The organism is Novosphingobium sp. fls2-241-R2A-195, from assembly GCF_030209485.1.
Classification (GTDB): Bacteria; Pseudomonadota; Alphaproteobacteria; order Sphingomonadales; family Sphingomonadaceae; genus Novosphingobium; species Novosphingobium resinovorum.
The window spans coordinates 55361-155249 of sequence record NZ_JARVRY010000001.1 but is presented as its reverse complement, the minus strand read 5'-3'; the positions used below and the strand labels follow the sequence as shown (position 1 = coordinate 155249).

105 protein-coding genes (1 of these 105 only partly in view) are annotated in these 99889 nt (G+C 67.2%); 47 read left to right on the top strand and 58 right to left on the bottom strand.

Annotation, left to right across the window (positions count from 1 at the left end; translation table 11 throughout):
- Positions 1-133: 133 nt before the first annotated feature.
- Positions 134-604 (bottom strand): peptidylprolyl isomerase, encoded by a 471-nt coding sequence (locus QRN25_RS00805; protein WP_008831009.1) that lies wholly within the window; start codon positions 602-604, stop codon positions 134-136.
- Between the two features lie 305 nt (positions 605-909).
- Between QRN25_RS00805 and mgtE the strand changes: the two genes are divergently transcribed.
- Together mgtE and QRN25_RS00795 are read left to right on the top strand one after the other, a co-directional pair.
- Complete coding sequence (gene mgtE / locus QRN25_RS00800) at positions 910-2313, top strand: magnesium transporter (RefSeq protein WP_285016852.1); 1404 nt, start codon at positions 910-912, stop codon at positions 2311-2313.
- A 139-nt stretch (positions 2314-2452) separates the two neighbouring features.
- Positions 2453-2848, top strand: a complete 396-nt coding sequence (locus QRN25_RS00795; RefSeq protein ID WP_069708889.1) for a DUF1489 family protein — start codon at positions 2453-2455, stop codon at positions 2846-2848.
- Here the strand turns inward: QRN25_RS00795 and QRN25_RS00790 are convergent.
- Genes QRN25_RS00790 through QRN25_RS00775 form a run of 4 tightly spaced genes read right to left on the bottom strand, consistent with a single transcriptional unit; the run spans position 2845 to position 6587 of the window.
- Positions 2845-3351 carry an STM3941 family protein gene (locus QRN25_RS00790; protein ID WP_285016835.1) on the bottom strand — a complete coding sequence of 169 codons (507 nt, stop codon included), beginning with the start codon at positions 3349-3351 and terminating at the stop codon, positions 2845-2847. The genes QRN25_RS00795 and QRN25_RS00790 overlap by 4 nt on opposite strands.
- Positions 3348-4238: an NAD(+) diphosphatase gene (gene nudC, locus QRN25_RS00785; RefSeq protein ID WP_502910397.1), complete on the bottom strand. Its 891-nt coding sequence runs from the start codon at positions 4236-4238 to the stop codon at positions 3348-3350. The genes QRN25_RS00790 and nudC overlap by 4 nt, the downstream gene beginning before the upstream one ends.
- Before the next feature lies 1 nt (position 4239).
- On the bottom strand, positions 4240-5538 hold the full coding sequence (locus QRN25_RS00780) for a serine hydrolase domain-containing protein (RefSeq protein WP_285016833.1): 1299 nt from the start codon (positions 5536-5538) through the stop codon (positions 4240-4242).
- Positions 5535-6587 carry an A/G-specific adenine glycosylase gene (locus QRN25_RS00775; protein WP_285016832.1) on the bottom strand — a complete coding sequence of 351 codons (1053 nt, stop codon included), beginning with the start codon at positions 6585-6587 and terminating at the stop codon, positions 5535-5537. The genes QRN25_RS00780 and QRN25_RS00775 overlap by 4 nt, the downstream gene beginning before the upstream one ends.
- Before the next feature lie 29 nt (positions 6588-6616).
- Between QRN25_RS00775 and QRN25_RS00770 the strand changes: the two genes are divergently transcribed.
- The 6 genes from QRN25_RS00770 (at position 6617) to QRN25_RS00745 (ending at position 12982) form a co-directional block, all read left to right on the top strand.
- Positions 6617-7198, top strand: a complete 582-nt coding sequence (locus QRN25_RS00770; protein WP_211149566.1) for a DUF721 domain-containing protein — start codon at positions 6617-6619, stop codon at positions 7196-7198.
- Positions 7198-7935 (top strand): thioredoxin domain-containing protein, encoded by a 738-nt coding sequence (locus QRN25_RS00765; protein WP_285016828.1) that lies wholly within the window; start codon positions 7198-7200, stop codon positions 7933-7935. The genes QRN25_RS00770 and QRN25_RS00765 overlap by 1 nt, the downstream gene beginning before the upstream one ends.
- A gap of 189 nt (positions 7936-8124) precedes the next feature.
- Positions 8125-8886, top strand: coding sequence for a DsbA family protein (locus QRN25_RS00760; protein WP_285016827.1), 762 nt, complete (start codon positions 8125-8127; stop codon positions 8884-8886).
- Positions 8887-8913: 27 nt separating this feature from the next.
- On the top strand, positions 8914-12354 hold the full coding sequence (locus tag QRN25_RS00755) for an AAA family ATPase (protein WP_285016825.1): 3441 nt from the start codon (positions 8914-8916) through the stop codon (positions 12352-12354).
- A 111-nt stretch (positions 12355-12465) separates the two neighbouring features.
- Positions 12466-12738 (top strand): BrnT family toxin, encoded by a 273-nt coding sequence (locus tag QRN25_RS00750; protein ID WP_285016823.1) that lies wholly within the window; start codon positions 12466-12468, stop codon positions 12736-12738.
- On the top strand, positions 12701-12982 hold the full coding sequence (locus QRN25_RS00745; protein ID WP_285016848.1) for a BrnA antitoxin family protein: 282 nt from the start codon (positions 12701-12703) through the stop codon (positions 12980-12982). Before QRN25_RS00750 ends, QRN25_RS00745 begins: the two co-directional genes overlap by 38 nt.
- On the opposite strand, the gene soxR is transcribed toward QRN25_RS00745, so the two are convergent.
- The gene (gene soxR, locus QRN25_RS00740) at positions 12979-13419 is read right to left on the bottom strand and encodes a redox-sensitive transcriptional activator SoxR (protein WP_285016846.1); all 441 of its coding nucleotides are present in this window, start codon (positions 13417-13419) and stop codon (positions 12979-12981) included. The genes QRN25_RS00745 and soxR overlap by 4 nt on opposite strands.
- 95 nt (positions 13420-13514) lie before the next feature.
- Between soxR and QRN25_RS00735 the strand changes: the two genes are divergently transcribed.
- Positions 13515-13886: a VOC family protein gene (locus QRN25_RS00735; RefSeq protein WP_036525922.1), complete on the top strand. Its 372-nt coding sequence runs from the start codon at positions 13515-13517 to the stop codon at positions 13884-13886.
- Between the two features lie 4 nt (positions 13887-13890).
- Here QRN25_RS00735 and ubiA read toward each other — a convergent pair whose 3' ends face one another.
- The gene (ubiA, locus tag QRN25_RS00730) at positions 13891-14805 is read right to left on the bottom strand and encodes a 4-hydroxybenzoate octaprenyltransferase (RefSeq protein WP_008828920.1); all 915 of its coding nucleotides are present in this window, start codon (positions 14803-14805) and stop codon (positions 13891-13893) included.
- A 130-nt stretch (positions 14806-14935) separates the two neighbouring features.
- On the opposite strand from ubiA, the gene QRN25_RS00725 reads away from it, so the two are divergent.
- Positions 14936-15682 (top strand): 16S rRNA (uracil(1498)-N(3))-methyltransferase, encoded by a 747-nt coding sequence (locus QRN25_RS00725; protein ID WP_285016818.1) that lies wholly within the window; start codon positions 14936-14938, stop codon positions 15680-15682.
- Between the two features lie 69 nt (positions 15683-15751).
- The gene (locus QRN25_RS00720; RefSeq protein ID WP_285016816.1) at positions 15752-17125 is read left to right on the top strand and encodes a glutamate--cysteine ligase; all 1374 of its coding nucleotides are present in this window, start codon (positions 15752-15754) and stop codon (positions 17123-17125) included.
- A gap of 179 nt (positions 17126-17304) precedes the next feature.
- Here the strand turns inward: QRN25_RS00720 and QRN25_RS26435 are convergent, their stop codons facing one another.
- The 5 genes from QRN25_RS26435 to QRN25_RS00695 all read right to left on the bottom strand — a co-directional run bounded on the left by QRN25_RS26435 (position 17305) and on the right by QRN25_RS00695 (position 23009).
- A complete protein-coding gene (locus QRN25_RS26435; RefSeq protein WP_502910398.1) occupies positions 17305-17682 on the bottom strand; it encodes a methyltransferase family protein in 378 nt (125 codons plus the stop codon).
- Positions 17683-18691: 1009 nt separating this feature from the next.
- Entirely contained in the window at positions 18692-20053 is a 1362-nt protein-coding gene (locus QRN25_RS00710) for an outer membrane protein assembly factor BamB family protein (protein ID WP_285016812.1), read from the bottom strand.
- Positions 20054-20078: 25 nt separating this feature from the next.
- Entirely contained in the window at positions 20079-20867 is a 789-nt protein-coding gene (locus QRN25_RS00705) for a tetratricopeptide repeat protein (protein ID WP_285016809.1), read from the bottom strand.
- A 121-nt stretch (positions 20868-20988) separates the two neighbouring features.
- Entirely contained in the window at positions 20989-22116 is a 1128-nt protein-coding gene (locus QRN25_RS00700) for a glycosyltransferase (protein WP_285016807.1), read from the bottom strand.
- Positions 22117-22130: 14 nt separating this feature from the next.
- Positions 22131-23009 carry an alpha/beta fold hydrolase gene (locus QRN25_RS00695; protein ID WP_285016806.1) on the bottom strand — a complete coding sequence of 293 codons (879 nt, stop codon included), beginning with the start codon at positions 23007-23009 and terminating at the stop codon, positions 22131-22133.
- A 76-nt stretch (positions 23010-23085) separates the two neighbouring features.
- Here QRN25_RS00695 and QRN25_RS00690 point away from each other — a divergent pair, with 76 nt between their 5' ends.
- Complete coding sequence (locus QRN25_RS00690; protein WP_285016805.1) at positions 23086-24483, top strand: protein adenylyltransferase SelO family protein; 1398 nt, start codon at positions 23086-23088, stop codon at positions 24481-24483.
- Positions 24484-24596: 113 nt separating this feature from the next.
- The gene (locus QRN25_RS00685; RefSeq protein ID WP_285016803.1) at positions 24597-26042 is read left to right on the top strand and encodes a succinylglutamate-semialdehyde dehydrogenase; all 1446 of its coding nucleotides are present in this window, start codon (positions 24597-24599) and stop codon (positions 26040-26042) included.
- Positions 26043-26165: 123 nt separating this feature from the next.
- Here the strand turns inward: QRN25_RS00685 and QRN25_RS00680 are convergent, their stop codons facing one another.
- Both QRN25_RS00680 and QRN25_RS00675 read right to left on the bottom strand, forming a co-directional pair.
- Positions 26166-26879, bottom strand: coding sequence for a hypothetical protein (locus QRN25_RS00680; RefSeq protein WP_285016801.1), 714 nt, complete (start codon positions 26877-26879; stop codon positions 26166-26168).
- Between the two features lie 366 nt (positions 26880-27245).
- Positions 27246-27686, bottom strand: coding sequence for a glycine zipper 2TM domain-containing protein (locus QRN25_RS00675; RefSeq protein WP_008828931.1), 441 nt, complete (start codon positions 27684-27686; stop codon positions 27246-27248).
- Between the two features lie 254 nt (positions 27687-27940).
- Here QRN25_RS00675 and rarD point away from each other — a divergent pair, with 254 nt between their 5' ends.
- Complete coding sequence (gene rarD / locus QRN25_RS00670) at positions 27941-28828, top strand: EamA family transporter RarD (RefSeq protein WP_285016799.1); 888 nt, start codon at positions 27941-27943, stop codon at positions 28826-28828.
- 24 nt (positions 28829-28852) lie between these two features.
- On the opposite strand, the gene QRN25_RS00665 is transcribed toward rarD, so the two are convergent.
- Positions 28853-30178 (bottom strand): dihydroorotase, encoded by a 1326-nt coding sequence (locus tag QRN25_RS00665; RefSeq protein WP_285016797.1) that lies wholly within the window; start codon positions 30176-30178, stop codon positions 28853-28855.
- Between the two features lie 91 nt (positions 30179-30269).
- Complete coding sequence (locus QRN25_RS00660; protein WP_285016794.1) at positions 30270-30812, bottom strand: hypothetical protein; 543 nt, start codon at positions 30810-30812, stop codon at positions 30270-30272.
- 250 nt (positions 30813-31062) lie between these two features.
- On the opposite strand from QRN25_RS00660, the gene rplU reads away from it, so the two are divergent.
- From rplU to QRN25_RS00640, 4 genes are all read left to right on the top strand, one after another.
- The gene (gene rplU / locus QRN25_RS00655) at positions 31063-31359 is read left to right on the top strand and encodes a 50S ribosomal protein L21 (RefSeq protein WP_008828935.1); all 297 of its coding nucleotides are present in this window, start codon (positions 31063-31065) and stop codon (positions 31357-31359) included.
- A gap of 24 nt (positions 31360-31383) precedes the next feature.
- Positions 31384-31653, top strand: coding sequence for a 50S ribosomal protein L27 (gene rpmA / locus QRN25_RS00650; protein ID WP_008828936.1), 270 nt, complete (start codon positions 31384-31386; stop codon positions 31651-31653).
- Between the two features lie 282 nt (positions 31654-31935).
- On the top strand, positions 31936-32496 hold the full coding sequence (locus tag QRN25_RS00645; protein ID WP_036529438.1) for a GNAT family N-acetyltransferase: 561 nt from the start codon (positions 31936-31938) through the stop codon (positions 32494-32496).
- A gap of 188 nt (positions 32497-32684) precedes the next feature.
- Positions 32685-33248, top strand: a complete 564-nt coding sequence (locus tag QRN25_RS00640) for a GNAT family N-acetyltransferase (protein WP_008830645.1) — start codon at positions 32685-32687, stop codon at positions 33246-33248.
- 22 nt (positions 33249-33270) lie between these two features.
- Here QRN25_RS00640 and ygfZ read toward each other — a convergent pair whose 3' ends face one another.
- Positions 33271-34020, bottom strand: a complete 750-nt coding sequence (ygfZ, locus tag QRN25_RS00635; protein ID WP_008830644.1) for a CAF17-like 4Fe-4S cluster assembly/insertion protein YgfZ — start codon at positions 34018-34020, stop codon at positions 33271-33273.
- Positions 34021-34060: 40 nt separating this feature from the next.
- Positions 34061-34975 (bottom strand): LysR family transcriptional regulator, encoded by a 915-nt coding sequence (locus QRN25_RS00630; protein ID WP_285016786.1) that lies wholly within the window; start codon positions 34973-34975, stop codon positions 34061-34063.
- A 115-nt stretch (positions 34976-35090) separates the two neighbouring features.
- Between QRN25_RS00630 and QRN25_RS00625 the strand changes: the two genes are divergently transcribed.
- The 4 genes from QRN25_RS00625 to QRN25_RS00610 all read left to right on the top strand — a co-directional run bounded on the left by QRN25_RS00625 (position 35091) and on the right by QRN25_RS00610 (position 37813).
- Positions 35091-35789 carry a pirin family protein gene (locus QRN25_RS00625; RefSeq protein ID WP_008830642.1) on the top strand — a complete coding sequence of 233 codons (699 nt, stop codon included), beginning with the start codon at positions 35091-35093 and terminating at the stop codon, positions 35787-35789.
- An 84-nt stretch (positions 35790-35873) separates the two neighbouring features.
- Positions 35874-36452, top strand: coding sequence for a nitroreductase family protein (locus QRN25_RS00620; RefSeq protein WP_285016784.1), 579 nt, complete (start codon positions 35874-35876; stop codon positions 36450-36452).
- A 304-nt stretch (positions 36453-36756) separates the two neighbouring features.
- Positions 36757-37089, top strand: a complete 333-nt coding sequence (locus QRN25_RS00615; RefSeq protein WP_285016782.1) for a hypothetical protein — start codon at positions 36757-36759, stop codon at positions 37087-37089.
- A 70-nt stretch (positions 37090-37159) separates the two neighbouring features.
- Positions 37160-37813 carry an HPP family protein gene (locus QRN25_RS00610; RefSeq protein WP_036529502.1) on the top strand — a complete coding sequence of 218 codons (654 nt, stop codon included), beginning with the start codon at positions 37160-37162 and terminating at the stop codon, positions 37811-37813.
- A gap of 109 nt (positions 37814-37922) precedes the next feature.
- Here the strand turns inward: QRN25_RS00610 and QRN25_RS00605 are convergent, their stop codons facing one another.
- The 15 genes from QRN25_RS00605 to coxB form a co-directional block, all read right to left on the bottom strand.
- Positions 37923-38354, bottom strand: coding sequence for a hypothetical protein (locus QRN25_RS00605; protein ID WP_285016779.1), 432 nt, complete (start codon positions 38352-38354; stop codon positions 37923-37925).
- 233 nt (positions 38355-38587) lie between these two features.
- Complete coding sequence (locus QRN25_RS00600; RefSeq protein ID WP_285016777.1) at positions 38588-39031, bottom strand: molybdenum cofactor biosynthesis protein MoaE; 444 nt, start codon at positions 39029-39031, stop codon at positions 38588-38590.
- 1 nt (position 39032) lies between these two features.
- Positions 39033-39287: a MoaD/ThiS family protein gene (locus QRN25_RS00595; protein ID WP_285016775.1), complete on the bottom strand. Its 255-nt coding sequence runs from the start codon at positions 39285-39287 to the stop codon at positions 39033-39035.
- 1 nt (position 39288) lies between these two features.
- Positions 39289-40308 (bottom strand): GTP 3',8-cyclase MoaA, encoded by a 1020-nt coding sequence (moaA, locus tag QRN25_RS00590; RefSeq protein WP_285016774.1) that lies wholly within the window; start codon positions 40306-40308, stop codon positions 39289-39291.
- The gene (locus QRN25_RS00585) at positions 40305-40664 is read right to left on the bottom strand and encodes a Rossmann fold domain-containing protein (protein WP_008830634.1); all 360 of its coding nucleotides are present in this window, start codon (positions 40662-40664) and stop codon (positions 40305-40307) included. The genes moaA and QRN25_RS00585 overlap by 4 nt, the downstream gene beginning before the upstream one ends.
- Positions 40661-41032 carry a dihydroneopterin aldolase gene (locus QRN25_RS00580; RefSeq protein ID WP_008830633.1) on the bottom strand — a complete coding sequence of 124 codons (372 nt, stop codon included), beginning with the start codon at positions 41030-41032 and terminating at the stop codon, positions 40661-40663. Before QRN25_RS00580 ends, QRN25_RS00585 begins: the two co-directional genes overlap by 4 nt.
- Positions 41033-41166: 134 nt before the next feature.
- Positions 41167-42054: a class I SAM-dependent methyltransferase gene (locus QRN25_RS00575; protein ID WP_285016771.1), complete on the bottom strand. Its 888-nt coding sequence runs from the start codon at positions 42052-42054 to the stop codon at positions 41167-41169.
- Positions 42054-43457 carry a threonine synthase gene (gene thrC / locus QRN25_RS00570; RefSeq protein WP_285016770.1) on the bottom strand — a complete coding sequence of 468 codons (1404 nt, stop codon included), beginning with the start codon at positions 43455-43457 and terminating at the stop codon, positions 42054-42056. The genes QRN25_RS00575 and thrC overlap by 1 nt, the downstream gene beginning before the upstream one ends.
- A 252-nt stretch (positions 43458-43709) precedes the next feature.
- A complete protein-coding gene (locus QRN25_RS00565) occupies positions 43710-44264 on the bottom strand; it encodes an SURF1 family cytochrome oxidase biogenesis protein (protein WP_285016769.1) in 555 nt (184 codons plus the stop codon).
- 88 nt (positions 44265-44352) lie between these two features.
- Complete coding sequence (locus QRN25_RS00560) at positions 44353-45174, bottom strand: cytochrome c oxidase subunit 3 (RefSeq protein WP_008831555.1); 822 nt, start codon at positions 45172-45174, stop codon at positions 44353-44355.
- An 82-nt stretch (positions 45175-45256) separates the two neighbouring features.
- Positions 45257-45844, bottom strand: coding sequence for a cytochrome c oxidase assembly protein (locus QRN25_RS00555; protein ID WP_285016767.1), 588 nt, complete (start codon positions 45842-45844; stop codon positions 45257-45259).
- A complete protein-coding gene (locus tag QRN25_RS26430; protein ID WP_502910396.1) occupies positions 45844-45957 on the bottom strand; it encodes a cytochrome c oxidase system small membrane protein in 114 nt (37 codons plus the stop codon). The genes QRN25_RS00555 and QRN25_RS26430 overlap by 1 nt, the downstream gene beginning before the upstream one ends.
- Positions 45958-45966: 9 nt before the next feature.
- On the bottom strand, positions 45967-46893 hold the full coding sequence (locus QRN25_RS00550; protein WP_285016766.1) for a heme o synthase: 927 nt from the start codon (positions 46891-46893) through the stop codon (positions 45967-45969).
- A gap of 112 nt (positions 46894-47005) precedes the next feature.
- The gene (gene ctaD / locus QRN25_RS00545) at positions 47006-48688 is read right to left on the bottom strand and encodes a cytochrome c oxidase subunit I (RefSeq protein WP_008831552.1); all 1683 of its coding nucleotides are present in this window, start codon (positions 48686-48688) and stop codon (positions 47006-47008) included.
- A gap of 29 nt (positions 48689-48717) precedes the next feature.
- Positions 48718-49770, bottom strand: a complete 1053-nt coding sequence (coxB, locus tag QRN25_RS00540; RefSeq protein ID WP_502910395.1) for a cytochrome c oxidase subunit II — start codon at positions 49768-49770, stop codon at positions 48718-48720.
- Between the two features lie 210 nt (positions 49771-49980).
- On the opposite strand from coxB, the gene pyrE reads away from it, so the two are divergent.
- Genes pyrE through ruvX form a run of 6 tightly spaced genes read left to right on the top strand, consistent with a single transcriptional unit; the run spans position 49981 to position 54289 of the window.
- Positions 49981-50562 carry an orotate phosphoribosyltransferase gene (pyrE, locus tag QRN25_RS00535; protein WP_008831550.1) on the top strand — a complete coding sequence of 194 codons (582 nt, stop codon included), beginning with the start codon at positions 49981-49983 and terminating at the stop codon, positions 50560-50562.
- Between the two features lie 21 nt (positions 50563-50583).
- Positions 50584-51324, top strand: a complete 741-nt coding sequence (locus QRN25_RS00530) for a pyridoxine 5'-phosphate synthase (RefSeq protein WP_285016763.1) — start codon at positions 50584-50586, stop codon at positions 51322-51324.
- A 25-nt stretch (positions 51325-51349) separates the two neighbouring features.
- Complete coding sequence (acpS, locus tag QRN25_RS00525; protein WP_069708861.1) at positions 51350-51754, top strand: holo-ACP synthase; 405 nt, start codon at positions 51350-51352, stop codon at positions 51752-51754.
- 19 nt (positions 51755-51773) lie between these two features.
- Positions 51774-52694, top strand: a complete 921-nt coding sequence (gene lepB, locus QRN25_RS00520) for a signal peptidase I (RefSeq protein WP_008831547.1) — start codon at positions 51774-51776, stop codon at positions 52692-52694.
- A gap of 6 nt (positions 52695-52700) precedes the next feature.
- Complete coding sequence (locus QRN25_RS00515; protein ID WP_285016759.1) at positions 52701-53822, top strand: DUF3089 domain-containing protein; 1122 nt, start codon at positions 52701-52703, stop codon at positions 53820-53822.
- Positions 53798-54289 (top strand): Holliday junction resolvase RuvX, encoded by a 492-nt coding sequence (gene ruvX, locus QRN25_RS00510; protein ID WP_036529458.1) that lies wholly within the window; start codon positions 53798-53800, stop codon positions 54287-54289. Before QRN25_RS00515 ends, ruvX begins: the two co-directional genes overlap by 25 nt.
- Before the next feature lie 236 nt (positions 54290-54525).
- Here ruvX and QRN25_RS00505 read toward each other — a convergent pair whose 3' ends face one another.
- The 4 genes from QRN25_RS00505 to argH form a co-directional block, all read right to left on the bottom strand.
- A complete protein-coding gene (locus tag QRN25_RS00505) occupies positions 54526-55302 on the bottom strand; it encodes a precorrin-2 dehydrogenase/sirohydrochlorin ferrochelatase family protein (RefSeq protein ID WP_285016756.1) in 777 nt (258 codons plus the stop codon).
- A gap of 121 nt (positions 55303-55423) precedes the next feature.
- Positions 55424-56683, bottom strand: a complete 1260-nt coding sequence (gene lysA, locus QRN25_RS00500) for a diaminopimelate decarboxylase (RefSeq protein WP_285016755.1) — start codon at positions 56681-56683, stop codon at positions 55424-55426.
- A gap of 9 nt (positions 56684-56692) precedes the next feature.
- Positions 56693-56992 carry a hypothetical protein gene (locus QRN25_RS00495; protein ID WP_271180851.1) on the bottom strand — a complete coding sequence of 100 codons (300 nt, stop codon included), beginning with the start codon at positions 56990-56992 and terminating at the stop codon, positions 56693-56695.
- A gap of 8 nt (positions 56993-57000) precedes the next feature.
- Positions 57001-58374, bottom strand: a complete 1374-nt coding sequence (argH, locus tag QRN25_RS00490; protein WP_285016843.1) for an argininosuccinate lyase — start codon at positions 58372-58374, stop codon at positions 57001-57003.
- 19 nt (positions 58375-58393) lie between these two features.
- Between argH and QRN25_RS00485 the strand changes: the two genes are divergently transcribed.
- Positions 58394-58996: a TlpA family protein disulfide reductase gene (locus QRN25_RS00485; protein WP_285016754.1), complete on the top strand. Its 603-nt coding sequence runs from the start codon at positions 58394-58396 to the stop codon at positions 58994-58996.
- Between the two features lie 27 nt (positions 58997-59023).
- On the opposite strand, the gene QRN25_RS00480 is transcribed toward QRN25_RS00485, so the two are convergent.
- The 6 genes from QRN25_RS00480 to QRN25_RS00455 all read right to left on the bottom strand — a co-directional run bounded on the left by QRN25_RS00480 (position 59024) and on the right by QRN25_RS00455 (position 65282).
- Positions 59024-59449, bottom strand: a complete 426-nt coding sequence (locus QRN25_RS00480; RefSeq protein ID WP_285016752.1) for a Rap1a/Tai family immunity protein — start codon at positions 59447-59449, stop codon at positions 59024-59026.
- 57 nt (positions 59450-59506) lie between these two features.
- The gene (locus tag QRN25_RS00475; protein WP_285016751.1) at positions 59507-60421 is read right to left on the bottom strand and encodes a glyoxalase; all 915 of its coding nucleotides are present in this window, start codon (positions 60419-60421) and stop codon (positions 59507-59509) included.
- 126 nt (positions 60422-60547) lie between these two features.
- Positions 60548-61906 carry an aromatic ring-hydroxylating oxygenase subunit alpha gene (locus QRN25_RS00470; protein ID WP_285016750.1) on the bottom strand — a complete coding sequence of 453 codons (1359 nt, stop codon included), beginning with the start codon at positions 61904-61906 and terminating at the stop codon, positions 60548-60550.
- A gap of 82 nt (positions 61907-61988) precedes the next feature.
- A complete protein-coding gene (locus QRN25_RS00465) occupies positions 61989-63236 on the bottom strand; it encodes an MFS transporter (RefSeq protein ID WP_285016748.1) in 1248 nt (415 codons plus the stop codon).
- Position 63237: 1 nt separating this feature from the next.
- On the bottom strand, positions 63238-63651 hold the full coding sequence (locus QRN25_RS00460; protein ID WP_285016746.1) for an EthD domain-containing protein: 414 nt from the start codon (positions 63649-63651) through the stop codon (positions 63238-63240).
- 26 nt (positions 63652-63677) lie between these two features.
- Entirely contained in the window at positions 63678-65282 is a 1605-nt protein-coding gene (locus QRN25_RS00455; protein WP_285016745.1) for an NHL repeat-containing protein, read from the bottom strand.
- 261 nt (positions 65283-65543) lie between these two features.
- On the opposite strand from QRN25_RS00455, the gene QRN25_RS00450 reads away from it, so the two are divergent.
- The 5 genes from QRN25_RS00450 to QRN25_RS00430 all read left to right on the top strand — a co-directional run bounded on the left by QRN25_RS00450 (position 65544) and on the right by QRN25_RS00430 (position 73503).
- On the top strand, positions 65544-66470 hold the full coding sequence (locus tag QRN25_RS00450) for an SDR family NAD(P)-dependent oxidoreductase (protein ID WP_285016743.1): 927 nt from the start codon (positions 65544-65546) through the stop codon (positions 66468-66470).
- 81 nt (positions 66471-66551) lie between these two features.
- On the top strand, positions 66552-68396 hold the full coding sequence (locus QRN25_RS00445) for a flavin-containing monooxygenase (RefSeq protein ID WP_285016741.1): 1845 nt from the start codon (positions 66552-66554) through the stop codon (positions 68394-68396).
- Positions 68397-68612: 216 nt separating this feature from the next.
- Positions 68613-71012 (top strand): DNA translocase FtsK, encoded by a 2400-nt coding sequence (locus QRN25_RS00440; RefSeq protein ID WP_285016739.1) that lies wholly within the window; start codon positions 68613-68615, stop codon positions 71010-71012.
- On the top strand, positions 71009-71434 hold the full coding sequence (locus QRN25_RS00435) for a hypothetical protein (protein ID WP_285016738.1): 426 nt from the start codon (positions 71009-71011) through the stop codon (positions 71432-71434). Before QRN25_RS00440 ends, QRN25_RS00435 begins: the two co-directional genes overlap by 4 nt.
- A 311-nt stretch (positions 71435-71745) precedes the next feature.
- Positions 71746-73503: a cation:proton antiporter domain-containing protein gene (locus QRN25_RS00430; protein WP_271180839.1), complete on the top strand. Its 1758-nt coding sequence runs from the start codon at positions 71746-71748 to the stop codon at positions 73501-73503.
- Positions 73504-73597: 94 nt separating this feature from the next.
- Here the strand turns inward: QRN25_RS00430 and QRN25_RS00425 are convergent, their stop codons facing one another.
- Entirely contained in the window at positions 73598-73984 is a 387-nt protein-coding gene (locus tag QRN25_RS00425) for an acyl-CoA thioesterase (RefSeq protein WP_271180838.1), read from the bottom strand.
- Positions 73984-76053: a S9 family peptidase gene (locus tag QRN25_RS00420; RefSeq protein ID WP_502910394.1), complete on the bottom strand. Its 2070-nt coding sequence runs from the start codon at positions 76051-76053 to the stop codon at positions 73984-73986. The genes QRN25_RS00425 and QRN25_RS00420 overlap by 1 nt, the downstream gene beginning before the upstream one ends.
- Before the next feature lie 50 nt (positions 76054-76103).
- Between QRN25_RS00420 and QRN25_RS00415 the strand changes: the two genes are divergently transcribed.
- The 5 genes from QRN25_RS00415 (at position 76104) to QRN25_RS00395 (ending at position 81520) form a co-directional block, all read left to right on the top strand.
- Entirely contained in the window at positions 76104-77924 is a 1821-nt protein-coding gene (locus QRN25_RS00415; protein WP_285016731.1) for an aminopeptidase P family protein, read from the top strand.
- A 1-nt stretch (position 77925) separates the two neighbouring features.
- Positions 77926-78321 carry a cupin domain-containing protein gene (locus tag QRN25_RS00410; RefSeq protein WP_285016729.1) on the top strand — a complete coding sequence of 132 codons (396 nt, stop codon included), beginning with the start codon at positions 77926-77928 and terminating at the stop codon, positions 78319-78321.
- A gap of 216 nt (positions 78322-78537) precedes the next feature.
- The gene (locus QRN25_RS00405; protein WP_285016727.1) at positions 78538-79293 is read left to right on the top strand and encodes an EF-hand domain-containing protein; all 756 of its coding nucleotides are present in this window, start codon (positions 78538-78540) and stop codon (positions 79291-79293) included.
- Between the two features lie 32 nt (positions 79294-79325).
- Positions 79326-80069 carry a response regulator gene (locus tag QRN25_RS00400; protein WP_285016725.1) on the top strand — a complete coding sequence of 248 codons (744 nt, stop codon included), beginning with the start codon at positions 79326-79328 and terminating at the stop codon, positions 80067-80069.
- Positions 80069-81520 carry a sensor histidine kinase gene (locus QRN25_RS00395; protein WP_285016723.1) on the top strand — a complete coding sequence of 484 codons (1452 nt, stop codon included), beginning with the start codon at positions 80069-80071 and terminating at the stop codon, positions 81518-81520. Before QRN25_RS00400 ends, QRN25_RS00395 begins: the two co-directional genes overlap by 1 nt.
- 135 nt (positions 81521-81655) lie before the next feature.
- Here QRN25_RS00395 and QRN25_RS00390 read toward each other — a convergent pair whose 3' ends face one another.
- Together QRN25_RS00390 and QRN25_RS00385 are read right to left on the bottom strand one after the other, a co-directional pair.
- Positions 81656-84256, bottom strand: coding sequence for a M1 family metallopeptidase (locus tag QRN25_RS00390; RefSeq protein ID WP_285016721.1), 2601 nt, complete (start codon positions 84254-84256; stop codon positions 81656-81658).
- Between the two features lie 131 nt (positions 84257-84387).
- Entirely contained in the window at positions 84388-85998 is a 1611-nt protein-coding gene (locus QRN25_RS00385; RefSeq protein WP_285016719.1) for a helicase HerA-like domain-containing protein, read from the bottom strand.
- Positions 85999-86125: 127 nt separating this feature from the next.
- Here QRN25_RS00385 and pabB point away from each other — a divergent pair, with 127 nt between their 5' ends.
- The 4 genes from pabB (at position 86126) to arfB (ending at position 90465) form a co-directional block, all read left to right on the top strand.
- A complete protein-coding gene (pabB, locus tag QRN25_RS00380; RefSeq protein ID WP_285016716.1) occupies positions 86126-87922 on the top strand; it encodes an aminodeoxychorismate synthase component I in 1797 nt (598 codons plus the stop codon).
- A gap of 141 nt (positions 87923-88063) precedes the next feature.
- Positions 88064-89230, top strand: coding sequence for a pyridoxal phosphate-dependent aminotransferase (locus QRN25_RS00375; protein ID WP_285016715.1), 1167 nt, complete (start codon positions 88064-88066; stop codon positions 89228-89230).
- A gap of 153 nt (positions 89231-89383) precedes the next feature.
- A complete protein-coding gene (locus QRN25_RS00370; protein ID WP_285016713.1) occupies positions 89384-90058 on the top strand; it encodes an RluA family pseudouridine synthase in 675 nt (224 codons plus the stop codon).
- Positions 90055-90465, top strand: a complete 411-nt coding sequence (arfB, locus tag QRN25_RS00365; RefSeq protein ID WP_271180826.1) for an alternative ribosome rescue aminoacyl-tRNA hydrolase ArfB — start codon at positions 90055-90057, stop codon at positions 90463-90465. The genes QRN25_RS00370 and arfB overlap by 4 nt, the downstream gene beginning before the upstream one ends.
- Here arfB and QRN25_RS00360 read toward each other — a convergent pair whose 3' ends face one another.
- The 5 genes from QRN25_RS00360 to dksA form a co-directional block, all read right to left on the bottom strand.
- Entirely contained in the window at positions 90466-90651 is a 186-nt protein-coding gene (locus tag QRN25_RS00360) for a hypothetical protein (protein WP_285016854.1), read from the bottom strand.
- Positions 90652-90688: 37 nt separating this feature from the next.
- The gene (locus tag QRN25_RS00355; RefSeq protein ID WP_271180971.1) at positions 90689-91078 is read right to left on the bottom strand and encodes a DUF4112 domain-containing protein; all 390 of its coding nucleotides are present in this window, start codon (positions 91076-91078) and stop codon (positions 90689-90691) included.
- 70 nt (positions 91079-91148) lie between these two features.
- Positions 91149-92669, bottom strand: coding sequence for an ABC transporter substrate-binding protein (locus QRN25_RS00350; RefSeq protein WP_285016710.1), 1521 nt, complete (start codon positions 92667-92669; stop codon positions 91149-91151).
- A 65-nt stretch (positions 92670-92734) separates the two neighbouring features.
- Positions 92735-93109 carry a PilZ domain-containing protein gene (locus tag QRN25_RS00345; protein ID WP_008827780.1) on the bottom strand — a complete coding sequence of 125 codons (375 nt, stop codon included), beginning with the start codon at positions 93107-93109 and terminating at the stop codon, positions 92735-92737.
- A 196-nt stretch (positions 93110-93305) separates the two neighbouring features.
- Positions 93306-93764: an RNA polymerase-binding protein DksA gene (dksA, locus tag QRN25_RS00340; protein WP_036526871.1), complete on the bottom strand. Its 459-nt coding sequence runs from the start codon at positions 93762-93764 to the stop codon at positions 93306-93308.
- 325 nt (positions 93765-94089) lie between these two features.
- On the opposite strand from dksA, the gene QRN25_RS00335 reads away from it, so the two are divergent.
- Positions 94090-94425, top strand: coding sequence for an SEL1-like repeat protein (locus QRN25_RS00335; protein ID WP_036526870.1), 336 nt, complete (start codon positions 94090-94092; stop codon positions 94423-94425).
- A gap of 1 nt (position 94426) precedes the next feature.
- Here the strand turns inward: QRN25_RS00335 and QRN25_RS00330 are convergent, their stop codons facing one another.
- Genes QRN25_RS00330 through QRN25_RS00310 form a run of 5 tightly spaced genes read right to left on the bottom strand, consistent with a single transcriptional unit; the run spans position 94427 to position 97627 of the window.
- Positions 94427-95563 carry a GNAT family N-acetyltransferase gene (locus QRN25_RS00330; protein ID WP_285016705.1) on the bottom strand — a complete coding sequence of 379 codons (1137 nt, stop codon included), beginning with the start codon at positions 95561-95563 and terminating at the stop codon, positions 94427-94429.
- Positions 95560-96336 (bottom strand): glycerophosphodiester phosphodiesterase family protein, encoded by a 777-nt coding sequence (locus QRN25_RS00325; protein WP_502910393.1) that lies wholly within the window; start codon positions 96334-96336, stop codon positions 95560-95562. The genes QRN25_RS00330 and QRN25_RS00325 overlap by 4 nt, the downstream gene beginning before the upstream one ends.
- Positions 96308-96772 carry a RidA family protein gene (locus tag QRN25_RS00320; protein WP_285016699.1) on the bottom strand — a complete coding sequence of 155 codons (465 nt, stop codon included), beginning with the start codon at positions 96770-96772 and terminating at the stop codon, positions 96308-96310. The genes QRN25_RS00325 and QRN25_RS00320 overlap by 29 nt, the downstream gene beginning before the upstream one ends.
- A complete protein-coding gene (locus QRN25_RS00315) occupies positions 96759-97421 on the bottom strand; it encodes an HAD family hydrolase (RefSeq protein ID WP_285016696.1) in 663 nt (220 codons plus the stop codon). The genes QRN25_RS00320 and QRN25_RS00315 overlap by 14 nt, the downstream gene beginning before the upstream one ends.
- Complete coding sequence (locus tag QRN25_RS00310) at positions 97418-97627, bottom strand: DUF3572 family protein (protein ID WP_502910392.1); 210 nt, start codon at positions 97625-97627, stop codon at positions 97418-97420. The genes QRN25_RS00315 and QRN25_RS00310 overlap by 4 nt, the downstream gene beginning before the upstream one ends.
- Before the next feature lie 126 nt (positions 97628-97753).
- On the opposite strand from QRN25_RS00310, the gene QRN25_RS00305 reads away from it, so the two are divergent.
- The 3 genes from QRN25_RS00305 to spt all read left to right on the top strand — a co-directional run bounded on the left by QRN25_RS00305 (position 97754) and on the right by spt (position 99659).
- The gene (locus QRN25_RS00305; protein WP_285016693.1) at positions 97754-98116 is read left to right on the top strand and encodes a response regulator; all 363 of its coding nucleotides are present in this window, start codon (positions 97754-97756) and stop codon (positions 98114-98116) included.
- 88 nt (positions 98117-98204) lie between these two features.
- Positions 98205-98444 carry an acyl carrier protein gene (locus QRN25_RS00300; RefSeq protein ID WP_008827771.1) on the top strand — a complete coding sequence of 80 codons (240 nt, stop codon included), beginning with the start codon at positions 98205-98207 and terminating at the stop codon, positions 98442-98444.
- 6 nt (positions 98445-98450) lie between these two features.
- Entirely contained in the window at positions 98451-99659 is a 1209-nt protein-coding gene (gene spt / locus QRN25_RS00295; RefSeq protein ID WP_285016685.1) for a serine palmitoyltransferase, read from the top strand.
- A 137-nt stretch (positions 99660-99796) separates the two neighbouring features.
- Here the strand turns inward: spt and QRN25_RS00290 are convergent, their stop codons facing one another.
- Positions 99797-99889, bottom strand: partial view of an NADPH-dependent FMN reductase gene (locus tag QRN25_RS00290; RefSeq protein ID WP_285016682.1) — the 3' end only. 453 nt of this gene lie beyond the right edge of the window; 93 of the gene's 546 nt are visible here — the last part of the coding sequence; its start codon lies beyond the right edge, outside the window; it ends in the stop codon at positions 99797-99799.

Below are 99889 nucleotides of genomic sequence, written 5' to 3'. Positions count from 1 at the left end.
CCTGCTTACTCCGAGGGCGAGCCAACTTCACCGCACGAACATACGGCCTAGTGTACCCTCGATGGGAGGCCGGGTGGGGGAGTGGGCCGGTGCCGCGAAAATGCGCCTCAGCGCATTTTCACAGGACTAGCTATCAGCCTTCGCTGACGGTCGCCTTGACGATCTTGCCCGGCTCGCGCGGCGGCTCACCCTTGGGGAGCGCGTCGACGTGCTCCATGCCTTCGACGACCTGGCCCCAGACGGTGTACTGCTTGTCGAGGAAGGTCGCGTTGTCGAACACGATGAAGAACTGGCTGTTGGCCGAGTGCGGCGCGCTGGTGCGGGCCATCGAGCACACGCCGCGCACGTGCGGCTCGGCGTTGAATTCGGCCTTCAGGTCGGGCTTGGACGAACCGCCCATGCCGGTGCCGTTGGGGCAGCCGCCCTGCGCCATGAAGCCCGGGATCACGCGGTGGAACTTCACGCCGTCGTAGAAGCCTTCGCCGGCCAGTTCCTTGATCCGCTCGACGTGGCCGGGGGCCAGGTCGGGGCGCAGCTTGATCTTGACGTCGCCGCCTTCGCCGTTGCCGGTATCGAGCGAGAGTGTGAGGAATTCGTCAGCCATTGCCTGTCTCCATGAGGCCGGGCGCGATCGCGCCGGTAAACTTTGGCGCCCGATATAGGCGATGGCGCGGCAATGTCACGAGGGGGCGTGAACCGGCACCATGCCGAAGGGGCTTCGACAGGCTCAGCCTGAGCGGGTTTGGGAGGTTTACACCACCTCCGCTCACCCTGAGCTTGTCGAAGGGTCACGGCTGAACTTGTCGAAGCCCGCGCAGTCCCGAGTGACCATGGCAAAGCCCTGTTGCAATTGCGAGATAGCTGCGTAGACCGGCCCGCATGAGCGACGCGGACCTCAAGCACGACCCGATGGACCACACGGAAGACACCGTGCGTCAGGACGCGCCCGAATCCGAATCGCTGGACGAGGACAACCGCCTCAAGCCCGAATTCGTGCGCAGCGTCAAAGACGCGCTCGACGATGAAGACACCGATCGCGTCTACGACCTCGTCGAAGGGCTCCACCCCGCCGACATCGCCGACTTGTTCGAGCTGTTCGACGAACGCGAGCGCCTGACGCTGGCCGGCGCGATCCGCGACCTGATGGGCTCGGAAGTCATTGCCGAGTTGAACGACTGGGTCCGCGAGGCGCTGATGGAAGCGCTTCCGGCCGACGTCGTCGCCGAGATCGCCGAACAGCTCGACACCGACGACGCCGTCGCGATGCTGGAGGATCTCGACGAGGCCGACCAGCAGGCCGTCCTCGCCGAGATGGAGCCGGAAGACCGCGCCGCCATCGAGTCGGCGCTGTCCTACCCCGAGGAATCCGCCGGTCGTCTGATGAGCCGCGAGTTGGTCGCGGTGCACGAATCGATGACGGTGGGCGACCTCATCGATTTCCTGCGTGAGCATCGCGAGTTGCCGACCGAGTTCTGGGAAGTGTTCATCGTCGATCCGATGCACCGCCCGATCGGAACCTGCTCGCTCTCGTGGATCCTGCGCACGCCGCGCAACATCCCGCTCTACGACGTCATGGCGCGCGACCAGACGCTGATCCCGGCCGACATGGATCAGGAAGAAGTCGCGCTGCGCTTCCAGAAGTACGCGCTGATCTCGGCGGCGGTGGTGGACCCTGCGGGCCGCCTGATCGGCCAGATCACCGTCGACGACATCGTCCACATCATTCAGGAAGAAGCGGGCGAGGACGCCCTGCTGCTGTCCGGTGCAGGCGACGGCGACATCAACGAGCCGATTCTGCTGACCGTGCGCGCCCGTCTGACCTGGCTGGTGGTGAATCTGGCCACGGCGATGCTGGCGGCCTCGGTCGTCGGGCTGTTCCAGGGGGCGATCGCGAAGTTCGCGCTGCTGGCAGTGCTGATGCCGATCGTATCAGGCATGGGCGGCAATGCGGGCACGCAGACGCTCGCCGTGGCGGTGCGCGCCATCGCGACGAACCAACTGACCGATTCCAACACCGTCAGGATGATCCTGCGCGAATTCCGCATCGCGCTGGCCAACGGCTTCGCGCTGGGCCTGCTGATCGGCGTGGGGACGTGGCTGATCTTCTCCAACCCGCTGCTGGGCGCCGTGATTGCCTCGGCCATGGTCATCAACAACCTGGTCGCCGGTTTGATGGGTATCCTCGTGCCGGTGGCGCTGGACAAGTTCAACGTCGATCCGGCGGTGTCCTCGGCGGTGTTCGTGACGACCGCGACCGACACGATGGGCTTCTTCTCGTTCCTCGGCCTCGCGGTGGTGGTGGGGCTGGCCTGACCCATCGTCATTGCGAGCGCAGCGAAGCAATCCAGTACGGCGCTGAACTGCCCTGGATTGCTTCGCTGCGCTCGCAATGACGATGGAGAAGAACAGCCTGGGTCTTTCTTGACCTCCGGGAAAGCCCTATCTCCCACCCATGCCGCTCAACATGACCAAGATCGCCTTCTCCGCCGAAAGCCCCGCCTCCCTGCGCGCATGGCTGGAAAGCCACCCGGATGAGGCACTGATGACCACCCGCTATCTCCCCAAGCGGCACGAGGAGATGATCGGCGGCTCGCTCTACTGGATCTTCGAGCATGCGCTGATCGGCCGATCGCCGATCGTACGGTTCTCGCAGCGCGAGGACGGCCGCTGGCACATCCACCTCGAACCGCGCCTGATCCCGGTCGTCACCCAGCCCAAGCGCGCGCATCAGGGCTGGCGCTATCTGACCGAGGAAGCCGCCCCGCGCGACCTTGCCGAAGGCGAGACGGCGAGCGACGCCATGCCGCCCAAGCTGGCACGCGAACTGGCGAAGCTGGGGCTGGTCTAGGTTCTGAACCGAGCGATCGCGGCCATCGCCTCGTCGAAACTGCGGTCCATCGCCGTCATCACCAAAGCCACGTCACTGCCCGTCAGCGCCCGGTTTCCGCGCGCTAGAACACCCATGATCCCCCGGCCACGATAGCGCGAGGGATCGCGCAGGTGCAGCATGATCATCTTCTGCCGTTTGTGCCGCCAGACCGTGACATCAACGATTTCGCGCCACGGGATCGTCCGGTCGGACCAGCGGGTCCAGCGGATGCCCTGCGCGTCGATGCGCATTTCCTCGTCACCTGCGATCAGCCGCCGGATGCCGCTGAGCCCGGCCAGCCCGAAGAACACGATCCCGAGCCAGCCGATGATGCGCGTCACCTCAGGCGAATGGCGCCCGAAAGAAGGCGGCGGACCGAATGCGCCCACCATCCAAAGCGCAATGGCTACGAAAGCAAACGCTCCAAGCACAAGCAGAACCACACGGCCCGGCGCGGGGTGTGCAACGAAAGCCCCGGTCATCCGCGCTCCACCCACCACTTGAGCAGCACATGCGCCACCGCGTGCTTCGGTGGCGCCCCGAAAGCGCGGCCCATCTCGCCCACGGCTACCGCTTCGAGCGCATCGACGCATTCCTCGCGGGTGAACCAGCGCACGTCTTCCAGTTCGGTCTCGTCGATGACGATGGCCGGGTCGTCGGCGAAGGCGTGGCAACCGATCATCAGCGACGAGGGGAACGGCCAAGGCTGGCTCGCGACATATTCGACGTCACGCACGCGCACGCCCGCTTCCTCGAAGACTTCGCGCGCGACGGCTTCCTCGATCGTCTCGCCCGGCTCCACGAAGCCCGCCAGCGCCGAGTAGCGGTGTGCTGGAAAACGCGGCTGGCGGCCGAGCAGCAGCTTGCCGTCATGCTCGACGGTCATGATCGTGACCGGATCGACGCGCGGGAAATGCTCGGCGCCGCAGCCGGTGCAGGAGCGCTGCCAGCCGCCCTTGGCCAGCACCGTGGCCGCGCCGCAGACTGCGCAGAAGCGGTGCCGCGAATGCCAGCCGACCAGCGCCCGCGCCCCGCCATAAGCCGCGAGTTCGCCCGCCTCCAGCGCGTTCATCGCGTTCCAGCTCGGCGCCCCGGCGGCGGGAATGCCCGGCAGCACTTGCGCGAAACACCCGCGCTCCCCTTCGAGGCCGAGGAACACCAGTTCCGCATCGCCTTCCGCATCGGCGAGGCTGCCCCAGACGAGGCCGCCCTCCGCCGTCATCACCGGGTCGAGGCCGTCCAGCTTCAGCAGCCGCGCGCTCGTCCCCATCAGTGCAGCGATGGCCTCTGGGTCGCCACGCACGTGGTCGGCGCGGTCGATCGGCGATCCGCCGAATGCGATAGGGGCAGCGGGAGTAGTCAGCAGCACGTCAGTGTTTCTCCAGGATCGCCAGCACGTCGGCCTTCAGGGCCTTCTGGAATTCGGGCAAGAGGTCGAAGGCGTTGGGCGGCATGAACTGCACGAAAATCTGTGAGCGCAGGCCCTGGGCCATGTCCACCATGCCCACCGTCCCCGCCGCGCCCGACCAGCCGTAGAGCCCGCTCTCCGCCCCCTGCCCGACGCGCCCTCCAGCGCCGAAGCCGCTGGGACCGCCGAACATCTCGGGCACGAGGACGCTGGGCGGGAGCAGGTTGGAGGTGCCCATCCGCACCGCGCTCTCGGACAGCACGCGCACACCGTCGATCATGCCCATCTGCGCCAGCATCCGCAGGAACCGGTCGTAGTCGCGCGGAGTGCTGACGAGACCCGCTCCGCCGAAGGGGAAGGCCGGCTTGTCGAGGTAGATCGAGGTCTCCCCCTCGTCGATCGGCGCCAGCACGCCGCCGACGGCCGCGTAATTGGTGGTGAGGCGATGGGCGTCGGCGGCCGAGACCCGAAAACCCGTGCTTGTCATTCCGGCAGGGCCGAAGATCGTGTCCTGAAGGTAGGCGTCGAACGGCCTGCCCGAGACCACCTCGATCACCCGGCCCATCAGGTCGAGGCCCATCGAATAGCTCCAGCGCGTGCCGGGATCGGCGACCAGCGGCACTTGCGCCAGCCCTCGCGCGAACAGGTCCAGTCCTTTGACCGGCTCTCCCCGGAACAGGCCGGGCAACTGCATCCGGCTGATCTGCCCGGCGACGAGGCCCTTGTCCTCCATCAGCGCCTTGATCGGCCCCTGCTGGATGATCGTGTAGCCGATCCCGGAGCTATGCGTGACCAGATGCCGCATCGTGATCGGCCGGGGCGCGGCGTGCAGCGCGGTGATCGAGCCGTCGTATTCGTCCTGCACCATCATGTGCGCATATTCAGGCAGCACGTCCGCCACGGGCTGATCGAGGCCGATCCTGCCCTGCGCCACCAGTTCCATCGCCGCCATCCCGGTGAGCGGCTTGGTCATCGAATAGATGCGGAACAGGCTGTCGGCGGTCACCGGATCGGCGTCGTTGAAGCCTTCCGAGCCACGCGCGACATATTCCGGCTCGCGCCCCTGCAGGCCCAGCGAGGCGACCATGCCGGGGAACTTGCCCGGCCCCACCCAGCGCTCGACGACCGCGCGGACCTGCGGGATAAGCTCGGGCTGCTGCGCCGCGCGCGCCAGCCGCGGCAGCATCGCCCCGAGCCCCGCAGCCGCCCCCATGCCCAGCAGCATGCGACGGTCCAGCGCGGCTTCGAGGCGATCGATCATGCGTCTTCCTTCTCGGCCAGCGCCAGCCGCGCGGCCTTGGCGAAGAGCGTGGGCAGCCCCGCCTCGTCGAGCCGATCAAGCGGCCACCATTCGCCGTCTTCCAGCCCCTCGAACCCGTCACCAAGGTAAACCGCCAGGTTCAGTTCCAGCGCAAAGTGCGTGAAGACGTGGCCGACCTTGCCCGCGCTCTCCCATGGCCCGGTAAGCGGTCCCTCGCCCGAGCCGTCGATACGCGCCGCCCAGCCATCGTCGGGCAGCGCCCGCATGCCGCCGAGCATGCCGCTGCCGGGACGGCGGACCAGCCAGACTTCCGCTTCGTCCCGCTCGATCCAGAAGGCGCGGCCCTGACGCACGGCCTTGGCCTTCTTTGCCGCCTTTACCGGCAGCCTTGCGGGATCGCCCATGCGCCGTGCCTCGCAAGGCCCCGAAATCGGGCAGAGCAGGCAGCGCGGACTGCGCGAGGTACAGACGGTGGCGCCAAGATCCATCATCGCCTGCGCAAAGTCGCCCGCGCGGCGCTGCGGCGTGATGGTGTCGGCCTTTGCGCGGATAGCGGGCCGTGAACCCGGCAGCGGCTCTTCGATCGCGAAGAGCCGCGAGACGACCCGCTCGACATTGGCATCGACGACCACCGCGCGCCGCCCGAAGGCGATCGCGGCGACGGCAGCGGCGGTATAAGCTCCCAGTCCCGGCAGAGCGCGCAAGCCTTCCTCGGTATCCGGAAACCGCCCGAGCCGCGCCACTTCACGCGCGCAGGCCAGCAGGTTTCGGGCGCGGGCATAGTAGCCGAGGCCCGCCCATGCCGCCATGACCTCCTCGTCCGCAGCCGCCGCGAGCGCCTGCACGGTCGGCCAGCGCGTAGTGAAGGCGGCAAAGTAGTCCTTCACCGCCGCAACCGTCGTCTGCTGGAGCATCACTTCCGACAGCCAGACCCGGTACGGATCGGGCGCGGGCGTGCTCGGTGCGGCGCGCCACGGCAAGGTGCGCGCGTGCACATCGTACCAGTCGAGCAGCATCGCCGCGATTGCAGTATCCGAACTGGCGTCCATGCCGCCGCTATGGCATTGGATCGCGGGCAATGGAACGGAATAGCGGCAAATCCCCCGGTGAATCGAAGCCACGTCCCGCCAAGGGCAAGACGGGCCTCAAGCAGTTCGAGCGTATGCGCGGCGGACAGGCGCGGCAGATCTCGGACCTGATGCCCGAAGTCGGCCGCACCGCCTTCCGGCGCTTCGGCTTCGTGCAGTCGAGCGTGGTGTCCCGCTGGCCCGAGATCGTCGGCGCCCGCCACGCACGCGTCTGCTCGCCGGAATCGATCCGTTTCCCGCCCGGAGAGAAGAGCGACGGCATCCTCCAGCTGGTCGTCGTGCCCGCTCATTCGCCGATGATCCAGCACGTGATCCCCGAGATCATGGACCGGGTGAACCGCTTTTTCGGCTACCAGGCGGTCGCCAAGGTGAAAATCCGGCAAGGCGAGGTTAAGCCGCCTGTTGCCACGCAGCCGCGCCCGTCCGCGCCGCCTTCGCTGAAACCGGTGCCGTTCGAGCTTGGGGAATCGCTGCGCGACATCGGCGACCCGGAGCTTCGCGCGGTGCTCGAATCGCTGGCGCGCAGCATGGGCGCCGCCGAACACAAGCCTGACAGTCAGGAAGACAAGTGATGACCAAGACCGTCTTTCGCGCCGTGGCGCTTGCCGCCTGCGCCGTTCTCAGCATGGCCGCCGCTCCCAAGGGCGCCGCGCCCAGGAAGGGGCTGCCCCCCGCCTCCACGAACTGGACCGCTGCCACCGCCGTCACCGCCGACGGCAGCCACCGGCTCGGCAATCCGGACGCGCCGCTCAAGCTGGTCGAATACGTCAGCTACACCTGCCCGCACTGCGCCCACTTCCACAAGGAAGCTGACCCGGTGCTGCGCCTGACCATGGTGCCCAAGGGCCAGATCTCGGTCACGGTGACCAACTTCCTGCGCAACCCGATCGACCTCACCGTGGCCATGCTGACCAACTGCGGCGATCCCAAGCGCTTCTTCGTGCGCCACAACGCCTTCTTCGCCTCGCAGGACAAATGGCTCGCGAAGGCCGAGGCGACCAACCGCGAACAGCAGCAGCGCTGGTATCAGGGCGATTTCCCCGCCCGCATGCGCGCCATGGCGAGCGATCTCGGCTTCTACGACCAGACCGCTTCGTGGGGCCTCAGCCGCACGCAGACCGACCAGTGCTTCGCCAACACCGCGATGCTCGACAAGCTCAAGGGCCAGCAGGGCGAAGTGCAGGCGCTCGGCCTGCAGGGCACGCCCAGCTTCACGCTCAACGGCGACCTTCTCGACGGGCACGACTGGGCGACGGTGTCCAAGGCGATCACCGACAAGCAGGCCCAGCAGCGCGCGGGCAATATCTGATCCACGAGCCCACCCCCGGCCCCTCCCGCATGCGGGAGGGGAGCGAGACTTGGCAGCTTGCTGCCTAGTCGCAGCGGGGTGGGCGTCCCAACACAACGCCGCACTTGTGGAATACCCCCGTCCACGCTTCGTTTTCCCCCCTCCATGGGCTAGCCCTGTGACAAATCCACACGAAGGATTCGCCTCCCGATGACTCGCACCCGTTTCCGCACCATCGCCCTCGGCCTCGTGGTCGCCCCGCTTGCCCTCGGCCTCGCCGCCTGCGGCAAGAAGGACGAGCCCACCGCCGGTGCCACCTCGGGCGCCCCGATCGCCAAGATCGCCGCGCCCGCAGGCAAGTCCTGGGCCGACACGATCGAGAAGACCGCCGAGGGCGGCTACCGCATGGGCAACCCGAACGCCCCGATCAAGCTGGTCGAATACGGCGCCCTCAGCTGCTCGCACTGCGCCCTGTTTGCGCAGCAGAGCTTCGAGCCGCTGCGCGACGACTACGTCGCCAGCGGCCGCGTCAGCTACGAACTGCGCTACTTCATGCTCAACGCGCTGGACATTCCGGCCTCGCTGCTGGCCGAATGCGGCTCGACCGAGGCGGTGATCCCGCTCAGCGAGCAGTTCTGGGCCTGGCAGCCCAAGATGTTCGAGAACATGCAGGCCGCCAGCAAGGAACGCCTCGCCCAGATCGATGCCTTGCCCAAAGAGCAGCAGCTCGCCGCCATTTCCGAAGTCGCGGGCATGACCGACTTCTTCGCCTCGCGCGGAATCGCGCGCGATCAGGCCGCCGCCTGCCTTGCCGACACGACCAAGGCCAAGGCGCTCGCCGACCAGACGCAAAAGGCGAGCGAGCAGTTCAACGTCACCGGCACCCCCACCTTCATCATCAATGGCAACAACGTCGGTTCGATGGAGTGGGACAAACTGGAGCCCAAGCTCAAGGAAGCAGGCGCGCGCTGACCGGCGTGATCGCCTGACCCGACCTCGATGCGCATCAACCGGCTAAAGCTCAGCGGCTTCAAGAGCTTCGTCGAGCCCGCCGAGCTGCGCATCGATCCGGGGCTGACCGGCGTGGTCGGCCCCAACGGCTGCGGCAAGTCCAACCTGCTCGAAGCGATCCGCTGGGTCATGGGCGAAAGCTCGCCCAAGTCGATGCGCGGCGGCGGGATGGAGGACGTGATCTTCGCGGGCACGGACAAGCGCCCGCCCCGCGCCTTCGCCGAAGTCGTGCTGAAGGCGGAAACCGCGCCGAATGCCGAAGGCGTGCGCGACGAACTCGAAGTCGTCCGCCGCATCGAGCGCGGCGCGGGCAGCGCCTACCGCATCAACGGGCGGGACGTGCGCGCCAAGGACGTGGCGCTGATCTTCGCCGATGCCGCCACCGGCGCGCATAGCCCGGCGCTCGTCAGCCAAGGCCGCATCGCCGCGGTCATCGCCGCCAAACCTGCCGAGCGGCGCGCCATGCTGGAAGAAGCCGCGGGCATCGCGGGCCTGCACGTGCGGCGCAAGGACGCCGAGCAGCGCCTGCGCGCCACCGAAGCCAACCTCGCCCGCCTCGACGACATCATGGCGAGCCTCGACAAGCAGGTCGGCACGCTCCGGCGGCAGGCCAAGGCGGCCGAGCGCTACAAGGCCCTGACCGACCAGATCCGCCTTGCCGAAGCCCGCGTCGTCTTCGCCCGCTGGCGCGAGGCCGCCGCCGCTGCCGATGCGGCACGCAAGGAAGCGCAGGCTTCCGAGGAGCGCGTCGCCGTGGCGCAGGCGCTCGCAGTGGAAGCCCAGAGCCAGCAGGCCGCCGCAGCCGAGACGCTGGCGGAGGCCCGCGACGAACTCGCCGACCGCCGTGACGATGCCAATGCGCAAGGCCACCGCATGGCGACGCTGACCAGCCAGCTCGAAGCCGCCGAGCAGCGCCTCGCCGACCTCGACCGCCAGCGCACCCGGCTGGAAGAAGACCGCCACGACGCCGACCGCCTCACCCGCGACGCCGCCGAGGCCCTCGCCCGGCTGGAGCGCGAGTTGTCCGAGGGCGAAAAGCAGCTCGCCGCCGATGAAGCGCAGCGCCCGCGCTTCGCCAACATGGTCGATGGCGCCGAACAGGCCAGCCGCGCCGCCGAACTCGATCTCGCGCAGGCGACCGCGAAACAGGCGGGCGTCGAGGCCGAATGGCGCATCGCCGAAGCCGAGCTAACGCAAGCGAAGGCGCGGCAGGCCCGCGTGGCGCAGGACGTCGCCCGGATCGAGGCGCAAGTCGCCGCCCTGCCCGACCTCGGCGACCTCGAGACCGCCATCGCCGCCGCCCGCGCCAAGGCAGAGGAGGCAAGCGCCGCCCTTGTACGCTCGCGCGAGGGGCTGGAGGACATGCAGGCGCGCAAGACCGCGCTACAGGCCGACCGCGACGCCGCTGCCTCGGCGCTGGCAGGCGCGCGCGCCGACCTCACAGGCATCGAACGCGAGCACACCGCCCTCGTCCGTGACCGCGAGGCACGCGCGAAGGGCGCCAAGGCCGCGCATGGCCTGCCCGTCGCCATCGACGCAGTACGCGCCGCGCCCGGCTACGAACGCGCGGTCGCCGCCGTGCTCGGCCGCGACGCCAAGGCCCCGCTGGGTGCGGTGCCGAACGCCGACGGCCGCTTCTGGACCGGTGCCGAAGCCCCAGCTCCGGTGGCGGACAGCCTCGCCGCGCATGTCGCGCAGTGCCCGCCCGAACTCGCGGCCCGCCTCGCGCTGGTCCATGTGGTCGAGACGGACGACGCGCGCGCGCTGAAACCCGGCGAATGGCTCGTCACGCGCGCGGGCGTGCTGCGCCGCTGGGACGGCTTCGTCGCACGCGGCGAAGGCGCGGCCGAAGCCGCAAGGCTGGAAGCGGAGAACCGCTTCGCCGAACTCGACGCCAAGCTGCCCCCCTTGCGCGCGGCCGTCACCGCCGCCGAAGCACGGCAGGCCGCCGTGCAGCAGGAATTGGCCGACCTCTCCTCCCGCGTGATTTCTGCCGAACGCGCCATCGCCTCGGCGGCCGAGGCCGAGCGCAGCGCCTTGCGCGCCGTCGATCAGGCCGAGGATGCCCGCGCTCGCCAGCAGGCCCGCCGTACCGAACTCGACGCGACCCTCGCCGAAACCGCCGACCAGCGCAGCGGCGTGGACGCCGAAGTCGCCGCCGCCGAGGCGAAACGCGTCGCGCTACCCGATCCCGCCACCGGCCGCGCCGAACTGCAGGCCGCGCAAGCCCGCAACGGCGAGGCCCGCTCGGCCCTGCAGCACGCGATGGCGACGCTCGCAGGCCACGATCAGGCCCTCGCCGTCGCGCGGGAGCGCACCACCACCCAGCGCGCCGACATTCGCGGCTGGCAGGCGCGCTCGGGCGATGCCGCGAACCGCCTCGCGCAGATGGCCGGACGGTTGGAGGAGATCGAGACCGAACGCGCGATCATGGCCGCCAAGCCCCCCTCGCTGATGACCCAGATCGAACAGGGTGAGGCGATCCGCGTGCGCCTCGGCGATGAACTGGCGAAGGCAGAAGCAGCGGTAAACGCCGCCACCGAAGCCGCGAAACGCGCCGACACCGCGCTCTCCGCCGCGCAGGAAACCCTCGCCGCCGCACGCGAGGGCCGCGCCGGGGCTTCTGCCCGCGCCGAACACGAGGACCAGCGCCGCACCGAGATGAACCGCCTCTCGGGCGAGCGCTTCCAGTGCCCGCCCCCGGTCCTGCCCGAGCGCTTCGCCTTCGCCCCCGCCGAAGTGAGCGGCGCCGAGGCCGAAGGCAGCGGCATGGACCGCCTGACCGCCGAGCGCGAGCGCATCGGCCCGGTCAATCTCGTCGCCGCCGACGAACTCGCCGAAGCCGAGGCGCAGCTCGGCCTCTCCGTCAGCGAAAAGGCCGAACTGACCGAAGCGGTGAACCGGTTGCGCGGCTCCATCGGCAACCTCAACCGCGAGGGCCGTGAACGCCTGCGCGCCGCCTTCGAGGCAGTGGACGGCCATTTCCGCCGCCTGTTCCAGCAGCTGTTCCAGGGCGGGCAGGCGCACCTCGCCCTCGTCGATTCGGACGATCCGCTGGAGGCTGGCCTCGAAATCTACGCCCAGCCCCCGGGCAAGCGGCTGCAGTCGCTGACCCTGCTCTCGGGCGGCGAACAGGCGCTGACGGCGGTGGCGCTGATCTTCGGCCTGTTCCTGACCAATCCCGCACCGATCTGCGTGCTGGACGAAGTCGATGCCCCCCTCGACGACGCCAATATCGAACGCTTCTGCGACCTGCTCGAAGCGATGACGAAGGAAACCGACACTCGCTACCTCGTCGTCACGCACAATGCGGTGACGATGAGCCGCATGCACCGCCTGTTCGGTGTGACGATGGTGGAAAAGGGCATCTCCCGTCTCGTCAGCGTTGACCTCGGCGGTGCCGAGGAACTGCTGGCAGCCGCAGTGTAAGGTTGCAAGCCTTTATATTTGTAGTTACAAAAATCCGACACTGCCGGCGACTGAGGCTAGCGTGACGGCAAAGGAGGTCGACTATGATTCCGGTTCATGGGAGGCATCCAATTGCAGATTTCATTCGAATCTTCGAAACGCCGGAAGATACTGGCGGAACGCGGGATCGACATCGCAGATGCGCACATGGTCTTCGCAAACACCTATGTTGAGGTTCTGGACGATCGCAAGGACTATGGAGAGACCCGCTATCGCGTCTTCGGGTTTCTCCATGGTCGCCGCATATCGCTGGTCTGGACACCGCGCGACGGCAACCGTCGGATCATCACGATAAGGCATGCGCATCATGGAGAACACCAAGCCCGCTTCCGAACCCTGGATTGACCCGGACGACGACGACGTCGAATGGACCGAGGAAATGTTCCGCATGGCCGCCATCTACAAGGGCGACCAGCTGATCCGCCCCGCCTCGGGCTCGCTCAAGTCGATCGGCCGCCCACTCGCCGCCAATCCCAAGAAGCAGGTCACGCTGCGGCTCGACCCCGATGTGGTCGAGGCGTTTCGCGCCACCGGCAAGGGCTGGCAGTCGCGCATCAACGCCGAACTGCGCAAGGCGCTCGGGATCTAGCCCAGCACGAAGCGCGGCCCCGGCCCTTGCGCCCCCGCGACGTCATCGGCGTTGTAGAGACGGCATTTCGTCAGGCTGAGGCAGCCGCAGCCGATGCATTCGTCCAGCTTGCGGCGAGTCAGTTCGAGCAACGCGATCTTTTCGTCGATCGACGTGCGCATCGAGCGGCTGATGCGCTCCCAGTCGGCCAATGTCGGGGTGCGGCCTTGCGGCAGGTCGGCCAGTTCGCGCTCGATCTCGGCCAGCGCGAGGCCCAGCTTCTGCGCAATCAGGATGAAACTGACGCGGCGAATGTCGGAGCGCAGGAAACGCCGCTGGTTTCCCGAGGTGCGCAGCGCCTGCAGCAGCCCCTTCTCCTCGTAGAAACGCAGTGCCGATACCGCGACGCCGGTACGCCGACCCAGTTCGCCGATGGTAATGAAGCGGTCCGCGACCAGATCGATATCCTTCCGAAAGCGCTTGATCTCAAGTTAGGTTGAGGTTGCACTTTTGCCAAGCCGGCCGATTCGCCGGTGACGCAGGAGAAAGAAGAATGGCCCAGGGCCGCCTCGAACATGCCAACCTCACCGTCAGCGACATCGAGCGTTCGTCCGCCTTGCTGCAGGACTTGCTCGGCTGGCACGAACGCTGGCGCGGGCCCGCCATCAACGGCGGCGAGACGATCCACGTCGGCGGGGATTTCAGCTACATCGCCGTCTATACCGACCGCCGCGAACGCGGGCGCTACGGCAAGGGCGCGCCGCTGAATCACGTGGGGCTGGTGGTCGACGATCTCGACGCGGCCGAACAGGTGGTGCTTGCCGCAGGCCTCGAACCATTCAACCACGCCGATTACGATCCGGGCCGCCGGTTCTACTTCTTCGACTGGGACGGGATAGAATTCGAGCTGGTCAGCTACGCGTAGGCAATCAGATCACCCCGGCGTTGCCGACCACCCAGCAGGCCAGCGCCATCACCAGCCCGGCATCGCGGTTGGAGCGGAAGCGGGCGAGCGCGTTCTCGCCGTCCGCCGGGTCCAGCGTCATGACCTGGAAGCCGAGGTGCAGCGCCATCGGCACCAGCGCGACGAGCGCCACCCAGTCCGGCCGCATCGCCCAGAACGCCAGCGCCCACAGCGCCAGCGCGAGAGCGTAGAAGCCACCGACCCCACCCTTCACCCGCGCGCCGAGGCGCCGGGCGGAGGAACGGATGCCGACGATCGCGTCGTCCTCGATGTCCTGAATCGCGTAGATCGTATCGTAGCCGATGCACCACACGATCGACCCGAGGTAGAGCGCCGCCAGCGCCTCCAGATGATCGCTGCGGATCTCGATCCAGCCGACCAGCGCCCCCCACGTGAAAACCATGCCCAGCCACGCCTGCGGCCACCAGGTAATGCGCTTCATGAACGGATAGGCGGCGACGAGGCCGACGCTGCCCAGAGCCACCAGCTGCGCGGGCGGGCGCAGCTGGAACAGCACGACCAGCCCCACGGCGCATAGCATCAGCAGCCAGGTCCAGGCCGCGCCCTTGCTGACGCGGCCGCTCGCGACCGGGCGCTGCGCGGTGCGGGCGACGCGGCGGTCGAGGTCGGCATCGACGATGTCGTTGAGCACGCAGCCCGCACCGCGCATCGCGATCGAGCCGAGCAGCAACCAGGCGATCAGGCTCCAGCGGCTTTCGCCACCTGCCAGTAGAACGCCCCAGACGCAGGGCCAGAACAGCAGCCACCAGCCGATCGGCCGGTCGAATCGCGCCAGCATCGCGAAGTCGCGAAACGGCTGCGGCAGCATCGACACGAGCCCGCGATGCTGGCTGTCAGGGACGAGCGAAGGTTCGAGCATCGCGCGATGAGTAGTGCATCGCGCGCGTTCTGTCATGCCCGAACGTGACTGGTGAACACAGCTTGCCCACCGTTGCATCCTTCCCGCTGAGGCGCGAAAAGGGCGCGTCAGCCTGAGGAACCCGTTGAAGATGCCCGCAACCCCCGCCTGGCCGCCCCGCTCCGCGCCGCGCCTGTTCGTCCCCGGACCGCTCGAAGATGGTGGGCAGATCGCGCTGGAGGGCCAGCAGGCGCACTATCTGGGCAAGGTCATGCGAGTCGGCGCGGGCGACGCGGTGATCGCCTGCGACGACGCGACCGGCGAATGGGCCTGCGAGGTGGTTTCCGCCGGAAAGCGCGACGTCGTGCTCTCGGTCCGCATGAAGCTGCGCGAGCGCGAGGACGTGCCGGACTTCGTGCTCTGCGCCGCGCTGCTCAAGAAGCCGAACTTCGATCTGGTGCTGGAAAAGGCCACCGAACTGGGGGTCGCCGCCGTACAGCCGGTCGTCACCCGGCGCTGCGTGGCCGACAAACTCAACCCCGAGCGTGCGCTCACCATCGTCACCGAGGCGGCCGAGCAATGCGCCCGCACCGCCCTGCCCCGCGTCGAGGAACCGGTCCGGCTCGATGCCCTGCTGCGCGACTGGCCCGAGGACCGCGCCCTGTTCTTCGCCGACGAACAGGGCGGTGCGCCTGCCGCCACCGCCTTCGCCGCGCACAAAGGCCCGGCCGCGCTCCTCGTCGGCCCCGAGGGCGGCTTCGACGATACCGAGCGCGATCTCGTCCGCGCCCATCCCCAGGCGTGCGCGATCACTCTGGGGCCGCGCATTCTGCGGGCCGAAACCGCCTGCATTTCCGCCATCGGGCTATGGATGGCAGTGTCCGGAGATTGGACATGACAGGAATGTTAGACTGACCGGTACAAAAAGTTCTGGCGCGGCGCCGAAGGGCACACTAATTCCGCGCCCATGAGCACTCGTGAGGTTTCGGATCGCGAAGATCCGGTTATCGAAAACCTGTCCCAACTCGCCGAGCCGATGGCCGCAGGCGAAAAGCCGCGCGAGGCGTGGCGCATCGGCACCGAGCACGAGAAGTTCGTCTACGACACCGCCGACCACCACGCGCCTTCGTACACCGAAAAGGGCGGCATCCGCGACCTGCTGGGCGAACTGACCCAGTTCGGCTGGACGCCGATCGAGGAAGGCGGAAACGTCATCGCCCTCAAGGGCGCGGACGGCAACGTCAGCCTCGAACCGGCGGGCCAGCTGGAACTGTCGGGCGCGCCGCTCGAAAACCTGCACCAGACTTGCGCTGAGACCGGCCGCCACCTTTCCGAAGTGAAGCAGGTCGGCGAAAAGCTGGGCAAGGCTTACCTCGGCCTCGGCATGTGGCCGGACAAGACCCGCGAAGAACTGCCGATCATGCCCAAGGGGCGCTACGGCATCATGCTGAACCACATGCCGCGCGTGGGCAGCATGGGCCTCGACATGATGCTGCGCACCTGCACCATCCAGGTGAACCTCGACTATTCCAGCGAGGCCGACATGGTGCAGAAGTTCCGCACTTCGCTGGCTCTCCAGCCGCTGGCGACGGCGCTGTTCGCCAACTCACCCTTCACCGAAGGCAAGCCCAACGGCTACCTCTCGTACCGCAGCCATATCTGGTCGGACACCGATCCGCACCGCACCGGCATGCTGCCCTTCGTGTTCGAGGACGGCTTCGGCTACGAACGCTATGTCGAGTACATGCTGGACGTGCCGATGTACTTCGTGTTCCGCGACGGCAAGTACATCGACGCCGCCGGCCTCTCCTTCCGCGACTTCCTCAAGGGCGAGCTTTCGGTACTCCCCGGCGAGAAGCCGCGCCTGTCGGACTGGCAGGACCACCTGTCCACCGCCTTCCCCGAAGTGCGCCTGAAGTCCTTCCTCGAAATGCGCGGCGCCGACGGCGGACCCTGGGGCCGCATCTGCGCTCTACCCGCGCTGTGGGTGGGCCTGCTCTACGATCAGGGCGCGCTCGACGCCGCCTGGGATCTGGTCAAGGACTGGGACATGGAAGGCCGCGAAGCGCTGCGCTCGGCCGCGCCGAAGCTGGGCCTCGATGCACCGATCCCGGGCGGCGGCACCCTGCGCGACATCGCAGGCGAAGTGGTCGACATAGCCCGCTCGGGCCTCGCTGCACGAGGCCGCCTGAACTCGGCGGGAGACAACGAAACGGGCTATCTCGAACCGCTGGCCGAAATCGTGAAGACCGGCAAGGTTCCGGCGCAGCGCCTGCTCGACCTGTATAATGGCGAGTGGGGCGGGGATCTTTCCAAGGTCTATGCGCTGAAGACGTTTTAAGGGGTGAAATGCAGGGGTTTACCACCCCTGCACCCCGTATACCGTCGAGGGCACGCGCGCAGCCTCGTCATCCAAGGCGTTGAGCCGAAAGACGAATAGCCTGCGGCGCCATTTGAGGCTGACAGGTCTGCACGCACAACGACGACAGTGTGGGGGTCTGGGGCAATGGCCCCAGGACTTTATTTGAACTTCAACTTCTGCCCGACTTTCGCCAAAGTCCGGGTGATGAAGGCATTCTCCCCCATCCAGTCGTAATATTCCCGGTATTTGGGATCTTCCGCCAGCAGGTGCACTTCCTCGGTCCGCGCTCGCCAATAATAGATGCCGCTCACCACGCCCAGCAGTACGGTGTTGCGGATCGCGTCGGTCCATGATCCGTTAGTCACGAGGAACGGCAGCGTCGAGGTCCACCAGAACAGGTTCTTCGACAGGTACGCCGGATGGCGGGTGAAGCGGTAAGGGCCGTTGGTCAGCACGCCGCGATAGGTCAGGTTGGAGAAGCGCAGGCCGAACGCGAAGGTCGCCCAGGCGTAGATTGCGGTCAGCACCACCATCATCGCCGCCCAGCCCCACAGCAGCACGTTGTAGGCCGCCATCCAGTGCGCCCAGCCGCCGGTGTTGACTTCGTAGCCAAGGACATTGGCATTGCCCATCGTGCCCCACACGAAAGGCGGGTAGCAGATCAGCGCCGCGACCCAGCCTGCCAGGAACGGGTTACCGCTGCGGATGTGGGCGTCGAGCGGGCGGAAGGTGAACAGGTAGCCGACGGTGCCGATCTGCACGTCGATCAGGAACAGCCCCTCGATCGTCATCGAGCCGAGATCGACGGGGTTACGGGCGATCGCACCGAAGTCGGCGTTGACGATGTTGGCGAAGCCGCCGGGCAGGATCGAGATCATGAAGGCGCCGAAAAAGCCCTTGATCGCCCAGGCGCGCCAGTGCTTCTTCACCTCTTCGGCGGACCATGGCTCGCGGCCGATCAGCATCGCGCCGAAGTGCCAAGAGGCGTCGCGCGGCTCGACCATGACCCGGTCGAGCCACAGGACATAGGGCACCGAGAGGGCGAACAAGGGTGCCACAACGGCACTCAACACGTCCATAGCGAACAGATACTGCCCCTCCCAGTACCATCGGCACAGGAAGTAGAAGCAGCCTATCAGCGCCCATGTGATCCACAGCCCGGTCAGCTTGGTGATCGAGATGTCGAGCGTTTCGGAGAGCGGGCGACGCTGCGACCAGTCGATGCCGGTGGAGGGGCGCAAGTGCACCTTGTCGACCAGCAGCGACCATGCGGTCATGGCGGCGCCGGTAAAGGCCAGCGTGGCGAGCGAAGCATAGGGGCCGCTCATCGGCTCGCGCGGGGCCTGCAGGCCGAGCAGATCGACGACCGAGCCCCAGTTGCGGCAGAACAGGATCCACAGGGCCAGCGCGACGAGGCCGGAGAGGCCCACGCCTGCGGAAACGTCGCTGACCGGGCGGCGGGTGGATGCGGTGCTCATGGCCGCAGGGCGTAGAGGGAATTGGTTAAGGGGGCGCAAATCTCATGCGATCTGCGCCCCGCCTGATTCAACGGAAGGCGGTGATACGGCCCGAATCGTCGAGGACGTAGAGCGTCTGGTTCGCCACGACAGGCGCCAGCGAAATCGGATCGCTGAGTTCGGTGAATGGCGTCATCGTGCCGCTCGACGGATCGATGGTGGCCACGAGCCCGCGCGAGTTACCGACCCACAGCTTGCTGCCCGCCAGCACCGGACCGACCCAGAATATCGGATTCTTGCGCTTCTTGGCGTTCTTGTAGCGCTGCAGTTCGGTCAGCCAGCGGACTTTGCCGGTGCCGCGCGCGATGGCGAGGATTTCGGCGTGGTCGTCCAGCGTGAAGACCCAGTCGCCCGCCACCGACGGGGTCGAGATGCCCGCGAGGTTGAGTTCCCAGATGCGCTGGCCGGTGACCAGTTCGTAAGCGGCCATGCGCCCGCCCTGACCCAGTGCATAGACACGGCCGCGATCTATGATCGGGTCGGCGTCGACGTCGGTGAGGCTGCCCACTTCGGTCGAGATCGAAGTGCGCGAAAGCGCGTCCGACCAGACCTGACGGCCGTTCTCGTAACGGTACGCCACCAGTTCGCCCGACGAGTAACCCGCGATCACCGTGCCCTGCCCAAGCGCGGGCGAGGCGACGCCGAACACGCCCGACTGGGTCAGCGAGGCGGATTCCTGCCACATGGTCGCGCCATCCGCCGCGTTGAGCACGGCGATCTGGTTGTCTTGCGTCATCACGAAGACCTGGTTGAAACCGATCGTCGGCGCGCCGCGCAGCGGCCCGGCGGGCTTCTTGGTCCAGAGCTGGCTGCCGTCCGCCGCGTTCAGCGCCGCGACTTCGCCGAGGCCCGTGGTGACGTAGAGCTTGTCGCCGTCGAAGCTGACCCCGCCGCCGAACACGGACTTGGCGTTGTTGCCGGAGACCGAGAAGCTCTTGGTCCACAGCTTCGCGCCGCTCTGCGCGTCGAAGGCGTGGACGGTGCCTTCGGTATCCATCGCGTAGAGCTTGCCGCCGCCGATGACCGGGGCCGCCGCAAGGCGCGCGCGGTTGGTCGAACCGGCGATCTGCGCGGTCCACACCTTGGTCGGGTTGTCCGCCAGCGCGAGGTTGCCGTAAGCCTTGTTCGGGGTGTTGCCGCCCTGCGCCCAGGTCGTGTTGACCTCTGCCGGGGGCAGGATCACCGAAACCGCGCCGAGCGTCGCGTCGACCTTGGCGCCGCTTTCGATGCGCGACAGGATCGGCACGCGGTTGCCCACGGTCGGAGTCTTGGCCGGGCCTTTGCCGCCGCCGAACATCTTGCAGCCGGACAGGCCCGCGACGAGTGCGAGGGCGATCAGCGGCACGACCTTCTTCGCGCGCGAAGACGTCGTGTTGCGGGCTGCGTTCATGCGAATGTCCTCACGTGTCATGTTCTCAGTTCGCCACTTCGGCGGGCTGGACGATCTTGGCTATCGGCTTGTCGAGCGGCTCGCCCTTTTCGTCCACCACGTCGTCCACGGCATCGACGCCGAGCACGGCGGCAAGCTGGCGGGCGCGGCTGCGCAGGCCGTCCTCGACGCTTTCGTCCTTGGCGATCGCGGCGAACAGCGGACCGGCCTGGTCCTGCCTGTTCTGCTTCAGGTAGGCCATGCCGACGAGTTCGCCCGCGGGACCGAACCACGGATTGCCGGGAGCGGCCATCGGCTTGAGGCGGCTGAGGACGTCCTCGGGCTTCATCGCGTCGAAGTCGGCGCCGACTTCCCGCACGGAGGCGAGGTCGCGCAGCACCTGCGGTGCCTTGCCGTCGGCCGAAATCTCACGATAGAGCTTGAGCGCATCGGCCTTCTTCTCCTGACGCAGCGCGATCCCCGCAAGCATCAGACGGGCCGACACGACTGTCGCGTCCGAAGAATCGGCGCCGGCGATCGGCGCCAGCTTGGCCTTGGCGGCGTCGAGATTCTCCGACTGCAGGGCGTCGAGCGCCTGCACATAGGCCTCCGAACGCGCCTCGCGCTCCTGGGTCTGGCGGTGCTGCCAGTAGATCCAGCCCGCGAAGGCGAGCAGGGCGATGATGATGACGGCGATCAGCGGCTTGCCGTAGCGGCTCATGAAGCCTTCGAGCTGGTCCTGGCGCACGGCGTCGTCGACTTCACGCAGGAAAACGTCCTGCTGGGCGGCGTTACGCGCTGCGGCGGCGGAATTGGTGTCGGGGGGCAGAGCCAAGATAGGGCGCTTTCTAGCGAAAAACGGGACGGTTGCGGGGCTGTTTAGCGGATGGGTGGGGCTTTTCAACGGGGATGTCGGTGCCCGTCCCGCGGTGAAGCGCCGCTGAATGAGCGCGGCGTCACGGAAAGTCGCTTTTGCCCATCGCCGCGCCATAGGTCGAGGCATAACTGCGAATCATCGTGTTTTCATCGTATTGGGCCTGAGCAAGCGCGCGGTTGGTCGCGCCGATGCGGGCGCGCAGCCCGTCATCCGCCGCGAGTTCCGCCAAAGCCCCGCCGAGCGCGGCGTCGTCTCCGGGCGGGGTGATGAAGCTGCGGTTTTCCGCCGGCACCATCGCCGCCACGTCCCCCACGGCGGGCGAGGCGACCGCGAGCCCGGCCGCCATCGCCTCCAGCATGGAGATGGGAAACTGCTCGCTGTCGGAAGACAGCGCGAAGAGATCGAACAGCCCCACCGCGCGCGAGGGATCGGGGACGAAGCCCGGCAGATGGACCCTGTCGGCCACGCCGGATTCCCGTGCCTGCTGCGCGATTCTTTCTCGGTCCGGCCCTTCACCGAGGATCACCAGCTGCCATTCGGGCGGCAGCGTGGCGAAAGCACGGACCAGCCGGGGCAGGTTCTTGACCGCGCGCAGGCCCGCCAGAGTGCCGACCCACTTCGCGCCAACAGGCTTGGGCAGCCCCGGAATCGCATCGGGCGGGGGCGGCGCGAGATAGGCGGCGGTGCGGATGCCGTTGATGATCAGCTTCACGCGCGAGCGCGGCTGCGCCCAGTCGCCGAGCGCAATTCCCTCCAACCGCTGCGAAGGCACCACCAGCGCCGAAGCCCGCGCCAGCGCCACGCGGCGAAACCAGTTGCGCGAGGGCTTGAGGCCGCCAGCTTCGTCCTCGTTGAAGCCGTCCTCGTGATGGACCAGCGGCGGCAGGCCCAGCACGCCGCCCCAGACCCGGTGCGCCAGCACCGCGTCCATCGCCCCCCAGTTGTACGTAAGGACGAGGTCGAAAAGCTTCATGGCGCGGGCGATGCGCAGCAGGCGAAGCGGTGTCGGGCGGCCCTGCAGGCTAGGAAAATCACCCGGAAAATCGACCGTGAGCGCCGGGTCGAGCGCGACTTTCGCCCCATATGCGCCCGGCTGCGCGGAGACGACGGTATGCGCGACGCCGGGGCCGAAGACGTTCATCAGCCTTGCCGCGCGCAGTTCCTTGCCGCCTGCCGCGAAGCTCGAATGGAGGTGGAGAAGGCGCAAGGCCGGTCTCTGGCTCAGGCCGCTCTGGCCAGCAGCCGCTCGATCGCGGCAACCGATTCGGGCTCGTCGAGCGTCGGGGCGTGGCCGACGTGGGGCAAGGTCAGCCCCTCGGCATTCGGCGAGCGGCGCAGCATGTCGTCCAGCGTCTGGGCAGAAAGCAGGTCGGACAGTCCGCCGCGCACCACCAGCACCGGCACTTGCGCCAGCGCGTCCCACACCGCCCACAAGTCCGGCTGGGCATTGACGTCGAGCGCGAGGAAGGGCTCGGCGATCTTCATGTCGTAGTCGAAGACGATGCGCCCATTGCCGCCGACCGTCATCAGCCGCTTGGCCATGCCAATCCAGAAATCCAGCGGCTGTCCGGGGTGCGCGGCGCCCTGCACTTCCTCCAGCCCGCGCGCGGCGTGGACCCAGGTGGGCCAGGTGCGTCCCTGCCCGACGTAGTCCTTGATCCGCGCAAGGCCCGCCGGTTTCAGCCACGGGCCGACGTCGTTGACCACGGCAGCGGCGATCCGGTCGGGGATGATGCTCGCCAGCCCCATCGCCATCAGTCCGCCCAGCGAGGTGCCGATGACCACGAAGCGCTCAAGCCCCTCCTGGTCGATCAGGGCGAGGACGTCCTCGCCGTACTGGACCGGCGTGTAGGTAGCCGAATCCTTCGCATATTCGCTGTCGCCCCGGCCGCGCAGGTCAGGGCAGATCACGCGCCGTCCCCTACTGGGATTGGCAGCGAGGCGCGGGGCCAGCACGTCGAAGTCGCGCGCGTTGCGGGTCAGGCCGTGGAGGCACAGCACCGGCAAGCCGGTTTCACCCTCTGCGGGACCGGGATAATCGCGGAAATGGAGCTTGAGACCGTCGCGGCTCGACCAGAAGCGATCTTCGAAAACCTTCATGCGCGGGCGGCGACCTCATCAGATTCAACAAAATACCCGGCTTGCTAGCGGGCCGGGCGGTCCCCACTATCGCCCGATGCCAAGCGATCCGCAACCCGCGCCCTATCTTCCCGATCCGCGAATCGAAACGATCGCCCAATGGATCGGCGACCCGGTCCATGCCGCCGCGTTCCCCCGCCATCAATTGCGCTGGCGCAATGACCGCTGGGCGGCCGCGGTGGGCCTCGACGGTTTCGACGAGGCGCGCTGGACGGCGCATTTCGGGCACTTCCAGCCGCTTCCCGGCAATCTGCCGCAGCCGCTGGCGCTGCGCTATCACGGCCACCAGTTCCGCAACTACAACCCCGACCTCGGCGACGGGCGCGGCTTCCTCTTCGCGCAGATGCGCGATGGAGCGGGCCGCTTGCTCGACCTCGGCACCAAGGGTTCGGGCCAGACGCCATGGAGCCGCGACGGAGACGGGCGGCTGACCCTGAAGGGCGCGATGCGCGAGATCCTTGCCACCGAGATGCTGGAAGCGCTGGGCGTGAACACCAGCAAGACCTTTTCCGTCGTCGAGACCGGCGAGGAACTGTGGCGCGGCGACGAGCCCTCCCCCACCCGCTCAGCCGTGCTGGTGCGCCTGTCGCACGGACACATCCGCATCGGCAGCTTCCAGCGCCTTTACGTGCTGGAGGAGACCGCGCATCTGGCCGCACTGGTCGACTACAGCCTCGAAACCTACCCCGACAGCCTGCCACCCGAGGACGCTCCGGGACGCGACGAACCGGCGGTAATCCTGCTTCACCAGGTCGTCGAGCGGCTTGCCGACCTTGCCGCCGCGTGGATGGTGGCGGGCTTCGTCCACGGCGTGCTCAACACCGACAACATGAACATCTCGGGCGAGAGCTTCGACTATGGCCCGTGGCGCTGGACGCCGCGCTGGGACCCGCGTTTCACGGCCGCCTACTTCGACCGCACCGGCCTCTACGCCTTCGGCCGCCAGCCCGAGGCGCTGCTCTGGAACTGCCAGCAACTCGCCATCGCCCTGCGCCCGCTGACCGAGACCGCGCCGCTGGTCGCCGCGCTCGAGCGGTTCGGGCCGCTCTACCAGCAGGCGCTGTGCCGCCGCTTCACCTGGCGCCTCGGCATCAAATCGCGGGGGGTGGAGGCCGACACGGCGCTGGTTCAGGCCGCCGAGCGCAGCATGGTCGAGAGCGGCCTGGCGCCCGAGCAGTTCTTCTTCCTCCATCGCGGTGGCCGCAATGCCGGTGTCGACGACTTCGGCGCGCTGCTGTCCGGCTATGCCCCCGCCGCCGCGACGGAAGATCCGTTCTGGCAGGAAAGCGCCCCTCCGGGCGTGCTCATCGACGAGGTCGAACGCATCTGGGCCGCGATCGACACGCATGACGACTGGAGCGAACTGGACGCCAAAGTCGCGCAGATCCGCAGGCTGGGCGAACAACTTGGAAAGGCACCGTTTACACCCCAATGATTTACGCCACGGTAGGAATACCTGTGCGATTGGGATGAAATGTCGAACCCTATAAGCTAACGGGTCATTAGCCGTATTTCTGCAGCCGCACCGCGTTGGGACCAGATGATTTCGTGACCGCACAACTCCAGAGGGCCGATAGCCGGCCCGATACCAGGGCGGAGATCGTCTCCCACGAACCTGCCACCGGGGCGGAAGTCTGGCGCGGCCCGGTGGCCGACGTGGACGAGACGGTCGCGCGTGCGCGGCGCGCGTGGCCCTCGTGGGCGGCCCAGCCGCTCTCCACCCGCATGGAACTGCTGCGGCGATTCGCCAACGAAGTGCGCAAGGATGCCGAAGCGCTCGCCACCTGCATCGCCCGCGAAGTCGGCAAGCCCTTGTGGGAAGCCCGCGCCGAGGTCGATTCGGTGATCGCCAAGGTTGAAGTCTCGATCCGCTCCTACGCCGAGCGGACGGCCCAGCGCCGCCTCGATTCGGCGCTGCAGGGGGCGATGGCGGTGCGCCACAAGCCGCATGGCGTGCTGGTGGTGCTCAGCCCCTTCAACTACCCCGCGCACCTCGCCAACGCGCACATCGTCCCCGCCCTGATCGCGGGCAACGCAGTGATCTTCAAGCCGAGCGAACGCGCACCCGCCACCGGCGAGATGCTGACCCGCTGCTTCCACCGCGCGGGCGTTCCGGCCGCCGCCGTCCAGTTCGCCCCCGGCGGCCCGGCCGAAGGCGCGGCTTACGTGGCGCACGAGGGGATCGACGGCGTCCTGTTCACCGGATCTGCCGCCAACGGGATCGCCATCAACCGCAGGCTGGCGGCCCGGCCGGACCGCATGGTCGCGCTGGAGATGGGCGGCAACAACGCGATGGTCGTGTGGGACACGCCCAAGCTGACCGACGCCGCCGCGATCGTCGTCCAGTCCGCCTTCGCCACCAGCGGCCAGCGCTGCACCGCCGCGCGCCGCCTGATCGTGAAGGACACGATGTACGACGCGCTGATGGCCGAGGTGAAGGCGCTCGCCGACCGCCTGATCGTCGGCGCGCCCTTCGACGAGCCCGCGCCCTTCATGGGACCGGTGATCGACAATGCCGCCGCCGACGGGTTGACCGAGAGCTTCCTCTACCTGCTCAGCCACGGCGGCCGCGCGATCAAGCACCTCGTCCGCACGCACGAGACCGCGCCCTTCCTCAGCCCCGCGATCATCGACGTGACCGCGATGACGGAGCGCCCCGATGTCGAACTGTTCGGGCCGATCCTGCAGGTGGTCCGGGTGTCGGACTTCGATCAGGCGATCGCGCAGGCCAATGCCTCGCGCTATGGCCTCGCCGCATCGCTGGTGGGGGGCACGCCGCAGGAGTACAACCGCTTCTGGGCCAACGTGCGCGCCGGAATCGTCAACTGGAACCGGCCTACGATCGGCCCCAGCCATGCCGCGCCGATGGGCGGGGTAGGGCTTTCGGGCAATCACCGGCCGACCGGGTTCTACGCAGCGGATTACTGCGCCTATCCGGTCGCTTCGGGCGAGATGGAGCAACCGCGCGCGGTGATCGGTGTGGGGTTGCGGTAGAAGCGCCCATCACTCGTCATTGCGAGCGAAGCGAAGCAATCCAGGGCGGAGCTTAACAGCCCTGGATTGCTTCGCTTCGCTCGCAATGACGAACCGGGGAGGTACGGACTGGGTGCGTGCCTCTCACTTCCCGCTGGCAACGAGGTCAACTTCGGTCAGCCCGCTGTCCAGCTTGCGCGCGTAGACGACGTAAGCCTTGCCGCCCTTGCTCCCGCCCAGCACGCTGTCTCCACCGTCGATCTTGTACTCCGCGCCGTACCCCGCCCCCAGCGCCTTCGTATAATAGAAGCTCACCACGTCGCTGACGCTCACCGGCGTCGCGAAGTTGACCACGCGCAGCGCGCAGCCCTGACCGTCGATCCCGGCCGCTTCCTGCACCGCGGCGCGCGGATAGACCGGCAGTTCGGCGGGCAGCTTGGCCGCCCAGGTGTTGGAATACTGCACCTTGGCCGAGCAGTCCGCCTTGGCGACCTTCGCCTCCGCAGCGACTTGCGCGGCAGTGGCAGCCCCGGCGGCGAGCGCCGCGCCCCCGCCCTGCGCGGGACTGGGCGCGGGCTTGAGCGCGCCGCCGGCAAGCTGCGCCGCCTGCTTCTTGGCGGCGGCGATGGCCTCGGGCGTGCGGTCCTGCGCGGGGACGGTGATCCGACGCCCCTCGGCGGAGACAGCCGCGCCCTGATCCCCCGCCATCTCGGGATCGACCATGATCTGGTCGCCGAGCGCGCCATTGAGCGCCGGATCGGTATCGGCCGGGTCCGGCTGCTTGTCGCCCGAGCCGCAGCCTGCAAGCATCAGCGTGCCCATCAGGCTCAGAACGGTCATTCGGGCCAGAGTCTTCATCGTCGCGGTTCCTTCGGGTGCGGCAGCAAGGTCCTGCTACGCGCAATAGCTTAGGAAAACGCGAAAAGTCGCAAAGGTGCCAGCGATGGAATCCTCTCGTCCCATTTCGGGATGGTCGGTGCGCCTTGCATTACAAACGCGGCACCGGCCCGCGCCCCCACCCGACCTCCCACAAGTGTACCCCAGATGGGAGGTCGGGTAGGGGCGCGGGCCGGTGCCGCTCGAAAATGCCCTGCTGGGCATTTTCCAAACGAACGACGAGGGCGCCCGCACGAATGCGGACGCCCTCCCGCCCGAGCCGTTCAGGCCCGGACGGTTCCCCCGCAAGTCGCCGTACGTGCGGGGAAAGCTGTTCTGTCGAATGCCTTAGCGGCAGCGCGATCCGCCGCGATCGACCTCGCGGCCGAGCAGGGCACCGGCGGCCGCACCGAGCACGGTGCCGACGGTCCGGTCGCGGCCGCCGTCGATCTCGCGGCCCAGCAGCGCGCCGCCCGCACCGCCGATCAGCAGGCCGGTGGTGCCGTTGCCCCGACGGCAGTAGTAACGGCCGTCGTTGCCGCGCCACGAGCTACGGCGATAGTCATCGCGATAACGGTCGTCACGATAGCGATAGCTGTCACGATTGCCGTAGCCGCGGCGATAATCCTCGCGCGAGTAACGATAGCGGTCGCGGCCATGCTCGTAGGTCTGCTCGCCCGGCGCGGTGAAACCGTTGCCGTAAGGGGCGATGGCGGCCGAAGCAGGCAGTGCAACGGTCAGGCTGGCAGCGGCTGCGGCGATGGCCGAGGCCTTGAAGAATGCGTTCATCTCAACTCTCCTCTTCTAAGGAAGCGAACCGGCCATCCGAGTCGATCCGCCTTACGCATTCATCTTTAAGCCTTAGATCCTGAACGAACCGCAACGCGCCTGTCAGGATTCGATTTTGCGACGAGCCGTTGGCGCAGGGGCGATGGAGCGAGTGGTTGCCCCCGTTCCGGTGCCCTTCTAAGGGGCATGCACGGCGGATACCCCCGACCGCCGGGAGAGATATGCAGCCGATGCCCGAGACAATGCCCCGCCAAATGACCCGGCACTCGCCTTCCGTTTCCGGCCTGCTTCCGGCATTCGGCGCCTACGGCATCTGGTGCCTGTTCCCGCTCTACTTCGCGATGTTGAAGGACGTCGCGCCGTTCGAGGTGGTCGTCTGGCGCCTGATGTGCACGCTGCCGTTCTGCCTCGTCGCCGTCGCCGTGTTGCGGCAAGGCGCGGCACTGCGGGCGGCGCTGACCAACCCGCGCACCCTCGCCACGCTGGCGCTGAGCGGGTTCCTGATCGGCGCGAACTGGCTCATCTATGTCGTCGCGATCATGGAGGGCCACGTGCTCGCGGCCAGCCTGGGCTATTACATCAATCCGCTGATGAACATCCTTGCGGCAACGGTCTTCCTCAAGGAGAAGCTGACGCGGCGACAGTGGATCGCCGTGGCCCTCGCGACGGTCGGCGTGGCGCTGCTGGCGAAAGGCGCGCTCGATACCTTGTGGATCAGCCTGATGCTGGCGCTGAGCTTCGCGTGCTACGGCCTGGCCCGCAAGCTCGCGCCGGTGGCCGCGCTGCCGGGCCTGACGGTCGAGACGCTGGTGCTCTTCGTGCCCGCGCTCGCCCTGATGTGGTGGCAGATGCAGGCGCCGGGCGGGCTGGCGATGGGCTCCTCGACGCGGATCAGCCTGCTGCTGCTCTGCGCCGGGCCGCTGACCGCGATCCCGCTGATGCTCTTCGCCACCGCCGCGCGCGCCCTGCCCTTCTCGGTGCTGGGCTTTATCCAGTTCGTGACGCCGACCGGGTTGTTCCTGATGAGCGTGTTCATCTTCCACGAGCCGCTGAGGCCGATCCAGCTGGTCTGCTTCGCCTTCATCTGGGCGGCCGTCGGCGTATTCTGCTGGGACATCCTTTCACGCCGGACGGGAGGGTAACCCTCCGGCGCGATGGCGCCGGGGTCAGAGCGCCCCGGCGAATCGCAGCGCCTCGCCCTGTGCCTCGTTGGCGAGCTGGCCTTCCCACATCGCCGAGTGCCCGCGCACGATCGTACCGACGACGCGGCCTTCCAGTTCCATCCCTGCGAACGGCGTCCAGCCGCAGCGGCTCTCGCCCCATTCCTCGGTCACGGTGAAAGTGCCCTTGCGGTCGACCACGGTGAAGTCCGCGTCATAGCCCACCGCAATGCGGCCCTTGCCGACGAGACCGAACACCCGCTGCACGCCCGAAGAGGTCATGTCGATCAGCCGCTCTAGGGTCATGCGCCCCTTGGCGACATGGTCGAGCATCAGCGGCAGCAAGGTCTGCACCCCCGGCATGCCCGAGGGGCTGTTCGGATAGGTCTTGGCCTTTTCCTCGCGCGTGTGCGGCGCGTGGTCGGAGCCGATCACGTCGGGCACGCCCGCGCGCAGCCAGTGCCACAACCCGTCGCGGTGCGCGGCCGAGCGGATCGGCGGGTTCATCTGCGCGAACGTGCCGATCCTGGGATAGGCTTCCTCGGCCGCCAGCGTCAGGTGTTGGGGGGTCACCTCGCAGGTCGCGACATCGCGGTGCTGGGCGATCAGCTCCAGCTCGGCCGGGGTGGTGATGTGCAGGATGTGGATCGGGCGGCGCGCCTCGCGGGCAAGGCGCAGGATGCGCCTGGTCGCCAGCATCGCGCTTTCGTCGTCGCGCCATACCGGGTGGCTGGAGGGGTCGCCCTCGACCCGCAGGTCCTTGCGTGCGTTCATGCGCGCCTCGTCCTCGGCATGGATGGCGACGCGGCGACGGCCGTGGGCCAGCACGCGGGCGAGCTGCTCGTCCTCGGCCACCAGCAGGCTGCCGGTCGAGGCGCCCATGAAGATCTTGACGCCCGCCGTACCGGGAATGCGCTCGAGGTCCGCCAGCGCGACCGCATTGTCGGCCGTGGCGCCTACGTAGAACGCGTGATCGCAGTACATCCGGTGATGCGCGCGCTTCAGCTTGTCGAGAACGCGCTCCTCGGTATCGGTATTGGGATTGGTGTTGGGCATCTCGAACACCGCCGTGATGCCGCCCATCACCGCCGCGCGGCTGCCGGTCTCGAGGTCTTCCTTGTGTTCCAGCCCCGGCTCGCGGAAGTGGACCTGGCTGTCGATGACGCCGGGCAGCACGTCGAGCCCGGTGCAGTCGATCCGCTTCGCCGCATCGGGGTAGGAGCCGACGCCGAGGATCTTGCCGTCACGCACCGCGACATCGGCGACCACCGGGCCGCTCGGCGTATGGACGGTGCCGCCGGAAAGGACGAGTTCGGGTGCGGTTGCAGTCATCTGGGACGGCCTTTCTGCGGCAATTTCACGAAGAAGGCCGACCTAGGCCCCTCTCCCGCCGCTTTCAAGGCAATCCCGTCGAGGCGGCCGGTCAGGTCCTGAGGCGGCCCGCCAGCCCCGCCAGCACCTTGTCCTGCGCATCGAGCAGCGCGGCGACTTGCGCGCGGGCGTCGGCGATGGCCTTGACCTCGGGCGATTCCTCGACCGGCGCCTTGTCGCGCGCGTCGGCATAGAGAACGTCGAGTTCGGCGAGCGCGGTCATGCCCGAGGAGCGGCTCGATTCGAGCTTCGCGAGGGCGACGCTGGCAGCGCTCCACGAATCGCTGCCTGTGGAACCTGCCGCGGCACTCGCCCGCTCGGCGGCGGGGCGATTGGACTGGAACTGACGATCCGCCTGCTCCGCGATTTTCACGAGGCCCGCGAGGCGCGTGACGAGATCGGCGCTCGCAGGGGGCAGCGCCGGAGCAGCCTGCCCCGAATCTCCGGGCGCGGCGCTGGCGGTGCCGCTGACGCGCTCGACGTCGCGCTGCGCCAGCGAGGGATAGCCACCGGAAGACGAGCAGGCCGTCATGGCAAGGGAAAGAACGCCGCACAGGATGGCGGGGGCGGTCAAACGGACTTTCGCGCGGATCATGAGGCTGCCATAGCACGGCCGACGCGAAGCGGGAGAGGCTTTGGACCGCCGAAACGGCCAAGTCCTTGCCAAGTCCTTGGTTGACACGAATCGGCCCATCCCCTAACGGCACCCATCTTTCCGGCACCTCGCATCACGCGGGGCGGTCGGCACGTCGCCCGAAAAGTTCCATGGTCCTTCGGGACCTGAGCGGCCGGGGCAGGTTTGTTTCGGCTCGTTTCGGGCATTTTTGAGATTAGGTAAGGGCACCATGTTCGCAGTTGTGCGCACGGGCGGCAAGCAATACCGGGTTGCCGCCGGAGACAAGATCGCGGTCGAGAAGCTGGCTGGTGAAGCCGGTGACAAGATCACCCTGGGTGACATCCTGCTCGCAGGCAAGGACGGCGAAGTCGCGGACATCGCGAACGTGACCGTCGCCGCCGAGATCATCGCCCAGGCGAAGAGCGAGAAGGTCGTGGTGTTCAAGAAGCGCCGCCGCCACAACTATCGTCGCAAGGCAGGCCACCGCCAGCAGATGACCCTGCTGCGCATCGTGTCCGTCGGCTGACCCCAGAATTCGGAGTAACCAGCAATGGCACATAAGAAAGCAGGCGGTTCGTCGCGTAACGGTCGCGACTCCGCGGGACGCCGTCTCGGCGTCAAGAAGTTCGGCGGTCAGGAAGTGATCGGCGGCAACATCATCGTCCGTCAGCGCGGCACCCGCGTGTACCCGGGCGTAAACGTCGGTCTTGGCAAGGACCACACCCTGTTCGCTCTCGCGGAAGGCCGCGTGCGCTTCCACGACGGCAAGCAGGGCCGCAAGTACGTCTCGGTAGACGTCATGGCGGAAGCCGCCGAGTAATCGGATGGTCTCTGTAAGGGCCATCCTGACGGGATGGCCCCGCTGATTCTCTTAAGGGAATCAGCAGAATGAGGGAGAGGGCCCCGCCCGTCTCCCTCTTTTCGTATCTCCCTCCAGCGTGTCCGGGAACCGACACGGCGACTTCGGGTTGCACCGCGCACGGTGCGGCGGCGATGGCGCGCGTCCCCTCGGATCTGTTGCGATTACCGCCTTGTAACCACAGGCGTAATTGCAGTGTCACGCCGGCCCGCTAAGCGCGCGCCGGGGGTTGGAGTAACGAAGATGTTCATTCGCAGCGAAAGGCTGTTCCTGCGCCCTGCCTGGCCGGAGGATCGCGACGAGCTGATGGCCCGGATCGGCCATGAAGCCGTCGTGAGCAACCTCGCCCGCGTGCCCTGGCCCTATACGGCCGAGGACGCCCGCGCCTTCGTCGAAAAGCCGCAGGATCACCGCCTTCCCAGCTTCCTCGTCACCGCGCCCGGTGCCGAAGGTGCCCGTATCGTCGGCGGCTGCGGCCTGTCGATGCTCGATGGCGAGGTCAACCTCGGCTACTGGATCACGCCTGACGAACAGGGGCGCGGCTATGCGACCGAGGCCGCCCGCACCCTGCTGTCGCTGACCCGAGCGCTCGGCCACGACCGCGTCGTGGCGCACCACTTCGTGGACAATGCCGCATCGGGCCGGGTGCTCGAGAAGGTCGGTTTCAGCCGCACAGGTCGTGTTGCCGAGCGCTTCAGCCGGGCACGGGGCTATGCCAGCCCCTCGCGCGAGCACGAGATCGTGTTCGAGAGCCCGGCCGATTGCGGCGGCGGCGATTCGATGAACCGCCGACGCGCCGCCTGATCCCTCCAATTAACCACTGAAAACGACGCTAGGGGTAATCCTCTGGCGCCGTTCTCATATCCGGTTAACCGGCGCCTGCGACGATTTCATCGCTGATCGCGAAGGATTCGCACCAAACTGCGTGCATCTGCGCTGACTTGCGTGCATGATCCGAGTCGCAGGGCACTAGCACGACGGAGAACCGTGGAATGTTCGTCCGCACGGAGAGGTTGTTTTTGAGACCGGCATGGCCGGAGGACTTCGACGATCTTGTCGAGGCTCTTTCGGACGATGACGTTCAGCGCACTGTCGGCGTGGCTCCTTTGCCCCGTTCGGCGGAGGAACTGCGCATCTATCTGGACCGGCCGCGAGATCCGCGCCTTCCCCATTTCTTCATGTATCTGCGCGCGCCCGGCGGGCCGCAACTGGTCGGAAGTATAGGGTTGGGTCGGAGCGACAGCGCGCTCGGCGCCAAGGAGATCGAGGTCGGCTACTGGATCGTCCCGAGATATCGGGGTCGCGGCTATGCCGGAGAGGCCTTGCGCGCGGTGGTGAACCAGGCGCGCTCGCTCGGCCATCTGCGGGTCATCGCCAGCCACTTCGCCGACAGCCGGGGCACGCAGCAGGTGCTGGAAAGCGCCGGCTTCCACGATACCGGGCAGGTACGGTCGCGCTACAGCGCCTCGCGGGCAATGGAGCACCCGGCGCGCATCTACGTCGCGGATCTCGACCGGCGCCTGAGCCCGCGCATGGAAATGGCCGGAGCCGCCTGAACGGGCGCTCCGGTGCGTTGCCTCAGGCTTCTGCGGCGATCCACTTGGGCATGACGTCGGCCGGGATGTCCTCCACCCGCAGGTGATCCACCGCGAGCCCCAGTTCGGGGTAGGCGGCGCGGCGGCGCTTCTCGTCCGAACGGGCCAGCGGCACCACCACGAGGCGGCGGTTGACCTTCTGGCGCCAGTTCATGCGCGCGGTGTTCTCCTGCCCGACGTAGCAGCCCTTGGTGAAGCTGACGCCATGCAGGTCCGCCGCGTTGCATTCGAGCCAGAGCGTTTCGCCATCGCCCAGTTCCGCGCGGCCTTCAGGCACCCGCAGCGCCAGACGGTGGGCACGCCAGGCGGCGTCTGCGCCGGTCTCTTCCTCGGCCGGATCGGTGGCATCGACCACCGCGACCCAGCGCTCGCCAAGGGCGTGGAGGCGCGGGTCCGGCGCGGCGCCGTCGCCCGTGTGCGGCCGCCAGTGCACGGCGAGCCGGTCGTCGCGAGCAATGTCGATCGCCTTGCGCAGCCGGTACATCGACAAGCGCTTCACCAGCGCGTCGGCAACTTCGGCCTCGCAGTCGATGAGCAGCCCCTTGCCGCCCGGCCAGACGATGAAGTCGAACAGCGCCTTGCCCTGCGGCGTCAGCAGTCCCGTCCAGACCGGCAGGGTTCCGGCCACGTCCGAGGTCACGAGACCCTGCAGGAAATCGACGACGTTCTCATTCGAATCGGGGCGCGGGGACAGCCGGATCACGGCGCGGTCGAACAGGCGGGTAGCGGTCATGCGCCCTAAGTGGAGTAGCCCGAACCGCCCCGCAAGACCCTCACTTGGTCGATGGACATTTCGCGAGACGTTCGCGCATTTCGTCGAGCACCCAGACGGCGGCGGGGCCGGGCCGGCTGTCCTTGCGCCAAAGCGCCACGAGCGCGTAATCGAGCGCGGACCGCTCGGGCAGCTTCAGTTCCACGAGTGTGCCTGCCTCGAGGTCCACCCTCACGGCATGGCGCGGCATCGAGCCCCAGCCGATGCCCTCCTTGAGCAGCGCATGCTTGGCGCCGAGGTCCGCCAGACGCCACGAACGCGGGCTGAACACGGAGAAATCGCGCCCCTCCGTCAGCGGCGAACGGTCGGTCAGGACAAGTTGCAGGTGCTTGCGCGTCTCGCCCGGCTCGATCCGCTCGAACTTGGCGAGGGCGTGGTCGGGGGCGGCGACGGGAACCATCTCGACCGAGCCGATCGTCTCGCGCTCGATCTCCGCAAGGTCCATGATGTCCGGCCCGGCGATACCCAGCGTTGCGCGCCCGTCGAGCACCAGCGCCGCCACGGCGCCCAGCGCCTCGATGTGGAGGCGTAGCGGAACCGTCGGAAAACGCACCTGAAAGTCGCGCAACAGGCGGGCGAGCACGTTGCCCGGCACCATCACGTCCACCGCCAGCGACAGCTCCGCCTCCAGCCCCTGCCGCAGACTGCGGACCTTGGCGAGCAGGGCGTCGACGTCGTCGGAGATCGCGTGCGCCTCGGACAACAGCGCACGACCGGCCTCGGTCAGCTGCGGACGGCGCGAGCCTTCGCGGTCGAACAGGCGCACGTCGAGCTGGCTTTCGAGCTGGGCGATGGCGTAGCTGACCACCGAAATCGCGCGCCCAAGTCGCCTGGCGGCTGCATTGAAACTGCCCTCTTCCACCACGGCCAGAAAGCACCGCAAGTGATCGAGACTGGGCGGAACGACGTCGACCATTCAACTTTCCTGAATAATTCAGCCGAGTTTATCACAATTTCACGGTAGCCACGCAAGGGCTACAGGGCACTCAACAGGGCCTTAACGGCACCTAACGCATACAAAGGAGTGCCCCATGATCGAACTGCGTCCCTTCGAGAGCATCGGCGCCGCCAATCACGGATGGCTCGATGCCCGCCACCATTTCTCCTTCGCCGACTACCATGATCCGGCGCGCACCAACTGGGGGCGCCTGCGGGTCTGGAACGACGACACCATCGCCGCCAGGTCCGGCTTCCCGCCGCACCCCCACCGCGACATGGAGATCGTCACTTATGTCCGCACCGGCGCGATCACGCACAAGGACAGCCTGGGCAACACCGGCCGCACCGGCGCGGGCGACGTCCAGGTTATGAGCGCCGGCACCGGCATCCAGCACTCGGAGTACAACCTCGAGGACGAGGCGACGACGCTGTTCCAGATCTGGATCATCCCCGACCGCCGCGGCGAGCAGCCGAGCTGGGGCGCCCGTCCCTTCCCCAAGGAGGACCGTTCGGGCCAGTTCGTGACCTTGGCAAGCGGCATCGCCGGGGACGACGACGCCCTCCACATCAACGCCGAGGCGCGCGTGCTGGGCGCGACGGTGAAGGCGGGCGACACGGTGACTTACGCCACCGACGCCGCGCGCCACAGCTACCTCGTCCCCGCCACCGGCCGCATCCGGGTCGGTGACGTGGAAGCCAATGCCCGCGACGGCGTGGCCATCACCGGGCTCGACACGATCACCGTGACCGCTCTCGAAGACGCGGAACTGGTGCTGGTGGACGCAGCCTGACATAGCGCAGGGGGGTGATTCGAAAGGATTGCCCCCCTGCTTGCGCACTCTCCCTAAGCCCTTAGCAGACAAGGACATATTTCGATGACCGGACGTATCGCCAATCCCAAGATCGAGAAGCTCATCGTCGACCGCTGGAGCCCCCGCGCCTTCGACGGCAGCGAGATGCCGCAGGAAGACCTCGACGCGATCCTCGAAGCCGGTGGCTGGGCGCCCTCGGCCTACAACGTGCAGCCCTGGACCTTCCTCTACGCCAAGAAGGGCGACGCGAACTGGGACCTGTTCCTGTCGGGCCTGATCGACTTCAACGCCGGCTGGGCCAAGGAAGCCTCGGCGATCGTCTATGTCGTCTCCGACAAGTTCATGCGCTCGGACAAGGGCAACTCCGAAAACCACAGCCACAGCTTCGACGCTGGCGCCGCCTGGGTGCTCGCCGCGATCCAGGCGCAGGCGCTGGGCTACCACACCCACGGCATGACCGGCCTGAAGTTCGGCGAGGCCGAAGCCGCGCTCGGCATCCCGGAAGACCATCGCCTCGAAGCCGCCTTCGCCATCGGCAAGCAGGGTGACAAGTCGGTCCTGCCCGACTTCCTGCAGGAGCGCGAAGTCGCCAGCGACCGCAAGCCGCTGGCCGAGATCGCCAAGGCCGGCAAGTTCGCCTGATCCTTTCGGCGCCCGCACCCCCTCCCCCCTCCAGTGCGGGCGCCCATCGGCCCGGTCCTCCCAACGGAGGGCCGGGCTTTTTGATTCGCCCGCCAAGACGCGATGGCATGTGATCAAACCCACCCTTCGTCATTGCGAGCGCAGCGAAGCAATCCACGGCGGTTGATGCTGCCCTGGATTGCTTCGCTGCGCTCGCAATGACGGATGAGGGGAGACGGGCGACTCTCACTTACATCCAGTCTCATCGCGCCCCGATCTTCCCGCCGCCCTGAAATCGCCTTGATCGCATGGCCTCCTGCTCTTCATGCCGATCGCCGACCTCCCGCCCGAACCGCCCGCGATCGCAGCGCCGCTGTTCGACCTTGCGCAGATGCCGCAGGACGGGACGGTCAATCTCCATGCCGTCAAGCCGCGCTGCCCGGTCGGCCGCCCCGGAGAAATCGTCGTCTGCGCGACCAACCCGGAAAAGGAGCGCCTGCGTCCGCTTCCCGATACTTACGAAACGCCGGACGGCCTGCCCCGCGCGCAGATGGGCCTGAGCGAAAACTCCTCGCTCGGCGTCGAGCTTGATTCGGCGACGCTGGGCAGCGGGCAAGTCAGCAACCGAGCGATGGTGCGCTACAAGCTGAAGTTCTGATAGCCCGCCTATCGCATTGCGAGGCAAATCCGGGCTCGTCACCCGCACCGCTCTGCGCCATAGCGCCGCCATGGTCCGGCACATTCATTCCCTGCGCCTCCACGCCCTCGGCCGTCTGGGCTGGGCGCGCGGCGCGATCGGCGCGGCGCTGGGGATCGCGCTTTCCGGCTTCGCGACATGGGCCCTGCTCGGCGGCCATCAGGCCCACGCCCTGCCCTTCCTCGTCGCGCCGCTGGGCGCCTCAGCGGTGCTGGTGTTCTGCGTTCCGGCGAGCCCTCTCGCGCAGCCGTGGTCGGTGATCGGCGGAGACCTGCTCTCGGCCGCGATCGGCATTTCGATCGGGCACCTGATCGGCAATCCGTGGCTGGGCGGGAGCATCGCGGTGGGGCTTGCCATCGCGGCGATGTCGGTGGCCCGCTGCCTCCATCCGCCGGGCGGTGCCTGCGCCCTGCTCTGCGCGCTCGGCGCGGGCGGGCAGGTGCCGTGGGACGCGACGCTGATGATCCCGATCGGCGCCAACGTGCTGGTGCTGTGCAGCTTCGGCTGGCTCTACAACAACTTCACCGGTCACGCCTGGCCGCATGTCGCGCCGCCCCCGCCGGTTCCCGTCTCCACGCGTGAGGACGTCGTCGCGGTGCTGGAGGAATGGGACGAAGTGCTCGACGTGGACGTCGATGATCTCGACGCCTTCGTGCAGGCGGTGCTGCGACGCCGGGCGTCCTGACGCGAAAAGTCCCACCCCCCGGCCAGAAGGGTGGGACTCCCCGAACGTTCCGACGCAGTCTGCCTGAAGGGCTCCCAGCCCGGTGAACCAGATTCAGGCAGGCCCCGCGTCAGGTGAAGGCGACGATGATCGCGACCGCCAGGCCCCAGCACAGGATCAGCACGGGTAGCGTGAGAACCTGGACGGCCGCTTCGCCCGCCGTGAGCCTTCCGTTCAGAGTGTCGATGCCGCGTGCGGCAAGCTGGCCCCATGTTGGCGCGGCGGCATCGTTGTGGGGTTTCATCTTCACCCAGTACCCGGCCAGCCCGAACGCCATGAGGACGAACCCGGCGAAGATGACCATCGGGATGGCCAGTTCCGGGTTCATGAACGTGGCGGCCATGACACCGATGAAGGCGAGGTAGAGCGCGACCGTGGCGACATAGAAGCCGGTCGGCAGGCCGAAGCTGCGGTCAACTCCAAAATGCATTGGCGTGCGGGCGGGAACGGCCGTGACCGTAGCCAGACCCTGAAGCTGCTGCCGGGTAAGACGTTGGGACATGATGCTGATCTCCTTGGGTGATCGGCATATGCGCGCCTTCGCGCCATGATTCGTTGATGCGGGTCAAATGCGGCGAAGATTGTGAGTGGGGGAGGCCAGCAATGCGAAGGCTCCCCCTCTCTCGTCATTGCGAGCGCAGCGAAGCAATCCAGGGCCGCGTAAACCGCCCTGGATTGCTTCGCTGCGCTCGCAATGACGAGGCAGGTTTCTATTTACTCCGGCCTCGCGCGATCTCACCCCCAGCGCGCGATATCCTCGAAGTCCTGCTCCCGCGGTTCGATCCAGCGCCATTGGCCGCCGGTCTTCTCGCGCTTCCAGAACCACGATTCGCTCTTGAGGTGGTCCATCGCGAAGTCCGCCGCCGCAAAGGCATCGCGCCGGTGCCGGGCAGCGGCGGCAACAAGCACGATCGGCTCGGCCGGGAGCATCACCCCGCTGCGGTGGATCACCAGCAGCCCGTCAAGCGCCCAGCGCCCGCGCACGCGCGTCGACAGATCTTGCATCGCGGGCAGCGTCAGCGGGTCATAGTGCCGCAGTTCCAGCGCCTCGCAGCCCCCGCCCTCACGCACTTGCCCAAGGAAGCTGACGATCCCGCCCGCTTGCGGGTGCGCGGCGGTGAAGGCGCTCAGTTCCGCTGCCGGATCGAAGCCGGACGTCAGCAGGCGAACGTCGGACATGTCAGCCACCCGAAACCGGCGGCAGGAAGGCCAGTTCGTCGCCATCCGCCAGCACCACGCCGCCCTTTTCGGCGATCAGCGCGCCGTTGAGCGCCACTTTCACCCGGACACCGGCGACGGTCTCGACCAGTTCGGGCGTGTAATGCTCCTCCAGATGCGCCAGCAGAGCGGCCCAGCCGAGCGGTACATCGACGCTGATGCCATCCGTCCCCGCCAGCTCCTCAAGCCGTCCGAGGAACACCAGTTTCGCAGTCATCTCACCCACCCGTCATCGACATGTGCCGCGCCAGCGCAGGCGCCTCGCCGCGTCCGTCGATCGCGAAGTGATGGCGCTCAGGCTTGATCCGCATCGCCGTGTCCAGCGCCGCCGACAAGGCGCCTTGCGGATCGTCCGAACGCAGCGCCGCGCGCAGGTCCACCTGCTCGTTGCCGCCGAGGCACGCATAGAGCTGCCCCGTCGCGGTGACGCGGATGCGGTTGCAGCCCTCGCAGAAGTTGTTTGTCAGCGGGGTGATCAGGCCGAGCCGTCGGCCGGTTTCCGCGACGTCCCAGTAACGCGCCGGGCCGCCGGTGCGGTGCCCGCTCGGCGCAAGCGTCCAGCGCCGGGCCAGATCCTCCTGCACCGCGACGAGCGGCAAGTAGTGGTCGAAGCGGTCTTCCTCCACTTCGCCCAGCGGCATGACCTCGATCAGCGTCGCCTCGAAGCCCTGCGCGTGCGCCCAGGCGACGATATCGGCGATCTCGTGCTCGTTGATGCCCTTGAGCGCCACAGTGTTGAGCTTGACCTTCAGGCCCGCCGCCTTCGCCGCCGCCAGCCCCTCCAGCACCTGCGGCAGCGAATCGCGCCGGGTCAGCCGCGCGAAAGCCTCGCGGTCGAGGGTATCGAGCGAAACGTTGATCCGTCGCACCCCCGCCGCGCGCAGATCGTCGGCGAATTCGGCAAGGCGGGTGCCGTTGGTGGTGAGGGTCAGCTCTTCCAGCCCACCCTGCCCGTCAGCCGCGCCGATCCGGCGGCCGAGCGCCCGGACGAGGTCGATCATGTCGCGCCGGACCAGCGGTTCGCCGCCGGTCAGCCGCAATTTGGTGATACCGCGTGCGATGAAGCCGAGGGCAAGGTCGTGCATCTCGTCGAGCGTCAGCACGTCCTTCTTGGGAAGGAACGTCATCCGCTCCGGCATGCAGTAGGCGCAGCGCAAGTCGCAGCGGTCGGTCACCGACAGGCGCAGGTAGGTGATCCTGCGCTGGAACTGGTCGACGAGGGGCTGCGGCGTGCTCATTCGGACGGATATAGCACTCCGCCCGCGCCCTTGCCATTGAGCGGTAGTAATTGTCCCGTCACACCGCCTGCACCGTCAAGCCAGCGTTGCGCCGCTGCCACAGCCTCCCGCCCACCTGCTCCGGCGTCGCTCTCGACGGCATTGACCCGCGAAGGTGCGAAGCGGCGGGCAAGGCCCTGCACGGCGGCAAGGCGCCAGGCGCGATGCTCGTGATTCGCGGGCAGGAAAACCAGCGTCAGCGGATCGGCGCCGCCCGACAGCGTCGCCTCGATCCCGGGCAGCAGGCGGGCATGGAAATCGGCCGCAGCCTCGAGCGCGTCGTCCGACAGCGGCCCGAGATGGAGCAACTCGTTCAACGACGTTCCCGCGTCAGGGTCATGCCGATCAGTTCGTTGACCTCGGTGAGCGCCAGCTTGACGATCTTCACCGTCACCGCCTCGACCCGCTCGTCCTGCAGGAACAGCGTCTCACAGACGTGGTCGGCGACCGCCTCGATCAGCTTGAAGTGGACACCCTGTGGCAGCGCTTCCGACGCCGCGAACTTGAGGTCCATGTAGTTCTTGCTCGCCGTCAGCGGCGTGTCAGGGGCGTAGTGGTCCGCAGGCCGCAGCTTCACCGTGATGGTGAAACGCAGGGGCTGCGGCTTGCCGGTTTCCTCCGAGTAGATGCCGGTGAGGACATCCTGCTCGAAATCGGCAACTTCAAGGATCAGCGAATCGGCCATGATGTGGGCGCCTTTAGGATATCATCGCTCGCAACGAAAACATTTCGTCATTGCGAGCGTAGCGAAGCAATCCAGGGCAGCACAAACCGCGCTGGATTGCTTCGCTACGCTCGCAATGACGAAAGTGATTGGGGCTACTCGGGATTGGACCAGCGCGCGAAGATCGCGGTCGGCAGCAACCGCCCCTCACCGTCTTCCCGCACCGACAGGTCGCCATGCTCGATCTTCCCGGGAAGTCCGGCGAACAGCTCGTCCATCAGCCCGGCCAGCGCCAGCGAGGACATGCGCACCGCATAGACCGTCAGGAACAGGAACCGGCTGTCAGCATCGAGCAGCTTGCGGCAATCGGCGAGAAGCCCCGGAAGGTGCTCTTCCAGACGCCAGGTCTCGCCGGTGGGGCCGCGCCCGAACTTGGGCGGGTCGAGGATGATGCCGTCGTAGCGCTTCTCACGCCGAACTTCGCGCGCGGCGAACTTGGCCGCGTCGTCGATCATCCAGCGCACCGGGCGGTCCTGCAGCCCCGCCAGAGCGGCGTTCTCGCGCGCCTGTGCGACGGACTTCTTGGACGCATCCACATGTGTCACCGGGCCGTGCGCGGAGAGTGCCAGCGTACCGACGCCGGTATAGCCGAACAGGTTCATCGTGCTGGCATCGGTGCGCCCGGCCAGCATCCCGCGCATCCAGTCCCAAACTGGCGCCATGTCCGGGAAGAAGCCGAGATGACGGAACGGGGTGCACTGCGCGGTGAACGAAACTTCGTTCCACGCCAGCGGCCAGCCGTCGCGGGGCACGGGCTTGTCAAACTGCCAACGCCCACCGCCGTCCTCGTCGGAACCGGGCACGAACTCGCCATGGGCGTCCCAATGCTCGCTCCGCGGAGTCCACATCGCCTGCGGTTCGGGGCGCACGAAGCGGTAGTCGCCGTAGCGCTCCAGCTTGCGTCCGTGGCCCGAATCGACGAGGCCGTAATCCGCCCAACCCTCTCCGGCGAGGATCAGCGGGTCTGTGACAAGCTCAGCCATCAGACTTTCGGGCTGGCGTGCGCCGCCACGAATTCGGTCACGGCCTCGAAGGTGCCGGGCAGCGTTTCGTACTTTTCCTCACGCTCGAACAGGTCGCCCACGCGGGTCGGCAGGGTCGGACGCTGGCCGGTGGCGCGCTCGACCGCCTCGGGGAACTTGGCAGGGTGCGCGGTCGCCAGCGTGACGACCGGCACGCTCGCGTCGATGCCCGCCGTGCGCGCGGCGAAAAGACCGCAGGCGGTGTGCGGGTCGATCAGTTCGCCGGTCGCCTCGTAGGCCCAGCGGATGGTCGAGGCCATCTCGTCGGCATCGGCACGGGCCGACGAGAACAGCGCCGAGGCGCCCTCACGCTGCGCGTTGGTCAGTTGCATCGCCTTCGTCGATTCGAACCCGGCCATCTGCTCGGCCAGAGCCTTGCCGTCGCGCCCCCCGAGGTCGAACAGCAGGCGCTCGAAATTCGAGGACACCTGAATGTCCATCGACGGCGCAGCGGTCGGCGTCACCGTCCCCTGCGAGTAATCGCCCTCGGCCAGCGCGCGGTGAAGGATGTCGTTCACGTTGGTCGCGACGATCAGCCTCTCGACCGGCAGACCCATCTGCGCCGCCACATAGCCCGCGAAAACGTCGCCGAAGTTGCCCGTCGGCACCGAGAACGCCACCTTGCGATGCGGCGCGCCAAGCTGCAGCCCGGCCGCGAAGTAGTACACGACCTGCGCCATCAGGCGCGCCCAGTTGATCGAGTTCACCGCGCCGATGGCGAAGCGGTCGGTCATACCCTTGTCATTGAACACGCGCTTCACGATCGCCTGCGCGTCGTCGAAGTTGGCGTGCTCCAGCGCGATGTTGTGCACGTTGGGCGCCAGCACCGTCGTCATCTGGCGGCGCTGCACGTCCGAAACGCGGCCCTTGGGGTGGAGCATGAAGATGTCCACCTTCGCACGCCCCGCAACCGCGTCAATCGCCGCAGACCCGGTATCGCCCGAGGTCGCACCCACGATCGTCAGGTTGCGATCCGAACGGCCAAGGAACTCCTCGAACAACAGGCCCAGCAACTGCAGCGCCACGTCCTTGAACGCCAGCGTCGGGCCGTGGAACAGCTCAAGCAACCACTGCTGCGAATCGAGCTGCTTGAGCGGCGTTACGCCGTCATGCGCGAAACGGCCGTAAGCTGCCGTGGTCAGCTCCAGCAGGCGCTCTTCGGTGAGGCTGCCCGCGACGAACGGCGCCATGACCTTTGCGGCCAACTCGGCATAAGGAAGCCCCGCCCAGCTCGCGATTTCCTCGGCCGAGAAACGCGGCCACTCACGCGGAACGTAAAGGCCACCATCCGATGCGAGGCCGGCAAGCGTCGCGCCTTCGAAATCAAGCGCCGGAGCGCTGCCGCGGGTGCTGATATAGTCCATCGGGCGCGGTTAGCCTTGAAGGCGGGAAATGAAAAGGGCGTGAAGGGTGTGAAGAAGGAAAGAAATGAATCTGGGGCCATCGCCCCAGACCCCTTAACCGTCGAGGTGACGCGCGCAGCCTCCTCCCGCGCCCACGGTGAGCCGGGAGACAAATAGCCTGCGGCGCAATGTGTGGCTGAGGCTGCTGCGCGCCCGACGACGACGGTATGGGGGTCTGGGGCGCCAAAGGTATATGGGGGGCCCCAGGACTTCCTACTTCCTCTTCCTGAGCGCCAGAAAGTAGATAACCAAAGCCGTAACCGCAAAGAAGAACCACTGCCCCGCATACGACAAGTGGTTGTTCGGCAAGTCCGCCGGATCAGGGATCGCGTTTTCCTTCAGCCCGCCGACCGCAGGCATCGCAACGAGGCGCGGGCCGGGGGCGATCATGCCGGTGACGTCTCCGCCCTGCCATGCTCCAGCGTTGGGCTGGAGCGACCATCCCATCACCACCAGCGCCCTGCCACCGCCCGGCAGCGTGCATTCGGCGGTCTGGGCCACGCCGGGCTCCCCTTTGGCGTTGCTTCCGGCGATGCTGCTGCGGTCGCCTACGCCCGCGCAGACGAGATGGGCGCGGCGATAGAGCAGGTCCTTGCCGATGCCTCGGGATGTCCACTCGACGGGCGCGGGGTTCTTCTGCGCGGCGGCGTAGTGGGCCAGCAGCGCTTCCTTTTCATGGAGGCGGCGCAGTTGCCAAAAGCCCATCGCGATCATCACCGCCACGGCGGCAAGGACGATGAGGGTCGCGAAGACGGGGATTCGGCGCATGTCAGGTCCTGATGCGAAAAAGGCAGCCGAAGCGGTCTTCGGCTGCCTTTTCGGAATGAACGATCTGTTCGATCAGTGCGTGGGCCAATTAATGCGTGGGATAGCCCCAGCCGCCCCAGATGTAGACCGCGACGAAGAGGAACAGCCACACCACGTCGACGAAGTGCCAGTACCATGCCGCCGCTTCGAAGCCGAAGTGCTGGCGGGGCGTGAAGTCGCCGTTGTAGGTGCGCTTGAGGCAGACGATCAGCATGATCGTGCCGACGATCACGTGGAAGCCGTGGAAGCCGGTCGCCATGTAGAAGGCCGAGCTGTAGGTGTTGCCGCCGAAGCCGAACGGGGCATGCATGTACTCGTAGGCCTGAATGCACGAGAACAGCGCGCCGAGCAGGATCGTCGCCCACAGGCCCTTCTTGAGCCCTTCACGATCGCCGTGGATCAGCGAGTGGTGCGCCCAGGTGACGGTAGTGCCCGAGCACAGCAGGATCAGCGTGTTGAGCAGCGGCAGGGCGAAGGGGTCCATGACCGCCTCGATCGCCTTGGGCGGCCACTGCCCGCCGATGACGTCCGCCAGTTCGGAGGGGAACAGCGAGAAGTCGAAGAAGGCCCAGAACCAGCCGACGAAGAACATCACTTCCGAAGCGATGAACAGGATCATGCCGTAGCGCTGGTGCAGCTGGACGACGGGCGTGTGATCGCCCGCGTGCGCCTCGTTGACGATCTTGGAGAACCACATGAACATCGAGGCCAGCAGGATCGCGAGCCCGGCCCAGGGCACGAAATGGCCGCCGGGCATCTTGTGCATGAACAGCACCATGCCGGTGGTGAAGGTGAAGGCGCCGATGGTCGTCGCCAGAGGCGCGATGTCGGGCGGAAGAATGTGGTAATCGTGGTTCTTCGTACCTGCCATGGTGCCTTCGTCCCCGTTCATCCAATCTCGTGTGCCGTCTGCCGCCCTGTTTTATCATGGCCGACGGTTCTTGGTACTTCGCTTAACTGCCCGTGCGCGGATGGTCCAGTGCCTTTGCGTCCTCCACCCGCGTGACGTGGAAGGTATAGCTCAGCGTGATCTGCTGCACGTCCTTGTTGTCCGGGTCGGTCAGGATCGCCGGATCGACGTAATAGAGCACCGGCATGCGCACTTCCTCGCCGGGCTTCAGCGTCTGCTCGGTGAAGCAGAAGCACTGGATCTTGTTGAAGTAGCGCGCGGCCTGTTCGGGCTCGACGTTGAAGCTGGCGGTGCCGGTGACGGTCTTGTCGCTGTCGTTCTTGGCCCAGAACAGCGCCATGTCGCGGGCGCCGATCGAGACCGTGTCGGTGCGCTGCAGCGGCTTGAACTGCCAGGGCATGTTGCGCTCGACATTGGCGTCGAAGCGGATCGATATCGTCCTGCCGCTGTCCTTGACGGTGGCCGCCTTGGCCTCGTCGGCGCGCTGGGTGGTGCCGCCGTAGCCGGTCACCTGACAGAAGATGCGGTAGAGCGGCACCGACGCGAACCCCAGGCCGAGCATCGTCAGCGCCGCCGAAGCGGCCGTCAGCGCGACCTTACGGTTGGAGCGGGGTTCGCCCTTCCCCGCCATCAGCCCATCTTCACGATCGAGATGAAGAACACCAGCACCACGAAGGCCGCGAGGCTGAGGCCGAGGGCGCGGTTACGGCTGCGGCGGATCTGTTCGATGGTCTTCTCGGTCATGGAACGTCCTCAAAGCGGAATGTAGCGATCGACCACGAGCGCGGCGAACAGGGCGAAAAGGTAGAGCACCGAGTAGGCGAACAGCTGCTTCTCGGGCTTCATGGCATCGTCATCGCCGCTGCGCGTGCGCAGTCCAACGCGGATCGAGAGGGCGAGGAACACCGTGGAGAGCGCCAGCGCCGAAACGCCGTAGATCGCGCCCGCGTGCTCCTTGCCCGGCAGCCACCATGGCAGCGCGCTGAGCGGCAGCAGCAGCACGGCGTAAGCGAGGATCTGGCGGCGGGTCGAACGTTCGCCCGCGACGACCGGCATCATCGGGATGCCGACCTTGGCGTATTCGGTCTTCACGAAAAGCGCGAGCGCCCAGAAGTGCGGCGGCGTCCAGAAGAAGATGATCGCGAAGAGTACGACCGGCATCGTCGAGATGTGGCCGGTCGCGGCGATCCAACCGATCAGCGGCGGAAACGCGCCCGCGCCGCCGCCGATGACGATGTTCTGCGGCGTGCGGGGCTTCAGCCAGATCGTGTAGATCACGGCGTAGTAGACGATCGAGATCGCAAGGATCGCGGCAGCCAGCCAGCTGATCGCGAAGCCCATCAGGAACACCGATGCCGCGCACAGGATACCGGCAAAGTCGCGCGCGGTGGTGCGATCGAGCCGTCCCTGCGGCAGCGGGCGCTTGGCGGTGCGCTTCATCCCGGCGTCGATGTCCGCTTCCCACCACTGGTTGAGCGCGGCGGCGCCGCCTGCGCCCATGGCGATGCACAGGATCGCGGTAAAGCCGAGGACGGGGTGGATGCTTTCAGGCGCGGCGAGCAGGCCGCACAGGCCGGTGAAGATCACCAGGCTCATCACGCGCGGCTTGGTCAGCGCGATCAGGTCGCGCCAATCCGCAGGGGCCGCGTTGGCGGCAGGAATCGAATTCGTGGGGGTCATGATGGGCCGCCCATACACCCGGGGACCGATTCAGGCGAGTGCCAGAACGTCTCAGCCCCATCCGGTGAAGGTTAGCGGCCGCCCCGGAAAGGTCCGGGGCGGCCGCAGGGGATCAGTGGTGCACCGTCTCGCCGATGACCGGAAGGGTCTCGAACTGGTGGTACGGCGGCGGGCTGGAGAGCGTCCACTCAAGCGTGGTCGCGCCTTCGCCCCAGTAGTTGTCACCCACCTTCTTACCGGCGGTGAAGGCGTAGATGATGTTGATGAACCAGATCACGAGGCTGAAGGCCATAACCATGTAGCCCACGGTCGCGATGTGGTTCCAGTGGGTATAGGCTTCCGCGTAGTCCGGATAGCGGCGCGGCATGCCCTGCAGGCCCAGGAAGTGCATCGGGAAGAAGATCATGTTCACGCCCACGAAGAAGATCCAGAAGTGGACGTGGGACAGGAACTCCGAGTGCATGCGGCCGCTCATCTTCGGGAACCAGTAGTAGAACCCTGCGAAGAGCGCGGTCACCGCACCCAGCGACAGCACGTAGTGGAAGTGCGCGACGACGAAGTAGGTGTCGTGCACGACGTCGTCGATACCGCCGTTGGCGAGGTAGACGCCGGTGACGCCGCCCACGGTGAACAGGAAGATGAAGCCCATCGCCCATACCATCGGCGACTTGAACTCCACCGAACCGCCCCACATCGTGGCGATCCACGAGAAGATCTTCACGCCGGTCGGCACCGCGATGACCATGGTGGCGGCGGTGAAGTACATCTTGGTGTTCACCGAAAGGCCGGTGGCGTACATGTGGTGCGCCCACACGATGAAGCCGACCACGCCGATCGCGACCATCGCGTAAGCCATGCCGAGGTAGCCGAACACCGGCTTCTTCGAGAAGGTCGAGATGATCTGCGAGATGATGCCGAAGCCCGGCAGGATCATGATGTAGACTTCGGGGTGGCCGAAGAACCAGAACAGGTGCTGGTAGAGCACCGGATCACCGCCGCCCGAAGCGTCGAAGAAGGTGGTGCCGAAGTTGCGATCGGTCAGCAGCATGGTGATCGCGGCGGCAAGGACCGGCAGCGAGAGCAGCAGCAGGAACGCGGTCACCAGCACCGACCACACGAACAGCGGCATCTTGTGGATGGTCATCCCCGGCGCGCGCATGTTGAAGATCGTGGTGATGAAGTTAATCGCGCCCATGATCGAGCCGGCACCGGCAAGGTGCAGCGCGAAGATGCCGAAGTCCACTGCGGGCCCGGGCGAACCGCTGGTCGAGAGCGGGGCATAGACCGTCCAGCCGGTGCCCGCGCCGTTGCCCGTGCCGCCCGGCACGAAGGCGGAGCACAGCAGCGAGCAGAAGCCCGCCACCGTCAGCCAGAAAGAGATGTTGTTCATGCGCGGGAACGCCATGTCCGGCGCGCCGATCATGATCGGCACGAACCAGTTGCCGAAGCCGCCGATGATCGCGGGCATCACCATGAAGAACACCATGATGAGGCCGTGCGCGGTGATCAGCACGTTCCAGGTGTGCAGCGTGGTGTTGAAGTCCGGGTTCACCGCGCCGAACCAGCGCGCGAAGGTGTCGAGGTACTGGATGCCCGGCTCGTTCAGCTCGACGCGCATCATGCCCGAGAAGGCACCGCCGATGATCCCCGCGAAGATCGCGAAGATCAAGTACATCGTGCCGATGTCCTTGTGGTTGGTCGACATGAACCAGCGCGCGAAGAACGCGGGCTTGTGTTCGGCGTGATGGCCGTGGTCTTCCGGGTGAGCCTGGAAGTGGTCAGCGGTGGTTGCCATGGTGGGGACCCTGTCCTCTCGTATCGCTATTATTCGGCTTCGGCGGTCGCTTCGCCGGCAGGCGCTTCGGAAGCAGGAGCTTCAGAAGAACCTGGGGCGGGAGCGGCGGCAGGAGCCGCAGCGGCTTCGGCGGCGGCCGCAGGCTTCTTCTGCCCGTCGATCTCCGCGCCGGCATGGGTCAGGACCCAGGCATTATACTTATCACGCGGCAGCGCCTCGACCGCGATCGGCATGTAGCCGTGCTTGGCGCCGCACAGTTCGGAGCACTGGCCGTAATAGACGCCCGGCTTCTCGATGAAGAGAACCTTCTCGTTGATGCGGCCCGGCACCGCGTCCAGCTTGAACCACAGCGAGGGCACCGCGAACGAGTGGATCACGTCGGTGGCGGTGATCTGCAGGCGGATCGGTTCGCCGACCGGCACGACCATGCGGTTGTCCACCTCGAGGTGCGACGGGCCGTCCCAGGGCTTGGAGCCGACTTCGCGGACACCGTTATTGACGGTCGGCTGGCCGGGGATGTTCAGCATGTTCGAGATCACCTCGAAGTCGCCGTTGTCCGGGTAGCCATACGTCCAGAACCACTGGTTGCCGGTGACCTTGACGGTCAGCGCGGTCTTGGGCGCGGGCTTGTACTGCTTGGCGATGAGGTCGATCGAGGGCACCGCGATGCCGATCAGGATCAGCACCGGCGCCAGCGTCCACACCACTTCGAGCACGGTGTTGTGGCTGGTCTTCGACGGCACCGGATTGGCGCGGCGGTTGAAGCGCACGATGACGATCGCCAGCAGCGCCAGCACGAACAGCGAGATGATGAGGCAGATCCACAGCAGGCCGTGGTGCAGCCATTCGCCGTATTCACCCGTAGGCGAGAACTGCTGCTGGAGGTTGATACCGCCGTCGACCGGCATGCCGATGCCCGGCGTCGGCTTCATCGGGGTATAACTTCCGGCGGAAGGAGCGGCGGCGTCCTGCGCCATTGCAGGCGCGGCGAACGTCAGCACGCTGGCGAGAGCCCCGTTAAAGGATAGTCCAAGGGCTCTGCGAACCCTTCCTGCACCAATGGAAATCTTGCCCAATGTCATGGTTTTTTGCGCTTCCACTTCCTTCGAACGCCCGTGCCGTATCAACGACTTCAAGCGCACCCCTGTCATGGCGGCGTTTTTCGCCCCCTTTGGGCCGGGCTATACGCGGCCTTGCCGCCCGTCTCAAGCGCCTCTAGGGGAATTTTTGCCGCAAGCGCCAGACGAACTGTGCGCGAACACTCGAAAAACGCTCCAGAGGTATAGTTGCAAATGCTCGAAGAAGAGGTCCTCGCCGAATTCCGCGCCTGCAAGGCGCTGCTGGAAGGACACTTCCTGCTGTCGTCCGGCCGCCACAGCGCGTACTATCTTCAGTGCGCCCGCGTGCTGATGAACCCCGACCGCGCCGCGCGTCTTGCCGTAGCGATCGCATCCAAGCTGCCGCACGACATCCGCAAGCAGATCACCAAGGTCGTCTCGCCCGCGATGGGCGGCGTCATCATCGGCCAGGAGATGGGCCGCGCCCTCCAGGTCGACGCGATGTTCGTCGAGCGCCCCACCGGCACGTTCGAACTGCGCCGCGGCTTCTCGCTGGAACCGGGCGACAAGGTGCTGATGGTCGAGGACGTGGTCACCACCGGCCTGTCCAGCCGCGAGGCCATCAAGGCCATCGAGGAAGCCGGCGGCACCGTGATCGCGGCGGCTTCGCTGGTCGATCGCTCGGCCGGATCGGTGGATCTGGGCGTGCCGTTCTTCCCGCTCGTGGCGCTGAACTTCCCGACTTACGCGCCCGACGAACTGCCGCCCGAACTCGCCTCCTCGCAGGCGGTAAAGCCCGGCAGCCGCGCCCAGTAATTCTTGTTATCGGATGATCCCATGAACGTGCTCAAGCCCGCCCGCCTGCGTCTCGGCGTCAACATCGACCATGTCGCGACGATCCGTAACGCGCGCGGCGGCGAGCATCCGGACCCGGCCCGCGCCGCGCAGATCGTGGCGCGCGCCGGGGGCGACGGCATCACCGTCCACTTGCGCGAGGATCGCCGCCACATCCGCGACGACGACCTCTTCCGCGTCGCGGAGGCGACCGGCCTGCCCATCAACCTGGAGATGGCCGCCACCGACGAGATGCTGGAGATCGCTCTCCGCCACCGCCCCCATGCCGCCTGCATCGTGCCCGAACGGCGCGAGGAGCGCACCACCGAGGGCGGTCTCGACGCGGCAGGCCAGCACAACCGCCTCGCGCCGATCGTCGCACGTCTGTCTGACGCGGGAATTCGCGTCAGCCTGTTCATCGCCCCCGAGCCGCGCCAGATCGAAGCGGCGATGAAACTCGGCGCTCCGGTGGTGGAGTTCCACACCGGCGAATATGCCCATGCCGAGGGCGAGCAGGTCGCGCACGAATTGCGCCGGATCGTCGACATGTCGGCGCTTGCGGCCAAGAACGGCATCGAGCCCCACGCCGGGCATGGCCTGACTTACGAGAACGTCCAGCCCATCGCGGCAATTCCGCAACTGGCGGAACTCAACATCGGACACTACCTCATCGGCGAGGCGATCTTCATCGGGCTGGAAGCCAGCGTGAAGAAGATGCGCGCGCTGATGGACGAGGTGCGGTGATGACGAAGCAAGCGGGAGCCCGGGCATGATCATCGGTCTCGGCTCGGACCTGTGCAACATCGAGCGAATCGCCAATTCGCTCGAACGCTACGGCGACCGCTTTCTGGGTCGCGTCTTCACCGAGGTGGAGCGCGCCAAGGCCGCCCGCCGCCCGCACACCATCGCGGGCACGCTGGCCAAGCGCTTCGCCGCCAAGGAGGCGTTTTCCAAGGCGGTCGGAACCGGGTTCAAGGCGGGCGTGTTCATGAAGGACATCGGCGTCGTCAACGCTCCCTCCGGCGCGCCGACGCTGGCGCTGACCGGCGGCGCGAAGGAACGGCTGGATTCCATGATCCCCGCAGGCCATGAAGCCGTGGTTCACCTGACACTCACGGACGACCACCCATGGGCGCAGGCCTTCGTGATCATCGAAGCGCGCCCTCTCTCCTAATCGCCGAGTTTCCCCCCGCATGACCGAACAGACCGCCCGGCCAGACTCCCTCGAACAGGCCAAGCCGGCAAGGCAGCCCCGCACCACCAACTGGTGGCAGGAGCTACGCGGCCTCTTCCTCATGCTGCTGGGCGTGCTGGCATTCCACTCCCTGGTGGCCAAGCCGTTCTACATCCCCTCGATCTCGATGATGCCGGGGCTGCTGGTGGGGGACCGGCTAGTGGTGTCGAAGTATCCCTACGGCTGGAACTGGTCGTCGCTGAGCTTCCACCTGCTGCCGCGCTCGACCACGCGCATCCTCGGCTCCACGCCCGCCTATGGCGACATCGTCATCGTCGTGCCCGGCAATCGCAAGGCCGACCTCATCAAGCGCGTCGTCGCCCGTCCGGGAGACCGCATCGCCGTGATCGACGGCCGCATCCGCCTCAACGGCAAGTTCATCCCGCGCGAGATCGAGCCGCCGGTGCAGATCCCCGCCGACGACAAGCTGACCTGCGAAGGGCAGGAGCCGGGCCACTGCTACGACGGCTTCGAGCAATACCGCACCCGCCTGCCCTCCGGCCGCGAGGTCTACGAACTGCCGACCTACCGCGAGACGTTGCCCAACGGGGCCAGCTATCAGGTGATCGACTATGTCACGCAGAGCCTCGACAACTATCCCGAGGTCACGATCCCCGCAGGCCACGTCTTCCTGATGGGTGACGACCGTGACCGTTCGGCGGACAGCCGCGCGCCGTTCACCACCAATTGGCAGGGCCAGCCCGACGGCGGCCTCGGCGGTCCGGTGCCGCTGTCCGACATCGGCGGACGGGCGGAGTTCATCACCTTCTCGCTCGATGGCTCGCAAAGCTGGAACCCGCTGACCTGGTGGAGTTCCATGCGCGACGGACGGGCCTTCACCAGCCTGCGCCCGCGCGTCGATCCCGCCAAGGCGTACTGACCGGGCATGGCGCGCAAGTTCCTCTACGTCATCGCGGGACTGACGGTAGCGGTGCTGGCGCTGATGCTGGCCCTGTGGTTCTGGTCCGAGGACCTGACCGAGATGGCCTTCGTGCCCAACGTTTCCTTTGCGGAACAGCAGGCGCTGCCGCCCGAATCGTGGAACAACCCGACGATGTGGGTCGCGCGGCCGGGCCTGAAGGACGATCCCTCCTCGTGGCTCCCTCCCGGCATCGAGGCCCCCAAGACAAAACTCCCGGTCGCGGTCTTCTTCGTCCACCCCACCAGCTACATCGCACGTGACGCCTGGAACGCCGCGCTGGACGACACAGTCAGCCGCGACCGCGCGAACCTCTTCGTCCAGGGCATGGCCAGCCCGTTCAACGAGGGCGAAGTCTGGGCGCCGCGCTACCGGCAGGCCGCCGTCGGGACCTTCCTGACCGCAAAGCCCGAAGCCGCGCAGGCGATCGACCTTGCCTACGCCGACGTGCTCGCCTCATTCGAGATATTCACGCGCAACCTGAGGCCGGACCAGCCGATCGCGCTGGCGGGCCATAGCCAGGGCGCGTTCCTGCTGCGCCGCCTGATGCGCGACCGCATCGCCGGGACGCCGCTGGCGCAGCGCCTCGTCGGGGCATGGGTGATCGGCTGGCCGGTCTCGCTGGAGCATGACCTGCCGAAGATGGGCGTCCCCGCCTGCGAGCGCGCGGACGAGCCCGGCTGCATCGTCAGTTGGCTTTCGGTCGCCGACCCGGCGGATACCGCGATGCTGCTCAAGGCCTATGCACGGCGCACCGGGCTCGACGCGAAGTCGGTGGCGGGCAGCGCGTTCCTGTGCACCAATCCGCTGACGGGCGTGCCCGGCAGCGCCGCAGGGGCCGAGGCGAACCTCGGCACCCTCGTGCCCGACTTCAAGGCGCGGAGCGGAAACATGGCCGCGCAGGTCGTTCCCGCGACTTGCAGCCCCGACCACTTCCTCCACATCGGCCCGCCGCCCAAGCTCGACCTCGGGGCCTATGTGCTGCCGGGCAACAACTATCACCTCTATGACGTGACCCTGTTCTGGGCGAACCTCAGGGCCGATTTCGAAAGGCGCACCCAAGCGTGGCTGGCGAAGCAGCAAAAGTGACTCCGACCACCAGCGCGCTGGAGTTCCGCGAGGCCCTGCCGAACAAGGGCGCGCTGCTCGGCCTCGACCTCGGCACCCAGACCATCGGCACCGCGTTCTGCGATGCCGGCTGGCGTATCGCCTCGCCCGGCAAGACGATCAAGCGCGGCAAGTTCGGCGCCGACAAGGCGCTGATGGAAGACCTGATCCGCGAACGCTCGGTCAAGGGCATCGTCATCGGGTTGCCGCTGAACATGGACGGCTCCGAAGGCCCGCGCGCGCAATCGAGCCGCGCCTATGCCCGCAACCTGTCGGTGCTGGGTTTGCCGATCCTGCTGTGGGACGAACGCTGGTCCACCTCCAGCGCCGAGCGCGGCCTCATCGAACAGGACATGAGCCGCGCCAAGCGCGCCACCCGTATCGATTCGGCAGCGGCGGCAGTGATCCTGCAAGGCGCCGTCGATGCGCTGGCTGGCGGGCTGTTCTAGAGGGGCGTTGGACAGAATTGCCGTAGGCGCCCTAACTGCGGTCCTCGCCTGATCCTCCCTGTCGCGCAGCGATGGGGAGGGGGACCGCCGACGCAGTCGGTGGTGGAGGGGAAAACCCCTCCGTCAGCCCTGCGGGCTGCCACCTCCCCATCGCTGCGCGACAGGGAGGATATATGGCAGTTCCCCACCCAAGCCGGACCTTCCGCTCCGCCTGACCCTGCCGAAACCCCGCCACCTCAACCCAGCGTCAGCACCACCGTCAGTCCCGCGCGCGGCGCGGTGTCTTGCAGCACATGCCGCTGTGCGTCAGCGCGAGCGCGGTCGAGGATGGCTGGCGCCACGCGCGGATCGTGGATGACGACATCGGCAGCGCCCAGCAGACGGGCCTGGCGCAGCGTCAGGTCGTCGGGATCATCGCTGCCAAGGGTGATTTCCACAAGCTCGCCCTCATCGGCGATGGCGTCCTGCAACCAGCCGTCGACTCGCTCAGCGCTGCTCGCGACAAGCGGATCGAGCATTCCGCCCGCCGTCAGCGCCGCATCCAGCGCACGGCGGCGGTCGCCTGCTTCGGGGAAGCGTTCGCGTAAGCGGCCACGCGCGGCCTGCAAGGCGCCCGCCAGCACCCCCAGCGATTGCGGCAGCAGCGCTTCCAGCCGCAGCCGCAGCTGCTTGGCAAGACCCGCCGAAGCGCCTCCGGTCCCCACCGCGATCAGCACCGGCGAACGGTCGAGGATCGAAGGCACAGTGAAATCGCACAAGGCCGGACGGTCGGTGGCGTTCACCAGCATTCCCGCGCGGCGAGCCCCCGCGACGTCCGCCTCAGCCTGCGCGTCCTCCTCATGGACGATAAAAGCCAGCCTTGCGCCGGCCGCCGCGCCTTCGGAAATGTCGGTGTGGACCACGCCCCCCGCGCGCTCGACCAGCCGACGCTTGGCTGTGGCCGCCTCCCCCTGCCCCAGCACGACGACCGGGCGCCCGGCAATGCGGTGAAAAAGGGGAAGCGCTTCGATCATGCTGTCAGGCGTAGCCCGCCCACCCCGCTGCGACTAGGCGATAAATTGCCAAGTCTCGCTCCCCTCCCCCCTTCGATAAGCTCAGGATGAGCGGGAGGGGTTGGGGGTGGGCCTTTGTCCTTCAGTCCAGCCAGGCCGGAACCTGCTCGGCGGCGAGGATCGTGGCAGGTTCGATGCGGTTGGCGACAAGCGCCCACTTGTCGCCATCGACCATAACCTCGGGCACCAGCGCGCGGCTGTTGTAGGTGTTCGCCATCGTCGCGCCATAGGCACCGGCGGTGCGGAACACGCCGAGGTCGCCCGCCTTAACCACGTCGATTTCGCGCGCCATGGCGAACGTGTCGGAGCTTTCGCAGATGGGGCCGACGATGTTCGCGGTCATCATCTCGCCCGAGGGGTGCACGGCCGCGAAGTCGTGCCAGGCATCGTACATCGCCGGGCGGGCGAGGTCGTTCATCGCCGCATCGACGACGATCCACGGATTCGTCGTGCCCTGCTTGACGCGCACCACTTCGGTCACGAGCACGCCCGAATTGCCGGTGATGACGCGGCCCGGCTCGAACATCAGGGTGACGCCCCAATCCCCGGCGACCTCGGCCACCATGCGGCCGTAGTCTGCAGGCGTCGGCAGATCGTCGGTCGCCTTGTAAGGCACGCCGAGACCGCCGCCGAGATCCATGTGGGTGACGGTCAGGCCCTGCGAACGCAGCGTCTCCATCAGCGCACCCATCTTGATGAACGCCTGGCGCGAGGGTTCGAGGTCGCTGATCTGGCTGCCGATGTGGACGGCAAGGCCGCGCATCTCCAGCCCCGGCAGCGCCGAGAGACGTTCGTAGATCCCTGCCGCGCGGTCGTAAGCGACGCCGAACTTGTTCTCGGCCTTGCCGGTCGAGATCTTGGCGTGCGTGCGTGCGTCAACGTCCGGATTGACGCGCAGGGTGCAGGTGGCCCTGGCGCCCAGTTCCGCAGCGATCTCGGAGAGTTCGACGCCCTCTTCCTCACTCTCGAGATTGAACTGGCCGATCCCGGCGCGAACGGCAGCGGCCAGTTCGGCGCGCGTCTTGCCAACGCCGGAGAACACCACGTCCCCGGCCTTCATGCCCGCCGCCAGCGCGCGGTTCATCTCGCCTTCGGATACGACGTCCGCGCCGTAGCCTTCCTTGGCCAGCAGGCGCAGGACGGCGAGGTTCGGGTTGGACTTCACCGCGAAGGCGATGTGGATGCTGGGCAGCGCGGAGAGCGCCTCGCGGAAGACCCTGGCGTGGCGCGAGAGTGTGGCGCGCGAATAAACGTAGACCGGGGTGCCGACTTTGCGGGCGATATCGGCCAGCGGCACCTGTTCGGCGTTCATCGCGCCGTCTGTGATTGCAAAATGATCCATGGAATTTTCTTACTCGGGCTGGCCGGATGCGGCTGTAGTCGGGTCGGGCTGCGGGGCTTCGGGCGGCGGCAGGTCGAACGGGTCGTCCTGACGTTCCTCGGAGCGGGTCCGCAGCTCGACGCTGCGCTCGGGGATAGCGATGGTCGGCGTGGTCAGAAGTTCCGAGGCCGCCGGTTTGTCCGCGCGGCCGTAAGGCGCAGGCGGCATCTGCTGCCCCGGTTTCAGGCCGAGCGCCGACTTCTGCCCGCACGCGGCCAGGCTGAGGAGCACCAGAACGACGCCAACCGAATACCCTGGGGCCTTCTTCATCAACCTATTTACTCCAGACCGAGCGAAACGCGGGCATCGGCCACGCGCAGACGCACCTGCTCGGGCGCGGTGCCGCCATGCGAACTGCGCGCGGCGACCGATGCCTCGACCGAGAGCGCCTTGAATACGCGCTCGTCGATGCGGCTGTCGATGGCCTTGAGGTCTTCCAGCGGCAACTGATCCAGCGGCACCCCGCGGCTCTCGGCCAGCTTGACCGCGGCGCCGGTGATGTGGTGCGCCTCGCGGAAGGGAATGTCGGCCTGGCGCACCAGCCAGTCGGCCAGATCGGTCGCGGTGGCGAAGCCCAGTTCGGCGGCGGCGCGCATGCGGTCGGTCTTGAAGCGGGTGTCGGCTACCATGCCGGTCATCGCCGCGATCGACAGCGCCAGCAGGCCCGCCGCCTCGAACACCGGCGGCTTGTCGTCCTGCATGTCCTTGGAATAGGCGAGCGGCAGGCCCTTCATCGTCATCATCAGGCTCATCAGGCAGCCGGAGATGCGGCCCGAATGCCCGCGCACCAGTTCGGCGGCGTCGGGGTTCTTCTTCTGCGGCATGATCGAACTGCCGGTGGACAGCGCATCGGGCAGCGCCACGAAGCCGAACGGCTGGCTGGCCCAGATGATGAATTCCTCGGCCAGACGCGAGAGGTGCAGCGAGCACTGGCTAGCCGCCATCAGGTAATCGAGCGCGAAGTCGCGGTCGGACACCGAATCGAGGCTGTTGTCGGTCGGCCCGTCGAAGCCGAGCGCCTGCGCGGTCATCGTGCGATCGATCGGGAAACCGGTCCCGGCCAGCGCGGCGGCGCCCAGCGGGCTGCGGTTCATGCGCTTCCTCGCATCGGCGAAGCGCGAACGGTCGCGGCCGATCATCTCGTAATAGGCCATCAGGTGGTGGCCCAGCGTCACCGGCTGCGCGGTCTGCAGGTGGGTGAAGCCGGGCATGATGCTGTCGGCATGTTCGCCGGCGCGGGTGACCAGCGCAACCTGCAGCGCCTGCAGGCCCGCATCGGCCTGGTCCATCGCATCGCGCACCCAGAGGCGGAAGTCGGTGGCGACCTGGTCGTTGCGCGAGCGCGCGGTGTGGAGTCGCCCGGCCGCCGGACCGATCAGCTGCGCGAGGCGCGACTCGGTGGTCATGTGAATGTCCTCGAGGTCCCAGTCCTCGGGCACGCCATGGGCTTCGTACTCGGCGGCGACGGCATCGAGGCCATCGCGGATGGTCACCGCATCGGCGTCCGAAACGATACCGCAGGCGCCCAGCATCGCGACGTGGGCCTTGCTGGCGGCGATGTCCTGACGCCACAATGCCTTGTCGAAGGGAATCGAGGCGTTTATCTCGCGCATGATTGCCGACGGTCCCTGTGCGAACCGTCCGCCCCACATTGCATTGGAGCCTGTCGCCTTGCTGTCTTCCCGTTCGCTCAAGTCGCTCGTCCTGTGTTCGCTGGCCGGGGCCTCGGCCCTCGTGATCGCGGGTTGCGATAGTAAAGGGAACAAGGACGCGCAACCGGCGCCTTCCGAAGAAGCGAAACAGGCTGGCCCGGCGCAGGCGCCCGAAGCAGGCGGCAAGCTCGATCGCTCGCACAAGGGCGAGCCGATGCCGACCGTCAGCCTGGTCGACAACACCGGCGAAAGCCTCGACCTTTCCTCGTTCAAGGGCAAGCCGCTGCTGGTCAACCTGTGGGCCACGTGGTGCGCACCGTGCATCGCGGAAATGCCCACGCTGAACAAGCTGATCGACCGCGAGGGCGAACTGGGCGTGACGATCCTGCCGATCTCTCAGGACATGGGCCAGACCGACAAGGTCGTCGAGATCCTGCGTCGCCGCGAACTGGAGCAAATCCAGCCCTGGGTGGACGAGCAGGGCGACCTCGGCTTCCAGTACGGGGGCAACCTGCCGGTCACCATCATGTTCGACAGGCAAGGCAAGGAAGTGTGGCGCTATACCGGCGGCAATGACTGGACCTCGCCCGAGGCGCTCAAGCTGATCGCCGAAGCGAAGTAAAGCCGGGACCGCAGCGCCGGCCCGCTGCTACCTTTTCTTCTTCGTCGCCTTCTTCTTGGTCTTGGCCGACGTCGCGGGCTTGCTGGCACAGGGCCATTGCGTGCGCGTCGCCGCGAAGACGAGGTCCGACGCGGATTCGCTGCGCTTGTCCGGGTTATCGGAAAGATAGGCCACCGTCGCACGGCGCAACTCGGCGATCGTCACATCCCCGGGGATGCAGGTCTTCGCCGTGCTGGTCCGACGAACCGTGTTGAACGCATCGACGGCGCCGGTGATATAGGCGATGCATTCGTAGGTGTTCTCGACATACGTGTTGCTGCCGCGATCAGCGGTGCAGACCTTGTAGAGTTCGTTGCCGGTATAGAAGCTGGCGTCGGCGGCGACGGGAAGCAGCCCCAGCGGCGCCGCCACGGCCAGGCAGGCCAGCCTGGTCACCAGATGTGCAGATGGCATTTTCACGTGTCTCCAACAGGCACGCCGGACATTCGGTCCGAATGCCGCGCCCGTCAATCAACTCGGCGGCAGGGAGAATGTGCCCAGCTTCGATCCGACCGGAGGATAGCCCGGCGGGATTTGGCCGGTAAGCCAGATCAGCCGCCCGTGCGCCGCATCGGGGTGGATGGCGAAACGGTCCTCCACCTCGCCGATCAGCGGCAGGCTCCGGCTCCGCAGCCGGGCCGCCGCCGCTGCCGCATCGCGAACCTTGAAGACGAGATGGCAGATGCCCTTCACCTCGGCAGCATAACGCGCGGCGGATGAACCGGGTGCGCCTTCCAGCGCCTCGATCACGGTGTCGCCCATGGCAAAGGCGGCGCAGCGCCCTTCGGGCAGGTCGCGTTCGCCGATCGCGGACCATTCGAGCCCGTTCCCGAACAGCGCTCGCGCCTCGGCCAGCGAGGGGGTGCTGACACCGACCGCCTGCAGCCCCTCGATACCGAGTGGATGATCCCCGCAAGGACGCCATGCCGGATCGCGGCGCGGATCGTTCGGCATGTCCTGCTTCACGATCTCCAGCCGCATTCCCAGCATCTGGCCCTTCGGCACGAGGAAATAGTGCGCTTCCATTCCGGGATCGTAGAACCGCTTGAAGCCGCGCGCGGCGAACCACGCATCCGCCTTGCCGAGATCGGCCACCTTGAGCGCCAGCCCGATCCAGCGCCCCGGCGCCGCCGAACGGCGCAGCATGTCGCCCAGCGGGTTGCCTTCCACCGTGCCGGGACCAGCGGGCGCGATCGGGATGACCATGGTGTCGCCTATCATCAGCAGCGATTCCTCACGGTCAAGGCCGAGCTTTTCCGTCTCCGGCGTGACGAGTATCTCGTAAGCGGTCTGCGCGCCGAACACCTCCCGGAAGAAGGCATCGCAGGCGGGGCGCTGTGCGTTGTCGGCCAGCGCCCAGCTCACATGGACGAGGGGGAATTGCATGAAGTCTTTCCGCTATACCGCAGGGGGCTTCGACAAGCTCAGCCTGAGCGGGGATTGGGAGGTTTGCACTACCCCCGCTCACCCTGAGCTTGTCGAAGGGTCACGGCTGAGCCTGTCTAAGCCCCCTCAGTACGTTTTCGGCGCTCCCGTCCCCATGAACTTCGCGAGGTTCATGTGCAGCGAGGCGACCGAGCGTTCCATGTAGGGATTGGGCTGCGCGCCCCGGAAACCGACGTTCTTCATCCCCTGCTGCACCGCCGCCATGTTGGCGAAGTCCTGCTGAAGCACCGGCGGCCAGTCGGCGGGCTCGGTGTATTCCCAGTCGGTCTGCGGCGCCTCCCCTTCCGGCCAGAGTTCGTAGACCGCCGCCTCGAAGATGCACTTGTCGGGATCGGTGCCATAGGGCCGCGCCTGATAACACAGCATGTTGTTGACCGCATGACCGATCTGGAAGTTCGGGAAGATCTGCCAGGCCGTGCCCGCCTGTGCGGTGTGCAGCGGATCGACCTGCGCCCAGACGACGCCGCGCGCCGCGTCCTCGGCCTTGGCGGTCTGTATCCAGTATTTCGAGACTTCGGCCGCCGGGGTGCCCTCGGGCAGTTCGTCCTTGAGGCGGTTCGCCACGCCCACCAGCGTCATCGTGGTGTTGGTGTTGGCGTTGGCCCAGGTGAAGTTCTGCATGTCCGCCGTGGTCAGGCGCGGGTCTTCACCGGCACCGAGGCGCAGCTTGCCGGAGTCTTCCTCCTGCCCCTTGGGCGCCTCGTAGCCGATGTTGGAATGCAGGCCCTGGTTGCGCGCCCAGCCTCGAAACTGGCCGAATTCCATGAATTCCGGATGCGTGGTGGAGACGTGGTAGGTCTCGCAGAAGGCCTCCATCGCGACCTTCCAGTTGCATTCGAACACCACCCACTTGCGCCAGCGCGGGCGCATGTTCTGAAGGCCGTAGGGATCGAGCATCGTCGCGGCCGGATTGAGATAGTCCGCCAGCGGCATCGCATCGGGATCGAGGGTGATCCAGAGCCAGCCGCCCCACGTCTCCACCCGCACCTTGCCGAGATCGGCACGGCCGGCGCACAAGTGCCCCTGCCAGTCCGCCTCGTGCTCGACGTAGGTATTCGCGCCGTCGAGGCCGAACGTCCAGCCGTGGTAGCCGCAGATCAGCGTCCGGCGGTTGCCCCGCGCGTTGCGCTGGCCGGGAGGGGTATCGACCAGCTTGCGCCCCCGGTGCGGGCAGACGTTGTGGAAGGCGTGAATCTCGTCCGCCGAGGCGCGCACCACGATCACCGAATCGTGGACGATGTCGAAGGTGATGAAGTCGCCCACTTCGGGAATGTCCTCCACCCGGCCAGCCTGCAGCCAGACCTTGCGCCACAGCTTGTCCACTTCGGCGCGCGCGTATTCGGGGGAGACGTAAGCCTCGGCAGGCACGTTGACCGGGGCGACCAGTTCCTCCGGCGCCTGAACGATCTTGCCGATTTCGCCCATGGATATCCTCGTTCCTGCTTGTTCGGGTTTGCGGCCGTTATCTCATTATCGGCATGGCGGGGCAAACCGCCGGGGCGTTCCTTCAATGTGCGGCATAGGCGGCCTTGCCTCTTGGCAGCGTGCCGATCGCCACGCTGCTGGCGGCCATGAAGGCCAGCGCCAGCCACAGGAAGCCCGCATAGCTGCCGGTCCGGTCATAGAACTGCGCGGCGGCGAGCGGCCCGGTCGCAGTGCCGATCGACAATGCCGCCAGCAGTCCGCCATAGAGCCCGCCGAAGTTCCGCAAGCCGAAATGGCGGGTGAGCAGGTAGACGACGACGTCGATCTCCGCCCCCAGCGTCAGCCCGATCAGCGCCGAGGCCGCGCCCATCGCCCACAGCGATCCGCCGCCGAGCAGGAGCAGCAGGCACCCCAGCACCGGCAGCAGGAACACCGCCGCGCCGACCAATGAGGCGGGCAGACGGTCGAGCAGCGCTCCCGTCCCCAGCCTCCCCGCCAGCGAGAACCAGCCGACGAACGAGGCGATGGCGGCAGCCGTCATCGGGCTCGCCCCGGCGTCGCCGAGGATCGCAGTGAAGTGGACCACCAGCGCGATCACGGTGAAGGTGAACAGCAGGCTGGCGACGAACAGGCGGTGGTAGACGCTGGAGGTCAGCCCTTCGCGCAAGCTGGCGCCGGGAAGATCGGCGGGGCGCGATACGGCATCCTCGGCGGTTTGCCTGCGGCCCTTGTCGTAGCGGCCATGGAAGAACACGAAGATGACCGGGAAGGCAATCCCCAGCCAGATCGCCGCTTGCACCGGAAACGCTCCGCGCCAGCCCAGCGCGCCGATCAGCCATGTCGCCATCGGCGGGAACACCCCCGCCGCGATCGAAGCGCCGCACAAGGTTACCGCGAAGGCCATGCCCCGCGACACCGTGAAGCGCGAGGCGACCGCGCTCGTCCATACCGAGGCCTGCACCGGCAGGGCCGCCAGCGCAACGAGGCCCCAGAGCAGATACCAGTTCAGCAGCGATCCGTCGGCCGTGCCCAGCAGGGCGAAGGCGAGGCCCAGCAGCACCAGCCCGATCACGCCGAAGCGGCGCGGGCCGAAGCGGTCCACGGCAAGGCCGATGAACACCCCGCCCACCGCCTGCACCAGCGTCGCCAGCGTCAGGCCGAAGGTGACTTCGGTGCGGCTCCAGCCGAACTCGGTGGCGACGGGGCCATAGAACGGGCCGATGCCGTAGATGTGAATGACGCTGGTGGCATAACCCAGCCCCGCCGCCACCGGCAGCAGTGGATGCGCGCGCCATTCGTCGCGGGCGGTTGGAGATGTGGGGGCGTGCACCTCAGTTCTCGTACCGCAAGTCCACATGCGTGGCCTCGCCGTTCGGGCCCATCGGCGAATCGTACTCGATGCAGGTCACGACCGGATTATCGTGGCTCGCGAACAGCCTCTCCTCGTCCGCCTTGGTCATCGGCAGACGCTCGGGCGCGGAGATGATCGCCTGCGAGCGCTCGAAATCCTCGCGGCTGTTCCACCAGATTTCCATGATGCAGTCGTAGCCCGGATCGTGGATCTGCCCGGTGATCGGGTTCTTCTCCGGCACCAGATAGCGCCGCACGTAGCGCACCGCATTGGGGATCGCAGGCTTGGCGCCGGACTTCTTCGCCAGCTGCGAGTGCTGGTTCTCGTAGTAGGCCATGAATTCGTCCATGGTCATGTCCGCGCGCTTGCGGAAGAAGCAGATCTGCTTGAGCATCGAGGGGCTCCCTTAAAGACGGCGCGCTAAAGGCGACGAAGGGCGAGCACGCTGCCCTCGGCATCGGCGGAGAGGTAGACGGTGCCGCCGGGCGCGACGGCGATGCCGGTGAAGGTGTTCATCGGCCCGCACATGTCGCCCACGCCGCCAAGCTGCACCGGCTGCAGCCCGCCCGGCCCACCCATCGGCAAGTCGCTGGCGACGACCTCGCGCGCGCCGCCCGACAAGTCGCAGGCCACGAGGGCATTGGCGCCCGGATCGGCGACGAACAGCGTGCCCCCCGCGATCGCCAGCCCCTCGGGCCGGGCGAGGCCGTCGAGCACCACTTCCTTGCGCCCGCCGACCAGCTTCACCACGCGGCCCGCGCCGCTCTCGGCGACGTAGACGGTGCCGTCGCCGGACACCGCGACGCCCATCGGCCGGGCGAGGCCGCTGGCCAGTTCGGCGACGTTGCCGCCCTCGATCGCATGGACCTTGCCAGTGCCGAACTCGGCAAAGACGACGCCGCCGGGGGCGACGGCAACGCCCATCAGCCGGTCGTGGCCGCTCGCCAGCACCTCGCTGGTCGCGGCGGCCGGGTTCCAGCGGGCGACGTCGCCATTGGCGGTGGTGACGATCCACTCGTCCGGCCCCGACGCCGCGACATCGCGCACCCAGCCGGGGAAGCCGGGCGAGAACAGCATCCCCGCCAGCTGCAGCGGCTCGCCGGGGCGCAGCAGGTAGGTGAACCCGCCGTCCGCCACCAGAACGTGCCCGTTCGCATCGACAGCAAGGCCGAGCGGCCACTGCAGCCCCTTCTCCACCAGCGGCCGGGTCTGCCCCGGCGCGGTGATCTCGGTGATCGAGCCGTTGATGTGGCTCACGAACGTGCGTCCGTTCACGAAGGCCACGTTGTCGAGCCCCGGCCCGATGTCCGCCAGCACCGTCTTCGCGCCGGTGCGCGGGTCAATCTTGAGCACCTGCCCCGAATAGACCTGCGTGGAGATGATCGAGCCGTCCGGGTGGAACTTCACCGAATCCGGCACGCCCAGGTCCTTAGCCACGACTTCCGGCTCGCCGCCGTCGAGGCCGATGCGCCAGATTTCGTTGGCGCCCTGTGCGGGAAAGTAGAGCTTGCCGTCCGGGCCGACCTCGAAGGCATTGGCCATCGGCACGCCCTCGAAGATCACGCGCGGCGCGCCGCCGTCGCGGTCGAGTTCCATGATGCGCCCGCCGATGCGCAACTCGCCCGCGATCAGGCGCCCCTGATGGTACGTGATCGGGTTCGCCACGGGCATGTCGCCGCAGATTACCTTGTACTGCCCCGAAGGCGTCATCATCGAGACGCGCCCCTCGGTGATCTCGGTGCAATAGAGGTTGCCCGCCTCGTCGAACGCAAGGTCATCCGGCCCGACGATGCCGCCGCCATTGGGAGAAATCGTCTCGATCGTGCCGGTATCGACGTCGATCGCGCTGACTTTGCTGCCCGCGACTTGCGCCACGTAGATGCGCCCATCCGCTCCGGTGCGGATGCCGTTGGCACCGTTGAGGCGGCTGGCGGGCGTCATGCGGTGCAGGCCCCAGCCCTCGCCCGGCTTGGCGGGCGCTGTCGAACTCTGGGCATTGGCATTACGGCCAGCGGCTTCCAGCATGTATACATCCCTCTCCTCCGGCGCGTAGCCGGGTCTTTGGCTGGACGGTATAGGCGGGCGCGGACGGGCGCAACGCGATGTGCCCGCAGGCTTACAGCATCGCCTGAGCGACGTGCCCGCCGTTGCCAAGCGCGGCTGCGTGCAGATATTCGTCCACCAGACCGAATAACCCCATTGAGACGCGCCCCGACCGGAACGCCGAGCCCCGAACGCCGCCGTTTTTCCCGGCGGGCGCGCTCGCCCCGAGAGAGGACAGTCCCCATGCCTACCCCTGAACTGCGTTTCGACGGCCGCGTAGCGGTGGTCACCGGCGGTGGCCGCGGCCTCGGTCGCTCCTACGCCCTGTTGCTGGCCGAGCGCGGCTGCAAAGTCGTCGTCAACGATCTGGGCGGCGCGATCCGGGGCGACGGACCGGATACAAGCGTGGCGCAAAGCGTGGTGGACGAGATCGTCGCGGCGGGCGGCGAGGCGATCGCCAACGCCGACACCGTCGCCACGCCCGAAGGCGGCCGCGCCATCGTGCAGGCCGCGCTCGACATTTGGGGCCGCATCGACGTGCTGATCCATAACGCGGGCAATGTGCGCTACGGCTCGATCCGCGACATCCCCTACGAGGACTTTCGCGCGGTGGTGGACGTCCACCTGCTTGGCGCCTTCCACGTCGTGCAGGCCGCGTTCGGGCCGATGTGCGACGCGGGCTACGGGCGCATCGTGCTGACCAGCTCGATCGGTGGCGCCTACGGCAACGTCAACTGCGTCAACTACGGCGTGTCGAAGTCGGGCATGATCGGCCTCAACAACATCGCCGCGCTGGAGGGCGAGGCGCACGGGGTAAAGTGCAACATCATCGCTCCCGGCGCAGTCACCCGCATGGCCGACGGCCTCGACATCTCGCAGTATCCGCCGATGGGACCGGAATTGGTCGCCCCGGTGGTGGGCTGGCTGTGCCATGAAAGCTGCTCGGTCTCGGGGGAACTCGTCTCGTCGATGGCGGGTCGCATCTCGCGCATGTTCATCGCCGAGACCGTCGGCACCTACCGCCCGCACTGGACGATCGAGGACGTCGGCAGCGCGACCGAGGCATGGCACGACAAGAACGGCCTGCTCGATCTCGGCCTGCACGGATACATCGAACACCTCGGCTACAGCTTCGCCATGGCGCGTTCCGAAATCGCCGAGGCGCGATAATCAACACCACTGTTGACTTATATCGCCGTGCGAGCCACCGCCACTCACAGATCAGCGCCCTCGAACGAAGTGGGATTGGACATGACCTGCCTTAAGACCGACGTGCCCGCGCCGGACGAACTCGATATTCCGGCGCTGAAGGCGAAGTACCTCGCCGAGCGTGACAAGCGCCTGCGCCGCGAGGGCGGCGAGCAATACGTGCGTCCGACCGGGGACTTCTCGGACAACTATGCCCATGATCCCTTCACTCCGGTCGCCGAGCGCGCACCGCTGGTCGAGGACATCGATGTGGCGATCCTCGGCGCCGGGTTCTCGGGCATCCTTGCGGGCTATCACTTGCGCAAGCAGGGCGTGACCAACGTGCGCAACATCGACCATGCGGGCGGTTTCGGCGGCGTGTGGTACTGGAACCGCTATCCCGGCGTGCAGTGCGACAACGACGCCTACTGCTACCTGCCGTTGCTCGAAGAGACGGGCTACATGCCGTCGAAGAAGTTCTCCGACGGCTGGGAAATCCAGGCCTATTGCCAGAAGATGGCCGAGGACTTCGAGCTGGCCGACAAGGCGCTGTTCCACACGCTGGTGGAAGGGATCGTCTGGGACGAATCCATCAAACGCTGGCACGTCAGGACCAATCGCGGCGACGACATCCGCGCGCGCTTCGTGGTCATGGCGGGCGGCGTGATGAACATGCCCAAGCTGCCCGGCATCCCCGGCATCCACGACTTCAAGGGCAAGATGTTCCACACCAGCCGCTGGGAGCACGACTACAGCGGCGGATCGTGGACCGCACCCGAGCTGGAAAAGCTGCCTGACAAGCGCGTCGCCATCGTCGGCACCGGCGCCACCTCGGTCCAGGCGGTGCCCTATCTCGGCAAGTACGCCAAGCAACTCTACGTGCTCCAGCGTACGCCGTCGAATATCGACGAGCGGCCCAATCCGCCGACCGATCCCGACTGGGCGGCCTCGCTCCAGCCCGGCTGGCAGCAGGAGCGCATGGCGAACTTCCATCGCGGCGCGCAACAGTTCTTCCTGCCCGGCGAGCCGGACCAGATCTGCGACATCTGGACCGAGATCAGCCGCAACCTGAACCTCGAACTGGAAGCGGACGGCTTCCCCCAGTTGGATATCGGTCAGATCATGGCCCGGCGCGACGTGGTGGACTATCAGGTCATGGAACGCCTGCGCCGCCGCGTCGATGCGATCGTCGAGGACCCGAAAACGGCGGAAAGCCTAAAGCCGTGGTTCCGCTTCATGTGCAAGCGGCCGCTGTCGAACAACGACTACTACCCCACCTTCAACCAGCCCAACGTCAAGCTCATCGACGTCTCCGCCACGCAGGGCGTGGAGCGCATGACCGAGAAGGGCTTCGTCGCCGACGGCGTGGAGTACGAAGTCGACCTGATGATCTTCGCCTCGGGCTTCGAGGTGACGTCGGACCTGAAACGCCGCTGGGGCATCGCCACCGTCGAGGGCGAGAACGGGTTGTCGATCTACGACCACTGGGAGAACGGCCCCGCCACCCTCCACGGCGTCACCACCGACAAGTTCCCCGGAATGTTCTACATGGGCTACATCCAGGGTGCGACCAACTCCAGCACCACCGAGCAGTTCGGGCGGCAGGCCGAACACCTGGCCTTCATGATCGGTGAGACCGTGCGGCGCGGTGCCGACAAGTTCTGCGCCACCGCCGAGGGCGTCGCCGGCTACGTGGCGCACTGCCGCGCCAACGAGGTCGACATGTCCGAGTTCCAGCAGGGCTGCACGCCCAGCTACTTCAACAACGAAGGCGACAAGGAACTGAAGTGGGCGCTGTTCAAGGGCTACCTGCCCGGCTGGGACGCCTGGCGCGACATGCTGGCGGACTGGCGCCTGTCGCCCGACCTGCCGGGCGTGGCGTTCGAGGCGCGTGAGCCGGTGAATTGATCTGAAGACAGCGCGAAGCAATCTGCCCCCACTTCGTCATTGCGAGCGCAGCGAAGCAATCCAGGGCGATGCGGAACTGCCCTGGATTGCTTCGCTGCGCTCGCAATGACGAAGTGGGGGTTGCACCGGCCTCCACAGCCCTGTTCCCGGTCCATTCTTGACGCGGAGTCCCCCGCGAACGCATAATCGCCCCCGGAAACCCCGAGGGAAATTTTAATGGCCACCCGCCCCATCGCGCCCGGTCGGCGTATCGCCAAGCCGGACTGGCGCGCCGTACTCAAGCGCTCGCTGCGCCGTGCCGGAGAGCTGTCCGGCGCGCTGGTGCTCTTTGCGGGCATGGTGTTCCTCGCCCTCGCGCTGGTGAGCTACCACCAGACCGACCCCTCCACTTCCACTGCCGCGGGCGGCGACGTGCAGAACTGGATGGGCGTGACCGGCGCCTGGACCGCCGAGCGCGCGCTGTTCCTGTTCGGGCCGGTTTCCGCGCTGTTCGTGCCGCTGCTCTACGTCTTCGGCCGCAAGTTGTGGTTGCTGGTCGAGGAGGACGACGGCGAGGTCGAGCATACCGACCAGCGCTGGTGGGTGCCGGTCGGGGTGTTGGCTCTGTCGATGCTGCTGATCGCCACGGTTCTCTCGCTATGGTTCACCAAGCCGGGCGGCACCCTGCCCGCCTCGATGGGCGGCATTTCCGGGCTGCTGGGCGCCAAGGCGATCACCGCGCTGGCGGGCCTCGCGCCCGAGGCGGCGCATGGCGGGATCAAATTCGCTCTGACCGTGATCTGCCTCGGCCTCGGCCTCGTGCTGGCGGGCCGCGTCTTCGCCTTCGACTGGGCGCGCCTGCTGACCTTGCCGGGCCGCATCGGCCGCCTCCCGATCAGCCTCCCGTCCGCCGAAGACCTGCCATTCAAGCCGGGCAAGGAGAAGCAACCCAGGGCCGAGCGCGCAGAACAGCCGGAGAAGGCCGAAGCCCCGCTGCGCGCCGCTGAGATGCCTGCTGCTGCCTCTGCGCCTGCCCGCAAGGCACCCGAAATCAGCGCCCCCAAGGCCGCACCGATCCCCGCGCAGTTCGGCTCGGACAGCCGCCAGAAGGACATGTTCGACAAATACGAGTTGCCTAGCCTCGACCTGCTGGCCGACCCGGCACCGAACTCGCAGCCCAAGATCGACAAGCTCAGCCTGGAACGCAACGCGCGCCTGCTGGAAACGGTGCTCGACGACTTCAACGTCAAGGGCGAGATCACCGCCGTGCGCACCGGCCCGGTCGTCACCATGTACGAACTCGAGCCCGCGCCCGGCATCAAGGCCAGCCGCGTCATCGGCCTCGCCGACGACATCGCGCGCAACATGTCGGCGATCTCGGCGCGCGTCTCCTCGATCCCCGGCCGCACGGTCATGGGCATCGAACTGCCCAACGCCAACCGCCAGATGGTCTCCTTCAAGGAGATGGTCGCGTCCGAAGCCTTCGCCCATCACAAGGGCATGCTACCGATCATCCTGGGCAAGGACATCGCTGGCGAGCCGGTCGTCGCCGATCTGGCGACGATGCCGCACCTGCTCGTCGCGGGTACGACGGGTTCGGGCAAGTCGGTCGGCCTCAACGCGATCCTGCTGTCCCTGCTGTACCGCCTGACGCCCGCTCAGTGCCGTCTGATCCTCGTCGATCCCAAGGTGCTCGAACTCAAGAGCTACGACGACATCCCGCACCTGCTCTCGCCCGTGGTCACCGAACCGCCCAAGGCGATCCGCGCGCTCAAGTGGGCGGTCGAGGAAATGGAGCGCCGCTATCGCCAGATGAGCGAGATTTCGGTCCGCAACCTCGCCAGCTTCAACGAGAAGGTCCGCACCGCCGCCGCCAAGGGCAAGCCGCTGGGCCGCCGCATCCAGATCGGCTTCGACCCCGAGACGGGCGAGGAACTCTACGAGGACCGCCAGCTCGACTATGAGGCGCTGCCGCAGATCGTCCTGATCGTCGACGAACTCGCCGACCTCATGGTCACGGTCGGCAAGGAAATCGAAGTGCTGATCCAGCGCCTTTCGCAGAAGAGCCGCGCGGCGGGCATCCACCTGATCATGGCGACGCAGCGTCCATCGGTCGACGTCATCACCGGCGTCATCAAGGCCAACCTGCCGACCCGCGTGTCCTTCGCCGTCACCAGCCGCATCGACAGCCGCACGATCCTCGGCGAACAGGGCGCGGAGCAGCTGCTGGGCAAGGGCGACATGCTCTACAAGCCCAGCTCCGACCCCATCAAGCGCGTCCACGGCCCCTTCGTCTCGGACGAAGAAGTCGAGCACGTCGCCACGTACTGGCGCTCGCAGGGTAAGCCGGACTACGTGGACGCCGTCACCAACGAGCCCGAGGAAGGCAGCTTCGGCTTCGACGACCTCGACGCGACGGCCTCGGACCAGCCCGACGAGCGCAAGTACCGGCAGGTTTGCCAGCTGGTGTTCGAGAACCAGAAGGTCTCGGTATCCTGGCTGCAGCGCCAGATGGGCGTGGGCTACAACACCGCCGCCAAATGGGTCGAGCGCATGGAGCAGGACGGCTACGTCGGCCCCGCCAACCACGTCGGCCGCCGCGACATCTACCGCGACGAGAACGGGAGCCCGCTTTGAGGCTCATCATCGCGCTGGTGCTGGCCGGTGCCCCCGTGGTTTCCGTCGCGGCGACATCCACGCTCACCGCGACCTCGGGCAACTGGGTGCGCGTGTTCAAGCAGGAGGTCGAGACCGCCGTGGGCCGCAGCGTCCGCATCGACACGGCGAGCATGAGGGCGGGCGGTCTCGGCCGCACCTTCCGCGAACTGGATGTACTGACCAAGGCACAAGGCCAGATGCCGCGCGGCACCATGCAGTTCATGCTGCGCAGCGTGAACTGCACCGCAGGAACCACGCGGGTGGAGCAATGGCAGGTGCTCAATCCGGGCGGCGCGCCGCTTGGCGGCTCGGCGACGCCGGGCGCGACGCAGCGGGTGCGCTGGGACAACGAGGACGGCCTGGTCATCCGCTACGTGTGTCAGGGCATATTGCCGCGGTAACTGCAACGCAGGCGTGGTTCTGGAGGGCGGGGGCTTCGACAAAGCTCAGCCTGAGCGGATTTCAGAGCATGCTTTCCAAAGATTGAGACTTTCTCTGCTTCGTCATTGCTTCGCTGCGCTCGCAATGACGAGGGATTGGTTTGATCAAATCGCATCGTACTCCAGATCCCGCTCAGGCTGAGCTTGTCGAAGCCCCCGCCGACGGCACCTACCTGATGCGACAACATCCCCACCATTGTATGGTTGGCCCCGGCGTACCCCGCCGCTAAGACAGTCGCGCCTCCCCCACGCAATACCCTCGAAAGGCCCCGATGGAAGAACATGCCCAGGCATTCCTGCTGCGCGACGGATTTTTCCTGCTGGGAACCGCGCTCGGCTTCGTGCTGCTGTTCCGGCGGCTGGGAATCGGTGCGACGCTGGGTTTTCTCACCACCGGAGCGGTGCTCGGCCCCTACGTCCTGAACCTCGTCGGCGACCCGGAGAGCAAGATGGGGATCGCCGAACTCGGCATCACCCTGCTGCTGTTCATCGTCGGCCTTGAACTTGCGCCAGCGCGCCTGTGGAAGATGCGGCACGAGATCTTCGGGCTGGGCTTGCTGCAGGTGGTGCTGTGCGGGCTGGCGGTTTCGGCCGTCATCTATTTCTTCACCGGCTTCAGCCTGCAGGCCTCGCTGGCGCTGGGTCTGCCGCTGGGGCTGTCGTCCACCGCGCAGGTGCTGCCGATGCTGCAGAGCGCCGGGCGCCTGCACACGCCGTTCGGCGAGCGATCCTTCGCGATCCTGTTGTTCCAGGACCTGTCGATCATCCCGCTGATCACCATCATCGCGGCAATGAACCGCAATCCGGCGCTGCCTTCCGGCCCGCCGGGATGGGTGCTGGGGCTGGAGACGGTCGCCGCCATCGTCGGCCTGATCCTCGCGGGGCGCTTCGTCATCCGGCCGCTGTTCGGCCTGATCGGCAATCTCGGCGAGCGCGAGATGTTCGTCTTCGCCGCGCTGTTCACGGTCATGGCCTCGGGCGCCTTGATGCAGGCGCTCGGCCTTTCGACCGCGCTTGGCGCCTTCATCGCCGGCGTCATGCTGGCGGATTCGCCCTATCGCCACGAACTCGAGGCCGACGTCGAACCGTTCCGCGCGATCCTGCTCGGCCTGTTCTTTATGTCGGTGGGCATGATGCTGGACCTCTCGGCCATCGCCGAACGCCCCTTGTTCGTCATGGCGATGGCACTGGCGCTGATCGCGGTGAAGGGCGGGATCATCTTCCTGCTCGGCCTCGCCTTCCGGATGGAGTGGCGCAGCGCCCTCGCGCTCGGCCTGCTGCTCAGTCAGGGGGGTGAATTCGCCTTCGTCCTGTTCGCACAGGCCAGCAATGCAATGCTGGTGGATGCGCAGGCGACCAGTCTGTTCAGCGCCATCGTCACCCTCTCGATGGTCACCACGCCGTTCCTGATGATGGCGACGCGCGGCATCCGCGAACGGCCCGAGGGCAAGAAGGAAGTCCGCGAGGGCCCGCACGAGGACGGCGCCAACGCGATCGTCGTGGGCTATGGCCGCTTCGGGCAGACGGTGGCGCAGATGCTGATCGCCGCCGACATTCCGGTAACGATGATCGACACCGACATCGAGATGATCGACATCGCCCGGGACTTCGGCGCGCAAGTCTGGTTCGGCGACGGCACTCGCATCGACATGCTGCGCCAGGCGGGCGCGGCGGAGGCCGAACTGATCGTCTTCTGCATCGACGGCGACCAGTTGACCGAGCCGTTCCTGCAGGCCGTCCACCAGGCGTTCCCCAATGCGCAAGTCCACGCCCGCGTGTTCGACCGCCGCGCGCTGGTGCGGCTGAAGGACGCGCCGATCGCCTCGATGGCGCGCGAGGTGATGGAATCGGCGGTGGTGCTGGCGCGCAAGGCGCTCAAGGGGCTGGATGTGGCGCTCGGCGACATCGACCGCGCCGAACAGATGTACCGCAAGAGCGACAAGGAACGCCTGACCGTGCAGTACGAAGGCGGCGACGTGCGCGCCGCGCGGGAGCACATCATCACGCAGCGGCCGAGGGACCGGCGGTAGCTAGGTGTCGTCATTGCAAGCGCAGCGAAGCAATCCAGAGCAGTATCAAGCCGCCCTGGATTGCTTCGCTGCGCTCGCGGGTGACGAAAGGTGGTCAGCCCACGAAAGGCGCCGCCACTTCCGGTGGCACACGCATCAGCCGGCCGGAGGCGATGTCGATCATCGCCCATGTCGTGCGGGCCGAGACGATCACCTTGCCCGCCGCGTTACGGAAATCTACCCGCCGGTCGAAGCGCGCACCGCTCGGCCCTTCGGGGATGAAAGTCTCGCCGGTCACGCTCTCGCCTTCGCGGATGTTGCCGCGGTAGTCGATCTCGTGGCGGGTGACGAGCCACGCGTACTTTTCCTGATGCTCCGCCGGGGCGACGGCGGCCCAGTGCGCGCCCGCCATCGCCTCCATCCACTGCACCCACACCGCATTGTTGACGTGGCCCATCACATCGATGTGCTCCGGCAGCGCGGTGAAGGTGAGGGTGAACATCAGCCTTCGACCCCGAGCTGCCACAGGATGAAGGCGAACTCCTCCGCCGTTTCCTTCAGGCTCTCGAAGCGGCCCGACTTGCCGCCGTGGCCCGCACCCATGTTGGTCTTGAGGATCAGTTCGTTGCCGTCGGTCTTCACCTCGCGCAGCTTCGCGACCCACTTCGCGGGCTCCCAGTAGGTAACGCGCGGGTCGTTGAGGCCCGCCGTCACCATCAGCGGCGGATAGGCCTGCGGCTTGACCTGATCGTAGGGGCTGTAGCTCAGGATCAGATCGAAGGCGGCCTTGTCCTCGATCGGGTTGCCCCATTCGGGCCACTCGCCCGGCGTCAGCGGCAGGGTGTCGTCGAGCATGGTGCTCAGCACATCCACGAAGGGCACGTGCGCCACCACCGCGCCGAACAGCTCGGGGTCGGAGTTGATGACCGCGCCCATCAGTTCACCGCCCGCCGAGCCGCCGGAGATGCTGATCCGGCCCGCCTCGGTGAAGCCGCGCTTGATCAGGCCCTTGGCGACATCGACGAAGTCGTTGAAGGTATTCTCACGCCGCTCCAGCTTGCCCGCCTTGTACCACGCGCGGCCAAGGTCGTCGCCGCCCCGGATATGCGCGATGGCATAGGCGAACCCGCGATCGACCAGGCTGAGGCGCGAGGTCGAGAAGCCGGGATCGATGGCGATACCGTAAGCACCGTAGCCATAGAGGTGGAGCGGCCCGGCTCCCGTCCGGTCCTTGCGATAGACGATGGAAACGGGGATCGCGGTGCCGTCGCGCGCAGGTATCTCCAGCCGCTCGGTGGCATAGAGCGAACCGTCGTAGCCCGAGGGAATTTCCTGGACCTTGAGCGTCTCGAGCGTGCGCGCGGCGACATCGTAGTCCATCACCGAGGACGGAGCGACCATCGACTCGTACGTCAGCCGCAGCTTCTCCATGTGCCATTCGGGATTGTTGGAGAGCCCCGCCGAATAGCTCGCCTCGGGAAAAGCGATCGGCTCGATCCGCGTCGGATCGTCATAATAGCGCAGCTCGATCTGGTCGAGACCGGCGCGGCGCCCCTCGATCACGTAGAAGTCGCGGAACAGATCGAAGCCCGTCAGGTAAAACTCGTCCGTGCCCTCGATCAGCGTCGTCCACTCGCCGGGGTTCGCCAGCGGCGCGGTGGCGAGGCGGAAGTTCTCGTGGGTGTCGTTGGTGTGGATGTAGAGCACGTCGCCGCGCTCATCGACATCGTACTCCACGCCCTTGACGCGCGGCTTCACCAAGATCTGCTCGCCCAGCGGATCGTCGGCGAGGACCATGCGGCATTCGCTGGTCTCATGGTCGCTGGTGCCGATCAGCAGCCACTTCTCGTTCGAGGAAAGCGAGGAGCCGACGCGGAAACCCTCGTCATCCTCGTGGAACAGTTCGACGTCGTCTTCCACCGGCTGGCCCAGCCAGTGCAGGCGGGCATTGTCGGTACGCCATTGCTCGTTCGCCAGCGAGTAGACGAGGCCCTTGTCCTTCGCCACCCAGACCAGCGAGGACAGCGTGCCGGGGATCTCGTCCGGCAGCAGTTCGCCGGTGGTCAGGTCCTTGATCCGCGCGGTGAAGCGTTCCGAGCCGTTGTCGTCATACGCGTAAGCGAGCAGCCGCCCGTCCGTCGTCGTCGAGATCGCGCCGAGGCGGAAGTAGTCCTTGCCCTCGGCGAGCGCTACTTCGTCGAGCATCAGTTCGGGCTCGCCGCCCGCGACGGGTTTGCGCCACCATTTCTTGTATTCGGCGCCTTCCTCGAACTCGATCCAGTAGAGCCAGTCGCCATCCTTCTGCGGGACCGACGAATCGGCTTCCTTGATGCGGCCGCGCATTTCCTTGAACAGCGCGTCGATGCGGCCCTTGTGCTGGTCCATCTTCGATTCGAACCAGCGGTTCTCCGCCTCGAGATGGTCGAGGACCTCCTTGTCCTTCACCTCGGGATAGCCGGGATCGCGCAGCCAGGCGTAGTCGTCGCTGACGGTGACGCCGTGATGGGTGAAGGAATGCGGCTTCTTCGCCGCCTGCGGGGGACCGATGAGGGTCGGGGTGGAATCTGCCATGCGCACCATCTATGATTGCTCAATACCCCCCGCAAGCCGGAACCCATGACATGCTGATGAATACCCACGAAGCCCGCCTCGATGCGCTCCGCAAGGAACTGAAGGCGCGCGGCCTCGATGGCTTCGTGATCCCTATCTCCGACGAGCACATGAGCGAGTACGTCGGCGCCTATGCCCAGCGGCTCGAATGGCTGACCGGCTTCGGCGGCTCGGCCGGGACCGCCGTGGTGCTGACCGACGCCACGCGCTCGCCTGCCGCTGCGATGTTCGTGGACGGGCGCTATACCCTGCAGGTGCGCGACCAGGTGGACGGCAGGCTCTATGCCTACGAAAACGTACCCGCCACCAGCGTTCCGGCATGGCTGGCCGCCAACGCTCCTGAAGGCGCGAAGATCGGCTATGACGCATGGCTTCACGGATCGAAGTGGGCGCAGGCGGTGGAAACCACGCTCGCGGCCAAGGGCGGCGCGCTGATCGCGGTAGAGGGCAACCCGATCGACGCGGTGTGGGACGATCAGCCGCTGCCCTCGGCCGCCTCCGCGATCGTCCACCCCGACCAGTTCACCGGCGAGGCGAGCGAAGCCAAGCGCGCCGCCGTTTCCGAATGGCTCGCGACCCGGAACCTCGACGCGACGGTGATCACCGCACTCGATTCGATCGCCTGGCTGCTCAACATCCGCGGCGCTGACGTGGACCGCACCCCCGTCGCGCTGTCCTACGTCATCGCGCGGCAGGACGGCACCGCCGACCTGTTCATCGCCGGGGAGAAAGTGACCGACGAGGTCCGCCGCCACCTCGGCAACGCGGTCACCATCCGCGAGCGCACCGCGTTCGTCGAGGGCCTGCGTGAACTGGCAGGCAAGCGCGTCGCTATCGATCCCGAGCGGGCCGTCAGCGCCATCTTCGAGACCTTGCGCGGCGTCGGCGCTACGCTGGTCGAAGAGCGCGACCCCACCGTGCTGCCCAAGGCGGTCAAGAACCCGGTCGAGCAGGCCGGTCACCGCGCCGCGCAGGGCCGCGATGCCGCCGCCGTGACGCGCTTCCTCCACTGGCTCGCGGTCGAGGCGCCCAAGGGCGAAGTCACCGAAATGTCGGCCGCCGCGAAGCTGCAGGACTTCCGGGCGCTCGATCCGACCTTGCGCGACCTGTCGTTCGACACGATCTCCGGCGCCGGGCCGAACGGCGCGAGCCCGCACTACCGCGTGTCGGAGGAAACCAGCCTCACGCTGGAGCCGAACTCGGTCTATCTCGTCGACTCGGGCGGGCAGTATCCGGACGGCACCACCGACATCACCCGCACCGTCTGGGTCGGGCCTGATGCGCCCTTCGTCGAAGTGAAGGACCGCTTCACCCGCGTGCTCAAGGGCCACATCGCGCTGGCGCTCGCGGTGTTCCCCAAGGGCACGGCGGGCAGCCAGCTCGACGTGCTGGCGCGCCATGCGCTGTGGCAGGTCGGGCTCGATTATGCCCACGGCACCGGCCACGGCGTCGGCAGCTTCCTTGCCGTTCACGAAGGGCCGCAGCGCATCGCCAAGTCTTCGGGCGGGCAAGCGGGCACCGACCAGCCGCTGCTGCCGGGCATGTTCCTCTCGAACGAGCCAGGCTACTACAAGACCGGCGAATACGGCATCCGCATCGAGAACCTGATCCTCGTCGAAAAGCGCGAGATCGCGGGCTCGGACGGCGAATACTACGGCTTCGAGACGCTCACCCACGTGCCGATCGAGCGGCGCCTGGTGGACACATCGCTGCTATCTCCAGCCGAAATCACGTGGTGGAACGACTATCACGCGCGGGTGCTGGAGATCGTCGCGCCGCAGCTGGAAGGAGACGCGCTGACCTGGCTGCACGCCCAGTGCGAGCCGCTCTGACATGACGGCGCGCAACCTTCGCACCTTTCCGGTCCACCTCGGTCTTGGTGCGAAGGTCGCAGACCAGCCCGCCTTCACCGGGATGGACTGGTACGCAGCCTATGGGGAGCGCACCGCAGCCGATGGGAAGGAGGGCCGCCTCGTCAGCATGTACGATTTCTCGACCAGCTGGGATTCGTGGGAAATGCACCCGGAGGGCGACGAATTGGTCGTGTGCCTCTCCGGCGAAATGACGCTGATCCAGGAATATCCCGATGGCCGCCTCCATTCCGAGACCTTGCAGGCGGGGCAGTACATCGTGAACCCGGCGGGCGTGTGGCACACCGCCGACGTCTCGCAACCCGCGAGCGCGCTGTTCGTGACGGCGGGAATGGGCACACAGGGCCGCCCGCGCTAAATCCTCCCCCTCTCCGGAGACAAGCGCGGGGAGGAATGGCTTGCAGATGAACGCCCTGCTCTACTTGTGACAATTGACGACAATAAACGCATGTCCCGGCACAACTGCGCGACAACCGGCGTTTAGACAGGATCACAGAGAGCCGCAGGACAGTTCTTCCCCCTCCCTTCCCTTGCTGTCCTGTGGCTCTCATCCAATTGTTACGGGACAAGACACATGACCTCGATGAAGACCCTGCTGCTCGGCCTTTCGGCTGCTGCACTGACGATCGGCGGCGTGGCCTGCGCCCAGGCCCCTGCCAACAACGCCCCTGCTGCGCAAAAGCCCCGCATGGAGCGTCCGAAGATGGACGCCGACGGCGACGGCGTGATCACCCGCGCCGAGGCCCAGACCCGCGCGACCGAACTCTTCGCGAAGCTCGACGTCAACAAGGACGGCAAGCTCGACAAGGCCGACCGCGAACTGATGCACCAGCAGATGCGCGAGAAAATGTTCGCGAAGCTCGATACCAACGGCGACGGCTCGATCTCCAAGGCCGAGTTCATGGCCGATCGCGGTCCCGAAGGGCGTGGCCCCGTCGGCCCCGGTCCTGACGGCATGGACGGCCCCCCGCCCCCGCCTCCGGCTGGTGAAGATGGCGCTCCCCCGCCCCCTCCCGGCGGCGAGCATGACGGCATGCGCGCCGGAATGCACGGGGGCATGCACGGCGGCAAGATGGGCCGCGGCGGCCCCGGTCGCTTCGGCGGTCCGCGCAGCGGCATAATGATGGAGAAGCAGGCCGACGCCAACAACGACGGCGCCGTCACCCAGGCCGAGTTCATTGCCGCTGCCCTCAAGCGCTTCGATGCGCAGGACACCAACCACGACGGCAAGGTGACCAAGGAAGAGCGCGCAGCCGCCCGCAAGGCGCACATGGACGAGCGCAAGGCCCGCTGGGAGACCAAGAAGGCTGACAAGAAGGCTGCGAACTGACAGGAAGGCGCGGTAACGCCATGGATTTAGAGATGAACGATACCGCGCCTGCTCCTTCTCCGGCCAAGCTGCTGCTCGTCGACGACGAGGCTTCCCTTCGCGAACCCCTGGGCGACTACCTGTCGCGGCAGGGGTTCGCCGTCGTCCAGGCATCGAGCGCGGCCGAGGCCCGCTCGCGCCTGCGTGACGCCAAATTCGACCTCGTCCTGCTGGACATCATGATGCCCGGCGAGGACGGCCTGTCGCTCTGCCGCCATCTGGTCGAGGCCCAGGACGTGCCGGTGATCTTCCTCACCGCGCGCGGTGAAGCGACCGACCGCATCGTCGGGCTGGAGATCGGCGCCGACGACTATGTCGTGAAGCCCTTCGAGCCGCGCGAACTGGTCGCCCGCGTGCGCAGCGTCCTGCGCCGCGCCAACCGCGCCGCGCCCGCGCCGGTCGAGAACGAGGCCTTCGAGTTCGAAGGCTGGCGGCTCGATCCGCTCAAGCGCCGCCTGATCGATTCCGAGGGCGCGGTCGTCGCCATTTCCTCGGTGGAATACCGGCTGCTGATGGCCTTCCTCGAACACCCCCGGCAAGTGCTCAACCGCGACCGCCTGCTCGACATGGTGCAGGGCCGCGAGGCGCACCTGTTCGACCGCGCGGTGGACAACCAGGTCAGCCGCCTGCGCCGCAAGATCGAGCAGGACAGCCGCAACGCCCAGCTCATCCAGACGGTCTGGGGCGGCGGCTACATGCTGGCGGCGGACGTGCGCCGCGTACCGATAGAGGACTGATGCACCTTCCGATTCTTTCCAGGCTCAGGCCCCGCAGCCTGATGGGCCAGATGTTGCTCGCCGTGGCGGCGGCGCTGCTGCTGGTGCAGGGCATCGGCGCCCTGCTCGTCTACCGCGCCCAGTTGGAGGGCTACGAGGCAGGCATGAGCAATGCCGTCGCCTTCAAGCTCATTGCCGAGACGCGCGGACGCGGTGCGCTCGGCCGGATGCTGCGCGGGAATGACCGGGACCGGGATCGCACGCCGTTCGGTGGGCCGCCCCTGCGCGGCTTTCCGCTGGAATTCAGCGATGGCTCGCCCCTGCGCACCGGCGAAAAGCGCGATGACGACATGGAAGCCCGCCTCCAGCACACGCTGGCCGAGCAGGACTTCCCCGCCTCGCAGATCGTGGTCGTCCACCGCACCGTCGGCCGCGACGCCTTCGCCCGCACCCAGACATACAAGCGCGCCGCGCATGGACGGCTCGACGGGCCGGAAGTCAGCGAGATGATGGACGATCACCTGCTGGTGGTCGGCGTCAAGCAGCCCGGCAAGGCCAGCTGGATGGTCGCCCGCGTGCGCAGTCCGCGCGCCTTCAGCGTCATGATCCGCCCGCTGATCGTGCAGACGGTGATCATCTACCTCGTGCTCGTCGGTGCCGTCGCGCTCATCCTGCGGCGCATCACCCGGCCGCTGGCCGCGCTCACCCGCCGGGTCGAGCAATTCGCCGTCAGCCCCGGCTCGGCCGGCCAGCTCGATCCCAGCGGGCCGGACGACATGCAGCGTCTGATCGTCGCCCACAACGCGATGGAAGCGCGCATCGTCGCCATGCTGGACGAGAAGGACGTGATGCTCGGCGCCATCGGCCACGACCTCAAGACCCCGCTCGCAGCCCTGCGCGTGCGCATCGAATCGGTCGAGGACGACATCGAGCGCGGCCGCATGGCCGCGACGATCGAGGACATCGTGCGCACGCTCGACGACATCCTCTCGCTCGCCCGCGTCGGCCGCCCGAGCGACCCACGCGAACGCACCGAGCTGTCCGCCCTCGTCGCCTCGGTCGTCGAGGAATACGAGGACATGGGCGAGCCGGTGGATCTCGGCGACACCCAGCGCACCGTCCTCGAACTGCGCTCGACCTGGCTGCGGCGCGCCTTGCGCAACCTCATCGACAACGCCCTTCGCTACGGCGGCGGCGCGCGGGTGGGGCTGGAAAAGGAAGGCGATCGCGCCGTGGTCCGTATCGAGGACGACGGCCCCGGCATCCCCGACGACGAGATCCAGGCCATGACCAATCCTTTCGTCCGCGGCGACCCTTCGCGCAACAAGGCGACCGGCGGGGCGGGCCTCGGCCTGGCTCTGGCGCGGGCCATCGCCGACCAGCACGGCGGCGCACTGGTGCTGGCGAACCGGCTTTCGCCCACCGGCGAGGTCGAAGGACTGACGGTGAGGCTGGAGCTGCCGCTGAGCTAATTCCTCCCCGAGCTTGTCTCGGGGAGGGGGACCGCCGCCGCAGGCGGTGGTGGAGGGGGAAAGGCCGGACAATTCCCCCTCCGTCAGCCCTGACGGGCTGCCACCTCCCCAAGACAAGATCGGGGAGGAACTACCCTACCGCAACGTCGCGAATTCCACGTCGATCTGCGCGCCCATCATGTCGTCGAGAAGCCCGCAATTGCGCACCCGCTCGACCGCGCGGTCCAGTTCGAGCGCCCCCGGCGTCGCCGCGAACGCCGCCTTGAAATCCCGTGCGATGCGGTCCGCCCAGGCCACCGAGCAGAACCGTCCGAGCATCTGCGGCAACCGCGTCGAAACCGCCTGCCCGTCCGCCCCGCCGAGCAACGCCCCGACGTGGGACAGCGCCCAGCCATACCCGTATTCCCGGCTGGCACTGCGCGCCATGATACCGTCGAGCAGATCGCGCCGCTCGCTCTCGCGCAGGCGCGGATCGTCGAGCGAAAGCAGCCACGCCGCCATCGCCGGAAAGCCCGTGCGCGCCGCCGCGCCAAGCGCTGCCGGGCGGAATACCGGGTCCTCCGAAGCCAGCGCCTTGTCCACCAGCGTGCGCACCGCCGCTCCATCGCGATCGTAGAGGTACAGATCGAACGCATGGTCGAACCACGCCGGGTCGAGCGCAGCCCCATCACCCGCGAGGTAAGCCACGGCAGCCGCGCCCAGCTGCTTTCGCAACTGCCGCCCGGCGCCGGTGCCGACGAGCGCATTGACCACCTGCACCCGCCGCTGCGCGCGTGCCGCTCCCTCACGCGCATAAACGCCCGCGCGCGGGTCGAAGCCATACTCCTTCAGAAGCGGCCCGTAGAGCTTCTCGCGCAGGAACCGGAACCCCCGCCGTCCCGGTGCGCCGACGATGTTCTCGCGCACCAGCCTCGACAGAGCCTTGTCGGCGGCATCGGCGGCGTGCGGATCGGGATGCCGGATGAGCTTGCGCTCCAGCCGCGCCATCTCGCCGATGGTGCCGCGCCCGGCGCGGATCGAGGCCCAGAGCGAATCGACCAGCGCCAGCGCCTCGCCGCCCGGCAGGCGGTCGGCCCCGGCGATCAGTTCCTGCCAGTGCCCGGCAGTCAGCTCGAAGCGGTAGTAGCCGGTGCCGCCTGCGTTGGGGAACACCGGCCCCTCTCCGGGCAGCGTGAAGCTCTGCGTGCGCTGGTCCATGATGAAGCAGCGGCGCGCTTCTCCCCCTTTGCCATCCCGGCGTCGCAGGCACAGCGGGATCGTCCAGCGCGTTTCGGGCGGGGCGACGCCCGCCGTGGTGTAGCGCAACTGCGTTACCATGACCCGGTCCCCGTCGCGCCGCATGGCAAGGAGCGGTACGCCCTGCTGCTCGACGAAGCTGCGCATCGCCGGCACCAGCTTGGGATTGCCCGCGACTTCGGCGAGCGCGGCGAAGAAGTCCTCGCTGGTGGCGCTGCCCCCCGCATGCGCGGCGATGTACCGGCGCACGCCCTCGCGGAACCGCTCGTCACCCAGCCATGCAGCGACCATGCCGACGACATGGCCGCCCTTGCCGTACGTGATCGCATCGAAGGCAGTTTCGATCCGGCGGCTGTCCGTGATGGGCTGGCGCACCGGCCGACCCGCGAGCAGAGCGTCGGTTTCCATCGCCTCGAATCCGGTGCCCAGCGCATCTCCGGCGATGCCGAGGTCCGGACGCCAGGCGTCACCGATGCGGTAGCCGATCCAGTTGGCGAAGCTCTCGTTCAGCCACAAGTCGTCCCACCATGCCGGAGTGACGAGATCGCCGAACCACTGATGGCCGAGTTCGTGCGCCACGATCGTGCCGAAGGCGCGTTGCCGGGTGACCGGCGCCCCGGCATCCATCACCAGCAGGTCGTCGCGATAGAGCGCCGCGCCCGCGTTCTCCATGGCGCCGGGCAGGACCGGCGTGGTGATCTGGTCCAGCTTTGGGAAGGGAAAGGGCGTGCCGAAATAATCCTCCAGCAACCCGGTGATGCGGCGCGTACCGTCAAGCGCGAAAGCCAGCCTGTCGGCGTTCTGCCGGGTCGAGACGATGCGCAGGGGCAAAGACTTCGCCTCCCCCGCCAGCGAAGCGAACGGGCCGACCATCATCGCGACCAGGTATGTCGGCAGCGGTGCGGTGGGCGCGAAGCGGTGCACCTCCAGCCCGTTCTCGATGACCGGCGGCCCGGCTTCGGGCGCATTGCCGATCGCGGTCAGGCCCTTGGGCGTGCGCAGGGTGAGGATGAAGGGGGTCTTGAAGCCGGGCTGGTCGAAGCCGGGGAACGCGGCGCGGGCATCGATCGCCTCGAAATGGGACCAGACATGCCATGCGCCTTCGACCTGCTCGCGGAAAAGTCCGGCAGGTCCGTCGGCAAACGGTGCGGCGTAATCGAAGGCCAGCGTGACCGGCCCGGCGGGCAGGTCTTCCGGGAATTCGATTCGCGCAACGCCGATGGGGTCGAGCTGCTGCCAGCGCCCGGCAACCGACCGGCCCTCCGCCCGCGCCACGACGCGCGACACGTCAAGCCCGCGCCCGTGCAGCACGATGGAAGAGGCGGGCGCGGCGAGCATGACGTCGATTTCGACATGCCCGGAAAAGCGCGGGCGGGACGGATCGATGGTGAGGTCCAGCCGGTAGGCCGCAGGTTTGGCGGTGTCGTCGAGCCGCCCGAGCGGGACCGATTGCGCCTGCGCGGCTACGGTCATGCTGCCGAACAGAAGGGCAAGCAGCATCACGATACGTCGTCCCGGACTTGATCCGGGACCGCTGGCCGTGACCCGCCCGCCGGGCAGCGCGCGCGACACGCTTCCGCCCAAAGACCGCCACCTGTCCCGGATCAAGTCCGGGACGACGAGCCTTCGCACTATCGCATCAATCCGCCGATGAGATTGCGCGCGAACCTGCCAAGTCCGGGAAAGCCGATCGCCTTGCCCAGCGCGTCGCCCACCGTCCCGGCAGCGGCGCTGGCGGCCGAGGCCTTGGGGCTGGCGCGGCTCTTCTTGCCCTGCATCGTCTGCGCCAGGATCGACCCGGCGCTGGCGGCGGCGGCCCCGGCGGCAGCCTTGGCGACCTTGCCGCCGATGCCGTCCCACAAGCCGGGGCTCCTGCGCTCCTGCTTGGCGACCTCGTCGCGGCCTTTCTCCTCCACCTCCTGCGCAGTGGCGGCGGCGTCGGCAGCCTTGGCGGCGAGCACTTCCTCCGCGCTCTCGCGGTCGACGCGGGTGTCGTACTTGCCCTCGAACGGGCTGATCGACTGGACGATCGCGCGCTCCTTGTCGGTGATCGGCCCCAGCCGCGAGCGCGGCGGCGCCACCAGCGTGCGCTGCACCACCGAAGGCGCGCCGTCGTCGCCCAGCGTGGAGACCAGCGCCTCACCCACCTTCAGCTCGGTGATCGCCGCCTCGACGTCGAGCTTGGGGTTGATGCGGAAGGTCTCGGCCGCCGCCTTGATCGCGCGCTTGTCACGCGGGGTGAAGGCGCGCAGCGCATGCTGGACGCGGTTGCCGAGCTGCCCGGCGATCTCCTCGGGAATGTCGATCGGGTTCTGCGTCACGAAGTAGACGCCCACGCCCTTGGAGCGGACGAGGCGGACGACCTGCTCGACCTTGTCCTGCAGCGCCTTGGGGGCATCATCGAACAGCAGGTGCGCCTCGTCGAAGAAGAACACCAGCTTGGGCTTCTCGGGATCGCCGACCTCGGGCAGCACCTCGAACAGCTCGGACAACAGCCAGAGCAGGAACGTGGCGTAGAGCTTCGGGCTGCGCATCAGCTTGTCGGCGGCGAGCACGTTGATGTAGCCGCGTCCCTGATCGTCGCACTTGATGAAATCGGCGATCTCCAGCGCGGGCTCACCGAAGAACTGCGCCGCGCCCTGACTTTCCAGTGCGAGGAGCTGGCGCTGGATGGTTCCGACGCTCGCTTTCGACACATTGCCATACTTGAGTGCCAGTTGGGTGCCGTTGAGTGCCACGTAAGCGAGCATCGCCTGCAGGTCTTCGAGGTCCAGCAGCAGCAGTCCCTCGTCGTCGGCCAACCGGAAGACGATGTTGAGCACACCCTCCTGCGTCTCGTTGAGGTCCATCAGCCGGGCCAGCAGCAGCGGCCCCATCTCGGAGATGGTAGTGCGCACCGGATGGCCCTGCTCGCCGTAAATGTCCCAGAAAACCGCGGGATTGTCGGCATAGGCATAGTCGGTGATGCCGATCTCCCTGGCCCGCGATTCGAGGATGGCGGCGTTCTTGAACTGCGGGCTCCCGGCCATGCACACGCCCGAAAGGTCGCCCTTCACGTCGGCCATGAACACCGGCACCCCGGCGGCGGAGAACTGCTCGGCAATGGTCTGCAGGGTCACCGTCTTGCCGGTGCCGGTAGCGCCCGCGATCAAGCCATGCCGGTTGGCGCGGTCGAGCCGCAGCACCTGCCGCTCGCCGCCCTCTCCACTGCCGCCGCCTAGTCCGAGGAAAATCTCGCTCATCCCGTCGTCTCCAAGCCCTGTCGCGGCATCGGTGTAGCGTGGCCGGGGGCGCTGCGGAAGTGCCATCCCTCGCTCGTGCGCGGGGTGGGCAGAGCGGCAAACTCCCGCTAAAGGCCCGCGCAATCCCATGAACGAACCCTTCGTCCTCCTCGATGACGCCCGCAAGGAAGGCGCCGCCGATGCCCGGCTCTACCGCGCGCCGCGCGAAACCGTCGTGGCGATGCGCGGCGAGGACGTCCTGCCCGCGCTGGAACGGCTTCAGGCGTTGTCGCGGCAGGGCCTGCACATTGCGGGCTACATGACGTACGAAGCCGGACTGGCGCTGGAACCGCGCCTCGCCGGACGCCTGCGCGCCGCTGAAGGGCCGCTGCTCTGGTTCGGCGCCTTCGAAGGCTACGAGGCGCTTGCACCCGCCCAAGTGCCGCTCTGGCTGGCCGCGCGCGCCGGGTCGGAGCGGCCAGCAATCGGCCCGCTCGAACCGCAAGTCGATCTCGGCGGCTACGAACAGGCCTTCGCCGCCATTCACGGCGCGATCGAGGCAGGCGACATCTACCAGGCCAACCTCACCCTGCCCTTGGCCGGGCCATGGAGCGGTGATCCGCTAGCGCTCTACGCCGCGCTGCGCCCGCGCGCGGCGGCCGGATACGGCGCGGTGATCCACGACGGCGCGCGCTGGCATCTCAGCTTCTCGCCGGAACTGTTCTTCACCCTTTCGGGCCGCGAAGTCGAAGTGCGGCCGATGAAAGGCACTCGCCCGCGCGGCCGCAACACCGCCGAGGACGCCGCATTCGCCGTCGATCTCGCCGCCAGCACCAAGGATCGCGCCGAGAACCTGATGATCCTCGACCTCATGCGCAACGACCTGTCGCGCGTGGCCGGGGCGGGCAGTGTAAGGGTGGAAAATCCTTTCACCATAGAAAGTTATCCAACCGTCCACCAGATGGTCTCGACGGTGCGCGCCACCCTGCCCGAGGGGCGCGGCGCGCTCGACCTCTTGCGCGCGCTGTTTCCGTGCGGCTCGATCACCGGCGCGCCCAAGATCCGCGCCATGGAACTGATCGCCGAGGTCGAGCGGACACCGCGCGGGGTCTACTGCGGCTCCATCGGCTATATCGAACCCTCTGGCGATGCGGCTTTCAATGTGGCAATCCGCACTCTGCGTCTCGACCGTGACGGTCGCGCTGTCCTAGGGGTCGGGTCCGCCGTGGTCGCGGATTCGCAAGCGCTTCCCGAATGGCGGGAATGCCTGGTCAAAGGGGGTTTCGTGCGAGAGTCGCAAGTGCAGGTTGCCGGGGAAGTCGTGTCGCCTGCAAGCTTCGATCTGATCGAGACGATGCGTTTCACGCCCGAGGCGGGCATCGCGCTGCTCGAACTGCACCTCGAACGCATCGCCGCGAGCGCCGCCGCGCTGGGCTTCGGGTTCGACCGGCATGCGGTGCGCAACGCCATCCAGGCGCTGTGTTTCGAGGCCGAAGCTCCGTCGAAGCTGCGCCTCGTCGTCGGCCGCACCGGGGCGTTCTCGCTGGAACTGACCGATCTGCCCGACACTCTCGCCGAGCCCGCGACCGTCGCTGTGCTGCGCCTGCCAGTGGACAGCGGCGACTGGCGCCTCGCCCACAAGACCACCGATCGCGGCTTCTACGACAAGGGTCTCGAAGTGGCGCGCGCGAACGGTGCTGACGAGGCGATCCTGCTACGCGACGATGGCCTGGTGACCGAGGGCTGCTTCACCAACCTGTTCGTCGAGCGCGGCGGCACGCTGCTGACCCCGCCCGCGACGCTGGGCCTGCTGCCGGGCGTGCTGCGCCGCTCGCTGCTGGACGCGGGCCGAGCGGTGGAAGCCGAACTGACGCTGGACGATCTCGCAGGCGGGTTTTTCATCGGCAATGCCCTGCGTGGGCTGATCCCCGCGCGGCTGCTGTAAATGGCCTGATGGGGCTTCGACAAGCTCAGCCTGAGCGGTTTTGAGAGCAGGTCTTTAAATTCCGCTCAGGCTGATCTTGTCGAAGCCCCCGCCGGACGATGCTTTGCGATCCTCGGCTCCTGTTCTAAGAGACGCCCCACAATGCACCTGGCCACCGCCCTTTCCCGCATCGCCCCGTCGCAGACCACGGCGATGACCGACCGCGCCACCCAGCTTCGCGAAGCCGGGCGCGACATCATCTCGCTCTCGGTCGGCGAGCCCGACTTCGCCACTCCGCCGCATGTGCTGGAAGCCGCCAAGGCCGCGCTCGACGGCGGGCAGACCAAGTACACCCCCGTGGGCGGCACCTCGCGGCTCAAGCAGGCCGCCGCGCTGCACTTCGCACGCGACCTGGGGATCGAGGTTCCGACGTCGCAAGTGACTGTCAGCGCGGGCGGCAAGCAGGCGATCTTCCACGCCATGCTCGCCACGATCAGCGAGGGCGATGAGGTGATCGTCCCCGCTCCATGGTGGGTCAGCTATCCGGAAATCGTGCGCTTCGCCGGTGGCAAGATCGTGCCGCTGCACACCCACGCCAAGGACAACTTCCGCTTCACGCCCGCCGACCTCGAAGCGCAGATCGGGCCGAATACCTTGTGGGTGCTGCTCAACAGCCCCGGCAACCCGACCGGTGCGTGCCTGCCCGCGGAAACGCTGCTCGGCATCGGAGAGGTGCTGCGCCATCATCCGCGCGTGCTGGTGATGTCGGACGATATCTACGCGCCGATCAACTATACGGGCGGGCCTCACGCCACGCTGGCGAACCTGTGCCCGGACCTTGCCGACCGCATCCTGACCGTCTCGGGCGTCTCCAAGAGCCACGCGATGACGGGTTTCCGCATCGGCGTCGCCGCCGGGCCGGAGTGGCTCATCAAGGCGATGGAGCGGCTGCAGTCGCACTCCTCGGGCAACCCTTGCTCGATCAGTCAGGCCGCCGCCGTGGCCGCGTTCGAGGGACCGCAGGAATTTCTCGCCGAGTGGTGCGAACGCTTCCGCGCCCGGCGCGACCTGGTGGTCTCTGCGATCAACGCGATACCCGGCCTGTCGACGCCGGTGCCCGACGGCGCGTTCTACTGCATGGTCGATGCCGCGCCGCTGATGGAGCGCTTCGGCGACGACGCGAAGCTGGCGCTGCACCTGCTGGACCACGGCGTGGCGATCGTCCCGGCCTCGGCCTTCGGCGGGCGCGATGGCTTCCGCATCAGCTTCGCGGCCGACGAGGCCCAGTTGGTCGAGGCCTGCAGGCGGATTGCCGAGGCGGTGGGATAATCCTTTCCTTCGTCATTGCGAGCGCAGCGAAGCAATCCAGAGTCGAGCAAACCGCCCTGGATTGCTTCGCTGCGCTCGCAATGACGAACATTTAGGCTAAAGACGCATCAAGCGAATGGTCCTGCAGATTACGGGACGATGAAAGAAAGCACCATGCAACTCGAAATCCTCTTCGAAGACGGCGAAGCGCTCGTCATCGACAAGCCTGCGGGCCTTCCGCTCGACCGTCCCCGTGCGGGCGGCCACTGCCTGGAAGACCGCCTCGACGAACTGAAGCTCGGCTTTCACCGCGAACCCGCGCCGGTCCACCGCCTCGACCGCGACACATCGGGCTGCCTGCTGTTGGCGCGCAACCCGAAGGCGCTCAAGCGCTTCTCCGCCGCCTTCGAGGAGCGCACGGTCGAAAAGCGCTATCTCGGCGTAGTTGCGGGCGAGGTCAGCGAGGACGAAGGCACCATCGCGCTGAACCTCTCCAAGGTCAGCACCGCGAAGGACGGCTGGCGCATGATCCCGGCGCGCAAGGGCAAGCCCGCCGTCACGCACTGGCGCAAGCTGGATGTACGGAACGGCCTGACCCTCGTGGAATTCCGCCCCGAGACTGGCCGCACCCACCAGATTCGCGTCCATGCCGCCTCGGGCCTCGGCTTCCCGCTGCTGGGCGATCCGGTCTACGGCACCAAGGGCGGCGCCCCGCGCACCATGCTTCACGCGGCCGGCCTGACCGTCCCGCGCGGCGACAAGGCCCCGATCGTAGCGGCCGCGCCCCTGCCTGCCGACTTCGCCGCCCTCGGTTTCGAGGACGTAACCCCGGAAGCAGCCCCCGAATGAGCGACGAGGTCGTCGAGCGCGCCTGGGCTCTCGCGACCGAGAGCTTCATCGCCTCGACCGGCCCGGGCGGGCAGAACGTCAACAAGGTGGCGACGGCGGTGCAACTGCGCCTCGACGTCTACGCCCTGCGCCTCACTCCGCCGGTATTCGCCCGCTTCAAGGAACTCGCCGGCAGCCGCATGACAGCGCGCGGCGAACTGGTGCTGACCGCGCGCCGCTTCCGCACGCAGGAAGCGAACCGCGCCGATGCCCGCGAACGCCTCGCCGACCTTATCACCGAGGCCCACAAGCTGCCTGAAAAGCGCGCCAAGAGCCGCCTCAACCGCGTCGGCAAGGAACAGCGCCTGAAAGGTAAGAAGCTGCGCGGCTCGGTCAAGGCCGGGCGCGGCAAAGTCAGCTTCGACTGACTATCGAGCAGCCTCTGTAGCCTGCCCCTCGGAGGGTACGACAGCCTCTGCAGGCGGCCGCCGCTCGTCCAGCATCGCAGCGGCTTCGTCGAGCGCGCGCGCCTCGCCCATCGTCACGCCGCCGGGACCGGGCGCGGTGTCGGACTTGGAACAGGCGGCCAGTGCAAGCAGGGCCATGGCGGACAAGGCGGATCTCATGCTTCCGCCCATAGCCGTTCGATCGTCAGACGTCGATGACCCGGGTATGCGGGTAATGCTTGTCGAGATGCTTGCGGATGATCTTGAGATTGCGGCTGTTCGAGCGGAACAGGAAATCGAACAGATCGCCCGCCACGGGGATTGCGCCGACCAGCGTATCGAACCCGACATTGGCGGTCATGCGCGCCAGTTGCCATTTCGACATGCCGAGATTGCGCGCCTCCCAAACGAGGTAGAGGCCCATGGCCGCCGCGACGAGATCACCTGCGACCGGGACCAGCCCGACCACCGCGTCCAGACCGACCTGGCGGCGGAGGCCCGGCACCGTGAAGGCCCGCTCCAACACGCGCTCCAACGCTTCCACACGGCGGCGCACCGATACCGGATCGTTGCCGAACGGAAGCTCATAATCCATGCGCCGCGCCGATGGGTTGACCACGTATTCCAGCCTCTTGTCGAACCGCGACTTCACGAGCCGCTTTCGCTTATTTGGTGAGCCAGGCCAGCGGCATCAAGGGATGCCAGCCCCACGGGTTTACCGAGAACCCGTCGACGCTGCCGCGCACCAGCGACCAGCGGATCGGCGTGCCGAAGGGGATGAAGACGTTGGCACCGGTCAGTTCCGCCTCGGCCTCGGTCAGCAGGGCGGCGCGTTCGGCAGGCGTGGCGGCGCTCGCAGCCTCGGCCACGCGCGCATCGGCCTCTTGCGAGCAGAGCCCCCGGCCCGCCTGGCACGACAGGCGATTGAGATACCACCCCGCGCGCGGATAGCGGGCGACGTCGTCGACGAGCGCAAGATCGGCAGCATCGGCATCCTTCGCCCGATCGAGACCGACGCCAATCGTCGCGAAGTCGGCAACCAGTCGATTGAACAGGACGGTGGCTCCACTCCCCTCGGGAAGCCAGACCCTCAAGCGGACGTGGTGGGCTCCTGACTGTCGAGCGCCCGGCGCACGCTCCTGGGACGGTGTCCCCGCCGGCCCGTGCCATGATCTCACCCGCGCGGCCGCGATCGCGCGGCGCTGATCCAGCGTCTGCTCGCCCCAGCGTTCGCCGATGGTCCCAAGGTCGCCATCGAGGCTGGGGGTAACGATACGCGTGGTCGCGGACCAGCCGCCGAGGCCGAAAGGCGAGATCAACCCCTCCCGGTCCACCGCCATGGCCAGCGCCTCGCGGTTGGCGGGCTCGGACAGGAAGCCCTTGTCGTTCATCACGTGCAGGCCGAACAAACCGACCACCGGGTCGAGCTGGATCGTCCCGCGCAGGATGCCGACCGAGCGGGTCTGCAGGAAATCCTGTATGCGCCCGCCCAGCACGAGATCGACGCTGCCGTCGTTGAACGCCGCCACGGCCTGCGCGCCCGGCAGCGCGTGCAAATGGATCTGTCGCGTGCGCTCGGCCCACTTGTCGATCGGCGGCAGGCCCAGCTTGGCCGGATCGATCGCGCTGAGCGTGGCGATGCCGCCCGATCGGGTCACGCTCATCGGGCCGGTGCCCTGCCCCTTGCGGTAAAGCCCCAGTTCCGGCTGGGCGAGAAGCTGGAGCAGGTAAGGCATCGGCCGCGTGAGGCGGATCTCAATCACGCGCCCGGCCATGGCGCGGACTTCGTCGATGCCCGCAAGGTCGTGCGCCAGCGGCCCGTCATCGAGCGCCTTGAGTGCAGCATTGATCGCACGGCGCGCAGATTCGGCGGTTATAGGCTCTCCGGTCGCCCAGTTGCCGTCGCGCAGGCGGAAGATGTAGCTCTGGCCGTCGTCCGTGACGATCCAGCGATCCGCAAGCGCGGGGATGACACGGCCCGCATCGTCGAAGGCAACCAGCCCCTCCACCGTCGAGGCGCGAACCAGTACGGCTCCGGCCGAGAGATCGGAACTTTCGGAGAAGGGATCGCCGGGCTGGCCGACCACGGCGACGCCCAGCGCCGAGTTATCGTAGCCGCTGCAGGAGGCGAGCGTGAAGGCGGCCGCAACGGCCAGCACCCGCGAGGCTTGGCGCTTGGACAGCATGGAACAGGGAGTAGCCGATTTCCCGCGCCTCGCAACCGGCGCGCGGGATTTTTCCGCTTTCCCTCTCAGATCTTGCGCAGGAGCGTCGCGTCGGTCGTCGGGGCCTGGTAGTTGCGCAAGTAATCGGGGGTCATATGCTCGACCTGCCCGGCCTGGCCGGCCTGAGCGCGGGCGAGGCGCGGATCGATGTCCTCGCGGAAAGCGACGCCGAAGCGGCTTTCCTGCACCCAGGCGACCGAGCCTTCGACCCAGCCGATATTGCGGATGTTGACCGAGACGACGGTGCCGCGCACGACGCGCACGTTGCCTTCGCCCATCATGCCGCCGGCCGAGAGGTTGCGCACCTTGATCCGGAAATCGCCGTCGAGACCGTCCACGCGAAGGTCAGCCATGAGGAACAGGCTGTCGCGCGCAATCTGCCGATTTTCACCTTGGTTCATGCGATCTTCGTCCGGGGCGTTTCAAAATGCACGTCACGATCGTGCCGCCAGTGCGCGGCAAACTACCGTGCTTTGGCCCGTATTCCTAGCCGCCATTGGCAAACAAAGGCTTAATGTCCCGGCTCCGGACAGAGTCGGAGCCGGGTCTTGACCTTATTTGTCGGAATCGCGGCACCGGGCCGGTGCCGCAATCCAATCAGTCGTCGCGCGAGACTTTTTCGCGGCGCTCGTGCGCTTCCTGCGCCTCGACCGTCATGGTCGCGATCGGACGCGCTTCGAGACGACCGAGGCCGATCGGCTCGCCGGTGACCTCGCAGTAGCCGTATTCGCCTTCCTCGATGCGGCGCATGGCCGAATCGATCTTGGCGATCAGCTTGCGCTGGCGGTCGCGGGTGCGCAGTTCGATACCCCAGTCGGTCTCGCTCGAGGCGCGGTCGTTGAGGTCGGGTTCGCGAATCGGGCCGTCCTGCAACTGCTGCAGCGTGCCCGCTGCCGCATCGAGGATCGACTTTTTCCATGCCAGAAGCAGCCGCCGGAAATAATCCTGCTGTGCCTCATTCATGTATTCTTCGTCAGGTTCGGAAATGTAGGCGCCGCCAATTGCACGCTTTGCCTTGGCGAGTACATCGATTTCGTCAGCTAGGGCCGTTGCCATCCAGAGAAACTCCGCAGTGCTTCCACAGATCGCCAACGCCCTGCAGCCCCGAATTTTTTCCGGTAACCGTACAACGATCCGCAGTTGAGGCGGCCTATAATTCCGCACTCTTGACCGCACAAGCGTATATCCGTGGCGATCCACAAAATTCTTAACGCCGTCTCCGGGTGACACAGAGTCAATCCGCAGGCGGGACCTGCTCGCAGTCGCCGTTAACCATTTCTTGATCGCCGTCGGACAGATTGGCCAAATCGAACGCAGGGGCCATTTGCAAACGATTGAGGTCCACGCGGTCACAACCCTTTTTGAAGGCACGGGGATTACGATGGAAACTGTCTGGATTAACCAGGATCTCGCCACGCCGGCCGCCGCGAACGACTTCGCAGGCGACATGCTCATCGCCGAGGCGCTGTCCGCCGCCGCGCAGGGCGATGCCTCGGCTTATTTCGATCTCGGTGTCGCATTCTCGACCGGCAGCCACGGCGCCCCCTGCGACCTCATCGAAGCGCACAAGTGGTTCAACCTCGCCGCCGTGGGCGGGCACGAGGAAGCCACCGTCTGCCGCGCTGAAGTCGCCGACGACATGACGGCCCGTGAAATCGCCGAAGCCCAGCGCCGCGCGCGCCAGTGGCTGGGCGCGACGGTCCGCAAGGCTGCCTGAGCTAGGCCTTGCGGAAGGGCGAATGAACGCCTAGCCGGAGCTGGTCGGTGGCGATCCCTGCCCGCTCCTGCTCGAGATAGTCGGCAATCGCGGCCCGCAGGCCATCATGGACGATGTAGTGCGCCGAGATCGTGCGCACCGGCTCGTATCCTCGCGCCAGCTTGTGCCCGCCCTGCGCGCCCGCTTCGACACGGCCCAGGCCCAGCCGGATCGCGGCATCGATCGCCTGATAGTAGCACAGTTCGAAGTGCAAGAACGGCTTGTCGACGACGGCGCCCCAGTAGCGTCCGTACAGCGCCTCCTCGCCGATGAAGTTCAGCGCGCCCGCCACCGGGTGCCCGTCTAGGAAGGCCAGCACCATCAGGATGCGATCGGCCATCGTCTCGCCCAGCAGGCTGAACGCCTCGCGCGTAAGATAGGGGCGTCCCCATTTGCGCGCGCCTGTGTCCTGGTAGAAATCCCAGAACGCTTCCCAGTGCGCCTCGGTGATCTCCTCGCCTGACAGAGCGCGAATCTCGACGCCCTCCTGCGCTTTCTCCCGTTCCTTGCGCAGATCCTTGCGCTTGCGCGACGACAGTTGCCCGAGGAAATCGTCGAAAGTCGCGTAGCCGCGATTCTCCCAATGAAACTGAATGTCCTCGCGCAGCAGCCATCCGGCGTTCTGGAACACGGGGACCTGCGCCGGTTCGATGAAGGTCGCGTGGGCGGAGGAGAGGCCATTGTCACGGCACAGAGTCTCCGCCGCGCGCAGTAGCGGCAGCATGAGTTCGGGATGCGGTGTCAGCAGGCGCGGGCCGGTGGCCGGGGTGAAAGGTACCGCAATCTGCAGCTTGGGATAGTACGAGCCGCCGGCCCGGTGCCAGGCATCGGCCCAGGCATGGTCGAAGACGTACTCGCCCTGCGAGTGCTCCTTCAGGTAGGCCGGAAGCGCGGCGGCGAGGCTGCCGTCAGGACCGTCGATCACCAGCGGTAATGGCGTCCAGCCGCTGCGGCCGCCGACGCTGCCCGATTCCTCCATCGCAGTGAGGAAGGCGTGAGCGACGAAGGGATTCGCCCCATCAGTCAACGCATCCCACTGATCGGCGGGCAGATCGCCCACGGCGCCGAGCAGGCGGGCGGTGAAGGCGCCCTCGCTCACGCGTCCCCTTCGCGAATCTCGAAAATGGCCGCATCGGCGTAAGCGGCGGCGCGCTCGTCGTGCTCGGGCTCGCGCACGGTCCAGGTCGCGACGGGGAGGCCCCGGCCGCGCTGCGCGGCAGCGAAACGGCTCGGCAGATCCCGCACGTCGTAGGCGAGGAAATCGGGCCGGGCATGCCACAGCGACAGGCGGCGGCGGATCTTGCCGGGCAGCGCCCGGTCCTCGCCCTCGGAAACGATGAGGCCGCGCACGGTATGCGGCGAATGGCGCCAGTACCAGCGGGATACGCGCGGGTCGAAGCTCATGACTGCGTGATGACCGGTATAACCCTCCAGCACCCGGCGCACCGCCAGGCACAGCGCGGCGATGCGGACCTTGCGGTCGGACTTGATCTCGATGAGTACCGGGACCTTGCCGCCGACTTGCGCCAGAACCTGCCGCAGGGTCGGAATGGTCTCTGCCGTGCCCGTCAAAGTTATGGTGCCCAGCTGCGCCGCGCTGCGGCGCTCGGTGGGGCCGCTCTCGCCGGTCAGGCGATCGAGCGTATCGTCATGGAAGACGACCGGTTGCCCATCGCCGGAACGCTGCACGTCCAGTTCGATGCCGTTGCCTGCCGCGATGGCCTTGGCGAAGGCCGCGCGCGAGTTTTCCGGCACGCCGCTGCCGTGTAGCCCCCGATGGGCATAGTCCTGCGCCCCGATCCACGCGACCTTGCGCGGATCGGGTGCAGGTGCACGCCAGCGATCAAGCAGGGCGAACGGCAACGATGGCATCCACTTCGACGGCGGCGCCCAGCGGCAGCACCGGCACGCCGACCGCGCTGCGCGCATGCTTGCCCGCATCGCCGAAGACCGCGACCATCAGCTCGGAGGCGCCGTTGATGACCTTGGGCTGGTCGGTGAAGTCGCCGGTGGAATTGACGAAACCGCCCAGCTTGACGATCCGCTCCACCCGGTCGAGCGAGCCGAGCGCGGCTTTCAGCTGCGCCAGGATCATCACGCCGCAGGCCTGTGCCGCCTCGGTGCCCGCCTCGATGGAGACATCCTCGCCCAGACGGCCGGTGACGAGCTTGCCGTCGACGAAGGGCAGCTGACCGGAAACGTGAGCCAGACCACCCGTCTCGACCACGGCGACGTAGGCCGCAACCGGGGCAGCCGCTTCCGGCAGGGTCAGGCCGAGTTCGGCGAGACGGTCATCAATCTTGCTCATGGAAATCCTCTTCTTCGCGGGTCAGGCTGGGGGCCGTAAGATTGGTCAGCAGCCAGGGGAGCGCGGTCTTCCAGTCATCGATCCGCGCGTGGGCGTGGCCGAGCTGGAGAGCGCACTTGATGTTGGGGGCGATCTTCGGTTCACCGCACAGGTGCAGTCGGCGAACTTGGGGGGAAACCTCGAAGACCGACCCGTGATGCTGCGACAGGTCGTCGATGAAGACCGCACGGCTGGGCCGGTACTCGTCGAGGATCGCCTGGAGCGCCGGGCCTTTCGGCCCCTGGTTGGTGAAGACGCGCAGCGGCATGCCGTGTTCGATCAGCTGCGCCTCGCGCGCCTCGCGGCGGAAATCCATGAGGTTGGTGAGGACCACCACGTCGGCGTGCTCGCGGATCGCGGCGATCGCATCGACGGCGCCTTCGATCGGCGTCTGGCGGTGCATCTGCGAATCGAAGAAGCCGTTGAGCAGCGTCCACATCTCCGCCTGTTCCAGCGGCGTGTCGCTGCCGATCCGGCGCATCGACTTGTAGAACTCGCCGTTCTCGATGTCGAAGTGGACGCCTTCTTCCTCGGCCAGCCAGTCGCGGAAGTGCTTGATCATGTGGAGCAGCACTTCGTCGCAGTCGGTGATGAGCAGCGGTTTTGTCATGCGCCCAGCTTCCTTTGTGCGGCAACCAGCATCTCGGGCTGGACGCCCAGCGCGTCGGCCGCGCCCAGCAGGTCCGGCTCGTGCGCGCACAGGAAATCCAGCACCGCACCCAGCGTGGAGGGCTCACCCAGCGAGGCGCGCAGTTCCTCCGGCGTCAGGCCGGTGAGCGAGAGGAAACGCTCGGCACGGTCCTGATCGCTCAGCACCCAGCCGAGGGCATTCAGGGCCAGCGCCTGCGGATCGGATGGGGATGAGGGCTCTCGAAGAATTGTCAGTCTCACTCGGACGGAATAGACGGGGTGTATTACCCCAGATGGTCATCAGGGCGTCGAATGGCAAAGCGAATCCTCGTTGTCGAGGACAACGATCTCAACCGGAAGCTGTTTTGCGACGTGCTTCGCAGTCAGGGCTACGCGGTGGAGCCGTGCGCCGATGGCCTCGACGCGCTCGACAAGGCGCGGCAATCCGTGCCGAATCTCGTGATCATGGACATCCAGCTGCCCAATGTCTCGGGGCTGGACCTGATCGAGGCGGCGAAGAAGGACCCCGTCCTGCGCACGATTCCCGTACTCGCGGTGACCGCTTACGCCGGCAAGGGCGACGAGGAACGCATCCGCGAGGCAGGCGCCGAAGGCTATCTGGCGAAGCCGGTTTCGATCGGCCCGTTCATGCAGGCGGTACGGGCGCTGCTGTAAGCGCGCCCTTGACATGTTACACCCGCGCCGCTTTTGCGCCGCAATTCCCGGCCAGAGAGCCGCCCGACGCTTTCGGAGTTAGATACCCATGGACCGCGCAGAGACTTCGGCCCGCATCGCCGCGCTGATCGAGCCCTTCAACAAGAAGGGCGTCGAAGTGACCGATGCCACCCGTTTCACCGACGACCTGGAATTCGACAGCCTGACGGTGATGGACTTCGTCGCCGCCATCGAGGACGAGTTCGACATCATCATCTCGATGAATGCCCAGGCCGAGATCGAGAACTACGGCCAGCTCGTCGATGCCGTGGTCAAGCTCAAGGGCTGATTGCAAATGTCTGATACTACTGATCTTTTCAGCAAGTTTGACCCGCTCATCAAGATGCGGAGCGACCTTCTGGCCACCGGCGTGACCGATCCGTTCGGACTGGTCATGGAGAAGGTGATCTCCCCCACCGTTGCCCTGTGCAACGGGCGCGAGACGATTTTGCTGGGCACTTACAACTACATGGGCATGACCTTCGACCCCGACGTGATCGCGGCGGGCAAGCAGGCGCTCGACGACTTCGGCTCGGGCACCACCGGCAGCCGGGTACTCAACGGCACCTACGCGGGCCATAAGGCGGTAGAAGAGGCGCTTTGCGACTTCTACGCCATGGACCACGCTATGGTGTTCTCGACCGGCTACCAGGCCAACCTCGGGATCATCTCGACCATCGCCGGCAAGGGCGATTACATCGTCCTCGACATCGACAGCCACGCCTCGATCTGGGACGGCTGCAAGATGGGCGACGCCGAAGTCGTGCCCTTCAAGCACAACGACATCGAGGCGATGGAAAAGCGCCTGAAGCGCATTCCCGAGGGCGCCGGCAAGCTGGTGATCCTCGAGGGCGTCTACTCGATGCTGGGCGATATCGCCCCGCTCAAGGAGATGATCGCGGTCGCCAAGAAGTACGGCGCCATGGTGCTGGTCGACGAGGCGCACTCGATGGGCTTCATCGGCCCCAACGGGCGCGGCGTGGCCGAAGAGCAGGGCTGCCTCGACGACGTCGACTTCGTCATCGGTACGTTCTCCAAGTCGGTCGGCACCGTCGGCGGCTTCTGCGTCTCGAACCACCCCAAGTTCGAGATCATGCGCCTGGTTTGCCGCCCCTACGTGTTCACCGCCAGCCTGCCCCCGAGCGTCGTCGCCACCGCGACCACCTCGATCCGCAAGCTGATGACCGCCGCCGACAAGCGCGCCCATCTGTGGGACAGCTCGCGCACGCTGCACAAGGGCCTGACCGACGCGGGCTTCCAGCTCGGCACCACCGAACCGCAGAGCGCGATCATCTCGGTCATCATGCCCGATCTGGAGCGCGGCGCGATGATGTGGGAAGCGCTGCTGCACGAGGGCCTCTACGTGAACCTCGCGCGCCCGCCGGCGACGCCCGCGAACATGACCCTCCTGCGCTGCTCGCTCTGCGCCGAGCATTCGGCAGAGCAGGTCCAGCAGATCATCGGCATGTTCACCCGCGCCGGGACTGCGGTGGGGATCATCTGACCTCGCATTCCTCCCCGAGCTTTGCTCGGGGAGGTGGCAGCCCGTCAGGGCTGACGGAGGGGGAATCGCCTCGCCTCTCCCCCTCCACCACTCTTCGAGTGCTCCCCCTCCCCGAGCAAGCTCGGGGAGGAACTGCGTCAACTATGGATGGCCACGTAGTTCAGGAAAGCCGCCATCCAGCCGCCGAGGAAATCGGCCGACTGCGCGCCCACGGTGCCGTCCTCGTTCAG

Excerpts from the sequence above, each read along its gene's own strand:
- QRN25_RS00805 (WP_008831009.1), bottom strand. The coding sequence starts at position 604 with ATGGCTGACGAATTCCTCACACTCTCGCTCGATACCGGCAACGGCGAA.
- mgtE (WP_285016852.1), top strand. The coding sequence starts at position 910 with ATGGACCACACGGAAGACACCGTGCGTCAGGACGCGCCCGAATCCGAA.
- QRN25_RS00795 (WP_069708889.1), top strand. The coding sequence starts at position 2,453 with ATGCCGCTCAACATGACCAAGATCGCCTTCTCCGCCGAAAGCCCCGCC.
- QRN25_RS00790 (WP_285016835.1), bottom strand. The coding sequence starts at position 3,351 with ATGACCGGGGCTTTCGTTGCACACCCCGCGCCGGGCCGTGTGGTTCTG.
- QRN25_RS00780 (WP_285016833.1), bottom strand. The coding sequence starts at position 5,538 with ATGATCGATCGCCTCGAAGCCGCGCTGGACCGTCGCATGCTGCTGGGC.
- QRN25_RS00775 (WP_285016832.1), bottom strand. The coding sequence starts at position 6,587 with ATGGACGCCAGTTCGGATACTGCAATCGCGGCGATGCTGCTCGACTGG.
- QRN25_RS00770 (WP_211149566.1), top strand. The coding sequence starts at position 6,617 with ATGGAACGGAATAGCGGCAAATCCCCCGGTGAATCGAAGCCACGTCCC.
- QRN25_RS00765 (WP_285016828.1), top strand. The coding sequence starts at position 7,198 with ATGACCAAGACCGTCTTTCGCGCCGTGGCGCTTGCCGCCTGCGCCGTT.
- QRN25_RS00760 (WP_285016827.1), top strand. The coding sequence starts at position 8,125 with ATGACTCGCACCCGTTTCCGCACCATCGCCCTCGGCCTCGTGGTCGCC.
- QRN25_RS00755 (WP_285016825.1), top strand. The coding sequence starts at position 8,914 with ATGCGCATCAACCGGCTAAAGCTCAGCGGCTTCAAGAGCTTCGTCGAG.
- QRN25_RS00745 (WP_285016848.1), top strand. The coding sequence starts at position 12,701 with ATGGAGAACACCAAGCCCGCTTCCGAACCCTGGATTGACCCGGACGAC.
- QRN25_RS00735 (WP_036525922.1), top strand. The coding sequence starts at position 13,515 with ATGGCCCAGGGCCGCCTCGAACATGCCAACCTCACCGTCAGCGACATC.
- ubiA (WP_008828920.1), bottom strand. The coding sequence starts at position 14,805 with ATGCTCGAACCTTCGCTCGTCCCTGACAGCCAGCATCGCGGGCTCGTG.
- QRN25_RS00725 (WP_285016818.1), top strand. The coding sequence starts at position 14,936 with ATGCCCGCAACCCCCGCCTGGCCGCCCCGCTCCGCGCCGCGCCTGTTC.
- QRN25_RS00720 (WP_285016816.1), top strand. The coding sequence starts at position 15,752 with ATGAGCACTCGTGAGGTTTCGGATCGCGAAGATCCGGTTATCGAAAAC.
- QRN25_RS26435 (WP_502910398.1), bottom strand. The coding sequence starts at position 17,682 with ATGATGGTGGTGCTGACCGCAATCTACGCCTGGGCGACCTTCGCGTTC.
- QRN25_RS00710 (WP_285016812.1), bottom strand. The coding sequence starts at position 20,053 with ATGAACGCAGCCCGCAACACGACGTCTTCGCGCGCGAAGAAGGTCGTG.
- QRN25_RS00695 (WP_285016806.1), bottom strand. The coding sequence starts at position 23,009 with ATGAAGGTTTTCGAAGATCGCTTCTGGTCGAGCCGCGACGGTCTCAAG.
- QRN25_RS00690 (WP_285016805.1), top strand. The coding sequence starts at position 23,086 with ATGCCAAGCGATCCGCAACCCGCGCCCTATCTTCCCGATCCGCGAATC.
- QRN25_RS00680 (WP_285016801.1), bottom strand. The coding sequence starts at position 26,879 with ATGAAGACTCTGGCCCGAATGACCGTTCTGAGCCTGATGGGCACGCTG.
- QRN25_RS00675 (WP_008828931.1), bottom strand. The coding sequence starts at position 27,686 with ATGAACGCATTCTTCAAGGCCTCGGCCATCGCCGCAGCCGCTGCCAGC.
- rarD (WP_285016799.1), top strand. The coding sequence starts at position 27,941 with ATGACCCGGCACTCGCCTTCCGTTTCCGGCCTGCTTCCGGCATTCGGC.
- QRN25_RS00665 (WP_285016797.1), bottom strand. The coding sequence starts at position 30,178 with ATGACTGCAACCGCACCCGAACTCGTCCTTTCCGGCGGCACCGTCCAT.
- QRN25_RS00660 (WP_285016794.1), bottom strand. The coding sequence starts at position 30,812 with ATGATCCGCGCGAAAGTCCGTTTGACCGCCCCCGCCATCCTGTGCGGC.
- rplU (WP_008828935.1), top strand. The coding sequence starts at position 31,063 with ATGTTCGCAGTTGTGCGCACGGGCGGCAAGCAATACCGGGTTGCCGCC.
- rpmA (WP_008828936.1), top strand. The coding sequence starts at position 31,384 with ATGGCACATAAGAAAGCAGGCGGTTCGTCGCGTAACGGTCGCGACTCC.
- QRN25_RS00645 (WP_036529438.1), top strand. The coding sequence starts at position 31,936 with ATGTTCATTCGCAGCGAAAGGCTGTTCCTGCGCCCTGCCTGGCCGGAG.
- QRN25_RS00640 (WP_008830645.1), top strand. The coding sequence starts at position 32,685 with ATGTTCGTCCGCACGGAGAGGTTGTTTTTGAGACCGGCATGGCCGGAG.
- ygfZ (WP_008830644.1), bottom strand. The coding sequence starts at position 34,020 with ATGACCGCTACCCGCCTGTTCGACCGCGCCGTGATCCGGCTGTCCCCG.
- QRN25_RS00630 (WP_285016786.1), bottom strand. The coding sequence starts at position 34,975 with ATGGTCGACGTCGTTCCGCCCAGTCTCGATCACTTGCGGTGCTTTCTG.
- QRN25_RS00625 (WP_008830642.1), top strand. The coding sequence starts at position 35,091 with ATGATCGAACTGCGTCCCTTCGAGAGCATCGGCGCCGCCAATCACGGA.
- QRN25_RS00620 (WP_285016784.1), top strand. The coding sequence starts at position 35,874 with ATGACCGGACGTATCGCCAATCCCAAGATCGAGAAGCTCATCGTCGAC.
- QRN25_RS00615 (WP_285016782.1), top strand. The coding sequence starts at position 36,757 with ATGCCGATCGCCGACCTCCCGCCCGAACCGCCCGCGATCGCAGCGCCG.
- QRN25_RS00610 (WP_036529502.1), top strand. The coding sequence starts at position 37,160 with ATGGTCCGGCACATTCATTCCCTGCGCCTCCACGCCCTCGGCCGTCTG.
- QRN25_RS00605 (WP_285016779.1), bottom strand. The coding sequence starts at position 38,354 with ATGTCCCAACGTCTTACCCGGCAGCAGCTTCAGGGTCTGGCTACGGTC.
- QRN25_RS00600 (WP_285016777.1), bottom strand. The coding sequence starts at position 39,031 with ATGTCCGACGTTCGCCTGCTGACGTCCGGCTTCGATCCGGCAGCGGAA.
- QRN25_RS00595 (WP_285016775.1), bottom strand. The coding sequence starts at position 39,287 with ATGACTGCGAAACTGGTGTTCCTCGGACGGCTTGAGGAGCTGGCGGGG.
- moaA (WP_285016774.1), bottom strand. The coding sequence starts at position 40,308 with ATGAGCACGCCGCAGCCCCTCGTCGACCAGTTCCAGCGCAGGATCACC.
- QRN25_RS00580 (WP_008830633.1), bottom strand. The coding sequence starts at position 41,032 with ATGGCCGATTCGCTGATCCTTGAAGTTGCCGATTTCGAGCAGGATGTC.
- QRN25_RS00575 (WP_285016771.1), bottom strand. The coding sequence starts at position 42,054 with ATGGCTGAGCTTGTCACAGACCCGCTGATCCTCGCCGGAGAGGGTTGG.
- thrC (WP_285016770.1), bottom strand. The coding sequence starts at position 43,457 with ATGGACTATATCAGCACCCGCGGCAGCGCTCCGGCGCTTGATTTCGAA.
- QRN25_RS00565 (WP_285016769.1), bottom strand. The coding sequence starts at position 44,264 with ATGCGCCGAATCCCCGTCTTCGCGACCCTCATCGTCCTTGCCGCCGTG.
- QRN25_RS00560 (WP_008831555.1), bottom strand. The coding sequence starts at position 45,174 with ATGGCAGGTACGAAGAACCACGATTACCACATTCTTCCGCCCGACATC.
- QRN25_RS00555 (WP_285016767.1), bottom strand. The coding sequence starts at position 45,844 with ATGGCGGGGAAGGGCGAACCCCGCTCCAACCGTAAGGTCGCGCTGACG.
- QRN25_RS26430 (WP_502910396.1), bottom strand. The coding sequence starts at position 45,957 with ATGACCGAGAAGACCATCGAACAGATCCGCCGCAGCCGTAACCGCGCC.
- QRN25_RS00550 (WP_285016766.1), bottom strand. The coding sequence starts at position 46,893 with ATGACCCCCACGAATTCGATTCCTGCCGCCAACGCGGCCCCTGCGGAT.
- ctaD (WP_008831552.1), bottom strand. The coding sequence starts at position 48,688 with ATGGCAACCACCGCTGACCACTTCCAGGCTCACCCGGAAGACCACGGC.
- coxB (WP_502910395.1), bottom strand. The coding sequence starts at position 49,770 with ATGACATTGGGCAAGATTTCCATTGGTGCAGGAAGGGTTCGCAGAGCC.
- pyrE (WP_008831550.1), top strand. The coding sequence starts at position 49,981 with ATGCTCGAAGAAGAGGTCCTCGCCGAATTCCGCGCCTGCAAGGCGCTG.
- QRN25_RS00530 (WP_285016763.1), top strand. The coding sequence starts at position 50,584 with ATGAACGTGCTCAAGCCCGCCCGCCTGCGTCTCGGCGTCAACATCGAC.
- acpS (WP_069708861.1), top strand. The coding sequence starts at position 51,350 with ATGATCATCGGTCTCGGCTCGGACCTGTGCAACATCGAGCGAATCGCC.
- lepB (WP_008831547.1), top strand. The coding sequence starts at position 51,774 with ATGACCGAACAGACCGCCCGGCCAGACTCCCTCGAACAGGCCAAGCCG.
- QRN25_RS00515 (WP_285016759.1), top strand. The coding sequence starts at position 52,701 with ATGGCGCGCAAGTTCCTCTACGTCATCGCGGGACTGACGGTAGCGGTG.
- QRN25_RS00505 (WP_285016756.1), bottom strand. The coding sequence starts at position 55,302 with ATGATCGAAGCGCTTCCCCTTTTTCACCGCATTGCCGGGCGCCCGGTC.
- lysA (WP_285016755.1), bottom strand. The coding sequence starts at position 56,683 with ATGGATCATTTTGCAATCACAGACGGCGCGATGAACGCCGAACAGGTG.
- QRN25_RS00495 (WP_271180851.1), bottom strand. The coding sequence starts at position 56,992 with ATGAAGAAGGCCCCAGGGTATTCGGTTGGCGTCGTTCTGGTGCTCCTC.
- argH (WP_285016843.1), bottom strand. The coding sequence starts at position 58,374 with ATGTGGGGCGGACGGTTCGCACAGGGACCGTCGGCAATCATGCGCGAG.
- QRN25_RS00480 (WP_285016752.1), bottom strand. The coding sequence starts at position 59,449 with ATGCCATCTGCACATCTGGTGACCAGGCTGGCCTGCCTGGCCGTGGCG.
- QRN25_RS00475 (WP_285016751.1), bottom strand. The coding sequence starts at position 60,421 with ATGCAATTCCCCCTCGTCCATGTGAGCTGGGCGCTGGCCGACAACGCA.
- QRN25_RS00470 (WP_285016750.1), bottom strand. The coding sequence starts at position 61,906 with ATGGGCGAAATCGGCAAGATCGTTCAGGCGCCGGAGGAACTGGTCGCC.
- QRN25_RS00460 (WP_285016746.1), bottom strand. The coding sequence starts at position 63,651 with ATGCTCAAGCAGATCTGCTTCTTCCGCAAGCGCGCGGACATGACCATG.
- QRN25_RS00455 (WP_285016745.1), bottom strand. The coding sequence starts at position 65,282 with ATGCTGGAAGCCGCTGGCCGTAATGCCAATGCCCAGAGTTCGACAGCG.
- QRN25_RS00450 (WP_285016743.1), top strand. The coding sequence starts at position 65,544 with ATGCCTACCCCTGAACTGCGTTTCGACGGCCGCGTAGCGGTGGTCACC.
- QRN25_RS00445 (WP_285016741.1), top strand. The coding sequence starts at position 66,552 with ATGACCTGCCTTAAGACCGACGTGCCCGCGCCGGACGAACTCGATATT.
- QRN25_RS00440 (WP_285016739.1), top strand. The coding sequence starts at position 68,613 with ATGGCCACCCGCCCCATCGCGCCCGGTCGGCGTATCGCCAAGCCGGAC.
- QRN25_RS00430 (WP_271180839.1), top strand. The coding sequence starts at position 71,746 with ATGGAAGAACATGCCCAGGCATTCCTGCTGCGCGACGGATTTTTCCTG.
- QRN25_RS00425 (WP_271180838.1), bottom strand. The coding sequence starts at position 73,984 with ATGTTCACCCTCACCTTCACCGCGCTGCCGGAGCACATCGATGTGATG.
- QRN25_RS00420 (WP_502910394.1), bottom strand. The coding sequence starts at position 76,053 with ATGGCAGATTCCACCCCGACCCTCATCGGTCCCCCGCAGGCGGCGAAG.
- QRN25_RS00415 (WP_285016731.1), top strand. The coding sequence starts at position 76,104 with ATGCTGATGAATACCCACGAAGCCCGCCTCGATGCGCTCCGCAAGGAA.
- QRN25_RS00410 (WP_285016729.1), top strand. The coding sequence starts at position 77,926 with ATGACGGCGCGCAACCTTCGCACCTTTCCGGTCCACCTCGGTCTTGGT.
- QRN25_RS00405 (WP_285016727.1), top strand. The coding sequence starts at position 78,538 with ATGACCTCGATGAAGACCCTGCTGCTCGGCCTTTCGGCTGCTGCACTG.
- QRN25_RS00400 (WP_285016725.1), top strand. The coding sequence starts at position 79,326 with ATGAACGATACCGCGCCTGCTCCTTCTCCGGCCAAGCTGCTGCTCGTC.
- QRN25_RS00395 (WP_285016723.1), top strand. The coding sequence starts at position 80,069 with ATGCACCTTCCGATTCTTTCCAGGCTCAGGCCCCGCAGCCTGATGGGC.
- QRN25_RS00390 (WP_285016721.1), bottom strand. The coding sequence starts at position 84,256 with ATGCTGCTTGCCCTTCTGTTCGGCAGCATGACCGTAGCCGCGCAGGCG.
- QRN25_RS00385 (WP_285016719.1), bottom strand. The coding sequence starts at position 85,998 with ATGAGCGAGATTTTCCTCGGACTAGGCGGCGGCAGTGGAGAGGGCGGC.
- pabB (WP_285016716.1), top strand. The coding sequence starts at position 86,126 with ATGAACGAACCCTTCGTCCTCCTCGATGACGCCCGCAAGGAAGGCGCC.
- QRN25_RS00375 (WP_285016715.1), top strand. The coding sequence starts at position 88,064 with ATGCACCTGGCCACCGCCCTTTCCCGCATCGCCCCGTCGCAGACCACG.
- QRN25_RS00370 (WP_285016713.1), top strand. The coding sequence starts at position 89,384 with ATGCAACTCGAAATCCTCTTCGAAGACGGCGAAGCGCTCGTCATCGAC.
- arfB (WP_271180826.1), top strand. The coding sequence starts at position 90,055 with ATGAGCGACGAGGTCGTCGAGCGCGCCTGGGCTCTCGCGACCGAGAGC.
- QRN25_RS00355 (WP_271180971.1), bottom strand. The coding sequence starts at position 91,078 with ATGGATTATGAGCTTCCGTTCGGCAACGATCCGGTATCGGTGCGCCGC.
- QRN25_RS00350 (WP_285016710.1), bottom strand. The coding sequence starts at position 92,669 with ATGCTGTCCAAGCGCCAAGCCTCGCGGGTGCTGGCCGTTGCGGCCGCC.
- QRN25_RS00345 (WP_008827780.1), bottom strand. The coding sequence starts at position 93,109 with ATGAACCAAGGTGAAAATCGGCAGATTGCGCGCGACAGCCTGTTCCTC.
- dksA (WP_036526871.1), bottom strand. The coding sequence starts at position 93,764 with ATGGCAACGGCCCTAGCTGACGAAATCGATGTACTCGCCAAGGCAAAG.
- QRN25_RS00335 (WP_036526870.1), top strand. The coding sequence starts at position 94,090 with ATGGAAACTGTCTGGATTAACCAGGATCTCGCCACGCCGGCCGCCGCG.
- QRN25_RS00325 (WP_502910393.1), bottom strand. The coding sequence starts at position 96,336 with ATGCCATCGTTGCCGTTCGCCCTGCTTGATCGCTGGCGTGCACCTGCA.
- QRN25_RS00320 (WP_285016699.1), bottom strand. The coding sequence starts at position 96,772 with ATGAGCAAGATTGATGACCGTCTCGCCGAACTCGGCCTGACCCTGCCG.
- QRN25_RS00315 (WP_285016696.1), bottom strand. The coding sequence starts at position 97,421 with ATGACAAAACCGCTGCTCATCACCGACTGCGACGAAGTGCTGCTCCAC.
- QRN25_RS00305 (WP_285016693.1), top strand. The coding sequence starts at position 97,754 with ATGGCAAAGCGAATCCTCGTTGTCGAGGACAACGATCTCAACCGGAAG.
- QRN25_RS00300 (WP_008827771.1), top strand. The coding sequence starts at position 98,205 with ATGGACCGCGCAGAGACTTCGGCCCGCATCGCCGCGCTGATCGAGCCC.
- spt (WP_285016685.1), top strand. The coding sequence starts at position 98,451 with ATGTCTGATACTACTGATCTTTTCAGCAAGTTTGACCCGCTCATCAAG.